This window comes from Pedobacter folensis (assembly GCF_056490665.1).
Genome location: NZ_JBWJIF010000001.1, coordinates 692,057 through 807,399 on the forward strand (window position 1 = coordinate 692,057; position 115,343 = coordinate 807,399).

83 protein-coding genes, 1 tRNA gene and 1 other RNA gene (2 of these 85 running past the window's edge) are annotated in these 115,343 nt (G+C 39.4%); 61 read left to right on the plus strand and 24 right to left on the minus strand.

Going from position 1 to position 115,343, the window contains the following annotated elements; all coding sequences use genetic code 11:
- From AC04QZ_RS02715 to AC04QZ_RS02800, 18 genes are all read left to right on the plus strand, one after another.
- Positions 1-924, plus strand: the 3' portion of a protein-coding gene (locus AC04QZ_RS02715) for a pectate lyase family protein (RefSeq protein WP_478356472.1). 732 nt of this gene lie to the left of the window's left edge; the window shows 924 of its 1,656 coding nt (coding positions 733-1,656); its start codon lies off the left edge, out of view; it ends in the stop codon at positions 922-924.
- Position 925: 1 nt separating this feature from the next.
- Positions 926-2,557 carry a pectate lyase family protein gene (locus AC04QZ_RS02720; protein ID WP_478356473.1) on the plus strand — a complete coding sequence of 544 codons (1,632 nt, stop codon included), beginning with the start codon at positions 926-928 and terminating at the stop codon, positions 2,555-2,557.
- A gap of 76 nt (positions 2,558-2,633) precedes the next feature.
- Positions 2,634-2,936, plus strand: coding sequence for a GIY-YIG nuclease family protein (locus AC04QZ_RS02725; RefSeq protein WP_478356474.1), 303 nt, complete (start codon positions 2,634-2,636; stop codon positions 2,934-2,936).
- A gap of 166 nt (positions 2,937-3,102) precedes the next feature.
- On the plus strand, positions 3,103-6,264 hold the full coding sequence (locus tag AC04QZ_RS02730; RefSeq protein WP_478356475.1) for a DUF6298 domain-containing protein: 3,162 nt from the start codon (positions 3,103-3,105) through the stop codon (positions 6,262-6,264).
- 1 nt (position 6,265) lies between these two features.
- Complete coding sequence (locus tag AC04QZ_RS02735) at positions 6,266-7,666, plus strand: glycoside hydrolase family 140 protein (RefSeq protein WP_478356476.1); 1,401 nt, start codon at positions 6,266-6,268, stop codon at positions 7,664-7,666.
- A gap of 119 nt (positions 7,667-7,785) precedes the next feature.
- Positions 7,786-8,670 (plus strand): glycoside hydrolase family 43 protein, encoded by an 885-nt coding sequence (locus AC04QZ_RS02740; RefSeq protein WP_478356477.1) that lies wholly within the window; start codon positions 7,786-7,788, stop codon positions 8,668-8,670.
- A gap of 167 nt (positions 8,671-8,837) precedes the next feature.
- The gene (locus tag AC04QZ_RS02745; RefSeq protein WP_478356478.1) at positions 8,838-10,670 is read left to right on the plus strand and encodes a six-hairpin glycosidase; all 1,833 of its coding nucleotides are present in this window, start codon (positions 8,838-8,840) and stop codon (positions 10,668-10,670) included.
- Between the two features lie 173 nt (positions 10,671-10,843).
- The gene (locus tag AC04QZ_RS02750; protein ID WP_478356479.1) at positions 10,844-12,178 is read left to right on the plus strand and encodes a sialate O-acetylesterase; all 1,335 of its coding nucleotides are present in this window, start codon (positions 10,844-10,846) and stop codon (positions 12,176-12,178) included.
- Positions 12,178-14,991, plus strand: a complete 2,814-nt coding sequence (locus tag AC04QZ_RS02755; protein WP_478356480.1) for a glycoside hydrolase family 2 protein — start codon at positions 12,178-12,180, stop codon at positions 14,989-14,991. The genes AC04QZ_RS02750 and AC04QZ_RS02755 overlap by 1 nt, the downstream gene beginning before the upstream one ends.
- Before the next feature lie 224 nt (positions 14,992-15,215).
- The gene (locus tag AC04QZ_RS02760) at positions 15,216-17,954 is read left to right on the plus strand and encodes an alpha-L-rhamnosidase (protein ID WP_478356481.1); all 2,739 of its coding nucleotides are present in this window, start codon (positions 15,216-15,218) and stop codon (positions 17,952-17,954) included.
- A gap of 101 nt (positions 17,955-18,055) precedes the next feature.
- Positions 18,056-18,721 carry a DUF3826 domain-containing protein gene (locus AC04QZ_RS02765; protein ID WP_478356482.1) on the plus strand — a complete coding sequence of 222 codons (666 nt, stop codon included), beginning with the start codon at positions 18,056-18,058 and terminating at the stop codon, positions 18,719-18,721.
- Positions 18,722-18,854: 133 nt separating this feature from the next.
- Positions 18,855-19,994, plus strand: a complete 1,140-nt coding sequence (locus AC04QZ_RS02770; protein WP_478356483.1) for a sialidase family protein — start codon at positions 18,855-18,857, stop codon at positions 19,992-19,994.
- A gap of 134 nt (positions 19,995-20,128) precedes the next feature.
- The gene (locus AC04QZ_RS02775) at positions 20,129-21,514 is read left to right on the plus strand and encodes an acetylxylan esterase (RefSeq protein ID WP_478356484.1); all 1,386 of its coding nucleotides are present in this window, start codon (positions 20,129-20,131) and stop codon (positions 21,512-21,514) included.
- A 6-nt stretch (positions 21,515-21,520) separates the two neighbouring features.
- Positions 21,521-22,471 (plus strand): sugar phosphate isomerase/epimerase family protein, encoded by a 951-nt coding sequence (locus AC04QZ_RS02780; RefSeq protein ID WP_478356485.1) that lies wholly within the window; start codon positions 21,521-21,523, stop codon positions 22,469-22,471.
- A gap of 7 nt (positions 22,472-22,478) precedes the next feature.
- Positions 22,479-25,076, plus strand: a complete 2,598-nt coding sequence (locus tag AC04QZ_RS02785) for an L-rhamnose mutarotase (RefSeq protein WP_478356486.1) — start codon at positions 22,479-22,481, stop codon at positions 25,074-25,076.
- Positions 25,077-25,137: 61 nt separating this feature from the next.
- Positions 25,138-26,223, plus strand: a complete 1,086-nt coding sequence (locus AC04QZ_RS02790) for a Gfo/Idh/MocA family protein (RefSeq protein ID WP_478356487.1) — start codon at positions 25,138-25,140, stop codon at positions 26,221-26,223.
- Between the two features lie 206 nt (positions 26,224-26,429).
- Positions 26,430-28,019, plus strand: coding sequence for a sodium:solute symporter family transporter (locus tag AC04QZ_RS02795; protein ID WP_478356488.1), 1,590 nt, complete (start codon positions 26,430-26,432; stop codon positions 28,017-28,019).
- Between the two features lie 118 nt (positions 28,020-28,137).
- Positions 28,138-30,303 (plus strand): alpha-L-rhamnosidase-related protein, encoded by a 2,166-nt coding sequence (locus AC04QZ_RS02800; RefSeq protein WP_478356489.1) that lies wholly within the window; start codon positions 28,138-28,140, stop codon positions 30,301-30,303.
- A gap of 280 nt (positions 30,304-30,583) precedes the next feature.
- On the opposite strand, the gene AC04QZ_RS02805 is transcribed toward AC04QZ_RS02800, so the two are convergent.
- Complete coding sequence (locus tag AC04QZ_RS02805) at positions 30,584-31,357, minus strand: IclR family transcriptional regulator (RefSeq protein ID WP_478356490.1); 774 nt, start codon at positions 31,355-31,357, stop codon at positions 30,584-30,586.
- A 274-nt stretch (positions 31,358-31,631) separates the two neighbouring features.
- Between AC04QZ_RS02805 and AC04QZ_RS02810 the strand changes: the two genes are divergently transcribed.
- The 19 genes from AC04QZ_RS02810 to AC04QZ_RS02900 all read left to right on the plus strand — a co-directional run bounded on the left by AC04QZ_RS02810 (position 31,632) and on the right by AC04QZ_RS02900 (position 58,851).
- Complete coding sequence (locus tag AC04QZ_RS02810; RefSeq protein ID WP_478356491.1) at positions 31,632-34,391, plus strand: family 78 glycoside hydrolase catalytic domain; 2,760 nt, start codon at positions 31,632-31,634, stop codon at positions 34,389-34,391.
- Positions 34,388-35,500: a glycoside hydrolase family protein gene (locus AC04QZ_RS02815; RefSeq protein ID WP_478356492.1), complete on the plus strand. Its 1,113-nt coding sequence runs from the start codon at positions 34,388-34,390 to the stop codon at positions 35,498-35,500. The genes AC04QZ_RS02810 and AC04QZ_RS02815 overlap by 4 nt, the downstream gene beginning before the upstream one ends.
- Position 35,501: 1 nt before the next feature.
- Entirely contained in the window at positions 35,502-38,072 is a 2,571-nt protein-coding gene (locus tag AC04QZ_RS02820; protein ID WP_478356493.1) for a glycoside hydrolase family 2 TIM barrel-domain containing protein, read from the plus strand.
- A 155-nt stretch (positions 38,073-38,227) separates the two neighbouring features.
- On the plus strand, positions 38,228-39,388 hold the full coding sequence (locus tag AC04QZ_RS02825; protein ID WP_478356494.1) for an ABC transporter substrate-binding protein: 1,161 nt from the start codon (positions 38,228-38,230) through the stop codon (positions 39,386-39,388).
- Entirely contained in the window at positions 39,385-40,536 is a 1,152-nt protein-coding gene (locus AC04QZ_RS02830; RefSeq protein ID WP_478356495.1) for a CaiB/BaiF CoA transferase family protein, read from the plus strand. The genes AC04QZ_RS02825 and AC04QZ_RS02830 overlap by 4 nt, the downstream gene beginning before the upstream one ends.
- Positions 40,537-40,675: 139 nt before the next feature.
- Positions 40,676-41,839, plus strand: a complete 1,164-nt coding sequence (locus AC04QZ_RS02835; RefSeq protein WP_478356496.1) for a CaiB/BaiF CoA transferase family protein — start codon at positions 40,676-40,678, stop codon at positions 41,837-41,839.
- Positions 41,832-43,070, plus strand: coding sequence for an extracellular solute-binding protein (locus AC04QZ_RS02840; protein ID WP_478356497.1), 1,239 nt, complete (start codon positions 41,832-41,834; stop codon positions 43,068-43,070). The genes AC04QZ_RS02835 and AC04QZ_RS02840 overlap by 8 nt, the downstream gene beginning before the upstream one ends.
- The gene (locus tag AC04QZ_RS02845; protein ID WP_478356498.1) at positions 43,067-44,149 is read left to right on the plus strand and encodes a Gfo/Idh/MocA family protein; all 1,083 of its coding nucleotides are present in this window, start codon (positions 43,067-43,069) and stop codon (positions 44,147-44,149) included. The genes AC04QZ_RS02840 and AC04QZ_RS02845 overlap by 4 nt, the downstream gene beginning before the upstream one ends.
- 210 nt (positions 44,150-44,359) lie before the next feature.
- On the plus strand, positions 44,360-44,806 hold the full coding sequence (locus tag AC04QZ_RS02850; RefSeq protein WP_478356499.1) for a MaoC/PaaZ C-terminal domain-containing protein: 447 nt from the start codon (positions 44,360-44,362) through the stop codon (positions 44,804-44,806).
- 167 nt (positions 44,807-44,973) lie between these two features.
- Positions 44,974-46,275, plus strand: a complete 1,302-nt coding sequence (gene fucP / locus AC04QZ_RS02855) for an L-fucose:H+ symporter permease (RefSeq protein ID WP_478356500.1) — start codon at positions 44,974-44,976, stop codon at positions 46,273-46,275.
- Between the two features lie 104 nt (positions 46,276-46,379).
- Positions 46,380-49,802, plus strand: a complete 3,423-nt coding sequence (locus AC04QZ_RS02860; RefSeq protein WP_478356501.1) for a glycosyl hydrolase — start codon at positions 46,380-46,382, stop codon at positions 49,800-49,802.
- A gap of 3 nt (positions 49,803-49,805) precedes the next feature.
- Positions 49,806-50,276 (plus strand): hypothetical protein, encoded by a 471-nt coding sequence (locus AC04QZ_RS02865; protein ID WP_478356502.1) that lies wholly within the window; start codon positions 49,806-49,808, stop codon positions 50,274-50,276.
- A 44-nt stretch (positions 50,277-50,320) separates the two neighbouring features.
- Positions 50,321-52,345, plus strand: a complete 2,025-nt coding sequence (locus AC04QZ_RS02870; RefSeq protein ID WP_478356503.1) for an aceric acid hydrolase — start codon at positions 50,321-50,323, stop codon at positions 52,343-52,345.
- A gap of 178 nt (positions 52,346-52,523) precedes the next feature.
- On the plus strand, positions 52,524-53,951 hold the full coding sequence (locus AC04QZ_RS02875) for a sialate O-acetylesterase (protein WP_478356504.1): 1,428 nt from the start codon (positions 52,524-52,526) through the stop codon (positions 53,949-53,951).
- A 158-nt stretch (positions 53,952-54,109) separates the two neighbouring features.
- Entirely contained in the window at positions 54,110-56,350 is a 2,241-nt protein-coding gene (locus AC04QZ_RS02880) for a DUF5703 domain-containing protein (protein WP_478356505.1), read from the plus strand.
- Positions 56,351-56,449: 99 nt separating this feature from the next.
- A complete protein-coding gene (locus tag AC04QZ_RS02885) occupies positions 56,450-57,238 on the plus strand; it encodes an SDR family oxidoreductase (protein WP_478356506.1) in 789 nt (262 codons plus the stop codon).
- Between the two features lie 84 nt (positions 57,239-57,322).
- Complete coding sequence (locus tag AC04QZ_RS02890; RefSeq protein ID WP_478356507.1) at positions 57,323-58,339, plus strand: zinc-binding alcohol dehydrogenase family protein; 1,017 nt, start codon at positions 57,323-57,325, stop codon at positions 58,337-58,339.
- Between the two features lie 54 nt (positions 58,340-58,393).
- On the plus strand, positions 58,394-58,588 hold the full coding sequence (locus AC04QZ_RS02895; protein WP_478356508.1) for a hypothetical protein: 195 nt from the start codon (positions 58,394-58,396) through the stop codon (positions 58,586-58,588).
- Between the two features lie 8 nt (positions 58,589-58,596).
- Positions 58,597-58,851: a hypothetical protein gene (locus AC04QZ_RS02900; protein WP_478356509.1), complete on the plus strand. Its 255-nt coding sequence runs from the start codon at positions 58,597-58,599 to the stop codon at positions 58,849-58,851.
- Between the two features lie 384 nt (positions 58,852-59,235).
- Here AC04QZ_RS02900 and araA read toward each other — a convergent pair whose 3' ends face one another.
- The 4 genes from araA to AC04QZ_RS02920 all read right to left on the minus strand — a co-directional run bounded on the left by araA (position 59,236) and on the right by AC04QZ_RS02920 (position 64,478).
- Positions 59,236-60,726: an L-arabinose isomerase gene (gene araA, locus AC04QZ_RS02905; RefSeq protein ID WP_478356510.1), complete on the minus strand. Its 1,491-nt coding sequence runs from the start codon at positions 60,724-60,726 to the stop codon at positions 59,236-59,238.
- A gap of 340 nt (positions 60,727-61,066) precedes the next feature.
- The gene (locus AC04QZ_RS02910; protein WP_478356511.1) at positions 61,067-61,768 is read right to left on the minus strand and encodes an L-ribulose-5-phosphate 4-epimerase; all 702 of its coding nucleotides are present in this window, start codon (positions 61,766-61,768) and stop codon (positions 61,067-61,069) included.
- Positions 61,765-63,465 carry a ribulokinase gene (locus AC04QZ_RS02915; RefSeq protein WP_478356512.1) on the minus strand — a complete coding sequence of 567 codons (1,701 nt, stop codon included), beginning with the start codon at positions 63,463-63,465 and terminating at the stop codon, positions 61,765-61,767. The genes AC04QZ_RS02910 and AC04QZ_RS02915 overlap by 4 nt, the downstream gene beginning before the upstream one ends.
- Before the next feature lie 140 nt (positions 63,466-63,605).
- Positions 63,606-64,478 (minus strand): alpha/beta hydrolase, encoded by an 873-nt coding sequence (locus AC04QZ_RS02920; RefSeq protein WP_478356513.1) that lies wholly within the window; start codon positions 64,476-64,478, stop codon positions 63,606-63,608.
- A gap of 285 nt (positions 64,479-64,763) precedes the next feature.
- Here AC04QZ_RS02920 and AC04QZ_RS02925 point away from each other — a divergent pair, with 285 nt between their 5' ends.
- Positions 64,764-65,291 (plus strand): DinB family protein, encoded by a 528-nt coding sequence (locus tag AC04QZ_RS02925; RefSeq protein ID WP_478356514.1) that lies wholly within the window; start codon positions 64,764-64,766, stop codon positions 65,289-65,291.
- Position 65,292: 1 nt separating this feature from the next.
- Positions 65,293-65,739, plus strand: a complete 447-nt coding sequence (locus AC04QZ_RS02930) for an SRPBCC family protein (protein WP_478356515.1) — start codon at positions 65,293-65,295, stop codon at positions 65,737-65,739.
- 146 nt (positions 65,740-65,885) lie between these two features.
- Here AC04QZ_RS02930 and AC04QZ_RS02935 read toward each other — a convergent pair whose 3' ends face one another.
- The 4 genes from AC04QZ_RS02935 to AC04QZ_RS02950 all read right to left on the minus strand — a co-directional run bounded on the left by AC04QZ_RS02935 (position 65,886) and on the right by AC04QZ_RS02950 (position 69,874).
- Positions 65,886-67,472, minus strand: coding sequence for a hypothetical protein (locus AC04QZ_RS02935; RefSeq protein WP_478356516.1), 1,587 nt, complete (start codon positions 67,470-67,472; stop codon positions 65,886-65,888).
- A 2-nt stretch (positions 67,473-67,474) separates the two neighbouring features.
- Positions 67,475-68,644 (minus strand): hypothetical protein, encoded by a 1,170-nt coding sequence (locus AC04QZ_RS02940; RefSeq protein ID WP_478356517.1) that lies wholly within the window; start codon positions 68,642-68,644, stop codon positions 67,475-67,477.
- A gap of 5 nt (positions 68,645-68,649) precedes the next feature.
- Entirely contained in the window at positions 68,650-68,835 is a 186-nt protein-coding gene (locus AC04QZ_RS02945) for a hypothetical protein (RefSeq protein ID WP_478356518.1), read from the minus strand.
- Positions 68,836-69,496: 661 nt separating this feature from the next.
- Entirely contained in the window at positions 69,497-69,874 is a 378-nt protein-coding gene (locus AC04QZ_RS02950) for a winged helix-turn-helix transcriptional regulator (protein WP_086546181.1), read from the minus strand.
- 82 nt (positions 69,875-69,956) lie between these two features.
- Here AC04QZ_RS02950 and AC04QZ_RS02955 point away from each other — a divergent pair, with 82 nt between their 5' ends.
- Together AC04QZ_RS02955 and AC04QZ_RS02960 are read left to right on the plus strand one after the other, a co-directional pair.
- The gene (locus AC04QZ_RS02955) at positions 69,957-70,703 is read left to right on the plus strand and encodes an SDR family oxidoreductase (protein ID WP_478356519.1); all 747 of its coding nucleotides are present in this window, start codon (positions 69,957-69,959) and stop codon (positions 70,701-70,703) included.
- A 181-nt stretch (positions 70,704-70,884) separates the two neighbouring features.
- Positions 70,885-71,241: a VOC family protein gene (locus AC04QZ_RS02960; protein ID WP_478356520.1), complete on the plus strand. Its 357-nt coding sequence runs from the start codon at positions 70,885-70,887 to the stop codon at positions 71,239-71,241.
- Positions 71,242-71,296: 55 nt separating this feature from the next.
- On the opposite strand, the gene AC04QZ_RS02965 is transcribed toward AC04QZ_RS02960, so the two are convergent.
- From AC04QZ_RS02965 to AC04QZ_RS02985, 5 genes are all read right to left on the minus strand, one after another.
- A complete protein-coding gene (locus AC04QZ_RS02965) occupies positions 71,297-71,749 on the minus strand; it encodes a VOC family protein (RefSeq protein ID WP_478356521.1) in 453 nt (150 codons plus the stop codon).
- Between the two features lie 174 nt (positions 71,750-71,923).
- A complete protein-coding gene (locus AC04QZ_RS02970; protein ID WP_478356522.1) occupies positions 71,924-72,610 on the minus strand; it encodes a LytR/AlgR family response regulator transcription factor in 687 nt (228 codons plus the stop codon).
- Positions 72,607-73,755 carry a redoxin domain-containing protein gene (locus AC04QZ_RS02975; RefSeq protein WP_478356523.1) on the minus strand — a complete coding sequence of 383 codons (1,149 nt, stop codon included), beginning with the start codon at positions 73,753-73,755 and terminating at the stop codon, positions 72,607-72,609. The genes AC04QZ_RS02970 and AC04QZ_RS02975 overlap by 4 nt, the downstream gene beginning before the upstream one ends.
- A 23-nt stretch (positions 73,756-73,778) precedes the next feature.
- Positions 73,779-74,831, minus strand: coding sequence for a sensor histidine kinase (locus tag AC04QZ_RS02980; RefSeq protein WP_478356524.1), 1,053 nt, complete (start codon positions 74,829-74,831; stop codon positions 73,779-73,781).
- A 262-nt stretch (positions 74,832-75,093) separates the two neighbouring features.
- Positions 75,094-75,166, minus strand: a tRNA-Lys gene (locus AC04QZ_RS02985).
- 182 nt (positions 75,167-75,348) lie between these two features.
- On the opposite strand from AC04QZ_RS02985, the gene AC04QZ_RS02990 reads away from it, so the two are divergent.
- The 3 genes from AC04QZ_RS02990 (at position 75,349) to AC04QZ_RS03000 (ending at position 78,510) form a co-directional block, all read left to right on the plus strand.
- Positions 75,349-76,470, plus strand: coding sequence for a formylglycine-generating enzyme family protein (locus AC04QZ_RS02990; protein WP_086546189.1), 1,122 nt, complete (start codon positions 75,349-75,351; stop codon positions 76,468-76,470).
- A 104-nt stretch (positions 76,471-76,574) separates the two neighbouring features.
- Positions 76,575-77,861, plus strand: a complete 1,287-nt coding sequence (locus AC04QZ_RS02995; protein ID WP_086546191.1) for a sugar MFS transporter — start codon at positions 76,575-76,577, stop codon at positions 77,859-77,861.
- Positions 77,862-78,003: 142 nt separating this feature from the next.
- Positions 78,004-78,510 (plus strand): D-glycero-alpha-D-manno-heptose-1,7-bisphosphate 7-phosphatase, encoded by a 507-nt coding sequence (locus AC04QZ_RS03000; RefSeq protein WP_478356525.1) that lies wholly within the window; start codon positions 78,004-78,006, stop codon positions 78,508-78,510.
- A gap of 695 nt (positions 78,511-79,205) precedes the next feature.
- Here AC04QZ_RS03000 and fsa read toward each other — a convergent pair.
- Positions 79,206-79,865, minus strand: coding sequence for a fructose-6-phosphate aldolase (fsa, locus tag AC04QZ_RS03005; RefSeq protein WP_086546195.1), 660 nt, complete (start codon positions 79,863-79,865; stop codon positions 79,206-79,208).
- 86 nt (positions 79,866-79,951) lie between these two features.
- An RNA gene (ffs, locus tag AC04QZ_RS03010) (signal recognition particle sRNA small type) lies at positions 79,952-80,051 on the minus strand.
- Between the two features lie 422 nt (positions 80,052-80,473).
- On the opposite strand from ffs, the gene gltB reads away from it, so the two are divergent.
- Both gltB and AC04QZ_RS03020 read left to right on the plus strand, forming a co-directional pair.
- Positions 80,474-84,973: a glutamate synthase large subunit gene (gltB, locus tag AC04QZ_RS03015; RefSeq protein ID WP_478356526.1), complete on the plus strand. Its 4,500-nt coding sequence runs from the start codon at positions 80,474-80,476 to the stop codon at positions 84,971-84,973.
- Between the two features lie 3 nt (positions 84,974-84,976).
- Entirely contained in the window at positions 84,977-86,443 is a 1,467-nt protein-coding gene (locus AC04QZ_RS03020) for a glutamate synthase subunit beta (RefSeq protein WP_086546198.1), read from the plus strand.
- Between the two features lie 418 nt (positions 86,444-86,861).
- On the opposite strand, the gene AC04QZ_RS03025 is transcribed toward AC04QZ_RS03020, so the two are convergent.
- Complete coding sequence (locus AC04QZ_RS03025) at positions 86,862-88,064, minus strand: DUF763 domain-containing protein (RefSeq protein WP_478356527.1); 1,203 nt, start codon at positions 88,062-88,064, stop codon at positions 86,862-86,864.
- 259 nt (positions 88,065-88,323) lie between these two features.
- Between AC04QZ_RS03025 and AC04QZ_RS03030 the strand changes: the two genes are divergently transcribed.
- Positions 88,324-89,427, plus strand: a complete 1,104-nt coding sequence (locus AC04QZ_RS03030) for a metallophosphoesterase (RefSeq protein WP_478356528.1) — start codon at positions 88,324-88,326, stop codon at positions 89,425-89,427.
- Here AC04QZ_RS03030 and AC04QZ_RS03035 read toward each other — a convergent pair.
- A complete protein-coding gene (locus AC04QZ_RS03035) occupies positions 89,413-90,504 on the minus strand; it encodes a sensor histidine kinase (RefSeq protein ID WP_478356529.1) in 1,092 nt (363 codons plus the stop codon). The genes AC04QZ_RS03030 and AC04QZ_RS03035 overlap by 15 nt on opposite strands.
- Positions 90,505-90,662: 158 nt before the next feature.
- On the opposite strand from AC04QZ_RS03035, the gene AC04QZ_RS03040 reads away from it, so the two are divergent.
- Entirely contained in the window at positions 90,663-92,129 is a 1,467-nt protein-coding gene (locus tag AC04QZ_RS03040; protein WP_478356530.1) for a glycoside hydrolase family 130 protein, read from the plus strand.
- A 203-nt stretch (positions 92,130-92,332) separates the two neighbouring features.
- Here the strand turns inward: AC04QZ_RS03040 and AC04QZ_RS03045 are convergent, their stop codons facing one another.
- Entirely contained in the window at positions 92,333-94,603 is a 2,271-nt protein-coding gene (locus AC04QZ_RS03045; protein WP_478356531.1) for a glycosyltransferase family 4 protein, read from the minus strand.
- Between the two features lie 129 nt (positions 94,604-94,732).
- Between AC04QZ_RS03045 and ku the strand changes: the two genes are divergently transcribed.
- Positions 94,733-95,503 (plus strand): non-homologous end joining protein Ku, encoded by a 771-nt coding sequence (gene ku / locus AC04QZ_RS03050; RefSeq protein WP_086546207.1) that lies wholly within the window; start codon positions 94,733-94,735, stop codon positions 95,501-95,503.
- Between the two features lie 107 nt (positions 95,504-95,610).
- On the opposite strand, the gene AC04QZ_RS03055 is transcribed toward ku, so the two are convergent.
- The gene (locus AC04QZ_RS03055) at positions 95,611-96,729 is read right to left on the minus strand and encodes an alpha/beta hydrolase (RefSeq protein WP_478356532.1); all 1,119 of its coding nucleotides are present in this window, start codon (positions 96,727-96,729) and stop codon (positions 95,611-95,613) included.
- A gap of 143 nt (positions 96,730-96,872) precedes the next feature.
- Here AC04QZ_RS03055 and AC04QZ_RS03060 point away from each other — a divergent pair, with 143 nt between their 5' ends.
- Genes AC04QZ_RS03060 through AC04QZ_RS03070 form a run of 3 tightly spaced genes read left to right on the plus strand, consistent with a single transcriptional unit; the run spans position 96,873 to position 98,242 of the window.
- Entirely contained in the window at positions 96,873-97,241 is a 369-nt protein-coding gene (locus AC04QZ_RS03060; protein WP_478356533.1) for a SpoIIAA family protein, read from the plus strand.
- Positions 97,242-97,258: 17 nt separating this feature from the next.
- Positions 97,259-97,411: a hypothetical protein gene (locus AC04QZ_RS03065; protein ID WP_478356534.1), complete on the plus strand. Its 153-nt coding sequence runs from the start codon at positions 97,259-97,261 to the stop codon at positions 97,409-97,411.
- A gap of 24 nt (positions 97,412-97,435) precedes the next feature.
- On the plus strand, positions 97,436-98,242 hold the full coding sequence (locus AC04QZ_RS03070; protein ID WP_478356535.1) for a mechanosensitive ion channel family protein: 807 nt from the start codon (positions 97,436-97,438) through the stop codon (positions 98,240-98,242).
- A 4-nt stretch (positions 98,243-98,246) separates the two neighbouring features.
- On the opposite strand, the gene AC04QZ_RS03075 is transcribed toward AC04QZ_RS03070, so the two are convergent.
- Positions 98,247-98,615 carry a response regulator transcription factor gene (locus AC04QZ_RS03075; protein WP_478356536.1) on the minus strand — a complete coding sequence of 123 codons (369 nt, stop codon included), beginning with the start codon at positions 98,613-98,615 and terminating at the stop codon, positions 98,247-98,249.
- 143 nt (positions 98,616-98,758) lie between these two features.
- Between AC04QZ_RS03075 and AC04QZ_RS03080 the strand changes: the two genes are divergently transcribed.
- The 4 genes from AC04QZ_RS03080 (at position 98,759) to AC04QZ_RS03095 (ending at position 102,415) form a co-directional block, all read left to right on the plus strand.
- Positions 98,759-100,972 (plus strand): ATP-binding protein, encoded by a 2,214-nt coding sequence (locus AC04QZ_RS03080; protein WP_478356537.1) that lies wholly within the window; start codon positions 98,759-98,761, stop codon positions 100,970-100,972.
- 1 nt (position 100,973) lies between these two features.
- Positions 100,974-101,393, plus strand: a complete 420-nt coding sequence (locus AC04QZ_RS03085; protein WP_086546218.1) for a response regulator — start codon at positions 100,974-100,976, stop codon at positions 101,391-101,393.
- A 75-nt stretch (positions 101,394-101,468) separates the two neighbouring features.
- Complete coding sequence (locus tag AC04QZ_RS03090) at positions 101,469-102,053, plus strand: biliverdin-producing heme oxygenase (RefSeq protein ID WP_478356538.1); 585 nt, start codon at positions 101,469-101,471, stop codon at positions 102,051-102,053.
- A 182-nt stretch (positions 102,054-102,235) separates the two neighbouring features.
- Positions 102,236-102,415 (plus strand): hypothetical protein, encoded by a 180-nt coding sequence (locus AC04QZ_RS03095; protein WP_010602585.1) that lies wholly within the window; start codon positions 102,236-102,238, stop codon positions 102,413-102,415.
- Between the two features lie 301 nt (positions 102,416-102,716).
- Here the strand turns inward: AC04QZ_RS03095 and AC04QZ_RS03100 are convergent, their stop codons facing one another.
- Both AC04QZ_RS03100 and AC04QZ_RS03105 read right to left on the minus strand, forming a co-directional pair.
- A complete protein-coding gene (locus tag AC04QZ_RS03100) occupies positions 102,717-103,757 on the minus strand; it encodes an HmuY family protein (RefSeq protein ID WP_478356539.1) in 1,041 nt (346 codons plus the stop codon).
- A 25-nt stretch (positions 103,758-103,782) separates the two neighbouring features.
- Complete coding sequence (locus AC04QZ_RS03105) at positions 103,783-105,855, minus strand: TonB-dependent receptor plug domain-containing protein (protein WP_478356540.1); 2,073 nt, start codon at positions 105,853-105,855, stop codon at positions 103,783-103,785.
- Positions 105,856-106,043: 188 nt separating this feature from the next.
- Between AC04QZ_RS03105 and AC04QZ_RS03110 the strand changes: the two genes are divergently transcribed.
- Entirely contained in the window at positions 106,044-106,976 is a 933-nt protein-coding gene (locus AC04QZ_RS03110) for a helix-turn-helix transcriptional regulator (RefSeq protein ID WP_478356541.1), read from the plus strand.
- Positions 106,977-106,997: 21 nt separating this feature from the next.
- Here AC04QZ_RS03110 and AC04QZ_RS03115 read toward each other — a convergent pair whose 3' ends face one another.
- Positions 106,998-108,014 carry a LacI family DNA-binding transcriptional regulator gene (locus tag AC04QZ_RS03115; RefSeq protein WP_086546230.1) on the minus strand — a complete coding sequence of 339 codons (1,017 nt, stop codon included), beginning with the start codon at positions 108,012-108,014 and terminating at the stop codon, positions 106,998-107,000.
- A 672-nt stretch (positions 108,015-108,686) separates the two neighbouring features.
- Between AC04QZ_RS03115 and AC04QZ_RS03120 the strand changes: the two genes are divergently transcribed.
- From AC04QZ_RS03120 to AC04QZ_RS03135, 4 genes are all read left to right on the plus strand, one after another.
- Positions 108,687-109,274, plus strand: coding sequence for an RNA polymerase sigma factor (locus AC04QZ_RS03120; protein ID WP_478356542.1), 588 nt, complete (start codon positions 108,687-108,689; stop codon positions 109,272-109,274).
- Between the two features lie 135 nt (positions 109,275-109,409).
- The gene (locus AC04QZ_RS03125; protein WP_478356543.1) at positions 109,410-110,564 is read left to right on the plus strand and encodes a FecR family protein; all 1,155 of its coding nucleotides are present in this window, start codon (positions 109,410-109,412) and stop codon (positions 110,562-110,564) included.
- Between the two features lie 211 nt (positions 110,565-110,775).
- A complete protein-coding gene (locus AC04QZ_RS03130) occupies positions 110,776-114,147 on the plus strand; it encodes a SusC/RagA family TonB-linked outer membrane protein (protein ID WP_478356544.1) in 3,372 nt (1,123 codons plus the stop codon).
- A 27-nt stretch (positions 114,148-114,174) separates the two neighbouring features.
- Positions 114,175-115,343, plus strand: partial view of a SusD/RagB family nutrient-binding outer membrane lipoprotein gene (locus tag AC04QZ_RS03135; protein ID WP_478356545.1) — the 5' portion only. 388 nt of this gene lie beyond the right edge of the window; the window shows 1,169 of its 1,557 coding nt (coding positions 1-1,169); its start codon is at positions 114,175-114,177; the stop codon falls past the right edge of the window.

Below are 115,343 nucleotides of genomic sequence, written 5' to 3' on the forward strand. Positions count from 1 at the left end.
ACCATACAAAACTCTATTTTCTCGGAAGCCTTAGATTACTGGAACCATGCTTTTGGCAGTACTTTAGGTGGCGAAAATTGTGCTTTTGTACGTAACCTTTGGGCCGATAACGGCGCCCGTAACCCATCAATCGGCTGGAACGGTATTTTTAACTTCGCCAATAACGTGGTGTTCAACTGGAATAACCGCTCTACCGATGGTGGCGATTATACGGCACAATACAACATCATCAACAACTATTATAAACCAGGGCCGGTTACCGAATTAAAAGATCCGATCAGTTACCGGATTTTGAAACCAGAATCAGGCCGTAGTAAATTACCTTACGTGGTGTTCGGCCGTGCCTATGTTGCCGGAAATATTATTGATGGTAATGAGCGGGTAACCAAAAATAACTGGGATGGAGGCGTACAGATGGAAGATAAAAAAGGAAATTTAATGCCTTTGGAAACAGCTGGTAAATACTTTCCTGCAATGAAAGCCAAAGATCCGTTCCCAATGCCTAAAATCAGTATCATACCAACTTTACAGGCTAAAGAATATGTATTGGCAAATGCCGGCGCAACCTTACCAAAAAGAGATCCGGTTGATACACGTGTCGTGAAACAAGTGGCTACCGGAAAAATTGAAGTTCATCCGAACGCTAAACCATCTGCTTTCCAGTTCGAACACCGCAGGTTACCAGGCGATTCTTATAAACAAGGTATCATTACAGAGGTTTCACAAGTTGGAGGTTATCCTGAATACAAAGGAACGCCTTACAAAGATTCAGACGATGATGGTATGCCAGACGCGTATGAACTTAAAAACGGCTTGAATCCTAAGGATGCATCTGATGCTGCGAAAATTACCAAAAGCGGTTATTCAAACATCGAAGTATATTTAAATAGTGTTGTTCCTGTTTCAATTGTAAAACCTAATTAATATGCGTACCTGGAATTCAATTTTTAGCATAATTGCTTTATGCGGTATAGGAAATGTAGCTTTTTCGCAATATCCGGTTATCCCTGAAGCAATGGAAAAGAAAGCCGATTCACTTTTGAAAAGTATCGAAGAAAAATCAGAACTTCAGTTTTTAAAAGTTAAACATATTGTTGATGAAGAGGCAAAACATGGTAAACCTTATATTCCATGGGCGGCTAAACCAGGCGATTTACCACAAGCGAAAACCGTAGCCTTTCCTGGCGCTGAAGGTGGTGGCGCATACTCGTTCGGAGGCCGAGGAGGAAAAGTTTATGTGGTAACCAGCCTGGAAGATTCTGGCAAGGGAACACTGCGTGAAGCCTGCGAACAAGGCGGGGCGAGAATTATTGTTTTCAACGTTTCGGGCATTATCAGATTAAAAACACCACTGATTATTCGGGCACCTTATATTACCATTGCCGGTCAAAGTGCACCTGGCGATGGTGTTTGTGTGGCTGGCGAATCGGTATGGATTAACACACACGATGTGGTGATCCGTTATATGCGTTTCCGCCGTGGCCAGACAGACGTTACACGAAGAGATGATGCCATTGGAGGTAATCCCGTTGGTAATATCATCATCGACCATGTTTCAGCGAGCTGGGGATTGGATGAAAACATGTCTATTTATCGCCATGTTTATGACAAAAAAGACGGTTCTAAACCAGAGAAATTACCTACGGTAAACGTTACCATTCAAAATTCGATTTTTTCTGAAGCCTTAGATACCTATAACCATGCTTTCGGAAGTACCATTGGAGGTTTAAATTCAACTTTCATGCGTAATCTTTGGGCCTCAAATATCAGTCGCAACCCATCTGTGGGTATGTACGGCGATTTTGGTTTTGCCAATAATGTGATCTTTAACTGGTGGAACAGAAGTGCCGATGGTGGCGATAATGCTTCTCTATACAGTTTCATTAATAATTATTACAAACCAGGACCCATTACACCTGCAGGAGAACCGATTTCTTATCGTATCTTGAAGCCAGAATCGGGTAGGGATAAAAAGTTTTCGAATGAATTTGGCCGCGCTTATGTAACCGGAAATATTATTGAAGGAAATGAAAAAGTAACCAAAAACAACTGGGATGGCGGCGTTCAGCCTGAAAGCAAAAGAGATAAACAAAGACTACTGGATTCGATGAAAGTAGATAAACCATTACCTATGGCCAAAATTACAATCATCGACACCAAAAAGGCTTACGATTATGTGCTGGCTAATGCAGGTGCATCTTTACCGGTTCGCGATGCGGTAGATCAACGTATCATCAAACAGGTTACAACCGGTAAGATTGAGCATGTTGAAGACGGAAAACTTCCAGCTAAACAAAGTTATGTAAAACGTCGTTTACCTGCCGATTCTTATAAACAAGGCATTATTTCAGATATCGCACAAGTTGGCGGTTACCCTGAATATAAAGGAAAACCCTATCTGGATAGCGATCACGATGGTATTCCAGATGCCTGGGAAATCAAAAACGGACTTAATCCTAAAGATGCCAAAGATGCTACAAAGCTATCGAAATCAGGTGATGCCAATATCGAAGTGTACTTGAATAGTTTGGTTGATATTAATAAAGTGAGACCGTAGAAAATTCTTGTATATGCTGTCATTCTGAACGCAGTGAAGAATCTGCAAGCGATGAAACGTAGCTTTTAAATATATTATGGACCATAATTACTTTGTCTACATCTTAACAAACAAGAACAGAACTGTTTTGTACACAGGCGTAACAAATGACTTAGAGGTTAGACTTAAACAACACCTAGAGAATAGAGAAAATAAATTTGCTTTTACTTTTAAATACAATTGCCACTATTTAATTTTTTTCGAAAGATATCAGTTCGTTGAGCATGCAATTGAAAGAGAAAAAGAAATTAAGGGCTGGACTAGGAAAAAGAAAAATGAGTTGATTGAAATTTTTAATCCAAAGTGGAGATTTTTGAATGAAGAGATAATTGAAAGATAAAAACCTAATCAAATAGCATTGTGACTCTGAATGTAGTGATGAATATGCATGCTGTGAAAACAAAACGTTAATAAAACTACTGCTAAGGCTGGAGGAGAATAGGCAAGGACAGTAGACCATAGGTTGCAGATGCTTCGTGTCTCAGCATGACAAATAAAAAACATTAATGCCAAAAACTAACCACATATTAAAAGTTATACAACTAAAAACCTTACCGTTTTTGGTAATGGCGATTTTGGTGGCTAACTTTTCTTTTGCACAAAAGACAAAACCTGTTGAGCCACCAAAGCCAATTTTTAAAGGAAAAGATGGCAAAATGGCTTATACGCCCGATGCAGAAGGAAACCGTATTCCTGATTTTTCGTATGCAGGTTACATGGCTGGCGAAGAAGCCATTCCTGATGCCACAATAAAGGTCGTGGTTCCTGTTTCAAAAGGTGATGCCACCCTAAGGATTCAATCAGCCATTAATTACGTCGCTAAATTACCGATCGGAAAAGATGGTTTACGTGGTGCGGTTTTACTGGAAAAAGGGACTTATGAAGTCGCTGGAACATTGCGGTTATCAGCTTCCGGAGTAGTTCTTCGTGGAAGTGGAATGGGCGAAAACGGCACAAAAATTTTCGCTACAGGTTTAGATCGTATTGGTGTGATCAGAATTTTGGGTCAAAAGAACAAGGTGGAGGAACAAGCGATAGCCCTTACTGATACTTATGTGCCTGTAAATGCAAATAAAATTACCTTAGCAAATACAAATGGATTAAAAATTGGCGATCAGATCCTCATTCATCGCCCATCAACCAAAGAATGGATCGAAACCCTTAAAACTGTCGAGTTTGGCGGTGGTGAAAGTGCTTTAGGCTGGAAACCAGGAACAAGGGACATTCATTGGGATAGAAAAATCACCGCAATAAACGGCAATACGATCACTTTCGATGCGCCAATTACAACAGCCTTAGATTCCAGGTTTGGGGGTGCAACCCTTTCAAAATACAAATGGGCGGGTAGAATTGCGCAATCGGGTGTTGAAAATCTAAAAATCGAATCCGATTACCATAAAGAAAATAGTAAAGACGAGTATCACCGCTGGACAGCCATTTGTTTAGAGAATGTGCAGGATGCCTGGGTTCGTCAGGTTGTTTTTGAACATTTTGCGGGTTCTGCTGTAAATGTTTTGGAGACTTCAAAAAGGATTACTGTTGAAGATTGTAAATCACTGGCCCCAATTTCTGAAATTGGTGGTGAACGCCGGTTTACATTTTTAACCACAGGATCACAGACCCTTTTCCAAAGGTTATATTCAGAATATGGTTACCATGATTTTGCGGTAGGCTTTTGTGCACCCGGACCAAATGTTTTTGTGCAATGCCAGTCGTATTTGCCTTTTAGTTTTAGTGGTGCAATTGATAGCTGGGCATCAGGTGTGTTGTTCGATATCGTAAATATTGATGGACAGGCCTTAAGTTATTTAAACCGCGGACAAGATGGTCAAGGGGCAGGGTGGAGCGCTGCAAACAGTGTATTCTGGCAGTGCAGTGCAGCCAGGGTTGATAATTTTCAACCCCCGACAGCTCAAAACTGGGCTTTTGGAACCTGGTCACAATTTGCCGGGAACGGTTATTGGGATATGTCTAACGAACAGATTCAACCAAGAAGTTTATATTATGCACAGTTAAAAGATAGATTAGGTAACGAAGCCGATAAAAGGAATTTCGTTCTTCCGGTAGAAACCGAAGCATCAAGTAGCCCACCTGTTGATGTAGCGCTAAAACTAACCAAGCTGGCCTATAAACCTGCATTAACCGTTTCAGAATATATTGATGCCGCATCTGAAAGAAATAAAATTCCAACGAATGCTGGTTCAGAAAAAAGTATCGATAAAATTGGCCTGGATAAAGTTGTTCAACCAACACTTGCTAGCGCCATGACCATCAAAAATGGTTGGTTGGTTCGCGGCAATGAACTTGTGGTGGGAAATCGCCAGGATGTGCCCTGGTGGAATGGAAGTGCGCGCCCTTACGGTTTAAAAAACACAAAATTCCATGTTACACGTTTTGTACCCGGACGTTCGGGAAATGGCTTAACAGACGATTTGGATTCGATTACAGATGCCATGAAAAACGGTTCAGTAAAAGTACTCGATCACAATTACGGCCTTTGGTACGATAGAAGAAGAGATGATCATGAACGTATCCGCCGTATGGATGGCGAGGTTTGGGCACCATTTTACGAATTGCCTTTCGCCCGTAGCGGACAGGATAAAGCCTGGGATGGTTTAAGCAAATACGATATCACCAAATACAATCTTTGGTATTGGGATAGGTTAAAACAATTTGCCAATCTGGCCGACCAGAAAGGCCTGGTTTTAATCCATGAAAATTATTTTCAGCACAATATTATCGAAGCTGGTGCACATTATGCTGATTTTCCCTGGCGTACGGCAAACAACATCAATAATACAGGTTTCCCCGAACCAGTTCCATATGCCGGTGATAAACGTATTTTTATGGCTGAGCAGTTTTACGATATCACAAACGAGCACCGTAAAGCGATCCATAAGGCTTACATCAGAAAATGCCTGGAGAATTTCAATGGAAATACAGGTGTTATTCAGTTAATTGGTGCTGAGTTTACCGGTCCCTTACATTTTGTACAATTCTGGATCGACACCATAAAAGAGTGGGAAAAAGAAACAAGCAAACATCCCATCATTGGTTTAAGTGTAACCAAAGATGTTCAGGATGCCATTTTAGCTGACCCAAATCGTGCCAATGTTGTCGATTTAATCGATATCAGGTACTGGCATTACCAGGCCGATGGAACAGCTTATGCACCACAAGGAGGCTTAAGTTTAGCACCCCGTCAGCATGCACGTTTGTTAAAACCTAAGAAAACATCTTTCGAAGAAGTTTACCATGCCGTTTCCGAATATAAAAACAAATTCCCTGAAAAGGCTGTGATTTATTCGGGCGATAGCTTTGATAGCTTCGGATGGGCGATTTTAATGGCAGGCGGTTCACTATCAAATATCAATGAAATAGATCAGTCGGTTCTAAATGCCGCTTCTTCAATGAAAGCATTTCTTCCGGCAGGTAAATCAGCTAAACAATACGGACTGGAAAATGCAGGCAAAGCTTACATTTTATACAATGCTTCAGCAGATGCGATTAATCTTGATTTAAGTAAGATCACAGGGAAATTCAATGTAAAAGTGCTGAACACCCGAACCGGTAAAATGCTTAAAGAAGAAAAAATTAATGCTGGCGCCATTGTAAAGTTGAATAAAGTAGCTTCAGGCGACGAGGTACTCATCATCAATAAAATTTAACATGAACATTAAATCTAAAATATTTCTGCTTGTTATGGTTTCTTGCCTCGCTTTGGCTTGTAAGAAGAAACCTCATTTTGGGGATAAAAGCCTTCTGATTTCTGAAAATGGAAGATATTTAACCACTGGCGATGGCAAACCATTCTTTTGGCTCGGCGATACAGGCTGGTTGTTATTTGGCAGATTGACAAGAGAAGAGGCAAATACTTACCTGGAAGACCGTAAACAAAAAGGATTCAATGTAATCCAGGTGATGCTATTACACGATGTGCCATCGAGAAATATCTATTTGGATTCGTCACTTGTACACGCCGATGTTTCAAAGCCGATGCTTACACCAGGCAATAACCCGAAAGATTCTTTGGCTTATGATTATTGGGATCATGTAGATTATATCGTTGATAAAGCAGCTGAAAAAGGGCTTTATATGGCCCTGGTTCCGGTTTGGGGTACCAATGTTAAAAATGGAAAAGTTAAGAAAGACCAGGCAAAGGTTTATTCCGAATTTTTGGCTAAACGTTATAAAGAAAAATGGAATATTATCTGGCTCAATGGTGGTGATATTAAAGGTAGCGATAAAAAAGAAGTTTGGAATACCATTGGTGAAACGCTAAGGGCGAATGACCCGAATCATTTAATTACTTTCCATCCAAGGGGGCGTACGGCTTCTTCGCAATGGTTTCAACAAGCTAAATGGTGCGATTTTGACATGGTACAGTCAGGCCATCGCCGTTACGATCAGGATACATCTAAAAACGAGAAATTACATTATGGAGAAGATAACTGGAAATACATCGAAGCCGACTATAAACTGAAACCAACCAAACCGACTATTGATGGCGAACCTTCATACGAAGACATTCCACAAGGTTTGCACGATACCAGCCAGCCACGCTGGACAGATAGCGATGTAAGAAGATATGGTTACTGGTCGGTTTTTGCAGGTGCTTTCGGTTACACCTATGGCCATAATTCGGTGATGCAGATGTACAAAAAAACAGATTTAAAACCTGCTTATGGTCCGAAAGATCAATGGATAATGGCAATAAATGCTCCGGGAGCAAAACAAATGCAGTACCTGAAAGATTTAATGCTTTCGCATTCCTATTTCGACCGTGTACCTGATCAGACTTTAATAGCTGGAAAGAATGGCGAAAAATACGAACGTGTTATCGGCACAAGAGGTGAAGAATTTGCACTCCTTTATACTTATACCGGAAAAAATTTCAGTGTTCAGTTAGGTAAAACCGATGGCGATGATGTAAAGGCATCGTGGTTTGACCCAAGAACCGGAAAAACTACAGCAATAGGAGAATTTGAAAACAAAGGAATAAAAGAATTTAACCCACCAGGCGAACCCGCAAATGGTAATGATTGGGTTTTGGTGTTAGAGAAGATATAGGAGAAGCGTGTACCGGAAGGCGTATGGCGTTAGGCCAAAGCAAGATCACTAAAGAATAAAAATAACTAAATAAAAAAGTGTTTAAAACAAAGTCAATATCATTTTTTCGCTTAGCTATAATGGGCTGGCTGTTTTGTGGATTAACATCCTGTACAAAACAAGCTTACCTGTTTACGTCTTTTCATGAGCCGGCAAACGAAGGATTAAGGCTTTTATACAGCTACGATGCTTACCATTGGACAGATTTAAATAAAACATTTTTAAAACCTGAAGTTGGAACGCAAAAAGTTTTACGCGATCCATCCATTGTACAAGGACCAGATGGTACTTTTCATTTGGTTTGGACCTGTAGCTGGAAAGGTGATAAAGGTTTTGGTTATGCCAGTTCAAAAGATCTGATCAACTGGAGCGAACAGAAGTTCCTTCCGGTAATGGAAAGCGAACCCAAGACGGTAAATGTTTGGGCACCTGAAATTTTTTATGATGATGAAAAAGGAGAATATGTAATCATCTGGGCTTCAACCATACCATTCCGCTTTGCTAAAGGAATAGAAGAGGAAGAAAACAATCACCGGATGTACAGCATTACCACAAAAGATTTTATAAGCTTCTCGAAACCGAAATTGTTTCTTGATCCTGGTTTTAGTGTTATTGATGCGGTTATTGTAAAACGCGCCACCCAGGATTATGTGCTGGTTTTGAAGGATAATACACGACCGAACAGGAATTTAAAAGTGGCGTTTGCAAAAGATGCTTTAGGACCCTACGAAAATATTTCGGGGACTTTTAGTCCGAAATTAACCGAAGGGCCAACGGTAGTAAAAGTAAAAAACGACTGGTTGATCTATTTCGATGCTTACGGGCAGAAAATTTACTCGGCTTATAAAACAGCCGATTTTAAAACTTTTAAAGATGTGACATCGGAGGTTTCCATCCCCGAAGGACACAAACACGGAACGATTATAAAAGTAAAAAGGAAAGTGATTAAGAATTTATTAAAGTAGTAAACGAGCCGTCATTGCGAACTGAAGCAATGGAACAAGCGAGTGCGTGAAGCAATCTATTGGGCAAAAAAGATTGCTTCGTTCCGATGAAGGATCGGAAACTCGCAATGACGACTTAGCGAATAAAAGATTTTAATTCTTAGTGCCTTTGTGGTAAAAAACATAACATGAATACATTTAAAATACTTTGTTTAACCCTGCCATTTACGCTTGCGCTATTAACTTCGCAGGCACAGGATACCGTACGTTACACGGGTAAAACTTTGGTTAATGCAGATTATCACCATGGTCAACTTTCGCCGGTAATGGGTGTGCACAGCATTCAAACTTTCCGTGCAAACAGAGAACACCCCGAACTGGCCGAAAACTTCGGCTGGACCTATAACCACGCGCCAATGCTGGCTTATTGGAACAACAAATTTTACATCGAATATTTAAGTGATAAAGTTGGCGAGAGCATTCCGCCAGGACAAACATTAGTTCAATCATCAAAGGATGGCTACAGCTGGACCAAACCTGATGTTGTATTTCCAATTTACCGAATTCCGGATGGAACAACAAAGGAGGGAAGAACCGATGTGGCAAAAGATTTAGATGCCGTGATGCATCAGCGCATGGGCTTTTATGTTTCCACTAAAAATGTGTTTTTGGTTTTGGGTTTTTATGCCATCAGTTTCGATGCTAAAGACGATCCTAACGATGGTCACGGAATTGGCAGGGCCGTAAGAGAAATTCAAGCCGATGGAAAATACGGCCCGATTTATTTCATTCATTACAATCCCGGATATTCAGAGCAAAATACGAAGTATCCACTATATACTAAAAGCACAAGTAAAGCTTTTATTGAGGCTTGTAATGAGTTATTGACAAATAAGTTAATGACTCAACAATGGAACGAGGAAGCAGATCGGAAAGATCCTTTAATCACTTTACAAAAACAGTATAAAGCATTCAGTTACTATCATCTATCCGACGGAAGAGTGGTGGGTTTATGGAAAAATGCCTTAACAGCAATTAGCAATGATAATGGCAAAAGCTGGCCGGAAAATGCATCGCGTGCTCCAGGTTTTGTAAACAGTAATGCCAAAATCTGGGGGCAAAAAACTTCAGACGGAAATTATGCAACGGTGTACAACCCTTCAGAATATAGGTGGCCATTAGCCATTTCGACCAGTAAAAATGGTTTAGATTACACTAATCTTTTGTTGGTAAATGGCGAGATCACACCCATGCGTTATGGCGGTAATTACAAATCTTATGGTCCGCAATATGTACGTGGTATAGAAGAAGGAAACGGGAAACCAGCAGATGGTAAATTATGGGTAACCTACAGTATGAACAAAGAAGATATATGGGTTTCTTCAGTTCCTGTGCCCGTTAATGATCAAGCTACGCAGCATGTAAATGATGATTTTGAAAAGCTACCTAAAGGAAAAGCACTCGAAATGTGGAATATTTACAGTCCGCTTTGGGCGCCAGTTAAAGTTGAAGATGGAACTTTGGTTTTAAAGGATAAAGACCCCTTTGACTATGCAAAAGCAGAGCGGATATTCCCTGCATCTAAAAAAATCATGACCTCGTTTTCGGTTACCCCAAAGCAAAATAATTTCGGTTTACTCGAAATCGAATTGCAAGATACTAAAGGAATGGCTACAGTTCGCCTGACTTTTGATACTGCTGGTGTATTAAGTGCAAAGGCTGGCGCCCGTTATAAAAACTTCATGAAATATGAGGCTGGAAAAAGCTATGATATCAAATTGAAACTCGATGCACATACCCGGTTTTACACCATCACTGTAAATGGAAAAGAGGTTTTAACGAGTCTGGCTTTTCAGCCGGTAGCCGATGTTTCGCGAATTGTTTTCCGTACAGGAGATGTTCGCCGTTTTCCAGATGTAGATACCCCGGCTGATCAAGCTTACGATTTGAAAAATGCAGGAGAATCTGAGAAAAACGAGGCTGTATATTCAATTAAATATTTAAAAACGGAGGGATTTTGAGACAGTTTTCAGTATTCAGTTTGAAGTTTACAGTTTTTCCCTCATTGCGTTCTGGCGTGTCCATGAGTTCGTCATTGCGAGGAAAGAAGCAATCTCTCATGCTATTAGTCCTCATTCTAGGGTCATTATCATCCAACGCAAAAATCCTCCTGCCGCAAATCTTATCGAGTAATATGGTTCTGCAACGGGATAAAGCCATCAATATCTGGGGCTTTGCTGCGCCGGGTGAAAAAGTAGAAGTGACCTTTGCAGGTCATAAAAAAGAAACGATTACCGATAAAAACGGGAACTGGCTTGTTGTTTTATCTCCGCTCAAAACATCGGCGAAAGCACAAACGATGATCATTTCAGGTACAAACAAAATTGAACTAACCAATATTTTGGTCGGCGAAGTTTGGCTGTGTTCAGGGCAATCGAACATGGAATATCAAATGCGTAAGCTGGCTAAAATTCCTAAGCCGAAGAACGAAAAATTGGGTTTTCCATCTGATGCTGTAGAAAAAGCTAAAAACCCACAGATCCGGATTTTTCTGGTCAACCGCAAGCAATTGAATAAACCAGATTCGATTCATAAAAGCTGGGCAATGGCACAAGATTCTGCATTACGGGCTTTCTCGGCCGCAGGCTATTTCTTCGCTAAAGAAGTGCAGGAGAAATTGGGTATTCCTGTTGGCATAATTTCTTCGTCAGTTTCGGGTAGTGCAATAGAGCCATGGATTTCTCCGGAAGCTTTTGCTCAGGAAACATATTTTAAAAGCCAAAAAGTAAGCAACGACCCCGGAAAATTTTATACACCGATGATTGAGCCACTTGCGAAATTCAAAATCCGAGGTTTCCTTTGGTATCAGGGCGAAACCAACTGTTTTTTGAATGAAAATATCAGTTATGCTTACAAATTAAAAACTTTAGTAAATCTTTGGCGTAAAGCCTGGGGCGAGCAATTGCCATTTTATTACGTGCAAATTGCACCATACGATTACAGTAAGCAAAAAAGTGATAAAGTAGTATTAACGGCTGATACAGAACCTAACTTTTGGGAAGCTCAGCAGCAGGTTTTACGCTTGCCAAATACCGGAATGATTTCTACTTCAGATTTAAACGATAACGGCGGAGATTTGCACCCAACCTATAAATGGGAGGTAGGCAGACGATTGGCGCTTTTTGCTTTAGGTAAAACCTACCATCAAAAAATAGATTTTTCTGGCCCCATTTACAAAAGCGTGAACTTTTCAAATGGCAAAGCTTTGTTGGATTTCGATTATTTGAAAGCAACTTCAGCTATTCCATTAACCGGATTTACAATTGCCGGAAAAGAGGGTAAATTCATTAATGCAGAAGCTGTTGTTAAAAATGGAAAAGTTGTTGTTTCGGCAAAAGAGATTGCAAGCCCCGTGGCAGTACGTTACAACTGGACAGAAAATCCATCAGGAAATTTTTATAGTAACGGTTTACCGGCCTTGCCTTTCAGAACCGATAATCCTTTAACCAATCAATTTAAAACGAATTAATGAAAACCAGATTTATACTTTTCCTTTGTTTGATGATGATGTTTGGCGCTGTAAAAGCACAACAAACAGAGAAATTATATCTATCAGGAACTGGAAACGATAATACCGTTAATTGGGATTTCTTCTGTACAGTTGGCGCAAATTCTGGCAAGTGGACAACTATTCCCGTTCCATCAAACTGGGAATTGCAAGGTTTTGGGAAATATAATTACGGTTTCAATAAAGAAGAAAATAAAGGGAAGGAACAGGGGCTTTATAAATACACTTTTAAAGTTCCTGCAGCCTGGAAAAACCAAAAGATTAATATTGTTTTCGAAGGTTCGATGACCGATACTGAGGTTAAAATCAACGGAAAACTTGCCGGAGAAATACATCAGGGATCGTTTTATGTTTTCAGATACGATATCACTAAGCTGATTAAACTCGGTAGCGATAATTTACTAGAGGTAAAGGTGTCTAAACATTCTGCCAATCAATCGGTTAATGAAGCTGAACGAAAAGCAGATTTCTGGATTTTTGGGGGAATTTTCAGACCGGTTTATCTTGAATCATTACCGCAAACACATATCAATCGAATCCAGACTGATGCAAAAGCTGACGGGCATTTAAATGCTCAATTGAGTTATTCAGGAGATGCTGACAAAATTGAAGTAACACTCTTTGGAAAAGACGGAAAGAAGTTCGGTGATAGATTTGCAACTTCTTTAGAAAAGGGAAGTAAAAATATACAGTTGAATCATCAGTTTTCCAATCCGGCATTATGGTCTTCAGAGTTTCCAAACTTGTACACCGCAAACTTTACTTTAATTAAAAATGGTAAAGCGATCCATCAGGTTTCGAAAAAGATCGGCTTTAGAACCATCGAAGTAAAGGAACGCGATGGTTTATATGTAAACGGTGTGAAAATGAAATTCAAAGGTGTAAACCGTCATTCATTTTACCCCTCATCAGGCAGAACAACGAGTAAAAAAATCAGCATTGCGGATGTCTCGTTAATGAAAGAAATGAACATGAATGCCGTTCGTATGTCGCATTATCCACCAGATGGACACTTCCTGGATGTTTGCGATTCACTTGGCTTATTTGTAATGGACGAATTAGCAGGCTGGCATGGTACTTACAATACGCCAACGGGAACCAAATTGATGAAAGAAATGATGTTGAATGATGAAAATCATCCTTCGATTATATTTTGGGCCAATGGAAATGAGGGCGGGCATAACCGCGAACTTGATCATCTGTTCGCTGAGGAAGATCTTCAAAAAAGACCTTTAATTCACCCCTGGGAAGTTTTTGGTGGATTTGAAACCACACATTACCGCGAATTTAACTACGGAATCGGGAATTACGATCACGGACATAACATCTTAATGCCAACTGAATTTCTGCATGGCATGTGGGATGGCGGTCATGGTGCAGGCATTGAAGATTACTGGAATGCCATGTGGAACAATCCGCTTTCTGCCGGTGGTTTCCTTTGGGATTTTGCCGATCAGGCTGTGGTGCGCACCGATAAAAACGGTGAACTAGATACCGATGGAAACCATGGCCCTGACGGGATTGTGGGTCCATACCACGAAAAAGAAGGCAGTTTTTTTACCATTAAAGAAGTATGGAGCCCTGTTTTTGTAGAGAAAAGAGAAATGACAGCTGGCTTTGATGGTTCATTTTTACTGGAGAATCGTTATACATTTACCAACCTTAATCAATGCACTTTCGAATGGAAATTAAAGAAGTTAAAGGCTGGCGATGATGCAGCATTCAAATCTGGTAAAGCTGATGCACCGGATATCAAACCTTTCGAAAAAGGGAAACTACAAATCAATCTTCCAACAGATTGGAGAAATTTCGATGCCCTTTATTTAACGGCTAACGGACCAGACGGCAAGGAATTATTTACCTGGAGTTTCCCGATTGCACTACCTAAAGATGACGCAGCGAAAATGGTGGTAAAAACAGGTTCTTCGAAAGTGAATTTAAAAGAAGATGCAAAAGTTTATCAGGTTTCTGCAAACGGTATCGAGCTGACTTTCGATAAAACAACAGGTTTATTGCAGCAGGCGAAAAATGCCAAAGGACTGATTCCATTTTCGAATGGCCCGGTTCTGCAGGAGGGGATCAATAATTTCAAAAAATTCACAACTAAAATGGATGGAGACAATTTAGTTATTTCTTCCACATTTGATAAGAAAGAAAGTTACAACACCTTGCAATGGATAATTTATCCATCAGGTTGGTTAAAAATGGAAGTGAAATACTTCCCATCGGCTTACTTTACCAATTTTGTTGGATTAAATTTTTCTTATCCTGAAACCGAGATTAAAGCAGTTGAATATAAAGGAAACGGGCCGTACCGGGTTTGGAAAAACAGAATGAAAGGCACACAATTCGGCATCTGGAAAAAGGATTACAACAATGCTGCAACAGGCGAAGCACCCTGGCAATATCCTGAATTTAAGGGGTATTATTCGAACATGTATTGGTGTGAATTTATCGGAAAACAACAATCGTTTAAAGTGGTAACGGATAAAGAAGATGTTTTCTTGAGGTTATTTACCCCTAAGAAATCGAAAGATACTGAATACGATAACATGAGTCCGACATTCCCGGGTGGAGATATTTCATTTATGAACGGGATTTCGGCAATTGGCACAAAGACCCAAAAACCCGAAACAACCGGACCAATGGGAATGAAGAATATTTATTACGATTTTGATAAAGATCCGGGCAGGGCATTGGATATGATCTTGTATTTTGATTTTTCTACAAACGCGTCGTCATTGCGAGGAGGCACGAGGAAGCAATCTCATTAGGGAGATTAAAAGAATGTTAATAGTTTAATAAAAAAGATTGCTTCAGCTCGCGCAAGTCCAGCTTCGCAATGACGAATTGATCTTTAAAGAAGAAAGAATAGCCCGCAGATAACGCGGATTTATGCGGACAGAATTATTGGTTTGCGTTAATCTTTGAAATCAGCGGGAGCAAATAAATAATAACTGAATCAGTGCAATTAATAAATCTGTGTAATCAAGCGTAAATGAACATTAAAATCTACATAGCAATCATTGGCATTTGGTTTCTATCCTTTTCCAAAGTGATAGCGCAAGTTTCGTTGCAAAATACCACCTGCGAGATGCTTGAAAATCCATTAGGAATTGATGTTTTAAAACCTCGTTTGGCCTGGCACATGATTTCAAAAGAAAGAAATGTAATGCAAACGGCTTATCAGGTTTTGGTATCTTCTTCGCCTGAGAAATTAAGTGCAAATGAGGGCGATTTATGGGATTCGGGGAAAGTAAATTCTGCTGAATCTATTCATGTAGCTTATGACGGAAAAAGATTAGCCAGTCGCATGAAAGCTTATTGGAAAGTAAAGGTTTGGACAAGCGTTGGTCAAAGCGAGTGGTCGGCAAACAGTTATTTTTCGATGGGTTTGTTATACTACAAAGATTGGCCAAAGGGCTGGATAGGTTTCGACAGGGCGTTCGCCTGGGACAATATCAAAACCGATTCTCGTTTATCAGCCAGGTATTTCAGAAAGGAATTCCAGAGTTTAAAAACGGTAAAATCAGCAACCGCATCGATCATTGGCTTAGGTTTATACGAACTTTTCATCAATGGAAAGAAGGTTGGCGAAGATGTATTGTCTCCATCGCCTACAGATTACACCAAAAATGTTAAATACAACACTTACGATGTAACCAGTTACATTCAGAATGGAAAAAATGCGGTAGGTACAATTCTGGGCAATGGACGTTTTTTTGCCATGCGCCAGAACGAGAAACCTTATAAAATCAAAACCTTCGGTTTCCCAAAAATGCTGATGAACATCAACATCGTTTATACGGATGGAACAACCGCTAACATTGATACCGATGATAGCTGGAAAGGTACAGCCGATGGACCCATCAGAACCAATAACGAATATGATGGAGAGGAATATGATGCGACAAAAGAAGCAACGGGTTGGAATAAGGTTGGCTTTGATGATCGTAAATGGACAAAAGCAGCATTTGTTCAGGAACCAACAGGCGTGATTGAAGCCCAGATGAATGAAAACATGAAAGTGATGAATACGCTTAAACCTGTCTCCATCACTAAAATTTCTGGCGACCGATACATTTTAGATATGGGTCAAAACATGGTGGGTTGGTTGCAGATCAAGGTAAAAGGTTTAAAAGGAAAGCAAATCAAAATGCGTTTTGCTGAGTCGTTACAAGATAATGGAGAACTCTTTACAGCTAATCTTCGCAATGCAAAATGTACGGATTTATATACTTTAAAAGGAGCAGCGTTAGAAACCTGGGAGCCTACTTTTGCTTACCGGGGATTTAGATACGTAGAGCTTTCGGGATATACCTACCAGCCATCGGTGAATGATTTTGTTGGCAAAATGATTTATGATAATATTAAAACCGTTGGAACATTCGAAACTTCGGATGCGCTTACCAATCAGCTCTTTAAAAATGCCTGGTGGGGAATTGCCGGCAATTATAAAGGTATCCCGCTCGATTGTCCTCAGCGTAACGAACGCATGCCATGGTTAGGCGATAGGGGCGCTGTGGCTTACGGAGAAAGTTTTCTTTTTGACAATGGTCGGTTTTATGCCAAATGGTTGCAGGACATCAGGAATTCGCAGAAAGAGGATGGCGCCATTCCGGACGTTGCTCCAGCTTTCTGGCGTTACTATAGCGACAACATGACCTGGCCTGGAGCGATGCTTTTGGTTACCGAAATGTTATATAAACAAACGGGGGATGTTTCAGCTGTACGTGATAACTATCCGGCAATGAAAAAATGGCTGGCTTACATGCAGGACCGTTACATGAAAGATTACATCCTGACTAAAGACAGTTATGGTGATTGGTGTATGCCACCCATTACCATCGACTTTGGCAGAGGAAAGAGTGCCGATAAAAAGTATCCTTCTGAACTGATTTCGACCGCTTATTATTACCATTTCACGCAGTTGATGATTCAGTTTGGTAAAGCAATTGGCAATGAGGAAGATGCAAAAGCGTATGAGCTTCTGGGAAATAAGATAAAAAAAGCTTTCAACCAGAAATATTATAACGACAAAGGTTATTATGCCTCAAATGCATTAACCGACAATATCATTCCGCTTTATTTTGGAATGGTTCCGCAGAATAAAGTAGATCAGGTATTTAAGAATATCACCTACACGGTTGAAGTAACCAATAAAGGACATTTAAGTAATGGTTTGGTAGGTATCCAATGGTTAATGCGTTGCTTAAACGACTACGGCCGGCCAGATTTAGCCTATACAGTGGCCACACAGAAAACTTATCCGAGCTGGGGTTATATGGTTGATAATGGCGCCACAACCATTTGGGAATTGTGGAATGGCAACACGGCCGATCCGAAAATGAACTCGCAGAACCATGTGATGATGCTCGGTGATTTGCTCATCTGGTATTATGAAAACCTGGCCGGTATAAAATCAGAAAGCGCTGCTTTTAAAAAGATCATCATGAAACCAGAAATGATTAGTGGTTTAAACGCAGTTAATGCCAGTTACCATTCGGTTTATGGGCTAATCAAAAGCAGTTATAGCAAAACGGCTAATCAATTTAACTGGAACATGACCATCCCAGCAAATACAACGGCGTTAGTTTACATTCCTGCAAATAATAAAAATGAAGTTTCAGAAAAAAATAAGTCTATAAAGGATTTAAAATTTGTAAAAATGGATAATAACAGGGCAGTTTATGAGCTTGGCTCTGGCGATTATGCTTTTGTAGTGGAGCGGAAATAAAATCATGGTCCGTGGAGACACGAACCATGGCGAGAAAGGATTAATGTATATAAGCCTCGGTTTGTGTCTTCACGAACCGAAACAATAATTAAAATACAATTATGAGAAAGTTTTTAAAAACATTGATGATTATGGCCTTACTGCTCACCTCAGTAAGCGCATTCAGTCAAACGAAAGATGTGGTGGTGCCCGGAGAAATCCTGACGAAGGCCAAAGAATGGGTCGCCTCATTAAACCTAGCCGATGCAGCGAAAAAAACTGCTGTGGAAAATACCATTGCCGTTCATTTAACCACCATCAGAGATTGGCATAACGATCACCCCTCATCAACGGTTCCTGATGGGATAAACCCGGTTACAGGCAATAAATTAAGTGATTTAGACAAACAGATCATTGCCGATTCTGCCATGCCATCAACGGTTCATCAGTCGCTTATGGATGGATTAAGAAAAAACTTAACCCCAGAACAAGTGGAGACCATTTTAGATAAATATACCATCGGAAAGGTCGATTTCACGATGAAAGGTTATAAAGCTATTGTTCCTGATTTAACGGCAGATGAAGAAGCAAAGATTTTAGCTTTTTTGAAACAAGCCAGAGAACAAGCTGTCGATTATAAAAACATGAAACAGATTTCGGCCATTTTTGAAATTTACAAAACGAAATCAGAACAAATGCTGAATAACAATGGCCGCAGTTGGAGAGCGCTTTACAGTGCTTATACCAAAAAGATAAAAGAAGAAAAGGCGGCTAAGGCAAAACAATAAATAGTTCCTTAGCACTGCCGTCATTCCCGCGCAGGCGGGAATCTTAAAGCAAAATAAAAGTATAGCGAAAGCATTAGGATTCCCAGTCGAGCTGGGAATGACGTGTGGAAATAAGAGGACGATTAAGAGAAATATGATGTTAAAAAGAAAAATATACTTCACAATAGGACTTGTTTTCGCGGTCGCAATTACTGCTCAGGCCCAGGTAGAAAAATGGCAAAAAGGCGTTGTCAAACAAGAGTTTCTGTATGATAAAGCACCATTCCCATCGTGTCACTCGGCTACCATAGCCGAAACGCCTACGGGTTTAGTAGCCTCATTTTTTGGCGGAACAAAAGAACGGAATCCGGATGTGGAAATTTACATCAGCCGATTCGTAGATGGTAAATGGTTAGCACCAGTTTCAGTTGCTAATGGGATCCAGCCTGATGGTAAGAGATTACCTACATGGAATCCGGTTTTATATCAGGTTCCTGGCGGTGATTTATTACTGTTTTACAAAATCGGACCTAAACCATCTGAGTGGTGGGGAATGATGAGAACTTCAAAAGATGGCGGGATAAGCTGGTCTGATGCCACTAAATTACCTGATGGTTATATCGGCCCTGTAAAAAATAAACCTGTTTTGTTAAGCAATGGAAACCTCTTTGCGCCATCGAGTAAAGAAGGCGACGGCTGGAAGATTCATTTCGAAGTGACCAAAGACAATGGTAAAACCTGGAGAACAGTTGGTCCACTTCCTGAAAATGGAATCAAAGCCATCCAGCCAAGTATCCTGCAACATGGAAATGGAAAATTGCAGATTTTGGCCAGAACCGCCAACCGTGCCATTGTAGAATCCTGGTCTGAAGATAACGGCGAAACCTGGTCGGCATTAACCAAAACCTCTTTACCAAATAATAATTCAGGAACGGATGCCGTAACGATGAAAGACGGTCGGCATGTACTGGTCTACAATCACGTTTTGCCTCCTGGCGAGCTGGCCAAAGGGCCTCGTACACCATTAAATGTATCCATCTCAAAAGATGGAAAAGAATGGTTTGCAGCATTGATTTTAGAGGATTCACCCATCAGCCAGTATTCTTATCCTGCAGTGATTCAAACTGCCGATGGTATGTTACATTTCATCTACACCTGGAGGAGAGAGAAAATCAAACATGTGGTTGTCGATCCTTCAAAGTTGAAATTGAAAAAGATTGTAAATGGCGTTTGGCCAAAACTGAAAGGTTATACCGCACCAGTGATTACGGAAACTAAAAGTGAGGAACCATGAGAAGCATAAAAAAATCGTCATTTCGAGCGGAGTGCAACGTAGTCGAGAAATCTGTAACAGATCTCTCTCCCGAACATTCGGGACTGCGCTACAGTCGAGATGACGGACGGTCGATTAGTAATAGAATGAGTCTAATGGCAGTACTTTTTTTCACAATTATCTCTTTATCAACTTTCGCCCAAACCCAAAACACCGATAATCTTTATAAAAAGCCATTAGTTGATGTTTTAAAAGAAATTCAAACGCGGTTTAAGGTGCAGATTAAATATTCAGAACCACAGGTAAAAGACAAATGGGTAAACTATGCCGAATGGCGTTTCCGTGCAGATGTTGATCAAACCCTTGCCAATGTGCTTACACCTTTGGATATGAAAGTAAACAAAGAAAAACCAGGTGTTTACAAATTAAAAGAATACGAATATTACCGTTGGGAAATCCAGGATGGCTGGGCATATTTAGATGGTTTGGCAACAAAATATCACGATCAGGCCAGTTGGGAAAAGCGTAAGGCAGAAATTAAACCCGAACTCTACAAAGCTTTACTGTTATCGCCACTGCCTGCAAAACCCAATTCAAAACCCATTATTACGGCAAAAAGAATTTTCGACGGTTATTCGGTAGAGAATATTGCACTGGAAATTTTACCTGGTGTGTGGGTTAATGGTTCACTGTACAAACCCTCAAATGTAAAAGGCAAAATCCCGGTAATTTTATCTCCGGACGGACATTGGGAAAAACAACGTTTCAGACCTGATTGCCAGATCCGATGTGCCATGATTGCCAGGATGGGCGCCATGGCATTTAGTTACGATTTATTTGCCTGGGGCGAATCGATGCTCCAGTTTAAATACGAAGATCACCGCAAGAGCTTAGCACAAACCATTCAGACTTTAGGGGGAATCAGGATTTTAGATTATTTCTCGTCTTTAAAAGAAACAGATACGAACAGAATCGGGATCAGTGGTGGTTCAGGTGCCGGAAGTCATTCTATTTTAATGACAGCGATGGATGACCGGATTAAATTAAGTGCGCCGGTGGTTGCCATGTCATCTTACTTTTATGGCGGCTGCCCATGCGAAAGCGGAATGCCCATCCATCAGTGTGGTGGTGGAACCGATAACGTAGAATTAGCCGCAATGGCTGCGCCTCGTCCGCAGTTACTGGTATCTGATGGCAGCGATTGGACCGCACATACACCTGAGCACGATTTTCCTTACCTGCAGAAAATGTATAGTTATTATGGCGTGAAAGATAAAGTTGAAAACGTTCACCTTCCTGAGGAAAAGCACGATTTCGGCATCAATAAACGCATTGCCTTGTACGATTTCCTAATCAAAAATTTTAAGCTGAATGGTACTGCTGTTAAAGATAAAACCGGAAAATACGATGAAACTAAAGTAAGCATCGAAAAAGAAAATGCCTTATATGTTTTTGGCGATAAAGGTGAAAAACTACCCAAAAATGCAGTAATGGGCTTCGAAAACCTGGAAAAACTTTTCCCTTTAAGTACGGGCAAATAATTAGATATGCAACATCAAAACAGAAGATCTTTTATTGGTAACATGGCCTTGTTAACGGGCATTTTAATGCTTCCCAATCAGTTGCTTTTTGCAGCGGAAAAGAAAAACAGGTATAAGGTTGCGGTAATTGATTTAATGATCCTGAAACGACAGAAAATTAGTGCTTTGCCGCTCGCCAAAGAAATCGGTGCTGATGGACTGGAAATTGATATGGGCGGCCTGGGCGATAGAGAAACATTCGATAATAAACTCGCCGACCCAAAAGTCCGTCAGGAATATTTAGATAAAGCAAAGGAATTAAATCTCGAAATCTGCTCATTAGCAATGACGGGATTTTATGCACAATCTTTCGCCAAACGGCCTACTTATCAGAAAATGATTCAGGATTGTTTAGATACCGCAATAGCGATGAATATTAAAGTGGTATTTCTCCCCTTAGGCATTCAGGGCGATTTGGTTAAAAATCCTGAATTACGTGAGCCTATTATTGAAAGGTTAAAAGTGGCCGGAAAAATGGCAGCCAAAGCCGGAGTTACCATTGGAATTGAATCGGCCTTAGATGCAAAAGGCGAATTACAATTATTAAGGGATGTTGATTGCAAACATGTTAAAAGTTATTTCAATTTCTCAAACGCCATCAAGAATGGGAGAGATTTGCATGAAGAGTTGAGGATTTTAGGCAAGAAAAACATTATTCAAATCCACGCGACTAATGAAGACGGTGTTTGGTTGCAAAATGATCCAAAAATTGATCTCAATAAGGTAAAAGAAATACTTGATGATATGGGCTGGAAAGGTTGGCTTGTGGTGGAGAGAAGCCGCGATGCCACACAACCTACAAATGTAAAATATAACTTCAGCGCCAATACAAGTTATTTAAAATCAGTTTTTCAAAACCATGCGTCGTCATTGCGAGGCACAGCAAGTCCCGACAGTTCGGGAAAGCAATCTTATTAGGGGAATTATGAAAATGGCGATAACGAAACATGTGCAAAGCATAGATATCATAAAATACCAGATCCCTAGGTTTGTGTCTCCGCAAACCAAACCATTTAATCCATTTTTGATTCTGGTAACTCTTTTGTCGTTATTTTACTTCAATGCTGGCGCAGTGGATATCTATGTCGCTGTAAACGGTGCTGATACTAATGTGGGCACTAAAGAAAAGCCCCTGGCCACACTTCATTCTGCCATCAGGAAAGCAAGGGAATTGCGTCGTTTAAATGATGCTTCCATTAAAGGCGGCATCCGGATTATTATGGGCAGAGGTTCTTATCAATTGCATGAACCTGTAGTCATCCGCCCGGAAGATTCCGGCACAAAAGATAGTCCTACTGAAGTTATAGCAGCAGCTAATGAAAAGGTAGTTTTGAGTGGTGGCATTCAGCTAAAGGGCTGGCAAAAACTTAATAAAAACCTTCCTGGTCTGCCGAAAGAAGCTGTCGGTAAAGTTTGGGTTACCGATATTCCAAATTTTGATGGCAGCGATCTGCAATTCAGGCAGCTTTGGGTAAATGGTCACAAAGCCATACGGGCAAAAAACTATAATGGTGAAGAAATGGGCAGGATTTTATCGTGGAATAGCGAAAAACAAACCTGTATCATCCCGTTACAAAAAAACATCAGCCTGACTAATGTTAAAGGCATGGAAATGTTGATCCATCAATGGTGGGCGATTGCGAATCTCCGTGTTAAATCAGTTAAGGTGATTGGTCAAACAGCCGAGCTTGCTTTCATGCAGCCAGAAAGCAGGATTCAATCAGAACATCCCTGGCCAGCGCCATGGATCTCAGAGAAAACTGGAAATTCTGCCTTTTATCTGAGCAATGCACTCCAGTTTTTAAATGAACCTGGCGAATGGTACGAAGACCTGCAAAACCACAAGCTATATTATTGGCCAAAGGCGACAGAAAACATGAAAAATGCCGAAGTTATCGCCCCGGCTTTAGAAAACCTGCTAAAAATTGAAGGAACAATCGATAATCCCGTTGCTTTTATAAATTTTAAAGGAATTTCTTTTGAGCATTCTACCTGGTTGAGGCCGTCTAAACAAGGCCATGTTCCACATCAGGCCGGCATGTACATGCTCGATGCCTATAAACTCGATAAAGCCGGAACACCGGATAAACCAACACTTGAAAACCAGGCCTGGGTAGGCCGGCCTGCATCGGCTGTTGACGTAAATTACGCAAACCATACTTCTTTTGAATCCTGCCGTTTTGTACATCTCGCTTCTACAGGTCTGGATTATAAAAAAGGAACTTCAGATAATGAAATCAAAGGCAATTTATTCAAAGACATTGGCGGATCGGCCATTTTAATCGGAACTTTTTCTGATGAAGCTGTTGAAGTGCATCTACCATATAATCCATCAGACAAAAGGGAAATTTCAGCCCATAACACCATCGAAAATAACTTAATTACAGATGTAACCAATGAAGATTGGGGCGCTGTGGGCATAGGTGCAGGTTATGTTCGTGGGATAAAAATTCTACACAACGAAATCAGTGATGTTTCTTATTCAGGCATCAGCGTAGGCTGGGGATGGACCAAAACACCAAATGTGATGGAGCAAAACACCGTTAGTGGCAATAAAATCCATCATTATGGAAAACATATGTACGATGTTGCCGGCATTTATACCTTATCTGCCCAACCTGGGTCGTTTATTACCGAAAATGTTGTCGATAGTATTTACAAAGCACCATATTCGCATTTGCCAGATCATTGGTTTTATCTATATACCGATGAAGGTTCGGCTGGTATCACCATCAAAAACAACTGGACACCGACCGAAAAATACCTTCAAAATGCCAACGGACCAGCTAATTTATGGGAAAGCAATGGACCTCAAGTTGCCGCTCATATTAAACAAAATGCTGGTTTAGAGAAAGCCTTTCAACATCTATTAAGGGAAAAATCGGGGGATGTCAAAAGAGAAATCAATCAGGCTGTTGATCATTCAGTTGTATTCGAACTGGTTTTCAAAGCGGATAAGCTGCCGGGTAACAACACTTTAAAATCTTTTGCAAAAGAAAATAACCTGCTGGCAAGTTCAATTTATAAATGGAGCAACCGATTGGTTATTTATACTTCCAGTTTAAAAGTGGAGAGCTTAAAGCAAACCTTAAAACGTCTGGATGCTACTGAAATTAAATTGTACGATAACTTGTTCTACGATTTCAACCGGGAAAAAAACTGCGGTGACAAAGCCGTTGCAAAATGGGATAACATCATTTTATCGGCCAATCTGGTTAAAGACGAAAAAATGCAGAAGGAATACCTGGCCTATCACAAAACGCAGTTCGAAAAATGGCCGGAGATTTCAAAAGGATTCTGTAATGCAGAATTTCAACGTTTGGCTATTTTTAAAAACGATCGGCAATTAATGTTGATCATCAGCATCCCAAAAGGAAAAAAATTAGATGATCTGAATCCAAAAACTACGGAGAATAACCCGAAAGTAGACGAATGGAACGCGATCATGAAAAAATACCAGGAAGGAATTGAAGGTACAAAACCCGATGAGGTTTGGGTATTCTTTAAACCGATAGAGGACTAATTGTCCCCCTTGGGAGGGGGCAGGGGGAGGAAAAACAATAAACGCTTAAAAAAATAATATCATGTTAAGATTAGGGATTTTAGGTTTAGGAGAGGGCAGAAGTACAATTTCTGCATCATTGTCAAGTAGAAAGTTTAAGCTCATCCAGATTTGCGATGCCAATAAAAAACTTTGCGAAGAACGCGCTTTGGAGTTCGATTTTAAAAACTGGACAACCGATTACAAGGATATGTTAACCAGCGATAAAATTGATATGATTGCGATTTATACGCCAGATCATCTGCATTTCGAACACATTAAACTGGCACTCGAACACGGCAAACATGTGGTTTGCACCAAACCATTTATTGATGACCTCGCCCAGGCCAATGAACTGTTAGAATTAGCCAAAAAATCGAGAAAAAAGATTTTTGTAGGGCAAAGTTCACGCTTTTTCGAGCCGGCAAAACGTCAAAAGAAAGATTTTGATGAAGGATTGATTGGAGAATTAATCACCATCGAAAGCCATTACCATGCCGATCACCGCTGGTTTTTAGAAAAAGGCTGGTCGTTAAAACAATCGTTTAAATGGCTTTATGGCGGTTTAAGCCATCCGGTAGATTTCATCAGGTGGTATATGCCTGATATTGAAGAAGTAATGGGGTATGGCATGTTGAGCAGTAATGGTTTAAAAGCCGGATTGAAAAACCAGGATACGATGCACTTTATTTTCAAGGCAAAGGATGGCCGGATTGCCAGGGTGAGTGGTGCTTACACAGGCCCTACACAGCCTGCAAGCCGCGATAGTGGCATGAGCTGTATTCTCCGCGGAACCGAAGGCGCCAGTCAGGCCGATTACCACGAACTGCGTTATTCGGTCACCACAAAAACCGGAGAAGAAAAAATTATTACCTGGGGCGATTCGACCTTAAAACACTATTTCCGTTTCGAAGGACAAAGTCACCATGCCGGAGAATACCAGAATTACCTGGATTATTTTGCAGATAGCATCAACAATAATTTTACCGCTTATCCTGATTTAAAAGAGGGGATTGGTACCGTGGCATTGTTACAAGCGATGGACCAATCTTTAGAAACAGGTTTGCCTGTGAAAGTGGATGAAATTTTAAAAGCAAATCATATTACGCGGGAATCGATAGGATTGTAATGGTTTGCGAAGGAACCTGAACCGGCCATGGTTCGTGTCTCCACGAACCGTTATAATTTGGTACGTGGAGACACGTACCATGGCGAAGAATAATAACATTAACCATAGAAAAGGAGGATGAACACAAATATTAAATCACTCTGTGTTTATCCGTGTCCATCTGTAATTAATAAAAGAAATAGCACAACACTAACCAAACAAACCAAATGGGAAACATTGTAGAACGTTTAACCAGTTTAGATTATTTCATTGTAATCGCTTACCTCATTGTGCTGATGATCATTGGGTATCGGGCCAGTTTTTCCAAAAAGAAAAACGATGATGAAACCTTATTTCTGGCCAATAAATCTTTAAACTGGAGCAGCATCGGCTTCAATATGTGGGGAACAAATGTAGGCCCGTCCATGTTGCTGGCCTTTGCAAGCATTGGTTATAGTACCGGTATAGTGGCGGTCAACTTCGATTGGTATGCTTTTATATTTTTATTCTTACTCGCCATTGTTTTTGCGCCAAAATACCTTGCCGCCAAAGTAAGTACCATGCCTGAATTTATGGGTAACCGTTATGGCGATTCGACCCAAAATATCCTGGCCTGGTATGCATTAGTTAAGATTTTAATTTCGTGGTTATCGCTGGGCTTATTTGCAGGGGGCTTTTTGGTTCGCCAGATTTTAGGCATACCGATGTGGCAATCGGTTACCGTTTTGGTGGCCTTTGCCGGATTGTTCACCTTTTTCGGTGGATTAAAGGCCATTGCCAAAGTGAATGTTTTTCAGATGATTTTACTCATTGCCGTTTCGCTTTCATTAATGCTTTTAGGCCTAAATAAAGTTGGCGGAATTTCTGCTTTATATGAAAAAACGCCACATCATTTCTGGAATCTGGTACAACCCGCCAGCGACCCGAAATATCCGTGGTATGCCATATTATTGGGTTATCCTGTTGCGGCTGTAGCCTTTTTCTGCACCGACCAGTCGATGGTACAGTCCGTTTTAGGTGCTAAGGATTTAAAACAGGGACAATTGGGCGTGAGTTTTATTGGCTGGCTAAAAATCCTTTCCCTACCCTTGTTTATTGGTACCGGGATACTATGTTACGTGCTTTTTCCAAGTTTAAAAGATCCGAACGAAGCATACATGACTATGGTAACCAATTTATTTCCTCCGGGCATGAATGGTTTGGTCATCGTGGTATTGATTGCTGTTTTAGTGGGCACTATCGGATCTTCCTTAAACTCCCTCAGCACCGTTTTTACAATGGATATTTATGTCAAAAAAATCAATCCACAGGCCAGTAACAAGCAGATTATCCGCATTGGCCGTTGGGCAGTTGTGGCAGGTTGTATTTTTGCGGTGATAGTGGTTTTGGCCATCGATAACATTAAAGGACTAAATCTATTCGATGTTTTTCAATCGGTTTTGGGTTTTATAGCGCCACCGCTATCCGTTGTATTCTTACTAACCGTTTTCTGGAAAAGAACCACTAGAAAAGCGGTCAATTTTACACTTTCAATCGGTTCCATACTCAGTTTAGGCGTTGGGGTAACATACCTCTGGATTTTACCTTCAGGTCAATATACCTTTTGGCCGCACTACCTGATGCTCTCGTTTTTCATTTTTGCCGGACTGCTGATCATCGCGATTTTGATTTCTTTATTGGACAGATCGCCAAGCATTTATACGGTTAATGAGGAGCATCAGGCCAATATCGAAAAACCCGATAGAACCGTATGGATTTCGTGGATTGCACTAGCCGTCGTAATGATTGCACTTTATATTTTCTTTAATGGGCATTAAAAATAGAAATTCGTCATTTCGACTGAAGCATCGCGGAACGGAGAAATCTATGAAATTATAATTACTAATAGATTTCTCCACTACGGTCGAAATGACGTTAATTGAAGAACTAAACAATATGAAAAACTTAAAAAAAATAATTCTACTGGTAATTTTCACTTGTTTGATAGCACCAGCTTTTGCTCAAAAAGCCTCCTGGATCTGGTACCCTGGTGATTTCGATATCTACATGAGCAACGTAATGCAAAACCGCAGAACCGAAAGAGGCTCTTTCTTTCCGGTGTTCTGGAAAATGGATAGCCATTATGTTTTGGTCGATTTTCATAAAGAATTTAATCTTACAGAAGCAGAAAATGTAAAGCTATTTGTAGAAGGAACTTACAATGTTAAAATCGATGGTCAGGCCATTGCTGGTTTTCCAAAAAGCATACAGATCCCTGCAGGAAAGCATAAACTGAGCTTAAAAGTTTATAACCAGGCTAATGTTCCGGCCATTTTTGTTCAAGGCAAAACGGTTGTTTCGGATGAAACCTGGCTAACGACTTTCGAAGATAAAGAATGGATTGACGCCAGCGGAAAAACCTCCGATAAATCGGGAACGACCTTTGTTTCGGCAGGTTCATGGAATTTAAGCGACCCAAGCAAATTGCCATCAGCGTTTAAATTGCCAACGGTAGCGCATTTAGCGGTTAAAAAAGAAAAAACAAATAATGGTTATGTTGCTGATTTTGGAAAGGAAACTTTCGGTTTTATCAAAGTTCATGGCTTAAAAGGAAAGGGGAGATTAAGTTTATATTATGGTGAATCAAAAGAAGAAGCTTTATCGGCCGATAAATGTGAAACCTTAGATTATCTGGATATTGATTTAGTCCAGAAAAAAGATTCCATTATGCCGCTTTCTAAAGCATTCAGATATGTAAATTTTCAACCTGAAAATGGTGTTTCGGCAGATTCTATCTCCATGTTGTACGAATACGCGCCTGTAACAGAGCGCGGAAGTTTTAAATCTTCGGATAACGAACTCAACAAAATCTACGATGTAGCCAAATATACTTTTCACTTAAATACCCGCGAATTTTTTATCGATGGAATAAAACGCGATCGGTGGGTGTGGAGTGGCGATGCCTACCAAAGTTATTTAATGAATTATTACTCCTTTTTTGATGCACCAACTGTAAAACGCACTTTACTGGCTCAGCGTGGCAAAGATCCGGTAACAGCGCATATCAATACCATTATGGATTATTCTTTCTATTGGTTTTTAGGGATTTACGATTATTACAAATTTACAGGCGACCAAAAATTTGTGCAGGATATTTATCCAAGAATGCAATCATTAATGACTTACATCGATGGTAGAAAAAATAAAAACGGCTTATTAGAATGGATGCCGGGTGACTGGATTTTTATCGATTGGGCAGATAAACTGAGCAAAGATGGCGAAGTGAGTTTCGAACAGCTTTTATACGCACGAAGTTTAGAAACAATGGCTTTATGTGCCAAACTGGCCAATGATACCGAAGGTATTGCAAAATACGATAAGCAGGCAAAAGAACTGAAAAACAAGATTTTTGAGCTTTACTGGAACCAGAACAAAAGCGCTTTGGTGCATAGTCGCGTTGACGATAAACAAACAGAAAATGTAACCCGATATGCCAATATGTTCGGCATTTTCTTCGATTATTTTACGCCTGAACAAAAACTGGCTGTTAAAAAGAATGTATTGCTTAACGATCAGATCGCTAAAATCACCACTCCTTATATGCGTTTTTACGAACTGGAAGCATTATGTGCCATGGGCGAACAACCTTACGTATTAAAAGAAATGAAAAATTATTGGGGTGGGATGTTAAAATTGGGTGCAACTTCATTTTGGGAAGAATACAACCCGGATAAAAAGGGAGCAGAACATTTAGCGATGTACGGCAGACCCTTTGGAAAAAGCCTTTGCCATGCCTGGGGTGCCAGTCCGATTTATTTGCTTGGAAAATATTATTTAGGTGTACAACCTACCAGCCCTGGTTACGAAAACTACACGATCGAACCCAATTTAGGTGGTTTGGAGTGGATGGAAGGTAAAGTACCCACAGCAAATGGTGATATTTCAGTGTACTGTAATAAGAAAGAAATCAGGGTGAGTTCTGCAACAGGAACAGGAAAATTGAGATTTAATAGCAAAAGCAAACCAGTTGTAAAAGGCGCAGAAGTTAGAAACTTGTCAAAAGGTTTATACGAAGTTACGATAGAAAAGGGTAAAGATTATAGTGTTAAGTATTCGGGGTAGTCTCATCATTTCCGCTAACGCTCGTTTCAAACGAGCGTTGCGCTGCTCATATTTTCAAAACGATACAATCATCGTAAAGCTATTTATGCAGTAGGTTCGCGTTAAGGATTGTAAGGGTTCAGTACCGATCTTTATCGGTACCGGAGCGAAGCGGAGCCCTGCAAAGCCTGACCCTTTCCCGTATTTCACGGGATTGGGGAACGCCCAAATCAGTTGGCAATTGCAGTTGGCAGTTATATTAACTATTAGAAAGTCAAAGCCCACTCTAGGGGGTTGGGGGTTAAACCCCAATCCTTTGTTCTATCTTTTTAACACATTTGTAAGCTTCGGCGAGGATGACATCATTGGCAATCGTCTGATCTACATTTAGTGCATTTAACATCGAAATGGTTAAACAGGCAATAATACCATTGTTGCTTTCGATACCAATGGGCACTGAAATATCAGTTACACCAGAAACCGAATCACTATTTTTAAAATAAGAGCCCGTTTGCTGGATATCGGTTAAAGAACTTAAGAAATCTTCCTGTTGAGGTTTGGCATATTTCTTAAAAATGGCATTATTTTTTAAGGTAGTGTTACGCTCGGCCTCAGGCATATAAGCCAGTAAAACCTTACCTGATGCGGTTAATGGCAAAGGAAATAAGTTTCCTTCTTCGATAGAAAGCGCAATTGGTCCTGGACTTTTGGCATGGATAATCACCATTACCTGATTCATGTATAAAATACTCAAATGGCACGACTGGCGGATGCTATTGGCCAGCTCTTCCAGTGGAAACTGGGCAGCCTTACGTAACTCATCAATAGGTGAGTGCCGGTGTGAAAGGTAAAAAAGCTTTAGCGACAGCCTGTATTTACCCGAAACCTCATCGCGTAAAATATAACCGCGACTTTCCAAACTCATCAACATCCTGTAAATTTCGTTTGGGGTTTTCTCAATACCTATGGCAATTTCAGTCTGAGACAATGGGATCGATTGCGCTGATAAATACTCCAATATATCTAGTCCTTTATCCAATGCAGGGGCCTGGTACTTCGATTCTTTTTCGTTCATACGGGTTTAAATTTGGCTGTAGCGTATTTTTTACAATTTCAAACATACAAAATGCTTTCTTATTTATACAAGAGAAGATTTTGTATAATTTAAATACGAATATATGTTTTCATATTTAAAAAAAACATTTATATTTGAATTAGAGATAGCAATTTAAAGTTAAGGAATTTAAAAGGCTTAATTCAAAAGAATTGAGAATTTATTTCTGAAGAAATTATATCGCTGATAACCATTTATAAACCTAAGCAAACACCGAAATGGTGTACAACAATTGATGAGTAAACTCGTAATCTTTTCTTGGCTTTATCTGTTAAGCATTCCGCTTTTTGCGCAGGATATTAAGGTTGCTCAATTGGATTGCGAATACCGGAATAATCCGATTGGAATTGATGCGTTATCACCAGGTTTAAGCTGGAAACTGCAGTCATCAAAACACAATGTGATGCAGGTAGCCTACCAGCTTTTGGTTTCGGGCAGTCAAAGCAATTTGGATAAAAACATAGGCGAGGTTTGGGATAGTAAAAAAGTCAATTCAAGTCAATCCATTCAGGTCGCTTACAAAGGAATTAAGCTGTTATCAACCAAAACTTATTATTGGAAAGTCCGTGTGTGGGATAATTTAGGAAACCCGTCTGCCTGGAGCACTTCAGCATTTTGGCAAATGGGATTACTTCATACTGATGACTGGAAAGGGGCCAAATGGATTGCTTATGAAAAGCTGGCCGATTCGAATGTAAACAGCTTGCCAACGGATGGTAAAAAAGATAAATACAATGAGAATAACGTCTTACCGATGTTCCGCAAGGCTTTTACGGTAACGAAGACGGTTAAGAAAGCCACGGCTTTTATTTCTGGTTTAGGCCATTTTGAAATGAGTTTAAACGGATCGAAGGTGGGAGACGATTTTCTGGCGCCCGGCTGGACAAAATACGATAAAGAGGCTTTATACCTTACCTATGATTTAACCAGACAACTTAAAAAAGGTGAAAATGCCATTGGTGTGATGCTGGGCAACGGTTTTTATTATATTCCGCCGGTTAAAGAACGTTATAGAAAATTAAAAGTGGCTTATGGTTATCCGAAAATGATCTGCAGGTTACTGATCGAATACAAGGATGGTACTTCAGCCAATATCATCAGTAACCAGGACTGGAAAACTGCACCATCACCAATTACTTTTTCGAGTATTTATGGTGGTGAAGATTATAATGCCAATCTCGAGCAAAAAGACTGGAATTTAGCTGGTTTTGACGATACAAAATGGAAATCTGCTTTATGGGTTGATGGACCGAAACTAAATGCACAGAAAGAAGAACCCATAAAGGTTTTTGAAAATTTCACTGCACAAAATGTTACTTCGGTAGCCAATAACGAGTGGGTTTACGATATGGGGCAAAATTCATCAGCCATTATCGAATTAAAAGTCCGCGGTAAAAAAGGCGATACCATTCGCATTAGCCCAGCTGAGTTATTAAAAACAGATGGTACGGTAACGCAAAAAAATATCGGAGGTCCATCTTATTTTACCTACATATTAAAAGGAGCGGGTTTAGAAACCTGGCGACCGAAATTCTTTTATACCGGATTTCGTTATTTGCAGGTTAAAGGAGGCGTTCCAATGGGTAAAGAAAATACATCGGGTAAAGCCGTAATCGAAGATTTAAAAGCCTTACACGTTAGGAATGCAGCAGCGCAAGTGGGGAAATTCACTTCTTCAAATGAATTGTTTAATAAAACCTTCAGTCTGATCGATTGGGCCATAAAAAGCAATATGGTAAGTGTTTTTACCGATTGTCCGCACCGCGAAAAATTGGGCTGGCTGGAAGAATTACACTTAATGGGAAGTTCTGTACGGTACAATTACAAGGCCGCACCCTTGTTTAAAAAAGCATTACAGGATATGAAAAACTCACAGTTGGCCAATGGCCTGATTCCTGAAATTTCACCGGAATATGTAAAATTCGAATGGGGCGGCGATATGTTCCGCGATTCGCCAGAGTGGGGAAGCAGTGGGATTTTGATGCCTTGGTATTTATATCAATGGTATGGCGATAAACAGGCAATGATTGATTATTATCCGATGATGCAGCGGTACATAAATTATCTTGGTACTAAGGCTAATGGTCACATCTTGTCGCAGGGTTTAGGCGATTGGTACGATTTAGGCCCGAAACCGCCAGGTGTTTCTCAATTAACCCCGATGGGCGTTACCGGAACTGCAATTTATTACTACGATTTAAATATCCTGGAAAAAATGGCCACTCTTTTAGGTAAAAAAGCAGATGCAATGGCCTATGCAAAACTTGCTGTTGAAGTCAGAAATGCTTTCAATAGTAAATTTTTCAATGCCAAAACAAAGCAGTATGCAACAGGCTCACAAGCAGCGAATGCAATGGCGGTATATATGGGCCTGGTGAAAGAAAAAGATAAAAATGCGGTAATCGATAACCTGGTTAAAGACATCAGAGATCGTAAAAACAGTTTAACCGCTGGTGATATTGGCTATCGTTACGTTCTGCGTGTTTTAGAAGATACCGGAAAATCGGATGTGATTTTTGATATGAACAGCCGTTCTGACGTACCTGGTTATGGCATGCAGCTAGCCAAAGGTGCAACAGCCTTAACCGAATCGTGGGCGGCCTTGCCAACGGTATCCAACAATCATTTTATGCTGGGACACTTAATGGAATGGCTTTACAGCGGCATTGGTGGTATTCGACAGGAAGAAAATGACGTTGCCTTTAAGCACATTAAAATCGAACCAGAAGTGGTTGGCGATTTAACTTCTGCTGATGTAAGTTACGATGCTCCATATGGCAAAATTTCTACGAAATGGATCAAAACCGATAAAAGTTTCACTTTAGAAATCAACATTCCGGTAAATACAAAAGCGACAGTTTATTTCCCTGTTTTACCGAAATATGATATCTCGGAAGCATATAATTCATCGTTTGCAGATGCAGGAACAGAAAATGGAAAAACCAAATTGGCTATCGGGTCAGGTTATTATAAATTTAATTTAATGTACAAATGAAAAAGATAATCCTCGCATTGTTTCTTTTTGTTAGTGCATTTAAATTGAATGCCCAAAGCACTAATCCTGTTTCCGCAGAAACCATGGAAAAGATTTATCAGGAAGTGAAAACTCCTTATAAATATGGCCTGGTAATGGTGCCAGCAGATAAAGACCATAAAATGGATTGCCCGACTATATTTAAAAAGGGTAAAGATTGGTACATGACTTATCTGATTTTTAGCGGTCGCGGTTACGAAACCTGGCTGGCGAAGAGTCAAGATTTATTGCATTGGGAGAATCAAGGTAAACTGATGTCGTTTGGTGATGCAGGTCATTGGGACGATAACCAAAAAGCAGGTTACAATGCCTTGCTGGATACCAAATGGGGTGGAAATTATGGTGTAAATCAATTTGATGGTAAATACTGGATGTCGTATTTCGGTGGTAAGGAAAAAGGTTACGAAGTGGAGCCCTTGTCAATTGGCATGGCTTATACAAGCAAAGATCCATCAATAGTTCAGGAGTGGAGCCGCCTGGATAAACCCGTTTTAGCTTCAGGTGACGCAGATGTACGCTGGTGGGAAAACCGCAACAAACTTTTTAAAAGCACCGTAATTGAAGATAAACAAAAACTTACCGGACATGCATTCGTGATGTATTATAATGCTGTAGGGGATTCTTTGGCAAACAACAAAAAAACACGCTGGTATGAACGGATTGGTATGGCCGTTTCTGACGATATGGTTCACTGGCAACGGTTCAATAAAAATCCGGTTGTTCATCATCCTGTTGGCATTACCGGCGATGCTGTCATCCAAAAGGTTAACGGAACCTGGGTAATGTTTTACTTTGGCGCGTTCTGGCAAGATAGAAAGGGCTCATTTAATCGTTTTGCAGCTTCAAATGACTTAATAAACTGGACCGACTGGACAGGCGATAACCTGATTGAATCATCAGAAAAATATGATGAATTATATGCACATAAATCTTTCGTTTTGAAGTATAAAGGCACGGTGTATCATTTTTACTGTGCGGTAAACAAACAAGACCAACGCGGAATTGCGGTAGCCACTTCGAAAGATTTAGGTAAAAGCACATTAAATTTTGTAAGCGAAACACAGAGATAACATGAAGATATTAAGCAATTTTAAGGTATTAATTTTCTTGATAGCAGGTTTATCGGTATCGCGTCATTGCGCGGCTTTAAATTCCGTCATTTCGACTGTAGCGCAGTGGAATGGAGAAATCTATAAGAATCGTTTAAATTTAGATTTCTCCACTACGGTCGAAATGACGACCGTTTCTACTTCACGCACCAGAATGAGCTTCAATAAAGATTGGAAATTCTTTTTAGGTGATGAGCCAAATGCGAAATCTCCAGCATACAATGATCTGAAGTGGAGAAAGCTCACCTTACCACACGATTGGAGCATCGAAGGTAAATTTGATGAGAAAAATCTGGCTAAACCAGAGGGTGGAGGTTTACCTACCGGCATAGGCTGGTATAGGAAGGAATTTATAGCACCAGCTAATTTTAAGAATAGAATAATCAACATCGAATTTGATGGCGTATATAAAAACAGTGAGGTTTGGATCAATGGCCATTACCTGGGCAAAAGGCCTTATGGCTACAGTTCCTTTTCTTATGAGATCAGCAAATTTTTAAAGCCTGGAAAAAACAATATTGCAGTTAAGGTTGATAATTCAGCACAACCCGATTCACGTTGGTATTCTGGCTCGGGGATTTATAGAAATGTATGGTTAACCTCAGCGGCTGCGGTTTCGGTAAAACGTAATGGTGTTTTTGTGAAAACGGCGATAATTAGTGGCGATAAAGGTCAGAGCGTTGAAAACCGGATTTTATCTCCTGGCGAAAGTATGGCATCAATTGCTGTTGATATCGAACTCGAAAATAAATTCAACACAAAAGGAACGTATAAAATCCTGACCACCATTTTCGATGATAAGGGAACAAAACTTCAGCAAAAGCAATGGCCGATGGCGGTTGATCAAAATGCATTGAAGTTAGTTACCAATGGTTTGAGCATTGCAAATCCAAAGTTGTGGTCGGTTGAGCAACCGGTGATGTACAAACTGCTTACAGAGATTATGCAGGCGGATGGGAAAATTATCGACAGCTATTCTATAGCATTTGGGATTCGCGATTTTAACTTCGATGCACAAAAAGGCTTTTCTTTAAATGGGAAACCGATGAAAATTTTGGGCGTTTGCCTGCACCACGATTTGGGTGCTTTAGGCGCAGCAGTAAATGTACGTGCCATGGAACGCCAGCTGGAAATCATGAAAGCAATGGGGGTAAATGCCATCCGTACCGCTCACAACCCTCCGGCGCCTGAGTTTTTAGATCTATGCGATAAAATGGGCTTCCTTGTAATGGATGAGGCTTTTGATATGTGGGTGAAAAAGAAAAATAAAGACGATTACCACCTGAATTTCCCTGAATGGCACAAAAGCGATTTAGAGGAAATGATTAAACGAGATCGTAACCACCCATCCATTATGCTGTGGAGTATTGGAAATGAAATCCGTGAACAATTCGATAGTACCGGAATTGCGATTACAAAAGAGTTGGTTGGGATTATTAAAAATCTGGATAAAACACGACCAGTCATTTCGGCGTTGACAGAAACAAAAGCTGAAAAGAATTTTATCTATCAAGCCAATGCACTGGATATTTATGGTCTTAACTACAACCATAAATTGTATAAAGATTTTCCTACAAATTACCCAGGTGTTAAATTCCTTGCAACAGAAACTACTTCCGCTTTAGAAACCAGAGGTTTTTACGATACAGCCGATACCATCCGCCGTTGGCCAAAAGACGGAAAAACCAAGTTTACTGAAGGTAACAGCGAATGGTCAGCATCTGCTTACGATAATGTTTCAGCTTATTGGGGCTCCACACATGAAGAAACCTGGGCAGCCGCTAAAAAATACGACCATGTATCTGGCTTATTCGTTTGGACAGGTTTCGACTATCTGGGCGAACCTTTACCTTATCCATGGCCAGCCAGAAGCTCCTATTTTGGGATAGTTGATTTGGCAGGATTCCCGAAAGATTCATATTACATGTATCAAAGCGAATGGACCAACAAACCCGTATTGCACATCCTGCCGCATTGGAACTGGAAGCAGGGTAAATCGGTTGAAGTATGGGCTTATTACAACAATGCCGATGAAGTAGAACTTTATCTGAACGGAAAATCCTTAGGTAAAAGATCAAAACAAGGTGATGACTTACATGTGCTTTGGAAGGTGCCTTTTGAGCCTGGAACTTTAAAAGCAGTATCCCGTAAAAATGGGAAAGAAGTTTTAGTGCGAGAGGTGAAAACCGCAGGAGATCCGGTGAAAATCGAATTAATTGCTGATAGAAAAAACATTAAAGCCGATGGCAAGGATTTATCCTTTATCACGGTCCGCATTTTAGATGCAGCAGGGAATGTAGTACCAAACGCTGATAATCTGGTCGATTTTAAAGTAGATGGTGTTGGTTTTATTGCTGGTGTTGATAATGGATTTCAGGCAAGTATTGAGCCTTTCAAGGCCAATTACCGCAAAGCATTTCATGGTTTATGTTTAGCCATATTGCAGTCGACTGAAAAAAGCGGTGCAATTAAACTAACCGCATCATCAGCTGGTTTGGCGTCTTCATCGATTATCATTAAAACGGGTAAATAAAAAAAAATAATAAAGGTTTTGTCATTCTGAGGAACGAAGAATCTGCAAGAGATAAGAAACAGGCTCTGCTAAGACGGTAGCTGATGCGTGGGTTGAGGAAAACAGTTAGGGATTCTTCACTGCGTTCAGAATGACAAAAATAAAGAGAAAATAAAGTGGAGAAGACGATTAACTTAAAAGGAATAACCTGGAATCACAGTCGTGGGCTTTTGCCGATGGTGGCAACCGCACAGCGCTTTGCTGAATTGCATCCTAATGTTCACATCACCTGGGAGAAAAGAAGTTTGCAGCAATTTGCCGATTTTTCCATTCAGGAATTGGCAGAACGGTTCGACTTGCTGGTTATCGACCATCCATGGGCAGGTTTTGCCGCTAAAACAAAATCTATTGTGCCTTTGGATGTTTACCTTTCTGATGAATATTTAAAAGATCAGGAAGAGAACGCTGTTGGTCAATCATACGAGAGTTATTTTTATGATGACCATTTATGGGCTTTGCCAATAGATGCCGCAACACCGGTAGCCGCTTCAAGGCCAGATTTACTTACCGAAAAAGGATTGCATCTGCCTGAATCTTTTGACGATTTATTGGAACTTGCTGATAGAGGTTTAGTCGCTTTTGCGGGTATTCCGATTGATGTATTAATGAACTTTTACACACTTTGCTGCTCATTCGGCGAAGATCCTTGCCAAAATGATGAAGAAGTGGTTTCGGCAGAAACAGGGGTTAAAGTACTGAAGATGTATCGCGAGCTGGCGGCAAAAATGGATAAAGCCAACTTCAATAGAAACCCCATTCAGGTGTATGAAGCCATGACTTTAAGTGATGAAATAGCTTATTGCCCCTTCGCTTATGGTTATTCAAACTATTCGCGTAACGGTTACGCCCGCAAAACCCTTCATTTTCACGATATGATTAGTTTAGATGGGAAAACCAGGCTCAGAAGCACGCTGGGTGGAACCGGTTTAGCCATCTCTGCCAAATGTGAAGCGCTGGAGGTTGCTGCTAAATATGTAGAATTTGTAGGTTCTCCAGCTTGTCAATCTACATTGTTTTTTGAAAGCGGTGGCCAGCCCGGACATTTAGCAGCCTGGAGAAACGAAGAAGTAAACCGCCAGAGCAATAATTATTTCCTGAATACCTTACCGGCTTTGCAAAGGGCATTTCTGCGTCCGCGTTACCACGGATCTATGTATTTTCAAGACCATGCAGGCGACGTTGTTCGCGATTATTTAATGAATGGCGGAGATGAAATTCAGGTGTTAAACGCCCTGAACGCATTATATCAGAAATCTAAAAGTTTAGTATTATCATGAACAGGCCGTTAGAAGGACTTTTGGTTTTAGAGTTTTGCCAGTTTTTGGCGGGGCCATCGGCTGGATTAAAACTGGCTGATTTGGGTGCCCGTGTGATTAAAATTGAGCGACCAAAAACAGGCGATGCTTGTAGACAACTATCTATTAAAAATCTCTTTGTAGATGAAGATAGTTTGCTTTTTCACACCATAAACCGCAATAAAGAAAGTTATGCTGCCGATTTAAAGAATCCTGAAGATTTAGAGAAATTAAAAAAACTAATCAGTAAGGCCGACGTCATGACGCACAATTTCCGTCCGGGTGTAATGGAAAAAATTGGTCTGGATTACCAAACGGTTCAAAATATTAATCCCAAAATTGTTTATGGTGTAGTAACCGGTTATGGCAATGAAGGACCATGGAAAAACAAACCGGGTCAGGACTTATTGGTTCAATCCGTCTCAGGTCTTACTTTTTTATCAGGAGTTGATGTAGATGGGCCTGTTCCATTTGGTCTTTCCGTTTCTGATATCATGTGTGGAAACCATCTGGTCCAGGGAATAATGGCCGCTTTGATCAAAAGAGCCAAAACCAACAAAAGTGTTTTAGTAGAAGTAAGCTTACTCGAATCAATTTTAGATGTGCAATTTGAGGTATTAACGACCTACTTAAACGATGGCGGGAAATTACCCGATAGAAGCGGAGCAAAGGGAAGTGCGCACGCTTATTTAAGTGCACCTTATGGCATGTACGAAACTGCCGATGGTTATATTGCCATGGCAATGGGCAATCTCCCAAATATCTGCGCAATCATTAATTGCGATATTACTGATCTGTATGTAGAAGCAGGGTCGGCCTTTGAAAACCGTGATCAGTTGATTGTGCGTTTAGCTGCCACTTTTAAAAAGGAAAATACTAAAACCTGGGTCGAATTGTTAGAAAATCACGGAATCTGGTGTGCCGAAGTATTAAATTATCAAAAGGCGACCGCTTTGAGTACTTACAAAAAACTGGATATCGCGCAGGAATTAAACTTAGATGGAGGCAAAACCATCAAGACAACCGTTAGCCCGATCCGTTTGGATAGGGAGAAGTTATTTGCTTCGAAAGCCGCGCCAAAATTAGGTGGAAATACTTCTGATATTAGTAAAGAGTTTGAATTGAATTAAGAGTTTATGTCACCCCGACCTGAGTTTACGAAAGCTACGCAGTAAATTTATTTCAGGGTATATCTAGCAGGAAAGATGCTGAAATAAATTCAGCATGACGATCATTCTTGTTGAAGTGACGATTTAAAGAAATAAAATTATGAGACCGCTTGAAGATTATTTAGTTATTGATTTCAGCCAGTTTCTTTCTGGTCCTTCGGCAGGCTTGCGCCTGGCCGACATGGGTGCCCGTGTAATCAAAATTGAGCGTTTGGGTGTTGGCGATATCTGCCGCACGCTTTACACTTCGAACCTGATTATGAATGGCGAATCGTCGGTTTTTCATGCCATCAATAGAAATAAAGAGAGCTTTGAAGTTGATTTAAAAAGTGAAGAAGACTGCGAAATGGTCCGCGAGCTGCTAAAAAAAGCAGACGTAATGATTCACAACTTCCGCCCAGGTGTAATGGAACGTTTGGGTTTCGACTATCAATCGGTTACCGCTATAAATCCTAACATTATTTATGGCGAAATTTCTGGTTATGGAACCGCAACCGAATGGAAAAATAAGCCAGGTCAGGATTTGCTTTTACAATCGGTTACCGGCTTAACATCATTAACCGGAAATGCTGATAGTGGTCCTGTTGCTATGGGTTTGTCCATTGTAGATATGCTGGCAGGGGCACATTTAGCCCAAGGACTATTAGCTTGTTTATATCGCAAAGCCATAAAAAATGAGGGTGGATTTGTACAAGTAAGCATGATGGAATCGGCCTACGATTTTCAGTTCGAAACCATTACCACTTTTATGAATGATGGCGGATGTTTACCCCAACGTTCAAAAAAGAACAATGCAAATGCATATTTAGGTGCACCTTATGGTATTTATCAAACAGAAAACGGATATTTAGCCCTGGCAATGGGTTCAATCCCACAGCTGGGCCATTTGCTTGCTTGTGATAAACTCGAAGATTATGTTGAAGTAAGTGAAGCATTTGATAAGCGGGATGAGATTAAAGCGATTTTAGCAGAACATCTTTTATCTGCCACCACCGAAAACTGGCTTTCGATACTGGAACCGGCTGATATCTGGTGTGCTGATGTTTTGAACTGGAATGCACTGATGGCGCACGACGGTTTTAAGGTGTTGAACATGATACAGGAAGTGGAAATGGTGGATGGATACAAATATGAAACCACCAGATGTCCGATCCGAATTGATGGCGAGTTGCTCACTTCATCAAAAGGTTCGCCTAAATTGGGACAGGATAATGAGCAAATTATCAAAGAATTTATAACACAGCATACCACTGCAAATGCATAACCAGATAGATACTTTCAGAATAGCCGTTCGTAAATTTGCGCCCTTCGAATCTGCCATGCAGAAATTCTGGGATCAATATTGTGCTTTTTCGGGTTGTAAACTGAAATTGGAAATGGTGGTGATGGATCTGCACGAGCTTTACGATAGTACCATTACCAGAAAAGGTTTGGCCAATGGCGACTTTGATATTGCCCATATCAGCACCGATTGGGTTCTGGAGGGCTACAGCGGTCAGGATTTTGAAGTTTTAAATCCATACATCAATAAAAATAAACCAGATGATTTTCCGAGGGGCTGGAGCAAGTCGCTGCTCAGTTTACAGCGTTTTGGCTGGGAAATAGTGGGACTGCCTTTTCATGACGGACCTGAATGTTTTATTTACCGCAGGGATCTGTTTGAAAACGAGACTGAAAAAGCAAATTATTTAGCGCAATACGGAAAAGCCCTGGAAGTACCCAAAACCTGGGAAGATTTTCATCAGATTGCCAGATTTTTCAATCGTCCGCAGGATAAGCTTTACGGAAGTATCTTCGCATGTTACCCTGACGGCCACAATACCGTTTTCGATTTTTGCCTGCAATTATGGACCAGGGGCGGAAAATTGGTTGATAAACATGGCTATATCCAGATCAACACACAAGCGGCCATTGATGGGCTTAATTTCTATCGTGCCATGGTTAATGATAAAACCGCTGTTCATCCGAAATCGTCAGAATTTGAATCTGTTGGTGCCGGAATAGCCTTCTCACAAGGTGAAGCAGCGATGATGATCAATTGGTTTGGTTTTGCAGCCATGTGCGAAGTGGATGCGAATTCAAAGGTGAAAGGCAAAATCGATGTAGAACGTTTGCCATCTGCTCCCGACAAAGAATCTGCTTCATTAAACGTTTACTGGCTTTACACCATTGCCAGGGGCAGTAAAAACAAAGATATTGCCTACGATTTTCTCCGTTTTGCTTTAGCAAAAGAACAGGATAAACAACTCACTTTAGCGGGTGGAATTGGTTGCCGGATTTCGACCTGGAAAGATGAAGAAATTAATAAAATAATCCCATACTACCATAAACTGGAAGCTTTACATGAAGTAGCCAATATGCTGCCTCAGAAAACAAACTGGGCTGCAATAGCGGCAATAATCGATCAGATGGTTTTGCAGGCGATTAATACAGATCAATCTACTGAAGAATTGATCCAGCTTGCGCAGAACCAGATTAATGAAATTGACAAATGAGTATTGACATCAAATATAAGCCAGACCTACCCGAAACAAAGCAACCCATCATCATTATTGGTGCGGGGGGCATTGTAGCCGATGCACATCTTCCTGCCTATAAAATTGCAGGTTTTGAAGTGCATGGCATTATAAACAGAACTAAAGAAAGGGCACAGAAATTAGCAGATGCTTTTGGAATTCCAAATGTGTATAATTCAGTTGCAGAGGCGGTTAAACTGGCTCCTGCAAACGCCGTTTACGATTTAACCATCATGCCTGAGCAGTACATCGAAACATTAAAGCAGTTGCCTGATGGAAGTGCGGTGTTGATCCAAAAACCGATGGGTGATGATTTTACGCAGGCAAAGGAAATTCTCGAATTATGCCGCGCGAAAAACTTAAAAGCAGCCATAAACTTTCAATTGCGTTTCGCCCCATTTGTAAGCGCAGCAAAATACCTGATCGATAAAGGATTAATTGGCGAATTATACGATATGGAAGTTCGCGTAACCGTTAAAACACCCTGGGAAATTTTCCCCCATGTGATTATTCACCCGCGGTTAGAAATCCAGTACCATAGCATTCATTATGTAGATTTAATCCGTTCGTTTTTAGGTAATCCGGAAAGTATCCTGGCGAAGACATTAAAACATCCGGCAAAGAATTTATCCTCATCACGTTCTACCATTTTATTCGATTATGGCGATACCATGCATGCAGTAATCAACACCAACCACGACCATGATTTCGGTCCAAATCACCAGGAAAGTTATATTAAATGGGAGGGAACAAAGGGCGCCATTGTAGCTAAAATTGGTTTATTGATGGATTATCCGCATGGTGTACCCGATGTGTTTGAATATTGCATTGTAGAGGATGGAAAACAAGCAGCATGGCAAACCGTAAAGCTGGAAGGCTCCTGGTTTCCAGAGGCTTTTATCGGTACAATGGCCAATTTGATGCGGTATAATGAAGGATCGGCAGCTATTTTACACACCAGTGTTGAAGATGTCATCCAAACCATGGCCGTTGTAGAAAGTGCTTATCAATCAAGCGATACTGGAGGAGTAAAGGTTAAGGAACAATTAAATAAATAGGACATCATTGGGAGGTATGGACTGAGTGAGTCAACCTGTGCTGATTTTTATCGGTAAAGCAATCTGTTTTGCAAGAAAGATTGCTTCGTTTCGATGAAAAATCGAAAACTCGCAATGACGGAATTATAGATAAAAAACACAAAATCGTCCTCGTTTGTAACGAGGATGCAGGAGAAAAGCGATTGCATCGCTTATAAAAAGTTAGAAAATATGTATTTCAAATCAACATTTTTTGAAGATTATCAATTACAGGATAAACGCGTAACCTTAGGCCGCACCATAACGGAAACCGATTTCGTCGTTCATGCAGGTCATACCGGAGATTTCTTTCCGCACCATATGGATGCAGAATGGTGTGCCACACAACCCTTTAAACAAAGAATCGCTCACGGAACAATGATTTTTAGCATTGGCATTGGTTTAACCGCATCTGAAATCAATCCGGAAGCCATGAGTAAAGGATATGATAAACTGCGTTTTGTTAAACCTGTTTTCATTGGCGATACCATTCATTCTGAAATCACAATCTCCGAAAAAGGGGATAGTAAAAGACCAGCATATGGCACTGTAACCGAACACGTAGAAATCATCAACCAGCACGGAGAAGTGGTATTAGTATGCGACCATCTTTTGGTGGTGAAGAAGAAAGTTCATTAGCGCATTGGTCAATAGTTCATTGGTCTGAGCAATTACAGCGAGAGTTTTAGTAGCTATAATTACAAAGACCAATCGATTAACAAATGACCAATGAATTACTGAACAACAAACTAGACCTATTCACAAAACTAATGAACCAATGACAAATGAACTAATGAATCAAGCTAATGACTAATGAACCACTAAACACACAGCCAGAAATGATAATTGAGGGCGATTCGTCATCAGGGAAAAAATATTTATTGCCATTTATACTCGTGATCAGTTTGTTTTTCCTTTGGGGAATGGCACATAACCTCGATTCGATCCTGATTCCACATTTAAAAAAAGCCTGTAATTTAAATAACAGACAATCGACTTTGATCGATACCTCTGTTTTCTTCGCTTATTTTTTAATGGCTATTCCTGCCGGAATGATTTTGAAAAAGTGGGGATATAAAGCAACCATGATTTCAGGTTTACTGGCCTTTGCTTTCGGTGCATTTTTATTTGTTCCAGCTGCCAATAATCTGTCATACATCACATTTTTGATTGCACTTTTCATCATTGGTTGTGGTTTAACCATGCTCGAAACTTCCGCAAACCCTTATGCTGCTGTTTTGGGCGATCCTGCAAAAGCGACAAGCAGATTAAATCTCGCAGCATCTTTCAACGGATTGGCTGCAATGGTAGCACCAATGATTGGCGGATTATTTATTCTATCAGGTAAATCGCACACCAAAGAAGAATTGGCAGCCATGACAGATGCAGGTAGAAACAGTTATTTCTTAGAAGAAGCGGCATCAGTTAAAACGCCATACATTACCCTAGGGATTGTTTTATTGGTAATAGCAGCTATATTTTACTTTATCCACCTTCCGGAAATTAAAACAAAAAGTATAGATGGTGAAGCTAAAGGCAGTTTTTTTGGTGCATTACGCCATAAACACCTAAAATGGGCGGTTGTTGCTCAATTTTTCTATGTTGGTGCGCAGGTTTGCGTGACTAGCTTTTTCATCAGAATGGCCCAACAAGGTGGTGGCTTTGACGAGAAAACAGCAGCCTCATATTTGGCTATTTATGGTTTACTGTTTACCGTTGGTCGTTTTGCAGGAACTGCGATCCTACAATTTGTATCATCGCATAAACTGCTCGCCATTTATGCGGTAATCTCTATTTTATTGTGTTTGGTAGCCATATTAGGCAAAGGCTCTTATGTGGTTTATGCATTGGGTGCAATAGGATTTTTTATGTCGATTATGTTCCCAACCATTTTTGCATTAGGAATAGATGGTATAGGCGACGATACCAAGCCAGGTTCATCATGGTTAATCATGTCCATTGTTGGTGGCGCAATTTTACCATTTGGAATGGGAAGTTTAATCGATATGTATGGTGATAATATCCAGATCGGCTACAGCATTCCATTGGTTTGTTTTTTAGTCATTCTTTATTTCGGTTTAAGAGGTTATAAAATCGCGCACAAATAAATATAGATTACTCATTATGAAGCGTGAAATAAATCGATCTATCAAAAAGAAAGATTGCCGGGTGATCAAAACCAACCTTCGTAATGACGATAAAATTTAAAAAAATGAAATTGAGGTTTAGCAAAATTTTGGTGTTTGTTCTGTTGTCCAGTTTTTTCCTGGCGTCGACCGTTAATGCGCAACCCAATAAAAATGCTAAACCCTGGGTATTTTGGTATTGGATGCATGGCGGAGTATCTAAGGCGGGAATTACCGCTGATTTAGAAGCCATGAAAAGCTCTGGCATAGGTGGTGCCTATTTAATGCCCATTTATGGCACCAATAAACCTGATGTATATCCACAGCCAGTGGTTCAGCTTACCCCGCAATGGTGGCAAATGGTCGAATTTGCGATGAGCGAAGCTAAACGATTAAACCTGAAATTAGGCATGCACGTAAGCGATGGTTTCGCCTTGGCAGGAGGGCCATGGATTACACCAGAGCTTTCTATGCAGAAACTCGTTTGGTCTAAGCTAAGCATCAAGCATACAGCAGCTAAAATCAATTTAACTCAACCAAAATATAACGAGAATTATTATAAAGACATCGCTGTTTTTGCTTACCCGTCTCCTACAAATGCGGGTATTTCAACAAGGACAGTTATTCCCAAAATAACAACAAGCAATGGGGTTGATGCCTCAGGTTTAATTAAACCCGAAAACACTAAAAACTTTGGTTCAAATGAACCATGTTACATTCAATATGAGTTTGAGCAGCCGTTTACCTGTCGCAGTATAACCATTAAAATCAATGGCAATAATTATCAGGCACATCGTTTGGCCATCGAAGTGAGTAATGATGGTCAGGTTTTTCGCTCAATAGGCCGGTTAACGCCCCCGCGCCACGGCTGGCAAGATACCGACGAAAGTGTAACGCATGCTATTGTGCCGGCAACAGCTAAATTTTTCAGGTTTATTTACGATAAAAGTGGCTCTGAACCTGGATCAGAAGATTTAGATGCCGCCAAATGGAAGCCCTCATTAAAACTGGTGAATTTGGAGTTATCTTCAGAAGCACAGATTAATCAGTTTGAAGGTAAAAACGGTTCGGTATGGCGGGTAAGTGAAAGAAGTACCGAAGTTCAAATTGCAAAGAATTTATGCATTCCTTTAAATAAAATGATCAATTTAACAGGTAAATTGAATCCTGATGGAAGTTTAAACTGGAAAGCACCAAAAGGCAACTGGACTATCTTAAGGATTGGCCATACTTCAACCGGGCATACCAATGCAACAGGTGGTGGCGGTACTGGTTTAGAATGTGATAAATTTAATCCGGAGGCCGTAAAACTACAATTCGAAAGCTGGTACGGCGAAGCATTAAAACATGGTGGACCTGAAATCGCTCAAAAGGTTTTAAGTGTTTTTCATGTAGATAGCTGGGAGTGCGGTAGCCAAAATTGGTCGCCTGTATTTAAAGCCGAGTTTTTAAAGCGCAGGGGTTACGATTTAACACCTTACCTGCCCATTATGACCGGATTGCCGGTAGAAAGTGCAGCTGTATCTGAAAACTTCCTTTATGATGTCAGAAAAACCATCTCCGAGTTAGTTGTCGATCAGTTTTATAAAACCTTGGCGCAATTAGCCAAAAAGAAAGGTTTAACATTTACCGCCGAAAGTGTGGCACCGACCATGATGAGCGATGGTTTAATGCATTATAAAATGGTGGATGTCCCCATGGGCGAATTTTGGCTGAACAGTCCCACACACGACAAACCAAATGATATGCTCGACGCGATTTCAAGTGCGCATATTTATGGTAAAAATATTGTTCAGGCTGAGGCTTTTACCACTTTAAGAATGGATTGGAACGAAAGTCCGGTGAGTATGAAAACCTTACAAGACCGAAATTATGCACTGGGCATTAATAAAATGGTATACCATGTTTTCGTTCATAATCCATGGATGGATAAAAAGCCAGGCATGACCCTCAATGGCATCGGTTTGTACTTTCAGCGCGATCAAACCTGGTGGAAACCAGGGAAGGCTTGGGTAGATTATGCAGAACGCACACAAAACCTGTTGCAACAAGGCAAACCGGTAGTGGATATTGCCGTTTTCACGGGCGAAGAATTACCACGGCGCTCAGTATTGCCTGATCGTCTGGTTGAAACCCTGCCCGGCATCTTTGGATCCGATGTAGTAGAGGCAGAAAAGAAACGTCTCGCCAATGTCGGTGAACCTTTAAGACAAATTCCAGTTGGTGTAACCCACTCGGCTAATATGGCTGATCCCGAAAATTGGGTAAATCCGCTGCGCGGTTATGCATACGATAGTTTTAATCCGGATGTGTTAAGCACGGCAACCGTTAAAGATGGTCAAGTGGTTTTCGAAAGTGGAGCATCTTACAAAGTTTTGGTCATCCCGGGTAAAATGAAAATGAACCCGAATGATCAATATATGAGTTATGCAACTGTAAAAAAAATATTTGAATTAATTATAGCGGGCGCTAATGTGATTGTAGCAGACAAGCCTTTGTATCAAAATGGTTTACAACAAGTTAGTCAATCTGCATTTAGCTCGGCAGTGGATGAAATTTGGAAGAATAATTTTCATGAGATAAATAATAATAATCATTCTGTTTTAATGAAAATAATGGATAAAGGAAATCTGTTTAAAGCTCCTTTTAATGCCGATAATTTTAAACTTTTAGGAATTGAACCAGATTTTTATGTAACGGAAGCCAATTCTAACAGTGAGCCAATTACTTATGCAAAAAAAGTCGCTTATACTCACAGGAAAACTGATAAAAAGGATATCTATTTTATTTCCAATCAAGAGGCTAAAGAAAGAAATTTGTGGTTTTCATTCCGTGTAACCAATAAAATACCACAAGTTTATGATGCTGTTGCCGATAAGTTAACTGACATTAATAATTGGTCGAGCGAAAGGGGACGAACAGGCTTTGCTTATAAAATCGCGCCTAATCAAAGTTTGTTTTTTCTCTTCGAAAAGGAAACCACAAAAACTAAACTTAATAATGGCAACAACTGGTCAACTTTCCAAACCATCCAGGATATTTCCAAATCATGGCAAGCGAAATTCGATACCGCATATGCCGGACCATCAAAGCCTGTCATTTTTAACGACTTATCCGATTGGACATTAAATACCGATAGCCTGGTTAAATATTATTCCGGAACAGCTGTGTACAGCAAGAACTTCACTTTTAATGGAGATCTTAAAGGTAAAATCTGGATTGATTTAGGCGAGTTCTCCAGCATCGCAGAAGTAAAGGTAAATGGTATAAACTCCGGTACACTTTGGACTGCCCCACATCGTCTGGAAATTAGTAAAGCCTTAAAGAAAGGGGAAAACCAGATTACCATCGAAGTAACCAATACCTGGGCTAACCGTTTAATCGGCGATCAGCATATTCCTGAAAATAAAAGAATGACCAATACGAATGCACCTTTCCGGCTAGAAGGAAAATTATTAAATCCAGCCGGATTGTTAGGCCCGGTAGTGATTCAAGTGGAGGAATTATAGAAGATGGCAATACTAAAGAAAATAGAAGGAAACGAGCTGTATCTATACATGAATGGAAATCTTATATACAAACGCTGGCTTAATACCGGACAATCAAAAGTATTTGATATCATGGCTTATGATAAATATACATTGATCAGTATTCGAGATTTAGAATATGAAAATAGTGGCGGGCTTTTACCTGTAAAAGCAAAATTAAAACTCAAAACGGTAGAGGAAGGTGGACGGCAAACTGGATTTATTAGTGGATACAGACCAAATCATGTTTTTGAGTACAGTGACAACGGACAATTGTTGCAGACATACATTGGCGACATCATATTTGAAGGCAAACCGACAATTGAACCTGGAGAAGAAAGGGTAGTAACAGTTCGCTTTCTAATAAATCAACCAATTGAAAAATATCTAGACAAAGGCCGAATTTGGTGGATACATGAAGGACAAAAACAAATTGGACAAGCAGAAATAATATGAAGACAAAATAACCGTCCTTCACTAAGCTCCCAAACCAATAAGATATGAACGCATTAAAAATTAATTTATCCCTTGCTTTGCTAACCATAGTGCTCTGCTTAAATGCACAGGAAAAAGCCTTGGTAAACAATTCAAATTCTCCTTACGCCAAATTGCACAGCATTAATATGGCTGATGTAACCTGGACGAAGGGTTTTTGGGCCGATCGTTTCAAAGTAGCTACCGAAACCATGGTACCCAATATGTGGGCCATTTATAACGATCCTAAAATCAGTCATGCTTTCGAAAATTTCAGAATTGCAGCAGGATTGGATACCGGATCTCATTCAGGGCCTTCTTTCCATGATGGCGATTACTACAAAACTTTGGAGGCTGTAGCTGCGCTTTATGCTTCAACCAAAAATCCGAAGCTGAACGAGATGATGGATCAGGCCATTGTAGTGATCGGTAAATCGCAGCGTGAAGACGGATACATCTACACCAAGGCCATGATTGAGCAGCGAAAAACCGGTTCTAAAAACCAGTTTCAGGATCGGTTAAGTTTCGAATCCTACAATATTGGCCATTTAATGACAGCTGGATGCATCCATTATCGTGCTACAGGTAAAACTACTTTACTTAACATCGCTAAAAAGGCAACCGATTATTTATACAACTTCTATAAATCGGCCTCACCAACATTAGCGAGAAATGCCATTTGTCCATCGCATTATATGGGCGTAATAGAAATGTACCGCACCACAAAAGATCCACGCTATCTGGAACTGGCGAAACATTTAATTGCCATTAAAGGTAAAATTGATGATGGAACAGACGATAATCAGGATCGGATTCCATTTTTACAGCAAACTAAAGCCATGGGACATGCTGTAAGGGCAAATTATCTTTATGCTGGTGTGGCCGACCTTTATGCCGAAACGGGTAAAGACTCGTTATTAAATACCTTAAATTTAATGTGGGATGATGTAAATCAACACAAAATGTATATTACAGGTGGCTGTGGCTCACTATACGATGGTACTTCGCCAGATGGTACGTCTTACAATCCCGCAGATGTGCAGAAAATTCACCAGGCATTTGGCCGCGATTATCAGTTGCCCAATTTCACTGCACATAACGAAACCTGTGCCAATATTGGCAACGTCCTTTGGAACTGGCGAATGCTGCAGATTACCGGTGATGCCAAATATGCTGATGTGATGGAACTGGCTTTGCACAACAGCGTTTTATCAGGAATCAGTTTAGATGGAAAGAACTTTTTGTATACCAATCCATTAGCTCAATCGAATGATTTACCTTTTAAACAGCGCTGGTCGAAAGATAGAGTACCCTATATAACCTTATCAAACTGCTGCCCGCCAAATGTGGTACGTACCATTGCTGAAGTAAGTGATTACGCTTATAGTGTTTCTGATAAAGGACTGTGGTTTAATTTATATGGAGGTAATAACTTAAGTACTAAATTAGCTGATGGGACAAAGATTTCATTATCGGAAGAAACCAATTATCCATGGGATGGAAAGATAAAAATCACCATCAAAGAAACGGAACGTAAAGCTTATTCAGTTTTTTTGAGAATCCCGGCGTGGACACATGATGCAAAAATTACGATCAACGGAAAAACTGAAAATATTAAGGCCACTTCAGGTACCTACGCAGAAGTTAATCGTATCTGGAAAAAAGGAGATGTAATCGAGTTAAACCTGCCCATGGAGGCCACACTGATCGAGGCCAATCCCCTGGTAGAAGAAAACAGAAACCAGATCGCCGTAAAACGTGGCCCGGTTGTTTATTGTTTAGAATCGACAGATCTACCGGGAAAAAGTATCTTCAATGCTTTTGTGCCCACCTCAACTAAGTTCGAGACAAAGTCGATAAATATCGATGGGGCTGAAATGATGAGTCTGGTCGGTAGCGCAAAAATAGTGGAACCGAACAACTGGAAAAATGTGTTATACCGTCCGATTGACTATAAAAACGAAGAAATACAAATAAAGCTGGTACCGTATTTTGCCTGGGGAAACAGAGGACATTCAGAAATGTCGGTATGGTTGCCGGTGAGTAGATAATGTGTAGAGGACTGGTAGGCGTTTCGTCATGCTGAATTTATTTCAGCATCTTTCTAGCTTAGAAGCTTAAGACCCTGAAATAAATTACCTTCGGTGAGCTCCCTTAAAGCTCGGTTTACTTCGTAGCTTTCGTAAACTCAGGTCAGGGTGACGCCCGACTAAAAAATAAATGAAAACAATGAAACTAAAACTCATCATATTTTTAAACCTTGCATGTTGCTTCATTGCATCTGCAATGGTTAAACCCGCGTCTATTTTTACCAATCACATGGTATTACAGCAACAAAGCAATGTGGCGATCTGGGGCTGGGCTAAACCCGCGAGCAAGGTAAAGATCAATACTTCCTGGAACAAACAAAACTATACCGTTACTGCCGATCAGCTTGGTAAATGGAAGGTAAGGGTGGCCACACCAATAGCCGGCGGACCTTACGAAATTGAATTAAATGATGGCGAAAAATTAGTTTTAACCGATATCCTGATCGGCGAAGTGTGGTTTTGCGGCGGACAATCAAACATGGAGATGCCGATGAAAGGTTTTAAAAGCCAACCCATAATTGGTTCTAACGAGGTCATTTTAAAATCGTCGAATAAAAATATCAGGTTGTATACCGTTCCACGTTCCTCAGTTATTGAAAGACAAGAGAATAGCAAGCCTTCTGATTGGAAATTGGCTGCACCAGAAACCGTTTCTAATTTCAGTGCCACGGCCTATTATTTTGGTTCGTTGTTAAGCGAAATGTTAAACGTACCAATTGGAATCATCAACGACAGTTACGGAGGATCAACTATCGAGGCCTGGATGTCGCCGGAAGATCTAAAAGCCTATACTGAAATTAAAATTCCATCAAAAGGCGACAGCATTAAAGAAGTTAGCCGTACACCAACCACCCTGTATAATGGTATGCTTTATCCAGTGATGGGTTATGGCATAAAAGGTGCTATCTGGTACCAGGGCGAATCTAATTACGAGCGTCCGGATCGTTACGAAGATCTGTTTCCTGCAATGGTTTCTTCCTGGCGTAAAAACTGGGACAATGGCGATTTCCCATTCTATTATGCCCAGATTGCACCATATAATTATGCACAATTGCCTCCTAATCATATTGGTGGAAAATATAATTCAGCTTATTTAAGAGAAGCACAACGTAAATCTTTGGCTAAAATTCCAAATTCTGGAATGGCAGTTTTATTGGATATTGGCGAAGAAAAATCTATTCACCCCGCAAACAAAAAACAAGGCGGACAGAGACTGGCTTACCTTGCTTTAGCTCAAACTTATGGCATTAAAGGTTTTGGTTTCTCAAGCCCCAATTACGAATCATTAACGGTAGAAAAGAATACTGCTGTAATCAAGTTTCAAAATGTACCAAATGGCTTAACTTCTTTTGGTAAAGAACTATCTTTATTCGAAATTGCAGGAGCCGATAAGAAATTTTATCCGGCAAAAGCAGCCATAAAAGGAAGTAGCATAACCGTTTCGGCCCCTGAAGTTAAAGTGCCCATTGCCGTTCGTTACGCATTTAAAGATTTCGTAATTGGGGATTTGTTTGGAAACGATGGCCTGCCTGTTTCCTCATTCCGAACTGATAAATGGGATAATTAATCATGATTTTAGCCACTAAGACACAAAGCGCACGAAGTATTTTAGCCAGGAACTTAAATGTCCTTAAATGTCTGCTATGGTCGAAAATTTCTTTAAATTTCTTAGGTGGTTTCAGGTGCCTTAGGTGGTCAAAAAACACACACCTTTTCTTTGTCTTTTTGTGGTTAATCATTCCAAATGCTTTTTCGCAAGAAAAAGACAATGTGGTATGGACCTCACAAAGTAACAATTCATCAGCATCTATGCCCGTAGGTGGTGGCGATATTGGCTTAAACCTTTGGGTAGAAAAAGGTGATGTTTATCTCTACTTATCGCGTAGCGGAACATTTGACGAAAATAATACCTTACTCAAACTTGGCCGTGTTAAACTGAGTTTAAGTCCGAATCCTTTCGAGGGAAAAACCTTCAAACAGGAACTGATTTTAAGAGATGGTCATGCCCTAATTTCCGGCGAAAATGGTAAACTAACAACGCATATTAAGATTTGGGTAGATGTTTTTAATCCGGTCATCCACCTTGATGTAAAATCCAATCAGAAAGTTACAACCGTAGCCAGTTACGAAAGCTGGCGTTTCGAAGACCGCGTCACAAAAGGTAAAGAAAATAACCAGAATTCGTATAAATGGGCACCTCAGGGTATTGTTAAAACATGGAAAGATGAAATAGCCTTTAAAAATAATGTTATTCAATTTTACCATCAGAACAAACCTGAATCCGTATTCGATGTTACCGTAAAACAGCAGGGACTTGAAGACAGGAAAGCTGATCTCTTTAATCCTTTAAAAAATCTCATTTTCGGAGGTGGCATGCAGGGTAATAATATGGTGCCGGCCGGAAATTATTCAGGGATATACCTCAGTACGCCATTTAAAGCCTGGACTTTGAAAAGTAAAACGCCAGCTGTTTCAAACCATATCACCGTTACTTTAAATACTTCAAAAACAGCATCAGTTAGCGAATGGGAGAAGGATTTAAATAGGATAAAGGTTAAAAACGATCAAAAAGCCAGTATAAAGTGGTGGAATGCCTATTGGGCAAAAAGTTTCATTTATATTAAGGCTAAAGACGAAACTGCAAATCAATCGGCTAAAAACTATCAATTGTTCCGGTATATGCTGGGCTGTAATGCCTTTGGTCAATATCCAACCAAATTTAACGGCGGACTTTTTACTTTCGACCCTCAGTTAACCGATACGGCCTTAAAATACACACCAGATTTCAGAAACTGGGGTGGTGGAACACATACCGCTCAAAACCAGCGCCTGGTGTATTGGCCAATGTTGAAAAACGGAGATTTTGATATGATGAAAGCTCAGTTCGATTTCTATCTGAATTTATTGAAGAATGCAGAAATCAGAACAGAAGCATCCTGGGGGCATAAAGGTGCTAGCTTTACTGAACAATTAGAAAATTTCGGACTACCAAATCCTGCTGAGTATGGCTGGAAACGCCCTGCTGATTTTAATAAAGGTATGGAGTATAATGCCTGGTTAGAATACGAATGGGACACTGTGCTGGAGTTCTGTATGATGATTTTGGAGACTGAAAGATATGCCGGCAAAAACATCGATAAGTACCTTCCATTAATCGAAAGTTCACTTACCTTTTTTAAAGAACATTATACTTATTTAGCCAAACAAAGAGGCGCAAAAGCTTTGGATGCCGAAGGACATTTGGTTTTATATCCAGGTTCTGGGGCCGAAACCTATAAAATGGCCTACAACTCTACCTCTACAATTGCGGCTTTAAAAACAGTTTTGGAAAGATTAATGGCGCTGCCTTCTTTGTCTGAAAGCAAAAAAACCGAATGGGCAGCGATGCTAAAAACCATTCCACCAATAAGTTTCAGGGCTTTCGAAGGACATGCCACCATTTCTCCTGCTAAACTTTGGGAGCGTATTAACAATCAGGAGAGTCCACAGTTGTATCCTGTATATCCCTGGGGAATTTATGGAATGGGTAAACCTGGTTTAGATACCGCAATTAATACTTTTAAATACGATACCGATGTGCTGAAATTCAGAAACCATATCGGATGGAAACAGGATAACATCTTCGCTGCAAGGTTGGGCTTAACTGAAGATGCAGCCAAGCTAACTATAGCTAAGTTAAAAGATTCTGGCAGGAGGTTTCCTGCATTTTGGGGGCCAGGTTTCGACTGGACACCAGACCACAACTGGGGTGGATCGGGTATGATCGGCTTACAAGAAATGCTGATGCAGGTTGACGGAAAAAAAATATATTTGTTTCCGGCATGGCCAAAAGATTGGGATGTGCATTTCAAACTTTATGCGCCTTACCAAACTACGGTTGAAGGAACTTTAAAAGATGGAAAATTAATAGATTTGAAGGTATTACCTGAATCGAGAAAGACTGATATAAAAATAATGATTAATTAAGCGGTATCGTCATCCTGAACTTGTTTCAGGATCTAACAGGAAAGATGTTGATCCCAGAACTTCGGACCAGCATGATGGACGCTTTAATATAAAAAAGAGATGGATTTACAATTAAAAGAAAAAGTTATTGTCATTACGGGGGCTGCAAAAGGCATTGGCCGTAGTATTGCAGAAGTATTTGCCAAAGAAAATGCAATTGCGGTAATTGTTGGCAGAAAAGCAGAAGACAACCAGATCGTGGTTGATGCAATTGCCGCAAATGGCGGAAAAGCAGCACAATTTGTGGCTGAACTATCTAACCCGGAAGATTGCGAAACAGTGGTGAAAAATATTGTAGCACAGTTCGGCAGGATTGATGGTTTAGTAAATAACGCAGGCGTTAATGATGGTGTAGGTTTAGAAAGTGGCAACTATAAAGACTTTATGGCCTCGCTGCATAAAAATGTGGTACATTATTATTTGATGGCACACCATGTTTTGCCAGAATTAATTAAGAGCAAAGGTGCTATTGTAAACATCACCTCTAAAACCGCAGAAACGGGACAAGGTAATACTTCAGCCTACGCAGCTGCTAATGGTGGTAGAAATGCCTTAACCCGTGAATGGGCTGTGGAGTTGCTAAAATATGGCATCCGTGTAAATGCAGTTGTGATTGCCGAATGCTGGACACCCGCTTACGAAACCTGGATCGAGACTTTAGACAATGCTGAAGAAAAGTTAAAAGAGATTACGGCTAAAATTCCATTGGAGAACAGAATGACAACTGCTGAAGAAATTGCGAATATGACGGCTTTTTTAATGTCGGGTAAATCAAGCCATACCACCGGACAGATTATTCACGTAGATGGTGGTTATGTTCATTTAGATAGAGCTTTAGCCAACGCTTAGAAATTAATATACATGTCATCCTGAGCCTGTCGAAGGACTTATGATGATCTTCGACAAGCTCAGATTGACAATAAATAAATTAAAATGAAAACCCTTACCTGTACAACACCTGGAACTTTCGAATATTCAGAAACAGCAAAACCTGAACTTAAAAAAGACCATGCGATTATAAAAATTAAAAGAATCGGTATTTGTGGAACCGATTTACACGCCTTTGAAGGTACCCAGCCTTTCTTTAATTACCCACGGGTTTTAGGTCACGAATTGTCTGGCGAGTTGGTTGAGGCCGATGGAGCTGATGGTTTCAAAATAGGAGAGGCGGTTACTTTTATTCCATATTTTAATTGTGGTGAATGTATTGCCTGTAGAATGAACAAACCTAACTGTTGTGTTAAAATGCAGGTTTGCGGTGTACATGTTGATGGAGGGATGCGCGAATATTTACAGGTTCCTTCCAGAACACTTTTACATGGCGAAGGACTGAGTTATGATGAACTGGCATTAGTGGAACCTTTAGCCATCGGTGCACATGGTGTCCGCAGGGCAGATGTTCAGCCCGGAGAGTTTGTACTTGTTATTGGTGCCGGACCAATTGGTTTAGGTACAATGGAATTTGCAAGGATAGCAGGCGCAAATGTGATTGCCCTGGATATTAATGAAGACCGCCTGGCTTTCTGTAAAGATAAATTAAAGGTAGCCCATGTGGTTAATGCCCTTTCTCCTGATGTGCTGCAGCAACTTAGCGACATTACCAATGGCGATATGCCAACGGTTGTAATTGATGCTACAGGTAACCAAAAGGCAATTAATAATGCCATAAACTACATGGCACATGGGGCAAGGTTCGTTTTAATCGGACTTCAAAAAGGGGATTTAATTTTTAACCATCCTGAGTTTCATAAAAGAGAATCCACCTTAATGAGCAGCAGAAATGCCACCATTGAAGATTTTGAACATGTAATTAAATCGATGAAGGCTGGTTTGGTTAATCCGACAAATTACATTACCCATCAGGTTAAATTCGAAGCGGTAAAAGATGAGTTCGAAAGCTGGTTAGATCCTAAAAACGGGGTGATTAAAGCCATGGTTAGCATTGTATAACGATCTACAAAAAATACTTATATTTGTAATCATTGACATAATTAAGAAAATATTATGAAAATAGGCGATAAAGTTTCAATTTCTCCGCAGGTAACTGATCGGGCAGATTGGATTGATGGAGTGATTATAGAAATAGAGAAAAATCCATTTGCAGGTATTGTGATCACAGCAAAATCAAATGACGGTGAGATTTTCTTTGAGAAAGAAGATCTTTTTAAACATTCGGGCGAGGAAGCATGTACGCATTAAGCTTTGATATGACCATTTCTGATTTAAAAAAAGAATATGGTGAAAAATATCATAGTGCCTATGCTGAGATTAAAAACCATTTAACAGCTAGCGGCTTTTATTGGATTCAGGGAAGCACCTATGTTACAGAAGGAAATTTAACGGCAGTTTATCAAGCCATTCATATTCTATCCAATATTGAATGGTTTAAAAAGTCAGTAAGAGACATTAGGGCATTTAAGGTTGAAGACTTTTCGGATTTCACCTCCATTGTTAAGGGATAAGTATTCCCATCGAAGGATCCTGAAACAAGTTCAGGATGACGGTTATTAATAAAAAAGAGTTTGTATCGTTAGCATAAGTTTGTCATCCTGATGGATAATTTATTGCATAAAACCAGTATAAATTACAGGAGAATTAAGTAAAATAAATTTTCTAGAAATTTCGTCATTTCGAGCGAAGTGCGACGCAGCCGAGAAATCTATTTTTCAATTTACTATTACTTAATAGATCTCTCTCCTGATTTAACATCGGGACGTTGCTTCAGTCGAGATGACGATTTTTTTATTGGAACCTTTCAATGATACTTGTTTCAGGAATAAGATCGCATAAAAAAGCCGGTAATCTTATGGTTACCGGCTTTTGCATTAAGCAATGTTTTATTGAAATTACTTATAAAAAACCTCATTCCAATGCAATTCATTTCTGAACTGATTGATTTTGGTATCAGCACCAATATTTACATATTCTAAACCGGCAATATTGGCAAAATCCAATAAATGTTCAGTCGTTAAATTCTGACTATAAGCGGTATGGTGTGCACCACCGGCATAAATCCAGGCTGCACAGCCTGTTTTCATATCAGGTAAAGGTTTCCACAATACACGGGCTACCGGTAAGTTTGGTAAATCATGTTCAGCTTCAACAGCTTTCACTTCGTTCACCAGAAGGCGAAAACGGTTACCCATATCAATTAAAGATGCATTTAAAGCATCACCACCAGCAACATTAAAAACCAGGCGGGCAGGATCAGCTTTACCACCAATACCCAATGGATGAACCTCTAAACTTGCTTTACCGCTAGCCAAAGAAGCATCAACCTCAAGCATGTGCGAGCCTAAAACCATCGAATTTGCGGGATCGAAGTGATAAGTATAATCTTCCATAAACGCATTACCACCGGCTAAACCTGCACCCATTACTTTACAGGCACGTACTAAGGCTGCAGTTTTCCAATCGCCTTCACCTGCAAAGCCATAGCCATCAGCCATTAAACGCTGCGCAGCAATTCCTGGTAGCTGGATCATGCCGTGCAAATCTTCGAAAGTATCAGAGAAACCTTTAAAGCCACCATCTACTAAGAATTTTCTTAATCCCAATTCAATTTTGGCGGCCTCGTAAACAGATGAGTGCCTTGCGCCGCCAGCTTTTAAATCATCAGCCATTTCGTAAGTGGCTTCGTATTCTTTTAATAAAGCCTGAATGGCATCTTCACCTATTCCATTAATTACAGCTACCAAATCACCTATACCATAGGTATTTACAGCAAAACCGAATTTCATTTCAGCTTCAACTTTATCGCCATCGGTAACGGCAACATAACGCATATTATCGCCAAAACGAGCAAATTTAGCGCCTTGCCAATCGTGCCATCCGGCAGCAGCCCTGCACCAGGTATCAATCTGTTTAGCCACTTCTTCATCCTGCCAGTGACCAACAACTACTTTACGGTCTTTGCGCATGCGCGAAACCATGAAACCAAATTCACGGTCTCCATGAGCACTTTGGTTCAGGTTCATGAAATCCATATCGATGGTATTCCATGGAATATCGCGGTTAAACTGTGTGTGTAAATGTAGTAATGGTTTTTGCAAAACATTTAAACCCCTGATCCACATTTTAGCAGGAGAGAAGGTATGCATCCAGGTGATTACCCCAATACAATTCTCGTCAATATTGGCTTGTTGCAAGGTTTCGAAAATCTCTTCAGTCGTTTTTACAATCGGCTTGTATACCACCGAAACAGAAATACTGCCGTTTTGGTTTAAGGAATCGGCTACCTCCTGGGCATGCGCTGCCACTTGTTTTAAGGTTTCTTCACCGTACAGATGTTGTGTACCCGTAATAAACCAAACTTGTAATTTTTTTAAATCAATCATTACTATTTATGTTATTTTTAATTTATTCAATGCCACGGTCTGTGTCCTCACAGGCCGATTTTTTTTCTTTTTTTTGAAAAGCAAGGTTCCGTATTTCATCGGTTACTGCAGTCCTGCTTTCCGTTTTATTTACCCACCTGCGGTTGGGCTCATGCTCACTCCAATCAGGTTTAGATTACTTAGGTAAAACTTACAATTTTAAACCCGACAGCAGCGACAGCTCCCGATTCTTCATCGGGACTATAGCGAATGGCGGGACTACCGTTTCCTAAGCATCACGGCAATTGCTTTCCAAATTCCTATATCGCAAGACTCAAAACTCCAAACTAGAGACGCTAACTCAACGCTGTCCATAATAAGCGTCCTTACCATGTTTCCGCTCATAATGTTTTTCAATAAGCGAATCTTTTAACCGTGGTGCTTTAGCATTAATTTGTTCTGTTAGCAGTGCCATTTGTGCTACTGTTTCTAACACTGCACTATTATAAACCGCCTTTTCTGCTGTTTTTCCCCAGGTAAAAGGAGCGTGGTTACCCACCAAAATCATTTCAACTTCTTTGTAGCTTAAACCTAAACTTTCAAAATGGTTCATGATCTGAAAGCCCGTTTCGTACTCATAATTCCCTTTAATCATTTCATCAGCCATTGGTGGTGCGCAAGGAATATCGACAGTTAAATGGTCGGCATGGGTGGTTCCAAAAATTGGAATTGCCCTTTGTGCCTGCGCCCAGGCCGTTCCATAAGTAGAATGGGTATGCACAATCCCGCCAATTTCTTCCCAGTGTTGATATAAAACGGCATGGGTCTTGGTATCTGATGAGGGGCGTAAAGTCCCTTCAACCGTGTTGCCGTTAAAATCTACAATAACCATTTTCTCGGACGACAAATCCTCGTAGGGTACACCACTTGGTTTAATGGCAAAAACACCTTTCGACCGGTCTGCAGCACTCACATTTCCGAAAGTAAAAAGCACCAGTCCCAATTTAGGTAACTGCATATTGGCCTGGTAAGCCTGTTCTTTTATATCCTGATAGTTGCTCATGATAAATAAGGTTTTACATCTTTTTTATTGTATTTCTCCAGGTATCTGCCCAGACCTAAATATTGCTGGTAATGCTGGCGGTAAAGCTTCTGCTTTTTAATATTGGGCTTATATTCTTTCTCAAAACCTGTTCCCATGGCCGCCATAGCGCTTTCGATATCTGGATAAATGCCTGCCGCTACTGCTGCAAACATCGCGGCGCCTAATGCACAGGTATGCTCAAAACGGTGAATCCTGATCGGCATTTCCAGTACATCGGCCATCATTTGCATAATATAAGCCGATTTTTTGGCGACACCACCAATGCCGATAATTCCTTTTACCGGAACACCCTGTTCTTTAAACCGATCTACAATAGCTTTGGCACCGAAACAGGTTGCTGCAGCTAGAGCACGGAAAAAACGTGGTGCATCAGTTCCTAAACCTAAACCTGTTATGGCCCCCTTAAGTTCCTGGTTTGCATCTGGTGTTCTACGACCGTTTAACCAGTCAATAGCTAGTTCTGCATAATCCTCGTTTGGTAAAGCATCAGCCTGTTTACTTAAATTAGCAATAATTTTGCTCTCTAATTCTGCTTTTAATGCAATAGCAGTAGCCTCATCAATTACTTCAGATTCTGTAAGTAAATGATTTAACGGCCAACTGATTAAATTTTTGAACCAGGCATAAACATCTCCAAAAGCAGATTGACCAGCCTCTAAACCTGCCATCCCCGGAATTACTGAGCCATTAACCTGTCCGCAGATACCGTTAATCAATTTACCATGTAAATCCTGATTGGGTGCCACCAGGATATCACAGGTACTCGTACCCATTACTTTACTCAGGTAGTAAGGCTCAATCTGACCACCAACTGCGCCCATATGGGCATCAAACGCGCCAACGCCTACCACCACATCAGTATTTAAGCCTAATTTGTTTGCCCATTCTTCGCTCAATGTTCCCGCAGAAACATCAGAAGTATAGGTGTCGGTAAATAATTTAGCTCTAAAGCCGGCTAAAAGCGGATCAAGGCTGCTAAAGAAATCTTCTGGAGGTAAACCGTTAAATTCTTCTGCCCAAAGTGCTTTATGCCCTGCAGCACAACGGCTACGTTTCATTGTGCTAATGTCGTTTCCACCGCAAAGTAAAAACGGAATCCAGTCGCAATGCTCTACCCATGATGCTGCACCTTTTTTAATAGTCAAATCGACCCTTAAAATATGTAATAATTTAGACCAGAACCATTCTGACGAATAAATGCCGCCGACGTATTTCAGGTAGTTGGTATCGAATTTTGTGGCATGCTCATTAATTTCAGCAGCTTCTTTTACTGAGGTATGGTCTTTCCAAAGCACAAACATGGCATTTGGATTCTCTTCAAAATCTTTAGTTAAGGCAAGGGGAGTACCTGTTGCATCAACCGCAACCGGGCTCGAGCCCGTTGTATCAACGGAGATACCTTTTACCAAATGTGCAATTTCAGCACCACCTGCTTTAGCCAGGCAATCTTTTATGGTGTGGGTTAAACCTTCAATATAATCTAGGGGATGCTGGCGGAACTGATTAACAGCGGGTTTACAGTATAAACCTTTCTGCCATCTTGGATAAAGAAAAACCGATGAGGCTATTTCTTTTCCGTTTGCGGTATCGACTAGAACAGACCGGACAGAATCTGTCCCGTAATCCACTCCAATTACATAGTTTGCTGTGCTCATAACAATAAATAAATGTCTAATTAACGTTTATTTTTTTGAATTAAGAAATTTTATTGATTTTTTAATCAAAAACCTCAATTTTAGATGGATAAGACCACTATTTTGTTTATAGGTTTTATACCTGGCTGGCTAGGATTAAGCTATTCTTTTTTCGCTGTTGGGTATAAAAATTTAAAGGAATTGGAAACCGCCTGATGCATGATGGTGGCATGATTCTCTTGTGGTAAAAAATCAAAATATACATTTACATTTTTATTTTTAAACCCTTTTATCTTTTCAGCCAATACATTTGCATCCACTTCCATTACCCTGGGTATTTCGGTTGGGGTAAGACCTTCTTTACCAACAGCAATGTAGACCGAAGTTTGCTGCTTAAAAGTACTTTCTTTGATTTTTGAATCTTGATTTAACAAGGAACCATTATTCCACCATAGGCTGGGGCTAATAATAATGTATTGATTAAAAAGTGCAGGTTTTTTGATTAGGATTTCAGTCGCCAGCAATCCACCTAAAGATTGACCGATGATGGTTTTATTTGTATTCGTTTTATATTTTGCCTGAATATAAGGTTGGAGCTCCTTTTCTATAAAAGAAATAAATTTATCCGAATGACCTGTTGTTGGGTAACTTTTCTTGTCGCGCTCAATTGATGTTGGAAAAGTAAAATCCCTTTTACGATCGACGGTTGCAATGCCCACTACAATTGATTTAGGAACCTGATTTACCCACTCGAAACTATTAAACTGTACAAGCCCTACAATATGGATAAAATCCTCATCAGCAGAACCATCGAGCAAATAAATTACCGGGTATTTTGTGGTATCATTTTGTTTATACCCTTCGGGTAGGTATATATTTAAAATCCTCTTTTCTGAGAGCGCTTTCGATTGTATTTCATCAATTACACCTAAAACAAAAGCTTTACTTTGAGCAGTATCATTTGATTTATTTTTCTGTCCAAAAACTAAAGCTGTAGAAAAAGTTAAAAGAAGAAGTAAAAATGTTTTATTCATATTTTTCCTGTAGGATATCTGTTGGGATAAAATGTACTTAATCGGTACACTTTTTTTGGGAAAAATACAATTTTCAACTGGCCTGATAAAATTGATACTGATTTATGTAACCGGTAAATCGTTAACAAGAAAGATAAATGTCCGAAACACCCCACTATAATGTCCATTTAGACCTGCCTTAAAAGATGTGGTTTACACTAAATTTGCTTTTAACTTGTCACGATATCAGTGTGGTAATTAAATTAAACCCATTTGAATTATCTATTGAAATCTAAAAATATAAATATGAAACTTAAAAAATTAGTAATCATCATGTGTCTAATGATGGGTACGCAGCTGGTAAAGGCACAGGTAACAGCAACCGATCTGGTTAAGGAGTGGGAAAGATCAAAAATTTACACCAAAGAATATCTGGATGTAATGCCTGAAAGTGGCTATTCTTTAAAACCTACTCCCGAAATGCGGTCTTTTGCTGAACAGCTGTTACACCTTGCAGATGCCAACTATGGTCTGGGCGCCGATGCTGTAGGTCAGAAAAATCCGTTTGCGCTGGGCGAAATGGAAAAAACTGTAGACAAATCTAAATCCAATGTCACTAAGTTAGTGCTGGCCAGCTATGATTATGTGATTGATAATATAAAAAAGATGACAGATGCGCAGCTGAATGAAAGCTTCAAAATGTTAGGTAAATTCGAAATGAACCGAAGAACAGCTTTGGCTAAGGTGTTTGAGCACCAGACACATCACAGAGGGCAAACGACAGTTTATATTCGTTTGGCAGGCATCAAACCACCACAAGAAAAATTATTTTAAAATGGAAACCATAAATTTCACGTCTACGATACTGGTAGATCAAACACCGAAAGAAGTTTTTGAAGCTGTAGTAGCCCCGCAAAAGTGGTGGTCAGGAGAATTCGAAGGAAATACAAAAGATCTGGGTGACGAATTTACTTACCGTTACAAGGATATTCATTATTCTAAGCAGCATGTTGCCGAGCTAATTCCAGATCAAAAAGTGGTTTGGCTGGTCATCGATAGCCAACTTAACTTTCTTGAAGATAAATCGGAATGGACCGGCACAAAAATAATTTTTGAGATTTCCCGCGAAGGGAATAAAACGAGGCTATTGTTCACACATCAGGGAATACATCCTGAAGTTGAATGTTACAGTGCCTGCTCAACTGCGTGGAGCCAGTTGATTAATCAGAGCCTGTATAGCCTGATCACTGCTGGTGAAGCGCAAAAACCCGTTTTAGCGTAAAGAACTCGGCTATGACATGTGATATGTTTTTATTTTACACGATCATTAAAAGAAATTTGTAACCTGTACCGGAATATTTTTTATCATAACCCGGCTGGTCAATCCCTTGGTGAATAACCAACCAGTATTAAGATGTTTTTTATCGCTCAGGGCGTAGCAGGACTATCAAAAAACAGTTTGAATAGCTGCTGCACCACTGCAGCAAGAATGGGCGAGATATTAATTAGTACCGTTCCAAGACTTGTCAGGAGTGCTTCGAAAGGTTTTTGGTTAGGCACCTTACTCTCGCGCATTTCCTCTGGTTGTGTAATCTGGAGTGCATTGAACCTGAGCTTGATCGGAATATAAAAGGTCAGCAGGATCAGCGTGTGTAGCAGTCCCATCAGATAAACAAAATCACTTGGAATGAGCGGTGTACCCGTTACTTTCTGATAGTATTGAAAGGCCTGGGTGCTGTTGAGTGAATAGATGAGCAGACCTGCCCAGAATACAAACAAACTCAATATAATTGCGCTGCAGGTAAAGGAGTTGTCGAAGGCCTTTTTGATCGCCAGGAATTTCTTTGCAAACTCGGCTGAGGTGATATCCAGTTTTTCGCCAGGCACCTCCTTGTTTAAGTTATTACCCGCGGCCTCCTTATTCAAATTGTCAAAATGCCTTGACATGGTCAGGAAACTAGTGAAACAGAATGACGAAATCAGATAGCCCGGGATGGCGTAAAAACGCATCCTGTTGTTATAAGAAGTGAAGAAATAGTCATCCCGAATTATGGTACTATCGGCTAGTCCAATATAAAAGAAATAGCAGAATATGCCCATAAAGATTAGGGGTAAAAAAGTGTTGACTGCCCTGTCTCTGGCCGATATCCGGTAGACCTTTCCGGCGAGCGGTTCTTTTAGCTGGAGCATATTGGCTGAAAGTATTGGTAGGAGCAGGAGCCAGAGCATCATCTGTCCGATCGTGAATACGATCCACAGGCCAAATGCAGGGTTTTCCGCGGCAAAGGCGGTGAGCTCATGCCGCTTGTCCTGTTTAAGGATCAGGCTGGCCGGATAGCTTACCGGACCGTTTTTGTAAAGCGGATGGTCATCAATCATCCGCACAGCAATGCGTTTTTCGTGTTTTGCGGCCTGTTCCCATCCATCACCATGCAGGGTATCGGTAAAGGTTTTTTTCTCAAAATGAATGTACTGGAGGTAGTAGTTCTGGCTCGCCGCAGTATCGCGGTAAGCCAGAAGTAGTTTTTCCCTACGGGTATCTGCCATTGCCTTGCTAAGCAGTAACTGTTCAGCCGGAAGTTTGGAAAGGGTATCCTGCTTGAGCTTTTTGACTGCAGTGAGCGTGGTTTTTTCTCCCATTGCAGTGATCTCCTTTTCCAGACGTTGCTGTTTTGCTGTTACATCGCTGTTAATTCCGCTCAAATTGTGAAGCCGCTTAGATAGCAGGCTATCAACAAGTTCCGTACGGTTGGGTAGGATCACCCCACCATAAGGTTTGGCGTCATTGTTAAAGAAAGAAACCAGCAGACAGGAAGCATATACGAAACCGAGCATCCCCAGGCTGATGCAGATAACAATCTGATAATTGGTGATGAAATTGCTGAATTTGGTCCAGCGCCGCTGGAAGGTGCTCAATGTTTCTGTCTCCTTCAGCTTTTTGGTTTCTGTTGCCTTTTGTTCCAGATCCGGGCTGTTGCCTGGATCTGGATTATTTTTCGGTCCGGATGTTTCCATGATCAGTTGAGTTTAAAATTGAGTCCCAGCGAATAGATGGCGTCAGATTTGGCATCAAAGGGAAGTTTGCCCTTGGCATAGCTCACAAAAAGACCGGAACTGCTCTGTAGTGCACTGACAAAATAGGTCTGGCTGGCCAGACCGGCATTTTTGATGGCGGTGGCAGCGCCAAGTTCCCGGTAATAGCGCAGGTTTGCATTCAGGAATACTTTTTCCCTGCCCACCTTGGCTACCAGTGTACGGAAGGAGGTTTCCAGCTTAAAACGGGGAAAAGGATCAAGGTTTCCTATAAGTGTATTCCGCACGGCATCATCCTGTGGCACAACATAGTCTATTGTTCCCTGGAAGGTCGGCAGTGTTGCCCCATAAACAGTATAAGTTTGATCTGCTCCGGTGATGAGCCTGATTAATGCGAAGGGATAGTCAAAAATGTTCAGCCAGGCGAGCGTACTTTTGTTAGACCACGCCTTTGCACCGAGGTCGAGTGAAAGGCCTGGAGCAAACTGTTTTTTGCTAAAATCCTGATTGCTTTCCAAAGCCGCCTTCGGCATAAAACCAATATAATACTGGTCACTGAGCTGCAGGAATTTATCAAAATTGTCCCATTCTTTCATAGCCTCAGGACTCTGAGGATCCTTATACTTCACCAGGTTTGCCTCGATGCGATTAAGTTCGGTAAAGATTTGCGGGTTACCTTTACTGCTCACCCCACCAAAGAAAAGTACGTAGCTGAACTTAAGCTTGCTATCCAGGAAGTCTGCAGGGTTGAAAGCTTTTTTAAAGGCAACGTTTCCTGTTGCGGAAAGTCCAATGCTGATTTCAGATCTGCGTAATGCTTTTTCAGAATATTTGGCGTAATCAAAGTTAAAATCATAAGACAGTCCCAAACTGGTAGAAGGGTTATCTTCGGTCTGAAAAGTCTTAAACTTGATGTTGAGGTCCCTTAAGAAATTCCATGGCTGTTTTTTGTCTCCCGCCAGGCTGTCGATCAATCTTTTCCAGATATGGTTATATAGTTCCGGGTCTTTTATGACCGATGCAATCGCACGCTTAAATCCCTCGTCTTTGCCTTCATTGGCTTTTATAACTTTGGAAACATCGTCCAGGGTAGTTTGTGCGGCAGTGCTGCCCATTATGGTGGCCAGCGCAATGAATAGGAATAGTTTTTTCATAAGTTTTATAGGCTAACAGGTTCTTGCCAGAAACGGTAAATATCATCTGCTGCACTGGCCAGGTCTTCTACCAGTTTGTCAGGATCTAAAAGGATTGGAACAAGGACTTCCATGGCTTTCGCACGGTCAATATCGTCTTCATAGACTGCACCACGTCCGAATCTAAAAATCACATCCAGCTGATCTGCCATGATTCTTGCATTTTTGAGCTTGTCTGCCGCGGTGCCCAGCGGATTGAAGTAAAGCAGGATATCGTTGGTTCAACCAGTATTTAAGCTGATTTCGTTGGAACCTGTGCCGAAAGTATGGTTTAAGGTATTCGATCACGGTCATGGTCATAAAGCCAACGGCCAGTGTAGCCCAGAGCAGGGATAATGACTTGTCGCTGAAAAAGCTGATCAATTCTGAATTGAATTGCTTTGAAGCGCCTGCCCCGATCATATGCTTGCCATTTTTAGAATGAGCATAAGGCGGATATGAAATGTTGTTTTCATAGCGGTTTATTTAGATGTTTGGAAAGCGTGTGGAAAAGAAGCCCACATTACCTCACCTTTGGCATAGGGAATCTGCTGGATTGGTAGAATAAATTTATTCCTAATAGTTTTGGAAACAAATACCAGATATTGGGTATTTTCTTACTATCCTGAATTGTAGTAGTTTATTGCGGATTTTTCAATTTTTTGTTCAGGTGTGGTACCTGTTATACTTAAATTGACGCAATAAGCCGCCAGCTTTCTCAATACATCGGGATAGTTTTGGAAAGTTTAGTATGGGTGCGCTTTGAGCGCCCTGGATGTGCTTTTTTAAATTTCGATTAAGCCTTTATAAGCAACTTTATGATTATGGATTTAATCAGCTGTCTTTCAGGTGCTGTCGGTGGTTTTTGCCCCATCTGATCATTTCCAGGATAATATCCCCAAATGATCTGCAATATTCCGTTGATGTATATTCCACACTTACCGGTGTGTCAGCTGTAACCGTTCTTTTGATCAGTTGGTTTGCTGTCATTTCTTTTAATTCTTTGGAAAGCATACGTGTTGTAATTCCAGGAATGCTCCTTTCAATTTCACGGAATCTTTTATTGCCATTACAAATAGAATTGATAATAGGGAGCTTCCATTTACCTCCAAGAACATAAAGCGTATCCTGCAAAGCCTGTATTTCTTCCTGTTGATTGCGTGGATTGGACAGTACCTCTGTCGCAATCTGGTTTCTTTTTTCTGTTTCCATTATTGGTATACTCTGTTATACTGAATACAAAAGTATACCAATATAAGCATATTTTTGTCGTCATAAAATTTATTTTTTGATCATGAGTAACTTAACAGGAAAAAAAGCGCTGGTAACCGGCGGAAATAGCGGCATTGGCTACGCCACTGCAAAAGAATTAAAAGCACAGGGTGCAGAAGTAATCATTACCGGAAGAAGAAAAGACGCAGTTGATAAGGCTGCTGCAGAACTTGGTGTGATAGGTTTGGTGGCAGACCAGAGCCAGATCACCGCAATTGAGGGATTAGCCAGCGATGTTGAAACCATCTTTAATAAAATTGACATCCTTTTTATCAATGCAGGTGTAGTGGATCAGAGCAGCATTGCAGATGCGACTGAAAAAAGTTTTGACACCATTTTTGGTATTAATTTTAAAGGTGCCTACTTTACTTTGAGCAAATTTATTCCATTGATGAATGATGGTAGTTCAGTGGTATTCCTTTCTTCAAATACCGCACACATGGACGGGGCAAAAAGCTCAATTTATACTTCAAGCAAATCAGCATTGAACTCGGTTATGCGTATTGCAGCTGTAGAATTAGCGCCTCGCCAAATCCGGGTAAATAGTGTAAGCCCAGGCCCTATAGCTACAGAAATTATGAACAAAATGGGACTGAACGAAGAACAGTTAAATGGTATTAACCAATGGCTCATCAGCCGCAGTCCGCTAGGCAAAATTGGGAAATCTGAGGATGTGGCAAAAATGGTTGCTTTCTTCTGTGGTGATGCTGCAACCTATATAACGGGTGCAGAAATTGTGATGGACGGGGGCATGAGTCTTAAGGCTTAGCACTAAGGTACAAGCGATCACTGGTAAAGTGTTGCAAAGAAGCTTAATGATTTAAGGTTAGTACAAACAAAAGAGATGACATCAAACAACGTATAGACCATCAGATGGTTAAGCACTAAGTAATATTTTCCAGGGAAGTTAAGGTCATTTATAAGTATTTTTGTTTATCAAACAAAATACGATGAACGATACCCAGCAGAAACTTAGACACCAGCAGGTGCAATACCTTGAATTTCTTTCGCGCGACCTTGAAAAGGTAAAGGCATTTTATACCGGGGCTTTCGGGTGGACCTTTACTGATTACGGGCCGGAATATACTGCTTTTGAGGGCGATTTTGTTGACGGTGGTTTTACATTAGGAGCGCCTGAGAAAGGAAGCATTCTGGTAGTACTTTATTCACAGGATTTAGAGGGAACCAGAACGAGCGTGCTTAATGCCGGTGGCATAATTTCAAAAGAAATATTTGCTTTTCCAGGTGGACGCAGGTTCCAGTTCCTTGATCCGGATGGTTATGAGCTTGCCGTGTGGTCATTGTAAGCGATAGACTGAGGAAGCCAAACACTTAAAAGCGATCACACGGCTACCCATTTTGTCATTTTTTGTGAAGCTCCTGCGCAAGTCCTATGAGAAGGCCTTCCGAACCTCTAATGTAGCACAGTTTGTAGGAGTCTTCATATTGAACTACCTCGCCAACAAGTGTAGCACCAAGCTTTTCTAGTCTTGGTAAGAGCTCTTCGATATCAGAAACGGTAAACATTACCCTCAGGTAGCCCAGGGAATTAACCGGTGCTGTGCGATGGTCTGAAATAGTAAGCGGAGCTAGAAACTGCGAAATTTCAAGTCGGCTGTGGCCGTCGGGGGTGACCATCATGGCGACTTCCACGTGCTGATCGCCAAGACCGGTAACCCGGCCTGCCCATTTTCCTTCAATGGTGGCCCGGCCTTCTAGTTTCAGGCCGATTTCGGTAAAGAAAGAGATGGCATTGTCAAGCGATGCTACAACAATGCCCATATTATCCATTCTGATTAATTGGTTTTGTGCCATAAGAATTTGCTTATAATTTAAAATTAAGGAATTTCACAAAGTAATCGACGATTAATTCTCAGGCATTCTAATAATTCCTACTTTAACAACAGATTCTAAGTTAATATGCTATCAATCATGTTTTAATTACCATAGAATCACTTCAGCGCTTTTAAACACTGGTCTCTATAATCTTCACCCAAGATCTTGCAGAAGCTGGTCTCTATACAATTTAGACAATGGAATCTTATTCCCGGCTACCGTTACCTGATGTTTCTCAATCCGCTCAATTTTCTGTTTGGAAATTATAAATGATTTATGAACCCTTATAAACTGATCTTCAGGAAGTTTTGTCTGTAATTCTGTTAGTGTAAGGCGTGTAAGCGTGTGTTTACCAGTTTCATGCAAATCCACATAATTGTCTTCTGCTTTGGCATAAATTAGGTTACTAAACTTTATTTGCACCCAGTCATGGCCATCCTTTACAAATAAAGCCTGTTCTTGGTCCTTCTTCTTTACTTCATGCGGTTGAAGTCTCGTTTTAGCAAGTTGACAAGCCTTTAAAAAGCGGCTAAAATTGATCGGCTTTAATAAGTAGTCTGTAGCAGCCAACTCAAAACCTTTTAATGCATATTCCTGATAAGCGGTAGTAAAAATGACCTGAATTTCAGGGTTTATCATAGTGGCAAATTCAATACCAGACAAGTCAGGCATAGCGATATCAAGGAATACTAAATCTACACGTTCATTTTTAATAAAGAACAATGCCTCTGTGGCACTTAAAAATGTGGCATCAAGCGAAATAAAAGGTATCTTTTCTGCGTGAGCACGAATAATGTCAAGTGCTACAGGCTCATCGTCAACTGCAATTACTTTGATCATTTTACCGGTAATACTTGTTTAAGTTTCTCCATTAATTCTGTTGTTTCAATATCTCTTGCTATAATCACGCCTTTAGGATCAATCAAAAAACTCTGTGGAATTTTTCTGATGCTATAAAGTTTTGCTACCTTATTTTCCCAATGTTTCAAATCCGAAACCTGGGGCCAGGTTAATTTATCATCACTTATCGCTTTTAACCAGGCATCTTTTCCATCCGCACCATCAAGAGAAATACCCAAGATAGTAAAATTTCTATCTTTAAATTCATTGTAGATTTTAACAAGTTCAGGATTGGCACCTCGGCAAGGTCCACACCACGAAGCCCAGAAATCAATCAACACATACTTCCCTCTAAATGAGGCGAAATTAACAGGATTGCCTGCTGTATCATTTTGTACAAAGACAGGCGCTGTGGCACCCGGATTAAGGTCTTTTTGGTCTGATAGAAATTTACGAAATTCTTTACCCAATGGTGTATTCTGCAATTTCACAGAAAGTTTGTTAAACATTGGTTCAATAACGGCAATATCTGGTGAAATTCCTGCATAGTCCTGCAATGCATCTAAGGCGATAAAGCTGTCTGGATTATCCATAACGAATTTCCGTCGAATAGCCTTCTTAACCAAGCTTAAACTATCTAACTTCTTATTTAATGATGAGTTACTAGGCTCATGAGCAGTTTCCGTCAATTTAATAATCTTATCGATCTCTTTATCAATGGGACCAAGCATTTGTTTCAGTTTAAAATAATCTGAATTGATACCCTTGCCAACAAAGGTTGCATCGGCAATTAAGCGGGTGGAGGTTTTCAACACTACTTGTCCCGGATAAATATACATTCGAAATAAATCAGGTTTATCATGTTGTTTTTTAATCATTCCCAATAAACCAATATTTGTAGTATCACAAACAAGAGTGCTATACTTTGGTCTATCTATTTTACCCTTAAAAACGAACAAGCCATTGGACTGCAATGCAGAATCAATTATTTTTTTACCGTCTTCTTGGTATAACAGGTAAATCTTAGCCGTTGAGGACATTTTTGTTGCAGTTATTTTAACTGTAAACAAGGAGTCTTTGGTCTGAGATACAGACATAAGAGGGACTGCTGCTCCAGAAAGCAGTAACATTACTTTTTTAATCATGATTACGAAAATTGAATGATATATTAAGAATTGAGTTTCAACCAAAATGAAACTTTATAATCTAAACCGGTGTTTTTATGGTCTAATCGGTAGCCATCCGGATAAAGAAGATCCAATCGTTTAATCGTATTTTTTATTCCTGTATTATTTCCACTAACTTCTGCACGGTTCTGAACAATGGTATTAAACACTTCCATCTGCAGCTCGTTTTCGGCCACAACAATCTTTATCTGAACTTCACACTGCGTATCCATACTAATCCCATACTTAAAAGCATTTTCAATAAAGGGGAGGAGCAATAGTGGCGCTATTTTATGTTGATGCAGATGATCATCGGAAACAATCTGAGTGTTAATTTTGATGTTATCCTTCATGGGCAAACGCACCTGCTGAAGCTTCAGATAGTTTTCCATAAACTTCAGCTCATCCTGAAGTGGAACAAAATTCTCATGCATTCCATGGATGGTATAACGCATCATATCAGACATGACATCAATCCCCTGAGCGGTGTCTGCTGCTTTTTCTTTTAAAGCGGTACCATAAAGATAATTTAAGGCATTGAATAGAAAATGTGGGTTTAGCTGCGCCTTTAAAGCATGTAATTCATTCTCTGACTGCTGAATCCGATGTAACTTTCTGTTTTTAGATTGAAGGTAATAATCTCTCACTATTGTATAAACAAAAACATAAACCGCTATGTATAAAATAGGTTCAATAGCAGAAAGTTTACCTGTTTGTTTGAAAACATGCGGACGTAAATAAACAATTCCTGCACATGAAATCACTCCAGTCAATAAACATCCCGCTATAAAAACAATGAAGTGATATTTTTTAAATAGAAATAGTCTTACAACTTCAGTTAAAAAGATACAAAGCGCAACCACGAATAAATCATCATTTAAATTGGTAGCATATTGCCAGCCTGATACGGGTGTACCATCGGTATTTAGGATGTAATTGCCCCACATGTGTACATGATATAGATAAGGAATCAGCGTAAATGCAGTAATTGCAATCCACATCACCAAAAAATGGGCAATCCAGTTTATCAGTAATTTTTTAAATTTCTTCATCATGTTTGTTTTGGTATGGATCAAAGGAACCAAACTAAAGGAATAATGTATAATTAATGTGGTAAGTGCTATCAAATATGTGGTAAAATGATCAGGCTTATCTTTAAGCTCACCTAAAATTACTACTCAAATTTGAAGCTTTTTGTGATCCTGCTGGATTGCTGCAGCGCTGAGCCTTTAACAAATCGAACCCAGACCGGTGCTTCTGTTCGAATCCGAACAGGAATAAAAACAAAAAAACCTCACATTTCTGTGAGGTTTCTTGTGATCCCGCTGGGATTCGAACCCAGGACCACTACATTAAAAGTGTAATGCTCTACCAGCTGAGCTACGGAATCTACTTTGTTAAAAACGTTATCCGTTTCCTTTAAAGTGGTGCAAATATAGGGTTATGGAGTGTTTCCTGCAAATAAAAAATCGCGAAACGCGTTAGTGTATTGATTTATAGGCGAATTAATTATTTACCTTCTCTTTTTTAAACTTAATTGATATTTTTATCGCTCCTAATTTAATATCAATCATGTATAGATTTCTTTCTGCTTTGTTTTTTTTGCCGCTTCTCTTTGTATTTTCTTGTCAATCTAACCATGCTAAAGAAGAAGAACGGGCCAAACACAAGCAAGATTCTTTGGCCTCATGTGAAAAAAACATGCCCAGCCGTTTTGGTGCGGTAAAAGATTCTTCGAGTTTCGCTTCTAATAATAAAGTAAGTCACGATGGCATGGTTTTAATTCCCGCCGGTGAGTTTGCAATGGGTGCTTCTGATAAAGAGGGTAGAGATGATGAATATCCGCAACACCAGGTTAAAGTATCTTCTTTCTGGATTGATGCTACCGAAGTAACTAATGCCAGTTTTAAAAAGTTTGTAGACGCAACCGGGTACCTGACTACAGCCGAACGTAAACCAGATTGGGAAGAAATGAAAAAACAGCTGCCGGCAGGCACACCAAAGCCACCTGATAGTGTTTTTGTTGCCGCATCTTTAGTTTTCTACCAGCCTAAAAGTGTTACCTCTTTAAATGATGCCTCGCAATGGTGGCGTTGGGTTAAAGGCGCCAACTGGAAACATCCTCATGGCCCTAACAGCGATATTAAAGGAAAAGAAAATTATCCGGTGGTACATGTATCCTGGGATGATGCCATGGCTTACTGTAAATGGTCGGGTAAACGTTTACCAACAGAAGCGGAATGGGAGTATGCTGCAAGAGGTGCTTTGAAGAATGAAAAATACCCATGGGGGAATGAGGACATAGAAAAAGGTAAAGTAAAAGCCAATACCTGGCAGGGGAGCTTTCCGGTTAAAAACACCAACTGGGATGGTTTTAATGGTTTAGCTGCTGTGAAAAAATTTAAGCCCAATGGTTACGGACTTTATGATATGGCGGGCAACGTATGGGAGTGGTGCAGCGATTGGTACCGCCCGGATTATTATAGCACAATTTCGGGATTGATCGATAACCCAAAAGGTCCCTCAGATAGCTACGACCCTATGGAGCCAACAGTACCTAAAAGAGTGGTAAGGGGCGGTTCTTTTATGTGTAATGCCTCTTATTGCAAAGGTTACCGGGTAACTTCGAGAATGAAAACTTCAGTTGATACAGGCTTAGAACATACCGGTTTTAGGTGCGTCAGCTCCAACTAAAGCCCTTTTTTGTTAAAGTTAAAATCACGCAAACGTTTGATCCATATTTTATTAAATATTATTGTTTAGTTTGGTCAAATCAAATTAAACCGAACCAAATCTTTATGCAACAAACAACAAAATCAGGTCAAACACAAGGGCCAAAACCGCTTATTATCATTTGCGCGCTATTCTTTATTTTTGGCTTTGTAACCTGGGCAAACGGAACATTAATTCCTTTCTTTAAATTATCTTTCGGACTATCAAACTTACAGGCATTCTTTGTAACCTTTGCCTCGTATATGGCTTACTTCTTTTTAGCGTTGCCATCATCGTGGATACTAAAGAAAGTTGGTTTTAAAAATGGAATTGTTTTAGGCTTGGTAATTTTAGGCCTGGGTTCATTAATATTTATACCTGCAGCCCAAACCAGAACCTTTGGTTTGTTTTTAACCGGAATTTTTGTTCAGGGTGCCGCTTTAGCTTTATTACAAACTGCATCAAATCCTTATTTAACCATTATCGGCCCAATAGAAAGTGCAGCAAAACGGATCAGTATTGCGGGTATCTGTAATAAATTTGCCGGAATGATTGTGCCTTTGATTATGGGTAGTTTGTTTTTGAAAAATGCTTCAGAAGTAGAGAAACAAATTAAGGCAGCTACAGGCGCGGTTCACGAGCAGTTATTAAATGATGTTTTAGGCCGTGTAAATATGCCCTACATTGTTTTAGCAATCGTTTTCTGCCTTTTTGCCATTTTCATTAAATTCACTAACCTGCCAGAAGTTGAAGTAGAAGAAGATGTAATCGACGAAAGCAAAGGAGAAGTGGTAAAACATAAAAGCATTTTTCAGTTCCCACACTTATTCCTGGGTGCACTTTGTATTTTTGTATATGTAGGTGCAGAGGTGATGGCTGGTGATATTATTGGTATTTACGGACGCGAGTTAGGCATTAGTCCGGAGATAAGCGGAAAATTAACCTCTATTACGCTTTTTAGTATGTTAATCGGTTATATTATAGGTATTGTTACCATTCCGAAATACATCTCTCAACAAAAGGCACTTAGAATTTGTGCGATTTTAGGTATCATTTTTACCATTTTATCTTTTGTTATTTCTAGCTGGTTTGCCGTAATTTTTGTAGCCTTACTGGGTTTAGCCAATTCATTAATGTGGCCGGCAATTTTCCCGCTAGGTATTAGCCACTTAGGTAAATTTACCAAAATCGGTTCAGCTATTATGATTATGGGTATTGCAGGTGGTGCTTTAATGCCATTATTGTACGCCTTTTTAAACGAAAAATTACATGTTAACTTTCAGTTGGCCTACCTTTTAACGGTATTACCTTGTTACTTATACATTCTGTATTTTGCAATAAAAGGCCACAAAGCTGGATTGAATTTAAAATAACCAAAACCAAATAAATTTTATGATTAAGCCCGATCTTTAATTAGATTGGGCTTTCTTTTGCGATTAATTTTCCCTTATTTTGGCGAAATTATAAACGAGGTCTGAATCTCATATCTCAAATCACAATACTCATATCTCAATAATGAATAAAGCTATTTTTCTCGATCGTGACGGTGTACTCAATCACGAAATATATGATTACATCTGCCGTGTTGAAGATTTTAAAATCCTGGATTACCAGATTCCGGTATTAAAAAAACTATTCGATGAAGGTTATCTTTTAATCGTCATTACCAATCAGGGTGGCATTGCCTTAAAGCGTTATACCGAGCAGGAGCTGGCCGTTATGCATCAGATGCTTCGCAATGCTTTTGTGGCTAAAGGAGCTGATATTGCTGGCTTCTATTATTGCCCGCATCATCCAACTGTTGGCGGCGAATGCAAATGCAGAAAGCCTGCTTCGGGAATGATTTTAGATGCCATTGATATGTACGATATTGATCCGGCACAATCGGTCATGATCGGCGATAAACCAAGAGATGTGGAAGCTGCAAACGGGGCAGGAGTGAAAGGCATTCTAATCGAACCCGATGAGCAGATTAGTTATGAAAAGATTAAAGAAGTCCTCAGTCGTGAGTCTTTAGTCTAACAACTGTTTAGGTGTAGGGAAGATGTAAAATGGAAGAGGGGTGACGTAACTCAAAGTCCACTATATACCTTACATCATCCATGATAATAATTTGGGCGTTTTAACACGCTGTACACTATATCTTTTTGGCTGTCATTCAATTTAAGTACAGGTGACAGCCAAAAAGGATGCCGTTTCCATCGTTAACGCAAAATGCCACGATGACTGGCGAAATTTAGAAAAGGAAGGAGCGGACAAATAACTTTGTTAGTCAAAAGCCTGCGAAATTCAATCACCTCCCTTACCTAAACTTCCGAAATCCTACAAAGCGCATGCCTTTTGAGATTTCGGCAGATGCCCTGGCCACCTAGACCTGATTGAAATGGCATTCCGGTAATAGACTAATTTGTATTTATCGAAAATTCAACGGAATATAATGGAAAGCAGGACTACAGCCACCGACGAGCACTGTATCTGCGCTCCAAAAAAAAATCGCAATGGATACGAACTTTGGAAAGGGGAAGGAGCGAACGAATAACTTCGTTAGTCAAAAGCTGCTGAAATTCTATTACGCTTTTCCCCAGCTAATCCTTACGAAATCCTACAATGCTCAATGCCCCTTTGAGATTTCGTAAGATACCCTAAAAAAAAATCCTAAGTCTTAAACCGGAAACCGACTCAAGACTTAGGACTAAAGACTCTCGACTTATTTTAATCTATTTCCCAGCTGCTTTAGCGTGGTCAGCTAAAAATGTAGCTAAACCGCTATCGGTTAATGGGTGTTTTAATAAACCAACAATTGCAGCCAATGGTGCGGTAATTACATCAGCACCTAATTTAGCACAGTTTACAATGTGTAATGGTCCGCGGATTGATGCTGCTAAAATCTGAGTTTCGTAACCGTAGTTATCAAAAATAGTTCTGATATCTTCGATTAAAACCAAACCATCGCTAGAAATGTCATCTAAACGGCCTAAAAACGGAGAAACATAAGTAGCTCCGGCTTTAGCTGCTAATAACGCTTGTCCGGCAGAGAAAATTAAAGTACAATTGGTTTTAATTCCTTTTGAAGAGAAATATTTAATGGCTTTAACACCATCTTTAATCATCGGAACTTTAACGACGATTTTCGGGTTTAAAGCTGCTAAAGCTTCACCTTCTTTAACAATTTCATCAAAAGTAGTAGAAATAACTTCAGCACTTACGTTATCATCAACAATATCGCAAATCGCTTTATAATGGTTAATTACATTTTCATCGCCGGTAATGCCTTCTTTAGCCATTAAGCTAGGGTTGGTGGTTACGCCATCTAAAATGCCAAGATCTTGCGCCTCTTTGATTTGATCAAGATTTGCGGTGTCAATAAAAAATTTCATGGTTATAAATTCTTAAATATTTGAGTTTCTATGATTGAACCCTGAAGAATTTAATTCCCCCTTCAGGGGATTAAGGGAAAAGAAAAAAAGGGCAAGCACCTTCTATCGCACCGCTACAACCTTCTACCCTTGCTGTGTTCCCACCCTGGGGGAGTTCAAAGGGAGCTGGTCGTAAAAGACTTGCCCGGCCACAAAGGTAGAAAAAGAAGTTGTTTCGCGAAATGCATTTTTGTATTTTTTTTCTCTTTTAAGCTATGTAGCTGATTAATAATTTAATAAATTTAAAATGTGTAATTTTAAATGGGATAAGAAAATACAACATTCGCAATACCTGAGGTATGTTATTTATATACAAATTAAATATTCGTATATAAATCTACAATTAAAACGATTTATGCAGGAATTTAGCAGAAAAAGTGAACTTATTGTACAATATTACCATTATAATTTTAATAAATATTTATCGGTATTATTATCATTTTTTTAATGCAAAGACTTTAAATTACTTAAGGACTAAAATTTTTCTAAAAATCGTGTCAACTCTGTAATTTAAGATTTGTTTTTCGTATCTTAGTGTTTCCTATACACTAACAACTAACGAGCAAAGAATGGAACCAAACAGTGGATTGTACGATGCGCAATTTGAACACGATGCCTGCGGTATTGGGTTCGTTGCACATGTGAAAGGGCGAAAATCGCATCAAATCATCTCTGATGCACTTACTATTTTAGAGAATCTAGATCATAGAGGGGCATGTGGAGCAGAACCAAATACAGGCGATGGTGCAGGTATTATGATTCAGATTCCTCACGAATTTTTTTATGATGAATGTTTAAAAGCTGGCTTTAGCCTGCCTGAAACCAATAATTATGGTGTAGGTATGTTATTTATGCCAAAGGATATCAGATCGAGAGAAGAGTGCAGAGAATTGATTTACCGTGCCGCCGAAAAATTAGGCCTTGAAATTTTAGGTTTTAGAAAAGTTGATGTTGATACAACAGATATTGGCAATATGGCCCTTTCTGTTGAACCAGAAATTGAGCAGGTATTTATTGCCCGCCCTTATGCAGTAGCACCTGGGGCAGATTTCGAACGTAAGCTTTATATTTTTAAAAATTACCTGATTAAACTGATCGTAAACACCGTTCATGGTGGTAAAGATTTTTATATCGTTTCGCTTTCTGCGCAAACCATTATATATAAAGGTCAGCTTACTTCTTTACAGGTACGTACCTATTTTACCGATCTAACCGATAAGCGCATGGTTTCTGCTTTAGGTTTAGTTCACTCTCGTTTTGCGACCAATACTTTCCCTTCGTGGAGGCTGGCGCAACCATTCCGCTTTATTGCACACAATGGCGAGATCAATACTTTACAAGGAAATTTAAACTGGTTTAGGGCAGGCGTGAAGTCTTTTGCTTCTGCTTATTTTACACCAGAAGAATTAGATATGTTGTTGCCTGTAATCGATGAAACCAATTCAGATTCAGGCTGTTTAGATAATGTTATTGAATTGTTACTTCACTCTGGAAGAACCCTGCCTCATGTATTAATGATGTTGGTACCGGAGGCCTGGGATGGTAACGAAGATATGGATCCCGTTAAAAGGGCATTCTACGAATTCCATGCTACTTTAATGGAGCCATGGGATGGACCTGCAGCAATTGCTTTTACGGATGGTAAATTAATCGGTGCTACTTTAGACCGTAATGGTCTTCGTCCTTCCCGTTATGCCATTACTTCTGATGACCGTGTAATTATGGGTTCTGAGGCTGGTGCATTGGCTATCGACCAGAGTACGGTAATCGAAAAAGGTCGTTTAACGCCTGGCAAAATGTTCGTTGTAGACATGGAGCAAGGCAGAATTATCAGCGATAACGAAATTAAAGAAGAAGTTTGTGGTAAAAGTCCTTATGCCGATTGGATTAATCAATATCAAATCCGTTTAGAGGAATTACCTGAGCCACGTGTAATGTTCACTGGTTTATCAACGGAATCTATTTTTAAATATCAGCAGGTTTTTGGTTACAGCAGAGAAGATGTAGATCTATTGCTTAAACCAATGGCCATTGAAGGAAAAGAACCAATCGGTTCGATGGGTACCGATACACCATTGGCTATTCTATCCAAACGCCCTCAGCATTTATCTTCTTATTTCAAACAGTTATTTGCACAGGTAACCAACCCGCCAATCGATCCGATCAGGGAGAAAGTGGTGATGAGTTTGGCCAGTTTTATGGGTAGCATGGGTAACTTGCTGGAAGAAACCCCAAAACAGGCACATTGTGTAGCCATTAAACATCCAATTTTAACTAATCAGGAGTTAGAGAAATTAAGAAGTATCGATACCGGTGTTTTCCAGGCGAAAACCTTACAGACTTATTTCAGGGCTGATGGCAAACCAGGCGCTATGGCGAAAGCTTTAGACCGTTTGTGCCGTTATGCCGTTGATGCGGTTGAAGATGGTTTCCAGGTAATTGTATTAACCGATAGAGCCATCGACTCTGAACATGCTGCGATGCCTTCTTTATTGGCCGTTTCAGCAGTACACCATCACTTAATCCGCAAAGGATACCGTGGTGCTGTAGGTATTGTAATTGAGGCGGGTGATATCTGGGAAGTTCATCATTTTGCTACTTTGTTAGGCTTTGGTGTAACAGCCATTAACCCTTATCTGGCATTAGAAACCATTAACGAGTTCAAGGAAGAATCTGGTTTATCAACAGAACAGCTTACTAAAAACTATATCTACGCGGTTAATAGCGGTTTACTTAAAATTTTCTCTAAAATGGGCATCTCCACCTTGCAATCATACCAGGGTGCGCAGATTTTCGAGATTTTAGGTTTAAATAAACAGGTGGTTAATACTTATTTCACTGGTGCAGTTTCACGTATCGGTGGCTTAGGATTGGATGAAATTGCGAAAGAAACGTTAATTAAACATCACCGCAGTTTTGGTCCGCTAACACAGACCGAAAACTTGTTGCCGGCAGGTGGAACTTATAAATTCCGTCGTAAAGGTGAAGCGCATTTATTTAATCCGCAAACCATTCACTTGTTGCAAAATGCAACCCGTAAAAACGATTACAATATTTTCAAGCAATACTCTAAATTGGTAAATGAGCAAACACAACAAGCTTATACCATCCGTGGATTGTTCGAATTTAACTATAGCCGCCCATCAGTACCTTTAAATGAGGTAGAATCTACCGAAGCAATTTTAAAAAGATTTGCAACAGGCGCGATGTCCTTCGGTTCAATTTCGCACGAGGCACACTCTACTTTAGCCATTGCCATGAACCGTATCGGTGGAAAGAGCAATACCGGAGAGGGTGGTGAAGATGAAATGCGTTACACTAAATTGCCAAATGGCGATAGCATGCGTTCGGCCATTAAACAAGTGGCTTCTGCACGTTTCGGTGTAACCAGTTACTACTTAACCAATGCCGACGAGTTACAGATTAAAATGGCTCAGGGTGCAAAACCAGGAGAAGGTGGTCAATTACCAGGGCACAAAGTGGATGATTGGATTGCAAAAGTTCGTCACTCTACCCCGGGAGTTGGTTTAATTTCTCCTCCGCCTCACCACGATATTTATTCGATTGAAGATTTAGCCCAGCTAATTTTCGATTTGAAAAATGCCAACCGTGCTGCCAGAATCAATGTGAAACTGGTTTCAAAAGCTGGTGTAGGTACCATTGCAGCGGGTGTTGCTAAAGCACATGCCGATGTCATACTGGTATCTGGTTTTGATGGTGGAACAGGAGCTTCTCCTTTAACCTCTATCCAGCATGCTGGTTTACCATGGGAGTTAGGTTTGGCAGAAGCACACCAAACTTTAGTTAAAAATAAACTGCGCAACCGTATTGTGTTACAAACAGATGGTCAGCTTAAAACCGGTAGAGATATCGCTATTGCAGCCTTATTAGGTGCTGAAGAATGGGGTGTTGCCACAGCAGCCCTGGTTACTTCAGGATGTATTATGATGCGCAAGTGCCACTTAAATACTTGTCCGGTTGGTGTAGCCACACAAGATCCGGAATTAAGGAAATTATTTACGGGTGATGCAGATCACGTAGTGAACTTATTTTATTTCCTTGCGGAAGAATTACGTGAGATTATGGCTGAATTAGGTTTCAGAACCATCCACGAAATGATTGGTCAGGCTGATATTTTGAAAGTACGCGAATTACCTGCTGAAGACTGGAAACTGAAACACCTTGATTTATCAGCTATATTATACAAAGCTGAAGAAAATGGTTTGCCTTTATTTAATACTGAAGGTCAGGATCATGGTTTAGATCAGGTTTTAGATCATAAGTTAATTGCTGCAGCACAACCTGCCATTGATCATAACGAGCCGGTATTTGCCAGCTTCGATGTGAAAAATACCGACCGTGCGCTGGGTACCATGTTATCGAATGAAATTTCGAAAGTTCATTTAGGTGCTGGTTTACCTCCTGATACGATCAACTTTAAATTTGTGGGTTCAGCCGGACAGAGTTTCGGTGCTTTCAATACCCGTGGGGTAACCTTATCACTGGAAGGTGAAGCGAACGATTACGTAGGTAAAGGATTATCGGGTGCCAGATTAGCCATTTATCCTTTCTCAAACTCAACCTTTATCCCTGAACAAAATATCATTATCGGTAACGTTGCCCTTTATGGTGCTACTTCTGGTGAGTTATTTGCCCGTGGTAAAGCAGGCGAACGTTTCGCCGTGCGTAACTCTGGTGCAACAGCTGTTGTTGAAGGAGTGGGCGATCACGGTTGTGAATACATGACCGGTGGTGAAGTGCTGATTCTTGGTGATACCGGAAGCAATTTCGCAGCTGGTATGAGTGGTGGTGTGGCCTGGATTTATGATGCCAACGGAACTTTTGCACGCAAATGCAACAAGGAAATGGTTGATCTGGATCCATTACAAGCCGAAGATGAAGAGCGTATTTTAGCTTTACTTAAAACGCATATCCGCTTAACGGATAGTAGAGTAGCTGAGTTTATCTTAAGCGACTGGAAAACTCAATCTGCTCATTTCGTAAAAGTATTCCCTAAAGAATACAAAGCAGTTTTAAGCAAACGTAATCAACAAGTAAAAACACACTAGGCCATGGGAAAAGTAACAGGATTTCAAGAATATGATAGAGTTGCGCCCACCAGAGAAGAGGCTGCAACACGTGTAAAACACTACGGTGAATTTTTAAATGATTTACCTTCACAAGAATTAAACAATCAGGCTGCCCGTTGTATGGATTGCGGCGTACCTTTCTGCCAGTCAGGTTGCCCATTGGGTAACGTGATACCAGAATTTAACGACGCTGTTTATCAAGGTAAATGGGAATTAGCGGCCAATATTTTATTAAGCACCAATAACTTCCCTGAATTTACAGGTAGAATTTGCCCTGCACCATGCGAATCAGCATGCGTGTTAGGTATTAACCGCCCGCCGGTTTCTATCGAGGAAATTGAGAAACACATCATCGAAATCGCTTTCGAAAAAGGATTTATCAAAGCAAAAGCACCACTAATCAGAACTGGTAAAAAAGTTGCTGTAATTGGTTCAGGTCCTGCGGGCTTAGCTGCTGCTGCCCAGTTAAATAAAGTTGGACATGAAGTGACTGTTTTCGAACGTGACGATGCTCCAGGCGGTTTATTGAGGTATGGTATTCCTGATTTTAAACTACAGAAAAATGTAGTGGATCGCCGTATCGATTTAATGAAAGAAGAAGGTATTATTTTTAAATGTAATGCTAACGTAGGCGAGAATGTTGAAATAGGTACTTTATTGCGCGATTTCAACGCCATTGTATTGGCTGGTGGTTCAACTATTCCACGCGATTTACCAATTGATGGCCGTTCGGCTAAAGGTGTTCATTTTGCAATGGATTTCCTGAAACAACAAAATAAACGTGTGGCAAGCAGAGCCGTTGAAGCAGAAGATATTATGGCTACCGGTAAAAATGTAATCGTAATTGGTGGTGGTGATACCGGATCTGACTGTATTGGTACTTCGAACCGTCATGGTGCGAAGTCTGTGACGCAATTCGAGATTATGCCGATGCCGCCACAGGCACGTAACGAGCATATGCCCTGGCCAAATTATCCAATGTTGCTAAAAAATACCTCTTCTCACGAAGAAGGTGCACAAAGGGCCTGGTCGGTAAATACTAAAAACTTTATTGCTGACGAAAAAGGAAACCTTAAAGCCTTAAAAGTAGTTGATGTAGAATGGGAAATTGATGCAAACGGCCGCCCGGTTACTTTTAAAGAAGTGGCTGGTACTGAAAGAGATCTTCCATGCGAACTGGTGCTTTTAGCAATGGGTTTCTTACATCCTCAAAAAGAAGGTTTAATTGAGAAATTAGGCGTGGAGTTAGATAACCGCGGAAACGTAAAGGCATCTGAACACACCTATCAAACCAATATTGCCAAGATTTTTGCCGCAGGTGACGTTCGCCGCGGACAATCACTAGTAGTTTGGGCTATTTCAGAAGGCAGGGAAGCTGCCCGCAAGGTAGATGAATACTTAATGGGAACAACTAAACTGGCATCTAAAGATGCCGTTGCATACGCTTAGTAGGTTTTAAATTCTATATTTTTAGGGTCGTGGTGCAAACCACGACCTTTTTTGTTTTAATAAATCTTTAGTTAATTCTCTGCCACGGAGGCACGGAGCTTATTCCTTTAAGAAACATCGTCCTCGTTTACAACGAGGATGCAAGAGAATGGCGATTTTATCGCCCCTAGAATTCTTATTAAGCATTACAAATGCGAACCTCACTAATCCTAGGTACAAACGAAGACTATTTGCAGAGAGATCTTACAGCTAGCTAGTTTAGGGCGGTCGTCATGCTGAACTTGTTTCAGCATCTATCATACTGTTTAGTTGCTAATCATTTTTCGACACGGAAATTTCAGAATAAATACTTACAACATATGATTATTGAATAAATCCTGAAATAAATTCAGGATGACGAACATGAGCGAAAAATAAATTAAAACAACTTCAATTGCTCATCTTTTGGTGGCTTCTCTTTTCCAAAAATGGTTCTGCCACCATATTTCCAGCTTTCCGCACGTTCTTTTTGAATTACTTTTTCAAAATCCATATTCGGAACAAAGTCTTTTTCTGCATTCCGGGCAATTTGATGAAGCGATTTTATCGCTTGTTGTTTATCGGTATTTCCAATCTTTGCTTTTTCAATGGCTTTCTGCAAAACACTGATGGTCTCATCATAAACGTTTACCGGAACAGGGAAGGGGTGTCCGTCTTTACCGCCATGGGCGAAAGAATAACGCGCAGGATCGGTAAACCGTGAAGGTGTACCATAAATCACCTCACTCACCAAAGCCATTGATTGTAAGGTTCTTGGTCCCATGCCTTCAAGTAATAACAATTCCTCAAAATTACCCGGTTGTTTTTCTTGTGCCAGCCATAGTATACTTCCTAAACGTTTTAAATCTATATCCTTCGATTTTACTTCATGATGATCGGGCATTACCAATTTTTGTATTTCACCAAGCATTCGCGTTGGCGATTCAGCTGTCATGCTCATCATACTTTGCCTTGTTTTATCGGCATCGTTAGCGGTTAGATTTAAAATCTGGCCTTGATTAATGCCACAAATACCCGTATGAGGCTCTTCTACAAAAGATTTTAAGTTTTCAGAATGCCAGTGGTATCTTCTTGCTGTCGAGCTGCTATTGCTCATGCCTTGTTGCACCACGGCCCAATCGCCTTCGTTGCTCAAAATAAAACTATGAAGATACAGTTGAAAACCATCTTGAATGGCCGTATTATCTACTTTTGCACTTAGTTTACTCGCCCGAACCAACGCTGTTCCATTTAGGCCTGTTTGATCGGCAATTTTTAAAAGTTCGTTTGGGGTTTCCCTGCTGTATTTCCCTTTGCCTCCACAAATATAAATCCCCAGCTCTTTTGATAAGGGATTAATCGACTTCTTCAAAGCACCCATTACCGATGTGGTAATTCCTGAAGAATGCCAGTCCATACCCATTACGGCACCCAGGCTTTGAAACCAAAAAGGACTGCTTAATCGGCGTATTACTTCTGCTTTACCATATTCTAATAGTATCGCTTCGGTTATCGCTAAACCAAGTGTAGCCATACGCTGTGCCAGCCATGGTGGTACATGCCCATAATGTAGGGGTAAATCTGCGCTTCCTGATCTTTTCAATACTAACAAATTTAGTAAAATATTATTTAAAAAAGGCATTATTTTATTGGCTATAGAAAGGACCTGACATTAATAAAAGCGATTATCCGGTGTAAACTAAACTTGATTGGAGTGAGCATGCCGATTTTTCATCGGCATAAAACGGAAAGCAAGGCCGAACCTAACCTAAGAATTACCACTATTGCTTTTCAGAAAAAACGATTGATGATATTTTTTGTTATTTTGAGGAACAATAATACTGGCGAAGGCTCATTCATACATGCGGAAATTCTTACAACGTTTACTAAATACCTGGATTATTCGCATGTCGAATAAGTTTGGTTCAAGGCCTAACCGTAAACGCATCCACGCTGCTTTAAATAAACTGTACAAAACCATCAATGCATCACCAGGGAAACGGGGACTTATTTTTGATGTTACCGATACAGATAAATTTATCATTTTATCGGATCAGCATAAAGGTGCCCGCGATTATGCCGATGATTTCACCTTAGCTGAAAAGAATTACCTAAAGGCACTCGAATACTACAATCAACAGGATTTCCATTATATCAATTTGGGCGATAGCGAGGAACTTTGGGAGAATTTGCTCGAATCTGTAATCAAGCACAATAAGGAAACTTTCGAAGCAGAAAAAGCTTTTATCTCAAAAAATCACTTCACTAAAATATTCGGCAACCATGATTTATATTGGGATAATGATCCTTTAGCGGGATTTAACCTCAATAGAATTTACGGGACCAAAATCCGAATTTATGAAGGGGCAATTTTAAGAATGTCGATTGGAGAAAGTAAACTTGATATTTTCTTAACCCACGGACATCAGGGCGATTTACAGAGTGATGGTAACTGGTTTAGCAAATGGTTTGTGAGTACGGTTTGGGCACCACTGCAATCGTATCTTCAAATTAACCCGAATACACCGGCGTACAGCAATCAACTTAAAACCGCGCACAATGCATTAATGTACAACTGGGTAGCTCCAAAAAAGAACATGGCTTTAATTACCGGGCATACACACCAGCCGGTTTTCGCCTCATTAACACATCTGGAACGCATTTATATCAAACTGAATAAAGCCAAAAGAGAAAAGAATACCGAGGATCTTGCACTTTTAAATGCAGAACTTCGTAAAGTGATAAAGGAAAGAGCCAAAACACCACGCATTGGCAAATATAAACCAGGGTACTTTAACAGTGGGTGCTGTTGTTTTAGTGATGGCGATATGACAGGTATCGAAATCGAAAATGGATTTATAAGACTAATAAAATGGTCGTACCATAGAAATGCCATTCCTGAAAGAATTTTGCTTGAAGAAATGAAAATCAGCGAATTAGCAGATTTAAACCTATTTAATGGGTAACATAACGTAAAATGTTGTACCCATATCTTTTCCATCGCTTTCTACCCATAATTTTCCCTTGTGTATATCCACTAAAGCATTTACGGTGATTAACCCCAAACCATAAGTATTTTCACGATCTGTAGCTACAGCACTCAACGTGGCGAATTTTAAGAAAATTTTATCAAGATCTTCTTCTGTTAAACCCACACCATTATCTTTCACCTGAATGGTGACTTCACTTTCTGTAGTTTGATGTGAGATGTGAATTTCCTTTCCGCCTGGAGAAAATTTAATGGCATTGTCGAGTAATTGGCTAAAAATGACCTTAAGTTTGTCAGCATCACCAAAAATTTCTACCGGCGTTTCAAAATCCATGACAACGCTTTGCTTTTTCTGTTTAAGCGCTAAATCTAAATTAAGTTTTACCTCTTCGAGTATTTCTTTCAGGTCAACCTTTGCTTTTTTAGGCTTAAAGGAATGGGCTTCCTTACGCGCTGAAATTAAAAGATTGTTCAGATTTTCGATTATCCTTTTAGATTGCGCATTGATCTTATCCGCAATTAAACTTGCCCTTTCCTCAACGCCAGGAATTCGGCCCAATAGTTCTGACTGTAAAGAAATGGTCGTCATGGGGTTTTTAAGGTCGTGAACAAGCACATGTAAACGATCATCATAGGCCCTGAAAGTTCTTCTGATCGAAATCCTGGATTCCAGTTTCTCCATTATCATATCTGCCAATAACCCTAACATTTTAAGTTGCTGTGCTGTAGCCGCCTTAAATTGGATATCTGCCGCGTAAATCAAACCAAGTTGATAACCTTCAGGCGAGCTGATTGGCATAGAAACAAAAAAAGTAAATGCATCATTTTTTAAAGGTAATCCGATAAATGATCCCAATTGAGCTTTCATAAAGACGTCTCCATCTGTTTGAAAACCAATACCCGCATTCGGAACATCGAATATTTCTGCGGCCAATTGTGCAATCTGATCAAAAGCCCTTTCTTCAGCTGTATCTAAAATCTCATAATATCTCAATTTTTCCAAACGCAAGGTTTCATCTGATGGAACTACGTTTTCTGCTTTTTCGTAATGCATTAAGGTTTTAGTTAACTTATAAGGATGAATAGCTAAAGGTAAAAATTATGCGTAAATACTGTAAATAATATAAACAATTAAGTCGTAAATTTCGTTAATATAAAGTTGGAGGAAATAGGGCAGAAAGCGTTAAAATTACTACCAAAACAGTTTAGATAATGAGATTATACATAGAACGTAAACCTGTTAAGGTTAACCCGGATACTAAAAGAGTTATTGCACGTTTTTTTTTTAACGGAGAGGAGAGAGCATTAGAAGTCATCAGGAAGGTTTTAGAGTTTTCAGATGAAAAAGTGTTTTCACTGATATCGCCCATCTTACAGGAATATTCGAAAAGGCATCGCAATATCACTAAAATTTTAACCCGTCACTGCAAAAAATTAAAAAAGCAGTTTGTTGCCCTGGGTACTGAAATAGAAGATATTGATGAATACACCAAATTACTAATCGGTGCCTACTTTACCCATGAATATTCTATTGAATCTGCTGCCTTTTTCAATCCGAGTATTGTAGACGACCCTGATCAGACCGATCTGGTTGAAGGCGAAAAACGGGTAATTATCAGTTTTAGGGCTGTTGGCGAAGGCCACATTTCATCTATTGTTTTCCGTCGTGCTTTAATTGATAAAAACAATAATATTCAGGTTTTACCTGTTGGAAATTACGTTGATGAAGCTGAAGTGGTAAAAAATGCCATTTACGTGAAGAAATTATTTCTTAAAAAAGCAGCTTATGCGCAGATTGATCCTTCTGTATTGGAAGAAATTGAATCGAAACTGGATGATAAATTTGAATATACCAGCCTGAGTAATATCATTAAAGATTCTAAAAGTCTGCACAAAGAAAATCCGGCACGTTTAATTGAATACGATAAAGTACTTTGGCTGTCAGACACTTATCATACCATTTCATTTTCTAAAGATACCGATATCTCTGACCGTGTAATTTTTCCGATTTCAGAATTTGAGCGTAAAGGGATTGAAGATGCACGTTTTGTTAAGTTTATTAAAGATGATGGCAAAGTATTATACTACGCAACCTATACCGCATTTGATGGTTCTTTGATTATTCCCAAACTGGTGCAAACCGAGGATTTCTACGAGTTTAAAGTGATTCCGCTATATGGTGATGGTGCTCAGAATAAAAACCTGGCCTTATTTCCCCGTAAAATTAAAGGGAAATACGTGATGATGAGCAGGATAGACGGCTGGAACAATTACCTGATGTTTTCTGATAAAGTGAATGTCTGGGAAAATCCAATCCTTTTAAAGCAACCGCGATATGATTGGGAATTGGTGCAGATTGGCAATTGCGGATCTCCGATTGAAACAGAAAAAGGATGGATTGTAATTACACACGGTGTTGGCCCGATGCGCAGGTACTGTATTGGTGTAAGTTTATTGGATCTTGAAAACCCAAGTATAGAAATCGGCCATTTAAAAGAACCATTAATTATTCCGAATAATGATGAACGTGAAGGTTATGTACCCAATGTGGTATATTCCTGCGGTTCGATTATCAGCAATGGTGAATTGATTATTCCCTATGGTTTATCTGATTACAGTTCTTCGTTTGCCACCGTAAACCTCGAATTGTTACTGGCTAAACTACTGGAGAATAATTAAGATATTGCTTTCATCAGGCTAATCATAAATCGTGATTCCACACGAAAGCTGTCACTACTACTTGGTCAGCATCTTACTCGTCATCAAACCCCTGAAACAGATCAGGGTAAACGATCATTTTAACTCAATTTGCCCAGGAAAATACCAAAAAAGGCTGATTCATTTCTGAACCAGCCTTTTTTATTTCAGAGACAATTAAATATCTAGCTACACTTATCTGCCTCCACTAAAGGAGAAGATAAGGTTTCGTATTCTGCTTCTGCAGCCTTTAATATGGCCAAATGAGAGATGAAATAAGCTAAGGTACTTTCAGCCCCCTGGTTTCTATTCACACTGTTAAACTGTAATCCATCTGCACAACCATGGGTTTCAAAATCGTATAAGGGAATATGCAGACTGTTTTTCCCTAAAAACCACTCATAACTGATGTGCATTAAATTTAAGTATTTATCATCTTTGGTCACCTCGAAAGTTTTGGCATAAAGTAACACCATGGCCATTGTTTCTATAGCCTGCTGGTCATATATCGGATTTTTACCATGTTTTTTCATCCATCCCGCATTTCCAACAGGATTTAGGTATCCATTTTCGAAAGAAAAGCTATTCAAAAACGCAATACTTTCCATTGCAATTTTATAGGATGTCGCATTGCCGGTAACTTCGTAATGATGAAGCAAGGCCAATGGAAGGATTGCGTTATCGTAGGTCAGAATATCTTCAAACCAATGCCAATCGCCATCTTTATTGTCTTTATACGATGCCATTAATGAATTGGCCAGCATATTGATTTCTTTTGTGATTAGTTCATCACCAGGATGGGCACACAGGTAATAAGACAGGCCTATAATGGTATTTGCTTTTCCACGGAGATATTTTAATTCTTTAAAATGGGGAATCGAATGTGAAAATAATTCCCTGCCGAATTCCCGGTAAGAATTGTTGGGTGCGCTGCAAACTAAATAACCTAATGACCAAATGGTACGGCCAAAGGAATCTTCTGAGCCAATTTCATCGAGATAATTGCGGTTAAAACTCAGGAAATTCCTGAAATTTCCGTCATCTGTTTGCATATATTGAATGAAACTGAGGTAGACAGGCATGAATTTTAAAGCTTTAGGGTTTTTATCCTGCTCTATGGCCATTAATGCCATAATTAATGCCCTTGCATTATCATCGATGCAATAGCCTTCTTTTAAATTTGGAATACCAAAACGGGCATGCTGTATAATTCCGGTATCATCTGTTAATAACGAAATATGATTTAAGTTAAGCGCTGGCATACCTTCTACATCAATGATAGGAGGCGTAACTCTTTCGGGTCTTTTTCCATCAGCCAGAGCCTCATTTAATGCGTTAAGATAAACACTTCCAATGGCTGGCCAGCGAAGGTTTAAGCCATATTCGTATGCATTTTGCTTCAGTTTTTGATATTTATCTTGATCGCTTAATAGTTCATTAACAATCTTTGCCAGCTGCACATCATTTTTAAAATCGAATAATTTGCCTCTGTTATCTGCTAATAACTCCTGAGCGTGCCAGTATGGCGTAGAAACCACTGCAGCACCTGCACCAATAGCATATGATAAAGTACCACTTGTTATCTGGGCTTCATTTAAATATGGTGTAATGTATAAATAACAGGCCGTTAAATATTGATGTAATTCTTCTTCGGAAACAAATTTATTAACGAAAGCAATATTATTCTCGACGCCTAAATCTTTTGCCAATGCTTTCAAACTATCGCGATATTCTTCACCATTGTGTTTCACCACGCCAGGATGGGTATTGCCTAAAATCACATATAAAACATCAGGATGTTGCGCTACAATTTCGGGTAAAGCTTTAATCACCGTTTCTAAACCTTTATTCCGGCTAATTAAACCAAAAGTAAACAGTACCTTTCTATTGGCAAAAAGTTCACTTTGCGCAATTTCGTTGTTTGGCGTAGGTTCCAGATCTGGAACACCATGTTCTATTAATTTGATTGAAGCCTTAGGGATTTGATAAATACTGGTCAAAAACAACACTGCCTTTTTACTCATGACCACTATTTTAGAAGATTTAACGGCAATCTCCTTAATAATGGTTTGCTGCATAAAATTCGGCTCTTTTAAAACCGTATGCAAAATGGTAATGAATGGCTTTTTTAGTCGGTTGATTAAGGACAATAAAAACACCCCACTGTTACCACCATATATACCAAACTCATGCTCAATGATACAAGTATCTACATCGCTGTTATTGATAAAATCAGCAGCTTCGATATAGTCCTGTTGATTTTGCTGGCGTATCACAAATTTTACTTCGCTCGGGTAATCGTGTTCATTAACATCATCGGATTCATTTAATGCAACAACAAAGCTTTTCTCTGAATGATAAGCGGGATTTAAACTTAGGGCATTCACTAAGTTCTGATTAAAAGTAGCTAAACCGCATTCGCGAGGAGGATAGGTTGAAATATAGGCTATTTTCATAAGTATTTCAAATAGGTTGATACTTAAATAACATTATATTATCTAAATAGTTTGTGATTTCCTCAAAATACGCTTAATAAAGCCAAAACAATCTGATTTGGCCACTTGTTAGTAAGTAAATATTTAGCTATGAGATCAATATGGAAAGGTTCGATTGGATTTGGTTTGGTAAATATCCCGGTGAAGTTATTCTCGGGCGTACAGAACAGTAACCTTGATTTAGATATGCTCGACGAACGTGATCATGCCAAGATTAAATTTCTAAGGGTAAATGAAAATACACATAAGGAAGTACCTTATGAGAAGATCGTAAAAGGCTATTTTTTAAAAGACAGTTATGTTGTTTTAGACAAACACGATTTTGAAGAGGCCGCTCCTGAAAAAACTAAAATTATTGAGTTAGAGAATTTTGTTGATATAAAAGATATTAATCCTATTTATTACGAAACTTCTTATTACACCGAACCCGAAAAGCAGGGCAAAAAAGCGTATGGATTATTGCTAAAGGCTTTAGAAAAATCGGGCAAGGCCGGTGTGGCCAGGTTTGTATTAAGAAATACAGAAAATTTGTGTGTAATCCACCCGATGGAACATGTGATTGTAATTACTAAAATCAGGTTTCAGGAGGAAATCAGAAGCTTATCAGAAATTAACAAGGTGGATGATATTACCATCACCAAAAAGGAAATGGATGTAGGTTTAGCCTTGATAAAACAATACAGCTCCAAATTCGATTTAAGCGCTTTTAAAGATGATTACAGTACTGAATTATTGAAGATTATCAAAGCGAAATCTAAAGGAAAACGCGCCACGGTGAAAAAGATGAAACCACAAAAGGCTTCAAGCGACGATTTGTATGAACAACTGATGCAGAGTTTGGGCTCGAAGAAAGGGGCGTAGTTAGTTTCGAGTCTGCAGTTAAGCATGTGGAGTTTAAAACCGCTTTCCGCCTATCGCTATGCGAAAACCGCATTGGAATGATTGATTAACACTCCAATGCGGTTTTTCTACTTAAAGGCAGCTTTCAATTGGTCAGATGCATAAGCCTGTGCTGCTTTTGCTTCCGGAATAACGATAGCCATACCAAAAAATTCGTGTGTTACACCTTCATAGTTTTTAAGATCGACCCTTACCCCGGCAGCCTTAAGTTTATCAGCCAGCATGATACCATCATCGTGTAAAGGATCAATTTCTGCGGTAATAAGGGTCGTAGGTGGAAGTCCTTTTAAATTGGCATTAACCAATGATATTTTAGCATCCTGTGCTTCAATCATGGTGTTCAGGTACTGATTAGTAAACCAGCCCATCATCGCTTTGTTTAGCGGTTTTGCTTTTTCATACATTTTGTAAGATTCTGTATTCATGTCTGCCTGCGCAATGGGATAAACCAAAACCTCATGTACAGGAAGCATGATGTGTTTATCTCTGGCCATTATAGACACATTTGCCGCTAAATTTCCGCCTGCACTTTCGCCAACCACTGCAATCTTCGCTGGATCGGCTTTTAAGTCTACCGCATTTTTAATCGCCCATTCGTAAGCAGTAAAAGCATCATTATGCGCCGTAGGGAATTTATTTTCGGGTGCTAAACGATAAGCTACAGAAACCACAACAGCACCAACCTGCTCGGCCAAAGCCTGTGCAGATGCGTTATAAACATCTAAATTGGCAATAACGAAACCACCACCATGGTAATAAACAATGAGCGGATAGGGACCTTTTCCTGCTTTTGGCGTATAAATACGCAAATGAATTTTGCCTCCGCTTGCATCAATATCTTTACCTATGGTATCGACCTGAGCAACTGGTATGGGAATATTGTTTTGTTTTACCAAATCCATTACCGCATCCGTTGGTGTATGATTTTTACGCGCATCAGTCGCACTTAAAGTTTCTAAAGGTTTATCTCCATAACTACTTAATTTTTCCATCACCGCCTGCATTTCCGGCTTTATTGTTTTTCCCCATTCGGGAGCTGGTCCGGCAGGTTTTAACCCTGCTGTTAATGTTGAATCGGTTATGGTCGAATCTGTTGTGGTTGTCGTTTTTGTTCCTCCGGTACAAGCAGAGAGCGAAACTACCACCCCGAAAATGAGTGTACTAAGCTTTATTGAGTTGGTTTTCATAGCGATATTTTATTGGTTTTATTAAACATGTTTCTATAACAGTATCAATCAGATAGTGTTTTCATCGCCTCACAACTTTTTAGAATTTACTTAAATAGCAAACATCTTGGCAAATTAGTGTGTTCTTAAATAAACGAAATTTTATGCTAACAGAAATAACAGGATTACCAGATCATATTTTTGGGGTAAGGGCTACAGGAGAGGTGACGAGCGACGATGTAAAGAGTGTTTTGTTAACCGGTTTAAAAAGAACCGCCGAACGATTTAAAGAAATCAGGTATCTGCTTGTTTTAGAAACCGATGTGAAAAACTTTACAGCAGGCGCATGGGTACAGGATGTTAAAGCCGGTTTACAAAACTTTACCAAATGGAAAAAAATTGCCGTAGTAAGTGCCGAAAAAGGAGTGGAGTGGTTTACTGATGTTTTTACAGTAGCTACACCGGGTAAATCTAAAGGCTTTAAACCAGAAGAAATAGAAGAAGCCAAAGCCTGGTTAAGTGCCGAAGACTAATTATTAAATAACAGCTCATGAAAAATTCTAAAACAGCGGAAGAAAGTAGCAAGGCTACCGCACCGAAAAATGCAAAAGCTAAAGGCGCTGATGATCAAGTAACATCAGCCAAAGATGCAAAGAAAGTAAGTGTAAGTAAAGATGCACCTGTGAAACATAAAAAGCCGTAATCAGTAGAAGATATTCCTTAGTTTATGAAGATTGATGCCAGTAATATTGACCATTTTTATGATAAAGCCTACGATTGGATAATTGATAAAGGACCGTCTGTAATTTTAGGCATAGCGCTGCTTATTTTAGGGCTTTGGCTAATTAAGTTATTAGGAAAGTGGATGCAGGGAGGTATGCACCGCAAAGATGTAAATCCATCACTGCGGCCATTTCTAACCAGTTTAATGCTGATTACCTTAAGAATCTTGTTGGTGCTTACCGTGATGCAGATTATTGGCATTCAACTTACTTTTTTAACCGTATTAATTGGTGGTATTGGGGTTGCTGCAGGCTTAGCTTTATCAGGTACTCTGCAAAATTTTGCCAGTGGTGTATTGATTTTACTGCTGAAACCTTTTGTGGTAGGCGATAATATTATTGCCCAAAGTCAGGAAGGAACCGTAACATCGATCCAGATATTTTATACCATTGTTAAAACTTTCGATAATCGAACGGTAGTTATTCCAAATGGCAAATTATCAAACGAAGTGATTATCAATATCAGCAGAGAAGGCAGCAGAAGGTTAGATCTTGAAATGAAATTTAGTTATGGCATCGATTATGAAAAGATTGTAACGGTTTTCAATAAAACGGTCGATGAATTTAAAGATTGCCTCAAAACACCGGAAAGGAGAATTGGAGTGTCTGCTTTAGAGGATAGTGGATTTAAAGTAAGCTTAAATGTTTGGGTTAAAGCACATGGTTTTACCGATACTAAACTTTCTTTTTTAGAAGTACTGATGAAAAACCTAAAACTTGGAGGAATAAAATTACCTGGTATGGCCGATTAAAAATCTATTTTCTCAGCAATGCATAAATCTTATCCATTAGTTCGTCGATGTTAAAAGGCTTAGACATAAAATCATCTGCTTCTATTCCATCTAATGAATAATTGTTCGCATTATAACGGGCAGAAATCATTAAAACGGGAATATGCTGTGTCGTTGCGGTATCTTTAAGTTCTTTTAAAAGTACCCTTCCATCAGCGTCAGGGAGCATAATATCCATGATAATCACATCCGGATTGAATTGATGAACATGGTTAATAAAATCAGCACCTTTGTTTAATCCATCCACATTAAAAGCTTCGCTTTCTAAAATAAGGGTTATAACATCTAAGATTGCGTGGTTATCTTCAATAACCAAAATATTTTTCTTTGCCAAAGTTGGGATGATTTTAAAAATTCAAACAAATATATAATAAAAAACAAATCTCAAATCCGAATTTAGCAAATTAGAGTCATTCTAAAAATAGGCTTAAAATTTGTTAATTCGTGAAATAAAATACGCTGCAATATCAAATACATATGACTAAATTTTCTGTAGACTTAACCAATTGCGATAAAGAGCCCATTCATATTCCTGGTAAGATTCAATCTCATGGCTTTCTGGTAGCAGTTGATAAGAATAGCCTATCCATTACCTACATTAGTGAAAATGCAGGCCTTTTTTTGGCAGCGCAAGCCACAAGCTTATTAAACAAACCTCTTCCGGTTTTAAATCATTTTATTAAACAACAAGATCCGGCTTTTAATATCGAAGACCTGCTTAAACTGGGTATTATCCGGAAAAGCTTTGATGCCATTAGTCCCCATCCTGTTGAAATTAACGGCCTTCCTTTTTATTTGATTATTTCTTCATCAAAAAACGACTGGTTAATAGAATTTGAACCCGTAACCTTACAATTCGATATTCAAAGTTCCATTGGTCGTTCTGCCTCATCTATGCTTCAGGGGAAAAATGTTTCAGCATTATTAAAAGGTGCTGCCCTGGAAGTAAAAAAGTTAATCAATTACGATCGGATTATGATCTATAAATTTTTAGATGATGGTCATGGCGAAGTGGTAGCGGAAGAGAAAGAAGCCGATTTAGAACCATTTTTTGGATTACATTACCCGGCATCTGATATTCCTAAACAGGCAAGAGAACTTTATAAACTAAATTTAACCAGGTTAATTGCCGATGTAAATGTGCCAGATTCGCCAATTCTTACTTTTAAAGAAAACGAAGCACTCGATTTAACTAATGGCAGTTTACGAGCGGTATCGCCCATACATATTCAATACCTCAAAAATATGGGTGTGCATTCGAGTTTCAGCATATCCCTCATCTCTCATGGCGAATTATGGGGTTTAATTGCCTGCCATAACTATAGCCCTAAATTTATTGATTATAAAGCCAGAGAAGGCGCTAAGTTAATCGGACAGATTCTTTCTTCAGCATTAGAATATCGCCAGGAAGAAGAAGATGCAGAGGTTATTGAACAATTTAAAAGTACGGCTAATGTTCTGGTCGAACATTTAAATCGTGACAAGTATTTAGTTGAGGCCATAACCGGCCACAAAAGAACCATTTTAGATGCAACCAAAGCTTTGGGGGTGGCCATCATTTTCGAAAATGAACTTAAAACCATTGGAAATGTGCCATCAGAAGAAGAAATACTGGAACTTTCCGAATGGTTGAAAACCACCAGTGATGAATCGATATATTATACGCATCGATTATCTGAAATCCATTCTCCGGCTAAAAAATATAAGTCAATTGCCTCTGGAATTCTTTCCTGTATATTAAATAAAGAACTGGGCGAAATGATTATCTGGTTTAAACCCGAAATCATTACTACTGTAAATTGGGCCGGAAACCCCGAAAAACCGGTAGTTCCTTCTGAAAATGGCTTGCTAAACCTATCTCCCCGGAAATCATTCGAAATCTGGTCGCAGGTAGTTAATAATACTTCAGAAAAGTGGATGGCTGAAGAAATCGCCTCAGTTTTAAGAATACGCGAAATTATTATTACCGATATTAATAAAAAGGCTAATGAAATCAGATTGCTTAACGAAAAACTGCAGGCCGCTTATGAAGAACTGGATACATTCAGCTATACCATTTCGCACGATTTAAGGACTCCGTTAACTTCGATCAAAACTTATGCGGAGCTTATGCTTAAGAATAAGAGTATTGATGAAAATGGCCGAAAAATGCTAAGCAGGATTTTAACAGGCGCGGATAAAATGAATTTCTTAATAAAAGAGATCCTAAATTTAGCAAGAGTGGGGCGTTCTGAAATAAATTTTGAAACAGTTGAGGTAGAATCTTTGTTAAAAGAAATAAAGAGCGAAGTGTGGTCGGCCTTTAAAGCAGATCATACCGAGTTGGTTTTAGGTCAACTACCTAATATAAAAGGAGATAAAACCATGATCAGTCAGGTTTTTACCAACCTGATTGGTAATGCAGTAAAATACTCGGCCATGGTAGATAAACCTAAAATTGAGGTTTCTGCGTATATAGATGGAGGAGAAATTATCTACGCAGTTAAAGATAATGGGATAGGAATTGACAACCGTTATTACGACCGGGTTTTTGAACTTTTTAAACGGATGGATAATGTTAAGGATATAGAAGGCACAGGAGTGGGCTTAGCAATTGTAAAAAGGGTTGTAGAAAAACACAGTGGCAGGGTTTGGTTTGAAAGTAAGTTAAATGTAGGATCAACTTTTTTTGTAGCTTTTAAAAACAGATAAAATGAAAACACCAGATATATTTTATGTAGAGGATGATGTAGACTATGCATTTTTTATGCAAAGTGCATTACAAGAGGTTAAGGATACCTTGAATTTAACTATTGTTGAAGATGGGACAGAAGCATTACAGAAACTTCAGAAGTTTGCTGAAAGTAAAACCAAGCCTAAACTAATTCTGCTTGATTTGAATTTGCCGGGCTTGTCTGGACTCGACCTGTTAAAATTTATCAGGGATATTCCTTATCTGAAAACGATACCTGTAATCTTGTTTTCTACATCTGATAATCCTGACGATGTTAAGGCATCGATAGAATTTGGCGCCAATGCTTACCTTACCAAACCTGATGGTTATGAAAACCTGGTTAAATGCGTACATTCGGTACACGATTTCTGGTTTAACCAACACCTTAGGTTAAATTAAAATGCTATAAAATAATAGGAAGAGATTCGGGTATTAAATCCGAATCTTTTCTTTTTAATAATTAAATTTCCTTTTATGATTGCCAATTTATTGAGAACTGAAACTGCAGAGAACCATAAAACATTAGAATCCTTAATGTTTGTTAATGAGATTATGAACAATTCTTTAAGCGTTGATCAGTATAAAAAGCTGTTAACCATTAATTATATTATTCACCAGAAATTAGAGAATACGCTTGCGAATAGGTTAGATACAAATATTGCTGAGCAACTGGAAATGAAGGATAGGTTAAAGCTCGCGGCATTAGAACAAGACTTAAATTATTGGAATATAGATAGTTTAACATTACCAGGTTTAGATTTTGAATTGTTTGTTCCAGAAAAAAATACTGCTGAAGTTTTAGGCGCACTTTATGTGTTAGAAGGGGCTACATTGGGCGGAAATGTAATTAAAAGGCATATTCTAGCCAATCCCAATTTTAAAGATCACGAAGATGGCTTAAATTATTACGGCGTTTATGGCGAAGAACTGGGTGCAAAATGGAAAAAATTTGTCTCTATAATAAACCAGGTGGTTGATGAGGTGGATTATAAACGCTGTATAAATAGCGCCAACTTAACCTTCAATAACCTGATCAACTTATCGAAACAACTCAATTAAGTTGCCGGATTTTGATCGTAAAATCTGAAAAAATACCTCTATAATAGTGCCAGGGCATTTTTTTGATTGTGTAAATGTGCAAAACTTCTTTCAAATAAATATTTGCTTTCTGTTGTTAATTCAAGGTAAATATGTATTATTGAAAAAATAAATTTTTTAAACCTTAAAAACATCAATTAGCGATGGAAAAATTCTCAAAAGTTAAAGCTGCTGTTGCTGCTATTGAAGCAGATGTAGAAAAATTTTATAATGCTGGCAATGCAGCTGCTGGTACTCGTGTGCGTAAAGCAATGCAAGATCTTAAAGTTTTAGCACAAGAAATCCGTGCAGAAGTAACTGACAAGAAAAACTCTGGAAAATAATATTTCGCGAGTAAGAAACAAAAAGGGTTCTGGTATGCCAGGGCCCTTTTTGCGTTTATGGTGTTAGCCAGTCTTATGAAGTCTACGGGCGCTTTGTTGCTGAGGCTTCATTAAGTCTCAGGAAGCAGCGCAATTGTCGCCCTGCACTTGTTTCAGGTCTTAATGAGCTATCATAGATGCTTAAATAAATTCAGCCTGACGCCAATAAACGCATTATTCCTATAAAAGATAAAGCTCCCCATCGCGGAGAGCCTTTATCCAACTAACAAAACATATTTTTTTCAGGTAAGCTTAGCTTACATTATCCTTTTTTTACCAGTTTATATTCGATTACGGGTTTACCACGCTCACCACCATCACCAGAAATGTAACTGTTGAATTTCAGTTTATAGTAATTACCTGCAGCATCTTTAATGATATAACAAAGATCGCCTTTAACTGCACCGCCTGTACCAGCCTGGCTTGGCGAAGTTCTCCAGGTTGTTCCAATTACGTCTTTTACTGATTGAAAAGTAAGACCAGCCAAATCAGCTGCTGTAAATGTTGCGTAAGCATCCTTTTTTGCTACCATTGCCGCACTCGCACCACCTAAGTTATTGATCGAAACAAAATCCTGAACCCAATAAGGCGAGCCTAAACCAGAATTGAAAGTACTGTAACTCCATGAAATATCCCAGGCACTTTTTGCTGGTTCGGCCTGTACAATTTTATTGTTTTCTAATGAAACAAAAACCAGGTTATAATCGGCACTTTTAGGTACATCCAAAGTTTTTATTACCGTTTCATTTAAACGGGCATACTGAATTTTATAACCAGTACCATTACGGGTAACCTTTAGCTTAAACCATTTCTCTTTATCCTTATTTCCTTCGTAGCTTAACAGGTAGACTTTGTTTTCAGCTTCGGTAGCGCTTACTTCAGCAAAAGCCGTTTTGGTGATGTTCCCATCCCAATAATCAACTAACGATACGGTAAGTGGATCCAGGATATCATGATTTAAATTAACTGTAGTTCCCGGATCTGCCAGGGTAACAGCTGTGATATCGGTTTTAGATGTTGCCGTTGCTGTAGTCTGGTATGAAGGATTAAGAACCACCCTGAATTTACTATCCGAGGTTAACCCGATATTGAAGCTTTTTCGCTCTGCAGAAGTTTGTTTATCAGCGCTAAAGTCTACATACACAATGTTGGTATAATTCGATTCTGCTGTCTTACCACTAAGCGTTAAAGTACTTCCATCAGAAGGAGGAGCAACAAAAACAGGTTCTTCTGTATTCTTTTTACAAGCCGTAAAGGTTACCGCTAAAAAAGCGACAGCGATCATTGAGTTAAGTTTATTCATCTTTTTATAATTATGTTGTTTATTGTTAAAGTTTATTCCAGTTATAGGTTAGGCCAAGCACATAAGATCTGCCATAACTGTATGGAACATCACCACCTGTACTATGTGCGCCCCCAGTTGCTGTTGAGGTATTGCTAAGTTGTGTGACATTAAAGAGGTTTTTAATGCCCGCATTAATGGTTAGGGATTTAAACAGGTTTTTGTTCAGCATTAAATCTGCAGTATGGAAATCGCCAATTTTCGTCAGTTTTACGGAGCTGGGATCATTTTCTACAGTAAGTTTATAACTTGGTAAGCGCCCTGTATATTTATAAAACAGGCTGATACTTCCGTTTATATCAGGAAATGTATAGGTTATATTTGAATTTACTTCTGTAGCCCATGCAAATTCTGGCGTATCCAAATCTGGATTACTGACTCTTAAATCATTATACCGACCGATGTAAGATATCCCAAGGGTAGCCTGAAGGTTTTTATAAATCAGGGTATTATCTAATGTACCACCAGTTGTTTTATACTTGTCAACATTAAATAACGAGGTAATAGAATTATCGGCTGGGGATTGAGCAAAATTAATCCTGTTTTTAAACAGATTATAGAAGCCCGATAGGGTAGAACGGAACTGCAGCTCTTTTTGATGTAAACCTGCCCAGGCCAAAGAGCCATTAAAACTGTTGGATTCTTCCGCTTTTAAATTGGGATTGCCTAAAATGTTATGACTGGCATCTACAAAATCGTAATACAACTCCCTCAGGGCAGGAGAACGAAAACCTTTTGCATAAGCCAGGCGCAGGTCTAAATCTTTTGTTAAAGTAAGTTTGGTGTTTAATGATGGAATTACCGGAGGGGCATCGTAAATAGAGTTTTTGATAAACCTCAATCCAGGCCTTACACTTATTCCATCAGTAAGTTTAATCTCGGCAGAAATAAACGCTGCGTAATCATTAATTACAGGTGATCCGCTAATTCTTTGCCCACTGGCGGCATCTCTATTGTATTCTATTCCTGGTTGAAATGAAACTGAATTATTTAGCGCATAAATTGCAGTTGCCCTAAAAATGGTGGAATTAAATTTGGCTGTATCTTGCTCCCCTTTATCACCACTCAATCGCTCTGTATTGTTTGTAAAGTTATGGATAACGGTATGCGTAGCGCGTTTTAAATCGGTGTAGCCTGCTATAGCTGTAATTTGCAATTTGTTATTTATTCTCCATTCAGATTGTAATTGCTGGGTATAACGTTTAGTGGTATAGGTAGCCAGCTTGCCTTCAAAGCTGGATGGATTTATCCCAAAACGTGAATCAATATCTTCCTTCAGCCCATCTAAGCGGTACCATATATTAAAGTTTTGATTTCTATAACCGATTTTGGTGTTGCCCAGCCATTGCGCTTTGGGTTTCCATTGATTTTTATAGGTACTAAACTCATCTAAAAATGCTGTCTTCGGAGCCATATTCCAGCCACCAAACTCGTTATGCGATGCACCAAGTAATACGCTCCAGCCTTTTTTCTGCCAGCTAACGCTTAAATTCTGGTTATGCTGGCCTGCGCCATTAAGTAAGTCATACTCATTCCCGGCAGTTTCTTCCTGTACACGTGCATTAACACTTAACAATTGTTTTCCTGGATTTTTGGTTATGATATTAATTACCCCCGCAAGCGCATCGGTGCCATACACAACAGACATCGGACCTTCAACAATTTCTATCCTTTCAATGGTGTTAATGTCAATTTGATTTAAACTTTCGCGGGCATCCGATCGGTCAACCATCGGTACACCATCCAGTAAAATTTTAATATTTCGGCCTGTCATTCCCATTAAAGAAACATCTGTTGTGCCTAAGGTTAAATCGTTGCTAAAGCGAAAACCGAGTTCGGTATTCAAAATTTGCTGCACATTGGTTGCTGCTCTTAATTTAATCCGCGCTGCACTTATTGTTTTTACATTGTATACCGAATTCCGCAAAGTTTGCGGTCCGTACTGCCCTGTAATCACCACATCTTTTAAATCATTTGCCTTTGTAGTATCAACTTTAATTTCTTGAGCCACAGTAACAAATCCACAAAGCGATAAGGCAATTGATAAATATATCTTCATTTATTTAGACTAATTATAAATAATTGTGCAAATTTGTAGATAATCACAAAAAACAGATAACGTTAAACGGATAATTAATACCGTAAAACGGATTAAATGAATATGGACCATCATGATTTTCCGATCACACTATTAGGATGTATGAAATCATGATAGCCTTATCACATTTTAAGAAACAGTATAAATAGATGGAAATTAAACTATCAACCTTTCAAAAAGAAGATATTATTTATAAAAACTCCTATCCTGATAACTTTGATAGCCTTAAGGATATAGATGAGACGACTGTAGCGTTAGAAAGGGATGATGTAAAATACCACATAAAGGAACAGTGGTTTAGGGGAATCCACATTAGCCTTATTGAGGTCCATCCTCATCATGAAGAAAATTTTCACTTTGAATCTTCTCAGCCACATATTGGCTTTCTGTTTTGTCTGAGCGGTGCAGTCAATTATGGTTATGATCAACAAAATGATTTTTTATCACTGAATAAAGAGGAGCAGGATTTTAATATAGGAAGTGTTAATGCAATCAGCTTTAATATAACAGCGAAAACCAGGTTCCTTTATATACAACTCACTGAACAATATTTTTTTCAGGTCACAGGTGGAAAGTCTACTATGGATACCAAAACTGCCATCCAAAAACCCATTAGCACTGAAATCGGCTTGATACTGCAGCAAATTATATACCCTAAGCACGAGGGGAGGATAAAGCGCCTGTTTCTGGAAGCCAGGATATTTGAATTGATTATTGCCTATTTTAATCAAAAACCGGAAAAACAAACCCTCATTTTAAAAAAGGAAGATGTAGAAAAAATTCTCCTGGCCAAAAAGTTGGTTGAGTATGATTTGCAGCATCCGAATTCATTAATGGAGCTATCGCGCAAGGTTGGTATTAACGATTATAAGCTTAAAAGGGGCTTTAAGGAATTAATTGGTCATACCGTATTTGGATATCTCTATAAAATCAGGATGGAAAAGGCCCATTATTTTCTTTCTAAGGAAAAGAAAACGGTTAATGAGGTTGCTTTTCTTGTCGGTTATAAAAACGCACAACATTTTATCACTGCTTTTAAAAAACAGTACCATATTTTACCGGGAAGTTTAAACAAAAGCTAGAAATTTAGCGCAAACGTTTGTTTATTCTTTTACCTCGTTCACAATCAAATCAGACTCTACAATGGTGTTGTAATAAGCCTGGTTCTCAGAATTAGGGCTATGAATAAGGTCTAACAGAATATTTGCGGCTTTTTGTCCCTGTAAATAAGGATATTGCTCTACTGACGCTACAGGCGAATTATCCAAGTAGCTGATAATCGGTAGATTTGCATAACTCACCACGTCAAAATCATTGATTACATTCAGTTTTTTGAAATATTTAATCAGGAAAAGCGCTACATAATCGTTAAAGGCTACAATTGCCGTAGGTTTACGCTTATGATTTAGAAATTGCTCAGCAGCGTCGATAGTGCCTTCCTCAGTTAAATCACAGTTCACCACCAGCGATGGGTCAAATTTTAAGCGGTTGAAAGTAATGGCCTGCATATAGCCATCCTTACGTTCCTCACTCGCATATAAAGTACTTGGGCCATTAATCATGCCTATGCTTCTGTGTCCTTTTTTCAAAAGATAGTTCACAGCCTTAACGGTTGCACTCTCCAGGCTGCAAGCTACATAATGTACGTTTTTAAAAGGAGGAATCCGATCAAAAAATACGACAGGTATATTGAATGAATTGAGTTTCTCGAAATGATCAAACTTTGAAGTGTCTTTACTGATGGATACCAATAAACCATCAACGCGTTGATTTTTCATTTTTTCAACGAGCTTTACTTCCTGCTCATAATTATCGTGCGACTGGGCAAAAATAACTGTATAGTTTTTTTTAATGGCTTCGTCTTCAATTGCAGAAATGGCTATGGAGAAAAAGTGTTCTGATAGTTCAGGTAAAATTACGCCAATAGTATATGTTTTTCCTTTTTGAAAAAGAATTGCCGCATTATTAGGCTCATAGTTTAGAGACTTTGCCAGCTGCTTAATTTTCTCCCTCGTTACCGCTCCAATGCTCGGATGATCGTGCAATCCCCTGGAAACACTGGATGGAGAAATGTTTAAGATTCTGGCTATTTCTTTGATGGTTGTTGGTTTCGACTGCATTCTGAGTGCTAAACTACATTAAATTTCTTCAATATGTAATAATACAAAATTAATCAAACGTTTGCGTTGTTTTTTTTCCTCATTTCTTTTCTCTGCTATATAAATATCAATACTTTCGGAAAAACTAATAACGCTGCGTTCTAAAAAATAATAATAGAAAAATTATAAATAGAAAGCAATTTTAACCCCTTAAAAAACAAAATTGATATACTATCATAAAGGCACACCCCAATGATTAACACAAGTACCCCTCAATTTGGAGGGGTATTTAAACAAAAAGACGAGAAGTGTTCGTACCACTCCTCGCCAAATTGGGTTATTTTCCTGCAAGCAGGCACAAAAGTTATCTAAGCTATATGTTTAACCCTTCTCCAAAGGTATAAAATTTACGCATTTTTTAACAGCCTATTTATTCCTCACAATTGTAAAATACTTTATATTTTAGCGCAGTTTAACCAAATAGATAACAACATTAAAACGGATAGTTGAATGGCGTATATTTCGCCTAGCAACAATAAATCGTTTATTAAAAAAGGCATCCCTTTAATTTTAGCAAGTTTTACTTTACATAAATGATATTAAATATTTTATTAAATTTAACATTAGGTTAATAAAGGAAGTTCTTTCTTTGGCATTCTTAAAAACCTTAATAGTCATTCCCTAATTGTGCATATGTACGAAGAATTAGAAAGTAATTTTTTTCTTATTGTAAAATTGAACAAAACCAAAGCATTCGGCTTGGTGTTCGATGCATATTGGAATGCACTTTACAAACAGGCCTACAAAAAAGTCCATTGCAGTGATCTTGCGCAAGACCTCGTGCAGGATGTATTTGTTAGTCTATGGGATAAAATAGAGCTTTTAGATGCCGAACGTAGTGTATTGGCTTATCTTTTTGCCATTCTCCGCAACAAAATTTTAAAACTTTACGAAAAAGATGAGGTTCGTTTAAGGTATGCCTTAAGTGTAACCTCAAGTACAAGCCCATCTGATGTACATTCGCAAAACAGTCTCCTCGAGAAAGAGCTAAAAGCCATTATTGATGTAGAAGTAGCCCGGATGCCCATCCGGATGAAAGAAATTTATATGCTGAAAAAGGAAGATGATCTTTCTATCAGGCAAATAGCCGAAGAGTTATCGTTGTCAGAACAAACGGTAAAAAACCAGCTCCAAATGGCCTATCAACGTTTACGTATCAAGGTTAAAAATTACGATTCTTCTTTGGCCTTACTGGCATTGTTTGTTGCTAAACATTTATAACAGCATTTTTTGTAACGGGTGCAAATTAATGTGTCCGGCTATAAAAGGCCATTCCCAAAAAATAATTTAAAAAAAACAACAAATCGTATGGTACTTTTTGCCGCGTAACCGTATAAACTTATAAAAGCAACTATTTTGAATACCGACCACATTAAACATTTAATAGAAAAGTATAATAATCAGACCGCTACATCAGATGAAAAAATGATAGTAGAACGATGGTATGAGCGTATAGATGGCGCTGAGTTAGCTGAAAATGAATTTAATAAAGAAAAGGTCAAAAAGGAGATTTTCCAAAATATTACTTCAAGAATTGATCATCATAAGGTTCAGCAAGAGCCGAAGAAACTTAAGCTGTTTTATACCTTATTTTTTAAAGCTGCTATTATCATCATGGTTTTACTTGCCGGAGTTTATGTGTACTTAAAGCAAACAAACCGAGATCTTCTTGTTGCGTCATTCGAGCCTAAAAAAAACAAAATAATTCCGGGTGGGAATAATGCGGTGTTGTTATTAGCTGACGGATCGCAGATTATTTTAAACAAAGCTTCGGATGGTCAAATTGCAGATCAGCCCGGCGTTAAAGTCGTAAAAACCAAAAGTGGTGAATTGATTTATCGCTTTGCGGGAAACATAAAACCTGAGTCTACCGCTATTAATACCGTAATAACGCCGCGTGGTGGCCAATACCATCTGGTTTTGGTTGATGGAACAGAAGTATGGTTAAATGCGGGTTCTTCTATTAAATTTCCAACAACATTCACTGGTACCAATCGCAGAGTGGACATAACCGGAGAGGTCTATTTTGAAGTGGCTAAAAATAAGGCCAAGCCTTTCATAGTAGGTACCAATCAATCGGAAATAAAGGTTTTGGGTACGCACTTTAATATAAACGCCTATGATGATGAAGAATATCAGCGAACTACATTGCTCGAAGGTAGTGTTGAAATTAAAAGTGGCAAACAAAAAACACGTTTAACACCCGGTCAACAAGCAATTATTAAAGAAAAAACTGAAGGGATTAAAATTGAGAAAATAGAAGATCTTGAAGCAATAATCGCATGGAAAAACGGATATTTTCAATTCGAAAAGGCTGATCTCAAATCAGTAATGCGCCTGGTTTCGCGCTGGTATGATACCAAAGTTAATTATAACGGTAATATACCAACAAAAGAGTATACCGGAAAAATACCTCGAAACGTAAATGTATCCAAACTGATTGAAATGCTTGCTTATACGGGTATCCATTGCAAAGTAGAAAACAACCAGATTACTGTAAATCAAAAATAAACAACCAAACCAAATAAATAAACCAAAAATATATGAAGATATAATACACAAAGAAAAGACCATTCAAATTAATTTTCTCTGAACAAGAGGGCAGAAGTGTTCGTACCATTTTCCGTCATCGTTTTAGAGATAAACTTTTCTCTGCAGATGAATCTGCAGCAGAACACCATAAGTTATCTAAGCTATAATGTTTTAAACCCCAAATTCAATCATGAATTTAATTACATTCTTAAGCACCGTATTTAAGATGCGGTGTAAACCTGCACAATTAATATTGGTGATGAAGCTAACCACAATATTTTTATTAGTGAGCCTCTGTCAAGTAAGCGCAAGTGTTTACAGCCAGAACATCACATTGAAACAAAAAAATGTTCCAATGGATGTAATATTTAAATCGATAGAGAAACAGAGCGCATATGTTTTTCTGTACGATAATTTAGAGCTTCAAAATATTCAGAAAATAAGTATTGACGTAAAAAACATACCTATCGATCAGGTATTGGACCTTTGTTTTAAAAATCAACCATTGAGTTATAAGATTTTTGATAAAACAATCGTATTGCGCAAAAAGACTGGTGAGTTTACCTATAAGTCGGTATTTGAAACCATTACCGGAAAAGTAACCGACGAAACCGGGCAACCAATTATTGGCGCGAGTATTTTGGTTAAAGGAACAAAAGTAGGTGCTACAACTGATGCAAATGGTGCATTCTCTTTAACTGCATCAGCAGGTTCAACTTTGGTCGTATCCTATATTGGGTATATTTCAAGAGAAGTTAATATAGACAATGCTAAAAATTACACGATTACTTTACAACCTGCATTAACCGAGTTAACTGATGTAGTAGTTACTGCTTTAGGGATAAAACGTTCCGAAAAATCGTTGGGTTATGCGGTACAAAAAGTGGCCGGTAAAGATTTACAAACTGTTAAAGGTGTAGATGTGGCTACCTCATTAACCGGTAGGGTTTCTGGTTTGGTAATTAAAAATTCAACAGAATTTAACGCCAGGCCAACCATCGAGTTACGCGGCGAAACTGCATTATTAGTAATTGATGGTGTGCCTTATGGCAACCTGACACTAAGGGATATTCCTACCGATGATATTGAAAGTATGGATATACTTAAAGGCCCAACGGCATCGGCATTGTATGGTTCAAGGGCATCCGGCGGTGTACTTTTAATTACCACCAAAAAAGGTGCTGCAGGCAAAGGTCTTTCAATTGATGTAAATAGCAACACCATGACTTCGCTAGGTTATCTGGCTATTCCAGAAGTACAGAGTTCTTACGGCCGTGGTCAAAATGGGGTAATCGACAATGATTATGTTTGGGGACCAAAGCTCGATGCAGGTATAAGGGCCAGGGATTGGAACCCGGTTACCAAGCAGTTTGAAGATAATATGCTTTTAGAATCAAAGGGCAAGGATAATTTAAAGAACTTCATGTCAAACGGCCTTATTTTAAACAATAACATAAGCATTGCGCAATCTGGCGAAAATGGAAGTTTCAGGATTGGTTTGAACGACATCTATAATAAAGGGCAGTTTCCGAATCAAAACTTAAATATGGTAAACCTAACCATGTCTGGCGAAATGAAGTTGAGTGACAAATTTAAACTCGAAGGCCATATGGGCATAAGCCGTCGCTGGGCCGATCAGATTTGGGGTGGTGGGTACAATAACCAGGGCTACCTTTATCAATTGGTAATGTGGACAGGTACTGAATATGATATTCGCGACTATCAGGATTATTGGAAGGTACCCAATAAAACACAAAACTGGATATACACCAACTGGTATGATAACCCTTATTTAATTGCTTACGAAAAGTTAAATGGCATCCAAACCAATACCATGAACGCCAATGTAACCGCTAACTATCAAATTAGTAGCGATTTTAACTTATTGGTACGTTTAGGTTATGACAATTACAATAACAAAACAACTTTCCGTAATCCAACAGCAAATATTTTTTCTACCCGTGGTGGCGCAGTAAATGAAAGTGGCTGGAATGCGAAAGGAATGTATTCTATTGATGATTCAAAAGGTTTCAGTACAAACGATGATGTGATTCTAAGTTATAAAAAGAAACTGAACAAGTTTTCTATAGATGCTTTGGCAGGTGGAACAGTTTACTATTATGTTGACGAAAGTTTAAAAGGAACAACAAAAAATGGACTAATTTCACCAACCTTCTATTCTCTGGCAGGATCGGTAGAACCACCAACGGTTTCTCAGTTTTATGGCACCAGACAAATCAATAGTTTATATGGAAGAGCCTCAGTTGGTTATAACGACGCCATTTTCATTGATTTTACAGGAAGAAACGACTGGAACTCTGCACAACCGAAAGAATCACGGTCTTATTTCTATCCTTCAGTGGGTTCGAGTATCGTGGTATCTGAGCTCGTTAAACTTCCAAAGGTAATCGACATGTTCAAAATCCGCGGTTCATGGGCGGTATTTAAAACCGCACTTGGGGTATATGCAAACAACAGAACTTACAGTACAACCACTGCTGCCTGGAATACTTTAAATTCAGCAAGTTACCCTGCTTCATTGTTAGGTAATAGCTTGCTTCCTAGTTCTCAGCGAACATACGAAGTTGGTGCTGCAGGTTACTTATTTAAAAAAAGACTGCATTTTGATGTAGCATACTTTAATAAATATTATTACGACCAACAGGTCAGTACAGCTATTCCATCTTCATCTGGTTTCACATCTACCTTAGTGAACACGCAAGAAACTTACGAAAGAAGAGGACTTGAAATTACCGTCGATGGTTCAGTAATCAAAAACAAAAATTTCGAATGGTATTCAACCATCAACTGGTCTAATCAGCACCGCTACTATGTAAATCTGGATCCGGTATATTCTGCAGATAATTTATGGGTAAAGAAGGGTGAAAGATTGGATACTTACACCGATAATTATTGGGTCAAAGATCCTGAGGGTAATGTAATTCACGAAAGTGGTTATCCGGTATGGAGCGATTATGTTAAAAAATTAGGATATGGTGATCCTGATTTCAGTTTTGGCTTTATCAACAATTTTAATTATAAAAACTGGTCGCTGGGACTAAACATTGACGGACGCATAGGCGGCTTAATGTACAACTATATTTACGACAAAATGTTCGACTCTGGAACAGCACCTGAAACCGATAACATTTACCGTTATAACCAGGTAGTGCTTGGGCAGAATAATTATGTAGGGCAAGGTGTTAAAGTGGTATCAGGCACGGTTACTTACGATAAATATGGACAAATTACCAGTGATACCCGTAAGTATGCGGTAAATGATGTGCCAATAGGCTATCAGGATTATGCGCAATGGTACAGAGGTGGCGATAACAGAGTTCAGAATGAATCATTTATCAAGCTCCGTGAAATTTCGCTGGGTTACCGTTTAACCTCAAAAACGGCAACTAAATTAGGACTAAAGGGCGCATCTTTTTCTTTAACAGGACAGAACCTATTTATGTGGACGAATTTCAAATATTCAGATCCTGATGTAGATACAGAAAATCTGAACTCACCATCAATGAGAATGGTAGGTTTTAACATTAAAGTAGGATTCTAATTATTTATTGTTTTTAAAGCGCATTTTATGAAAAGTAATTTTTTAAAATATACCTTATTATTACCTGCCTTGGTACTGATAAGCAATGGCTGTAAAAAGTTTGACGCCATTAATACCAATCCGAATGCAACTACCCAGGTAAATTCGGCCATGCTGGCTACCAGTATGATATTAAATATCACCAGAGGTGATATCAGCAGCACCAAATCTTTTATGCAACCATTTTTACTGGGCAAATATTTAACCTGGGGAGAAGGACAGGAAAACTTTCAGTACAACAAAATAAGCCGTACCGATTTTAGTAGAATAGCCCTATTGCGTAATGTTACGCCAATGGAAAATTATGCAACCGATGATAAACTTAAAAAATCATATCAGGCATTAGGACACTTTATTAGGGCATGGCAGTTTTTTATGACAACCATGCAGGTAGGCGATATTCCATATACCGAAGCTGTAAAAGGAGAGTCGGATGCCATTTTACAACCTAAATATGATACTCAAAAAACAGTCTTTTTAGGTATATTAAACGAATTAGATCAGGCCAATACCTTATTCGCAGCTGGTTCTAATTTTGAAGGCGATCCTATTTTTGCAGGCAATACCGATAAATGGAGAAGATTGGTGAATAGTTTTGAGTTGCATGTGCTCATTAATCTCTATAAAAAAACAGGCGATGCCGATCTAAAGGTAATTGAACGTTTTAAGGATATTGTAAGCAACCGACCGTTAATGAGAGATTATAACGATAATTTCGCACTCGCTTATAACGCTACAGCTGGTCAAAATTATCCATGGAGTGATGTTCCGGCCGGATCTGGCAATTCATTTGTAAAATCTAATTATACGATGTTAACGAATGTATTGTTAGAACCATTAAAAGCAACAAATGACAAGAGATTGTTCTATTATGCCAAACCATCTCCAGTTAAAATTACCGCAGGTGTTTCGCAGTCTGATATTGCGGCCTACCCAAGTATAGAGCCTTCTGATTCATTTTCAAGTTTGCAGACCAGAAGGGTAAATAAAGATTATACCGATATCAATATCAGATACGTAAACCTGGTGAATGCCGAACCTGTAGGCGTTTTTAACTATTGGGACCTGCAGTTTATTCTGGCAGAAGCAACTATACGCGGTTGGATAACAGGTACTACAGCACAAACTTATTATGCTAATGGGATTACTAATTCTAT

Coding starts and splice junctions, on each gene's coding strand:
- AC04QZ_RS02720 (WP_478356473.1), top strand. CDS start 926: ATGCGTACCTGGAATTCAATTTTTAGCATAATTGCTTTATGCGGTATA.
- AC04QZ_RS02725 (WP_478356474.1), top strand. CDS start 2,634: ATGGACCATAATTACTTTGTCTACATCTTAACAAACAAGAACAGAACT.
- AC04QZ_RS02730 (WP_478356475.1), top strand. CDS start 3,103: ATGCCAAAAACTAACCACATATTAAAAGTTATACAACTAAAAACCTTA.
- AC04QZ_RS02735 (WP_478356476.1), top strand. CDS start 6,266: ATGAACATTAAATCTAAAATATTTCTGCTTGTTATGGTTTCTTGCCTC.
- AC04QZ_RS02740 (WP_478356477.1), top strand. CDS start 7,786: ATGGGCTGGCTGTTTTGTGGATTAACATCCTGTACAAAACAAGCTTAC.
- AC04QZ_RS02745 (WP_478356478.1), top strand. CDS start 8,838: ATGAATACATTTAAAATACTTTGTTTAACCCTGCCATTTACGCTTGCG.
- AC04QZ_RS02750 (WP_478356479.1), top strand. CDS start 10,844: ATGGTTCTGCAACGGGATAAAGCCATCAATATCTGGGGCTTTGCTGCG.
- AC04QZ_RS02755 (WP_478356480.1), top strand. CDS start 12,178: ATGAAAACCAGATTTATACTTTTCCTTTGTTTGATGATGATGTTTGGC.
- AC04QZ_RS02760 (WP_478356481.1), top strand. CDS start 15,216: ATGAACATTAAAATCTACATAGCAATCATTGGCATTTGGTTTCTATCC.
- AC04QZ_RS02765 (WP_478356482.1), top strand. CDS start 18,056: ATGAGAAAGTTTTTAAAAACATTGATGATTATGGCCTTACTGCTCACC.
- AC04QZ_RS02770 (WP_478356483.1), top strand. CDS start 18,855: ATGATGTTAAAAAGAAAAATATACTTCACAATAGGACTTGTTTTCGCG.
- AC04QZ_RS02775 (WP_478356484.1), top strand. CDS start 20,129: ATGGCAGTACTTTTTTTCACAATTATCTCTTTATCAACTTTCGCCCAA.
- AC04QZ_RS02780 (WP_478356485.1), top strand. CDS start 21,521: ATGCAACATCAAAACAGAAGATCTTTTATTGGTAACATGGCCTTGTTA.
- AC04QZ_RS02785 (WP_478356486.1), top strand. CDS start 22,479: ATGAAAATGGCGATAACGAAACATGTGCAAAGCATAGATATCATAAAA.
- AC04QZ_RS02790 (WP_478356487.1), top strand. CDS start 25,138: ATGTTAAGATTAGGGATTTTAGGTTTAGGAGAGGGCAGAAGTACAATT.
- AC04QZ_RS02795 (WP_478356488.1), top strand. CDS start 26,430: ATGGGAAACATTGTAGAACGTTTAACCAGTTTAGATTATTTCATTGTA.
- AC04QZ_RS02800 (WP_478356489.1), top strand. CDS start 28,138: ATGAAAAACTTAAAAAAAATAATTCTACTGGTAATTTTCACTTGTTTG.
- AC04QZ_RS02805 (WP_478356490.1), bottom strand. CDS start 31,357: ATGAACGAAAAAGAATCGAAGTACCAGGCCCCTGCATTGGATAAAGGA.
- AC04QZ_RS02810 (WP_478356491.1), top strand. CDS start 31,632: ATGAGTAAACTCGTAATCTTTTCTTGGCTTTATCTGTTAAGCATTCCG.
- AC04QZ_RS02815 (WP_478356492.1), top strand. CDS start 34,388: ATGAAAAAGATAATCCTCGCATTGTTTCTTTTTGTTAGTGCATTTAAA.
- AC04QZ_RS02820 (WP_478356493.1), top strand. CDS start 35,502: ATGAAGATATTAAGCAATTTTAAGGTATTAATTTTCTTGATAGCAGGT.
- AC04QZ_RS02830 (WP_478356495.1), top strand. CDS start 39,385: ATGAACAGGCCGTTAGAAGGACTTTTGGTTTTAGAGTTTTGCCAGTTT.
- AC04QZ_RS02835 (WP_478356496.1), top strand. CDS start 40,676: ATGAGACCGCTTGAAGATTATTTAGTTATTGATTTCAGCCAGTTTCTT.
- AC04QZ_RS02840 (WP_478356497.1), top strand. CDS start 41,832: ATGCATAACCAGATAGATACTTTCAGAATAGCCGTTCGTAAATTTGCG.
- AC04QZ_RS02845 (WP_478356498.1), top strand. CDS start 43,067: ATGAGTATTGACATCAAATATAAGCCAGACCTACCCGAAACAAAGCAA.
- AC04QZ_RS02850 (WP_478356499.1), top strand. CDS start 44,360: ATGTATTTCAAATCAACATTTTTTGAAGATTATCAATTACAGGATAAA.
- fucP (WP_478356500.1), top strand. CDS start 44,974: ATGACTAATGAACCACTAAACACACAGCCAGAAATGATAATTGAGGGC.
- AC04QZ_RS02860 (WP_478356501.1), top strand. CDS start 46,380: ATGAAATTGAGGTTTAGCAAAATTTTGGTGTTTGTTCTGTTGTCCAGT.
- AC04QZ_RS02865 (WP_478356502.1), top strand. CDS start 49,806: ATGGCAATACTAAAGAAAATAGAAGGAAACGAGCTGTATCTATACATG.
- AC04QZ_RS02870 (WP_478356503.1), top strand. CDS start 50,321: ATGAACGCATTAAAAATTAATTTATCCCTTGCTTTGCTAACCATAGTG.
- AC04QZ_RS02875 (WP_478356504.1), top strand. CDS start 52,524: ATGAAACTAAAACTCATCATATTTTTAAACCTTGCATGTTGCTTCATT.
- AC04QZ_RS02885 (WP_478356506.1), top strand. CDS start 56,450: ATGGATTTACAATTAAAAGAAAAAGTTATTGTCATTACGGGGGCTGCA.
- AC04QZ_RS02890 (WP_478356507.1), top strand. CDS start 57,323: ATGAAAACCCTTACCTGTACAACACCTGGAACTTTCGAATATTCAGAA.
- AC04QZ_RS02895 (WP_478356508.1), top strand. CDS start 58,394: ATGAAAATAGGCGATAAAGTTTCAATTTCTCCGCAGGTAACTGATCGG.
- AC04QZ_RS02900 (WP_478356509.1), top strand. CDS start 58,597: ATGACCATTTCTGATTTAAAAAAAGAATATGGTGAAAAATATCATAGT.
- araA (WP_478356510.1), bottom strand. CDS start 60,726: ATGATTGATTTAAAAAAATTACAAGTTTGGTTTATTACGGGTACACAA.
- AC04QZ_RS02910 (WP_478356511.1), bottom strand. CDS start 61,768: ATGAGCAACTATCAGGATATAAAAGAACAGGCTTACCAGGCCAATATG.
- AC04QZ_RS02915 (WP_478356512.1), bottom strand. CDS start 63,465: ATGAGCACAGCAAACTATGTAATTGGAGTGGATTACGGGACAGATTCT.
- AC04QZ_RS02920 (WP_478356513.1), bottom strand. CDS start 64,478: ATGAATAAAACATTTTTACTTCTTCTTTTAACTTTTTCTACAGCTTTA.
- AC04QZ_RS02925 (WP_478356514.1), top strand. CDS start 64,764: ATGAAACTTAAAAAATTAGTAATCATCATGTGTCTAATGATGGGTACG.
- AC04QZ_RS02930 (WP_478356515.1), top strand. CDS start 65,293: ATGGAAACCATAAATTTCACGTCTACGATACTGGTAGATCAAACACCG.
- AC04QZ_RS02935 (WP_478356516.1), bottom strand. CDS start 67,472: ATGGAAACATCCGGACCGAAAAATAATCCAGATCCAGGCAACAGCCCG.
- AC04QZ_RS02940 (WP_478356517.1), bottom strand. CDS start 68,644: ATGAAAAAACTATTCCTATTCATTGCGCTGGCCACCATAATGGGCAGC.
- AC04QZ_RS02945 (WP_478356518.1), bottom strand. CDS start 68,835: ATGGCAGATCAGCTGGATGTGATTTTTAGATTCGGACGTGGTGCAGTC.
- AC04QZ_RS02950 (WP_086546181.1), bottom strand. CDS start 69,874: ATGGAAACAGAAAAAAGAAACCAGATTGCGACAGAGGTACTGTCCAAT.
- AC04QZ_RS02955 (WP_478356519.1), top strand. CDS start 69,957: ATGAGTAACTTAACAGGAAAAAAAGCGCTGGTAACCGGCGGAAATAGC.
- AC04QZ_RS02960 (WP_478356520.1), top strand. CDS start 70,885: ATGAACGATACCCAGCAGAAACTTAGACACCAGCAGGTGCAATACCTT.
- AC04QZ_RS02965 (WP_478356521.1), bottom strand. CDS start 71,749: ATGGCACAAAACCAATTAATCAGAATGGATAATATGGGCATTGTTGTA.
- AC04QZ_RS02970 (WP_478356522.1), bottom strand. CDS start 72,610: ATGATCAAAGTAATTGCAGTTGACGATGAGCCTGTAGCACTTGACATT.
- AC04QZ_RS02975 (WP_478356523.1), bottom strand. CDS start 73,755: ATGATTAAAAAAGTAATGTTACTGCTTTCTGGAGCAGCAGTCCCTCTT.
- AC04QZ_RS02980 (WP_478356524.1), bottom strand. CDS start 74,831: ATGATGAAGAAATTTAAAAAATTACTGATAAACTGGATTGCCCATTTT.
- AC04QZ_RS02990 (WP_086546189.1), top strand. CDS start 75,349: ATGTATAGATTTCTTTCTGCTTTGTTTTTTTTGCCGCTTCTCTTTGTA.
- AC04QZ_RS02995 (WP_086546191.1), top strand. CDS start 76,575: ATGCAACAAACAACAAAATCAGGTCAAACACAAGGGCCAAAACCGCTT.
- AC04QZ_RS03000 (WP_478356525.1), top strand. CDS start 78,004: ATGAATAAAGCTATTTTTCTCGATCGTGACGGTGTACTCAATCACGAA.
- fsa (WP_086546195.1), bottom strand. CDS start 79,865: ATGAAATTTTTTATTGACACCGCAAATCTTGATCAAATCAAAGAGGCG.
- gltB (WP_478356526.1), top strand. CDS start 80,474: ATGGAACCAAACAGTGGATTGTACGATGCGCAATTTGAACACGATGCC.
- AC04QZ_RS03020 (WP_086546198.1), top strand. CDS start 84,977: ATGGGAAAAGTAACAGGATTTCAAGAATATGATAGAGTTGCGCCCACC.
- AC04QZ_RS03030 (WP_478356528.1), top strand. CDS start 88,324: ATGCGGAAATTCTTACAACGTTTACTAAATACCTGGATTATTCGCATG.
- AC04QZ_RS03035 (WP_478356529.1), bottom strand. CDS start 90,504: ATGCATTACGAAAAAGCAGAAAACGTAGTTCCATCAGATGAAACCTTG.
- AC04QZ_RS03040 (WP_478356530.1), top strand. CDS start 90,663: ATGAGATTATACATAGAACGTAAACCTGTTAAGGTTAACCCGGATACT.
- AC04QZ_RS03045 (WP_478356531.1), bottom strand. CDS start 94,603: ATGAAAATAGCCTATATTTCAACCTATCCTCCTCGCGAATGCGGTTTA.
- ku (WP_086546207.1), top strand. CDS start 94,733: ATGAGATCAATATGGAAAGGTTCGATTGGATTTGGTTTGGTAAATATC.
- AC04QZ_RS03055 (WP_478356532.1), bottom strand. CDS start 96,729: ATGAAAACCAACTCAATAAAGCTTAGTACACTCATTTTCGGGGTGGTA.
- AC04QZ_RS03060 (WP_478356533.1), top strand. CDS start 96,873: ATGCTAACAGAAATAACAGGATTACCAGATCATATTTTTGGGGTAAGG.
- AC04QZ_RS03065 (WP_478356534.1), top strand. CDS start 97,259: ATGAAAAATTCTAAAACAGCGGAAGAAAGTAGCAAGGCTACCGCACCG.
- AC04QZ_RS03070 (WP_478356535.1), top strand. CDS start 97,436: ATGAAGATTGATGCCAGTAATATTGACCATTTTTATGATAAAGCCTAC.
- AC04QZ_RS03080 (WP_478356537.1), top strand. CDS start 98,759: ATGACTAAATTTTCTGTAGACTTAACCAATTGCGATAAAGAGCCCATT.
- AC04QZ_RS03085 (WP_086546218.1), top strand. CDS start 100,974: ATGAAAACACCAGATATATTTTATGTAGAGGATGATGTAGACTATGCA.
- AC04QZ_RS03090 (WP_478356538.1), top strand. CDS start 101,469: ATGATTGCCAATTTATTGAGAACTGAAACTGCAGAGAACCATAAAACA.
- AC04QZ_RS03095 (WP_010602585.1), top strand. CDS start 102,236: ATGGAAAAATTCTCAAAAGTTAAAGCTGCTGTTGCTGCTATTGAAGCA.
- AC04QZ_RS03100 (WP_478356539.1), bottom strand. CDS start 103,757: ATGAATAAACTTAACTCAATGATCGCTGTCGCTTTTTTAGCGGTAACC.
- AC04QZ_RS03105 (WP_478356540.1), bottom strand. CDS start 105,855: ATGAAGATATATTTATCAATTGCCTTATCGCTTTGTGGATTTGTTACT.
- AC04QZ_RS03110 (WP_478356541.1), top strand. CDS start 106,044: ATGGAAATTAAACTATCAACCTTTCAAAAAGAAGATATTATTTATAAA.
- AC04QZ_RS03115 (WP_086546230.1), bottom strand. CDS start 108,014: ATGCAGTCGAAACCAACAACCATCAAAGAAATAGCCAGAATCTTAAAC.
- AC04QZ_RS03120 (WP_478356542.1), top strand. CDS start 108,687: ATGTACGAAGAATTAGAAAGTAATTTTTTTCTTATTGTAAAATTGAAC.
- AC04QZ_RS03130 (WP_478356544.1), top strand. CDS start 110,776: ATGAATTTAATTACATTCTTAAGCACCGTATTTAAGATGCGGTGTAAA.